The sequence below is a fragment of the Pseudomonas sp. FP2254 genome (genome assembly GCF_030687695.1).
Taxonomy (GTDB): Bacteria; Pseudomonadota; Gammaproteobacteria; order Pseudomonadales; family Pseudomonadaceae; genus Aquipseudomonas; species Aquipseudomonas quebecensis.
On the sequence record NZ_CP117444.1, the window covers coordinates 1,815,328 to 1,926,437 of the forward strand.

Genomic DNA, 111,110 nt, shown 5'->3' on the forward strand with positions numbered 1-111,110 from the left:
TTCTGCTGGTGGGCGGCCTGACTTTCCTGCCGACACTGGCGTTGGGGCCTATCGCTGAACACTTGAGCATGGGCTTCTAGAAAAGGGATATGAAAATGAATATGCCTGTAAAAAATGCCGCCCCGGTCAAACCCCAGGAGCCGGCCAAGACCGCCATCTCCGCGCTGTGGCGCCCGGCACTGGTGCAGTCCTTCGTCAAGCTGGATCCGCGTCAACTGCAACGCTCGCCGGTCATGCTGGTGGTGGAACTCACGGCGATCCTCACCACGGTACTGTGCTTCGTGCCGGACACGGCGGTGCCCACGTTCGTCGCCGTGCAAATCGCCGTGTGGCTATGGTTCACCGTGCTGTTTGCCAACTTCGCCGAAGCCTTGGCCGAAGGGCGTGGCAAGGCCCGCGCCGACAGTCTCAAGGCCGGCAGTGAAGGGCTCAGCGCGCGGCGCAAGGAAGCCGATGGCAGCTTCAAGGTCGTGCCGGCCACCAGCTTGCGTAAAGGCGATGTGGTGCGCGTTGCCGCCGGGGAGATGATCCCCGGTGACGGTGAGGTTATCGAAGGCATCGCGGCGGTCAATGAGGCGGCGATCACGGGCGAATCCGCGCCGGTAATCCGTGAGTCCGGCGGCGACCGTTCGGCTGTGACCGGCAACACGCGGCTGGTTTCCGACTGGCTGCTGGTGCGGATCACCGCCAACCCCGGCGAGTCCACACTGGACCGCATGATCGCGCTGGTGGAAGGCGCCAAACGCCAGAAAACTCCCAACGAAGTCGCGCTGGACATCCTGCTGATCGGCCTGACCCTGATCTTCCTGCTGGTGGTGGTGACGCTGCAGCCGTTCGCCCACTTCGCCAATGGCAGCTTGCCTCTGGTGTTCCTGGTCGCACTGCTGGTAACGCTGATTCCTACGACCATTGGCGGTTTGTTGTCGGCCATCGGCATCGCCGGCATGGACCGTCTGGTGCGTCTGAACGTGATCGCCAAGTCCGGCCGCGCCGTGGAAGCGGCGGGGGACGTGCATGTGCTGCTGCTGGACAAGACCGGCACCATCACGTTCGGTAACCGTCGTTGCGCGGCAGTGCTGGCGGCGCCTGGCATAAGCGGCCGCGAGCTGGCCGAGGGCGCGCTGCTGGCGTCCCTGGCGGATGACACCGCGGAAGGCAAATCCATCGTCGAATACCTGCGCGCCCTGCACCCACAGGCTGAACCGACCCCGGATGAACTGACCGGCGTGCCGTTCAGCGCCGAAACCCGCTTGTCCGGTGTCGACTACCAAGGCCGCGTGTTCCGCAAAGGCGCGGTGGATTCGCTGCTGGCGTTTATCGGCCAGCAACGCGGCGACCTGCAACCGGCCATGTCGCGGGAGATCGACAAGATCGCCCAGAGCGGCGGCACGCCTTTGCTGGTGTGTGCCGATGGCAAATTGCTCGGCGCGATTCACCTCAAGGACGTGGTCAAACCGGGTATCCGTGAACGTTTCGCCGAGCTGCGCAAGCTGGGGATTCGCACCGTGATGGTCACCGGCGACAACCCGCTGACCGCCGCCGCGATTGCCGCCGAAGCCGGCGTGGATGACGTCCTCGCCGAAGCCACTCCGGAGAAAAAACTCGCGCGCATTCGCCATGAGCAGAATGACGGTCGCCTGGTTGCGATGTGCGGCGACGGCGCCAACGACGCCCCGGCGCTGGCTCAGGCGGATGTCGGCATGGCCATGAACGACGGCACCCAGGCCGCCCGCGAGGCCGCCAACATGGTCGACCTCGACAGCGACCCCACCAAGTTGCTGGACGTGGTGCAGATCGGCAAGGAACTGCTGGTGACCCGCGGCGCGCTGACCACGTTTTCCATCGCCAACGACGTGGCCAAATATTTCGCGATCCTGCCGGCGTTGTTTGCCTCGATCTACCCGCAACTGGGCGTGCTCAACGTGATGCACCTGCAGAGCCCGCAGAGCGCGATCCTGTCGGCGATTGTGTTCAATGCGCTGATTATCGTGGTGCTGATCCCGCTGGCACTGCGCGGTGTACGGGTGCAGGCGGCGAGTGCGGCGGCCTTGCTGCGCCGCAATCTGTTGATCTACGGGCTGGGCGGGATTCTGGTGCCGTTCGTGGGCATCAAGGCCATCGACATGCTGCTGACCGCCTTGCACCTGGTGTAACTCCAAGCCTGTTTGCGTGGTGAGGGCGCTTGCTCGGGCAGCGGCCCCGGCGCCCTCACCACCGGGTTTCTCAACTGATTGAGGATATGAACATGACCCCTATCATTCGCCCAGCCATCAGCCTGTTGGTTCTGATGACTCTGATCACCGGCATCGCTTACCCGTTGGTGGTCACCGGCGTGGCCCAGCTGGCATTCCCCGACCAGGCCAACGGCAGCCTGGTGCGCGACGCCAGCGGCAAAGTGCGCGGTTCCAGCCTGATCGCCCAGGAATTTACCGGTGACCGCTGGTTCCACCCGCGTCCGTCCGCCGGCGCTTTTGCCACGGTGTCGAGCAGCGCCAGCAACCTCGGGCCGAGCAACCCGGCGTTGGCTGCGCGCGTATTCGACGATGCCACTAAACAGTTGGTGCCCAGCCAGGGGCCGGTGCCATTGGCCTCGCTGACGACCTCTGGCAGCGGACTTGATCCACACTTGCCACCGCAGGCGATTACCTATCAACTGGCGCGCGTGGCGGCGGCGCGGAACGTGCCGGTGGCCACGTTGCAGCGGTTGCTGGATGAACACATCGAAAGCCCGCTGGTGGGCCCGCCGGTGGTGAATGTGTTGGCATTGAACATGGCCCTGGAAAAATTGTAAGCAGTGAAACCGCCTTCGCGGGCAAGCCCGCTTCCACAGGAGTATGCATTCCAAATGTGGGAGCGGGCTTGCCCGTGAAGGCGGCCTGAAGCGCAACCAATAAACACCGTAAGGAACCAACGAGCATGAGCGACTCCGGCCGCGCCGACGCCCTGTTAGCCGATCTGCCCCGGGACGGCCGTGGCCGGCTCAAAGTCTTTCTTGGGGCCGCGCCGGGTGTGGGCAAGACCTACGCAATGCTCCAGGCCGCCCATACCCAGCTGCGCCAGGGCGTGAAATTGATCGCCGGTGTGGTCGAAACCCACGGCCGCGCCGAAACCGAAGCCTTGCTCGGTGGCCTGCCGCAGCAACCCTTGGTGCGCCGCGAGTACCGTGGCGTGACACTTGAAGAAATGGACCTCGACGGCCTGCTCGCGGCCAGGCCCAAGCTGGTGCTGGTGGACGAGCTGGCCCACAGCAACGCCCCCGGCAGCCGCCATGAAAAACGCTGGCAGGACATCCAGGAACTGCTGGCCGCCGGTATCGACGTGTTCACCACGGTTAACGTCCAGCACCTGGAAAGCCTCAACGACCAGGTGCGCGGCATCACCGGCGTGCAGGTGCGTGAAACCCTGCCGGACTGGGTGTTGCAGGAGGCCGACGAACTGCTGCTGATCGACCTGCCATCCCGCGAACTGCTCGAGCGCCTGCGCGACGGCAAGGTCTACGTGCCGGAGCAGGCGCGCGCGGCCATCGATGCGTTCTTCACCCAGACCAATCTGATGGCGCTGCGCGAGTTGGCGATGCAGACCGCCGCGGCCCACGTCGACGACGATCTGGCCCAGGGCTACCGCCAACTCGGCCAGGCCGCGCCAGCGGTGCGCGGGCGTTTGCTGGTGGGCGTGGATGGCGATGCCCAGGCCGAACGCCTGGTGCGCCACGCCAGCCGCGTGGCGCAGCGTCGGCATCTGCCGTGGAGCCTGGTGCACATCGACAACGGTCGCGCACGGGACGAACAATCGCGCCTGCGCCTGCAAAACGCCCAGCAATTGGCCGAGCGGCTGGGCGGGGAGGTGGTGCTGTTGCGCGCCGGCGAGGTGGCCAAGACCTTGATCCAGCACGCCGCCGAGCGTCGCGCCAGCCTGCTGCTGGTGGGGCAGTCGCGCAAGCGTTGGCATCGCCAGGTGTTCGGGGGCGGCCTGGCCGCACGGCTGCTGCGCAATGCCCGGGGCCTGGAAATCAACGTGCTCGACAGCGACGATACCCCGGCTGCGCCACGTCTACCGGAAGTGCGCGGCCTGGTGTGGTTCGATTACGCCCTGGCGGTGGTAGCCACCCTGGTGGCCGCTGGCGTGGCGTGGGCGGTGTCCAGTGTGTTGCCGCTGCCGAATATTTCGCTGGTGTTCCTCGCGGCGGTGTTGCTGGTGGCGGTACGCAGCAGCCTGGGACCGTCCCTGGTGTGCGCGGCGTTGTCGTTCCTGACCTATGACTTTCTGTTTATTCCGCCGAACTTCTCATTTGCCATCCAGCGTGAAGAAGACGTGCTGACCCTGTTGTTCTTCCTGCTCATGGCGGCGCTCACCGGCAACCTCGCCGCGCGCCAGCGCCGGCAACTGCAAGCCTTGCGCGATACCCAGGAAGAGACCAGCGAACTGCTCGACCTGTCACGCAAACTCACCGCCGCCACCGACCGCCAGGCGGTAATCAGCGCGGCCGCGCATCACTTGGAGGGCTGGAGCGATCTGGACTTGTGCCTCGTCAATCGCGACGGTCAGGGCGGCTGGACGGTGGAGACCGGCGGCCCGCTGACGTTCACCGAAGCTGAACGCGCCGCCGCCGACTGGGCCTGGCAACACGACCAGCCGGCGGGCATGGGCACCGGCACCTTGCCGTTCGGGCGTTGGTGGTGGTGGCCGCTGTCGGGGGAGGAGGGGCCGCTGGGTTTGCTGGGCGTCAGCGCTAAACCCGGCCTTGAGTTGAGCGGCCAGCGCCGTCGCCTGCTCACGGCCTTGAGTCAACCCCTGGCCCAGGCGTTGGCCCGCGCCCAATTGGCGCAGGAGCTGGAGTCCGCACGACTGCACGGGGAAACCGAACAACTGCGCAGCGCCTTGCTCGCCTCGGTGTCCCACGATTTGCGCACGCCGTTGACGTCCATGCGCGGCAGCATCGACAGCCTGTTGGCGCTGGGCGAGGCCATCCCTCTGGAAGATCGTCGCGAACTGCTTGAGGGCACCCGCGATGAGGCCGAGCGCCTCGACCGCTATATCCAGAACCTGCTGGATATGACGCGCCTTGGCCACGGCGCGCTCAAATTGGCGCGTGATTGGGTGTCGCCGGGCGATATCGTCGGCAGCGCCCTGGGCCGTCTGCGCGCGGTGCTGGCGCCGTTGCAGGTGAGCACCGATGTGCCGCCGGAGTTGCCGCTGCTGTATGTGCACGCGGCGTTGATCGAACAGGCGCTGGTCAATGTGCTGGAAAACGCTGCGCGCTTTTCACCGCCCCACGGGCGCCTGCAATTGAAGGCCGGGGTCTCGGACAACCAGCTGTTTTTCGCCGTGGCTGACGAAGGGCCGGGGATTCCCGAGGAGGAGCGCACGAAAATTTTCGATATGTTCTACACCGCTGCGCGCGGTGATCGCGGCGGGCAGGGCACTGGCCTGGGCCTGGCGATCTGCCAGGGGATGGTTGGCGCGCACGGTGGGCATATTCGCGTTGGCGACGGCATCGACGGGCGCGGCACCTGCATCAGTCTGTACCTGCCGCTGCCCACCCAGCCTGGCCTGGAGCGTGAGCCGTGAGCTACCCTGTTTTCTCCCCGGATTTTGATGGAACACCATGAGCCAGACCGCGACGATTTTGGTCATTGATGACGAACCGCAGATCCGCAAGTTCCTGCGCATCAGCCTGGCCTCCCAGGGCTACAAAGTGATCGAGGCCGGTACCGGCAACGAAGGCCTGGCCCAGGCGGCGCTGAGCAAGCCGGACTTGCTGGTGCTGGATCTGGGGCTGCCGGATATGGATGGTCAGCAAGTGCTGCGCGAATTCCGTGAATGGTCGACGGTGCCGGTGCTGGTGCTGTCGGTACGCGCCAGCGAAGGGCAGAAGGTCGAAGCCCTCGACGGCGGCGCCAATGACTATGTGACCAAGCCCTTTGGCATCCAGGAATTTCTCGCGCGGATACGTGCACTGTTGCGCCAGGCCCCGGCGGGTGAGGCGCAGGAAGCCGCGTTGTGCTTCGGCCCGTTGACCGTCGATCTGGCCTATCGCCGCGTGCTGCTGGACGGCGCCGAAGTGGCGCTGACCCGCAAGGAATACGCGGTGCTGGCGCAACTGGCGCGCCACCCCGGTCGGGTGATTACCCAGCAACAACTGCTCAAGGACATCTGGGGCCCGACCCATACCGAAGACAGCCACTACCTGCGCATCGTGGTGGGCCATCTGCGCCAGAAATTGGCGGATGACCCGACGCAGCCGAGGTTTATTGTGACCGAGGCCGGGGTGGGGTATCGGTTGCTGGGGGCGTAAATACGTTTCCGGCGTTTGAGTAGAGGGTATGCCCCAAATCCAGGCGCCTTGGTTTGTCGGGTAAACCACATTGTCTGAAGTGGGGCCGCTTCGCAGCCCAGCGCAGGGCAAGCCTGCTCACCACAACAAGCCTGCTCACCAGGACAAGCCTGACTCCGGCGCCTTCAAGGCTGTTCACTCTCATACCGATCCAGCGTATCGCTGGCAATCTCCCGCCCAAGGGCGATCAACTCCGGTGCCTTGTAGAACTCAAAAAAACGGCACACCCGCTTGGGCACGTTGATCAGCACATCCGGCGGATAGCCGGCGATCTTGTACTGGGCCAGCGACGTTTGCATCACCTCGAAGCTCTGGTTGATCAGGTCCAGCAGCGACGCCGGGCCGACATTATCGATGATGAAAGATCCGGTCGCCGACTTCGGCGCACCGGGTTTTTCCGGCGCGGCGGCCGGTTGCTGCGATTCGGGTTCGGCCGACTCCAGCCACGGATTGATATCCGCTGCCTGGGCCTGCAGCGCTTCCTGTTCAAGCTTCATTAACTGCTCGGCCTGTTTGCGGCGAAAGGGCAAGTGCGAGCCCAGTGACTTGGCCAGGCTGTTGAAACGACTCTTGAACGCCGGCGGGCGAGGAATGACCGGCAGCTGATAGTGCTTCTGGTTGGTCGCGTTGAGGTTGACGGCGATGATCAAGTCGCAGTGGCTCGAGACGACGGGTACGATCGGTAACGGGTTGAGCAGGCCACCGTCCACCAGCATGCGGTTGCCTTGCATCACCGGTGTGAACAGGCTGGGAATCGCCGCCGAGGCGCGCATGGCCTGATGCAGGCAACCTTCCTGGAACCAGATTTCCTGCTGGTTGGTGAGATCGGTGGCGACGGCGGTGTAGGGGATGCGCAGCTCTTCGATATTCAGTTCGCCGACGATCTTGCGAATCTGTCCGAAGACCTTCTCGCCGCGGATCGCCCCCAGGCGAAAACTCACATCCACCAGGCGCAGCACATCCAGGTAATCCAGGCTTTCGATCCAGCGGCGATATTCGTCCAGCTTGCCGGCGGCGTAGATGCCACCCACCACGGCCCCCATGGAACATCCGGCGATACACGCGATGTCATAGCCGCGCCGCTCGATCTCCTCGATGACGCCGATATGGGCGTAGCCACGGGCCCCGCCGGAGCCGAGCACCAGGGCAACACGTTTCTTCATGGTCCATGTCCTTTCCAACGCAGACGCCCACAATGCACCTATTGAGGGGGCCGCTTCAATGCTCGGCGCCGACCTGCACAATTTTTCCAGAATAGTCACGCCGCTCGGGTATGCTCTGGCAATCGGCGGGCGTGATTTCCCCTTGGTGGACAAGGCACTTTTCCCCGTGGGCAACGTCTACTCCCTACGACTGTTTCTTCCTTTTGAGGTGTCATCAATGAAAGCCTGGATGTGTGTACCTGTGATCGTGCTGGCCCTGGCCGGTTGTGCCGGGAAAACCGCCTACCGCGACAGCTGCGGGTCGCAATTGGATGCCGCCTGGAAAGAACTGGACCTGGCCAAGGCCGAAGGTTTCGCCGGCACCGTGAGCTATTCCAAAGCCTTGTCGCTGTTGACCGGCGCGAAAACCCAGCAGCAATTCGAAGCGTTTGAAGGTTGTGCCAACAAGGCCGAAAAAGCACGCTTCTATATTCGAGAATCACGCGCCGGCCGTTGATCCGCACCGCGCATCTTGAGCCGTCAGGAAACATACCTTTTCAGGGGAGTCAGTGATGTCAGCGTTGGTTGATCAGTTAGTCGCTCAGGTCATTGGCCTGGAAGTAGGGTTACTGAGCTGCCAGGCTCGGCTCGCTGCAGTCACCGACGATGAGGCCCTGCATGACCTGCGCACTACCGTGCGCCGGCTGCGCAGCCTGCTGCGCCCGTTGCGCGGTTTACCCGGCGTGGAGCAGTTGGAGGACGCAGCGCGGGCGGTCGGCCAATTGACCACGCCGTTGCGTGATCGAGAAGTGCTCGCCACTTATTTGCATCAGCATGGTCATCACGAGGCGGCGGATCGACGCCTGCGGCCGCAGCCCGATGCCTATCGTCACGTGGCTCAATCACCTGAGCTTGCGCAGTTGTTACAGATACTGGACGCTTTTCCGCGCTTCATACGAGCGTCCGGACACCAAAAGCTGCTCAAGGGTTTGCGTGCGCGTATCGAAAAGCGCTTGGCCAAGCAATGGCATAAGCTCGGTGCAGCGCTCAAAGAGCCTGGCCACGATCGGCATCGCCTGCGCTTGTTGATCAAACGCGTGCGCTACGCCGCCGAGGCGTACCCGCGGTTGGACAAGCTCCCCGCCAATGCCATCTCGCGTCTCAAGAAAGCCCAGGCTGTGCTTGGCGACTGGCATGATTGCTTGCAGTGGTTGGCCCAGGCCGAACATCAGGTAGACCTGCAGCCCTGTGTAGTGGTGTGGCAGCGCACCCTGGACAAAGCCGAGGGCCAGTCGGATCGCGTGTTGGACAAGCTCAGCGCGCGTTGCTTTTGACCGGTCCGGTTTTTGGCCGGAATAGGCGCTGTACCGCGTAGGCAGGATCGTTAAGATCTGCCTTCTGTCTCTCGCTTTGAGGTCACCATGCACTTCAGTGATTTGCTCGACGCTGCCCGTCATCACCCTCTGGACGTGACGATTCCCGCCGACTGGGGCCAAGGCCGAGCGACTTTCGGCGGCCTGGTAGCCGCTTTGCAATACGAAGCCCTGCGCGCCCAAGTTCCCACCGATAGGCCCTTGCGCTCATTGGCGGTGACGTTTGTTGGCCCGGTGGCGCCTGAGGTCGCCGCCAGTTATCAAGTCGAAGTACTGCGTGAAGGCAAGGCCGTCAGCCAGTTGCTGGGGCGCGTGGTGCAGAACGGTGAAGTGGCCACGCTGGTGCAAGCCAGTTTCGGCGGCGCCCGCGAGTCGGAAATCGACGTAGCCAGCGAGCCACCGCCGACGTTCAAACACTGGGACGATTGCCAGGAGTTGCCCTACATCAAAGGCGTGACCCCTGAATTCATGCGCCACCTGGCGATGCGCTGGAGCGTTGGCGGCCTGCCGTTTACCGGCAACAAATCCCGCGAGATGGGCGGATGGGTCCGACTGCGCGGCGATGTGAAAGAGGAGCCGCTGACCGAAGCGCATATCCTGGCATTGGTCGACGCCTGGCCCCCGGCGTTGCTACCGCACCTCAAGAAGCCGGCGCCCGGCAGCACCCTGACCTGGACCATTGAGCTCATCCAGCCGCTGGCGAAGCTCACGACCCTTGATTGGTGCCAGTACTACGTCAAGATCGAACACGCCCGCGACGGCTACGGCCATGCCGCTGCCGCACTGTGGGGCCCGACCGGCGAACTGATCGCCATCAGCCGCCAGACCGTGGCGGTGTTCGCCTGATCCTCAATGCCGCTGGCGCTGCCGCCAGGCACGCCACCAGCCGCCGCTTACCACAAAGCGCGGAAAGGTCACGAACTGCTCGACCACCAACCGTTGCACCGCATCTTTGCGATCACTGAACGGCTCACTGGCCTGAGCTTCCAGGCTATGCCCATGACGCTGCAACGCCAACCCCGCCAGGATACCGACCACTCCTACGGCAAAACTGGCCACGCTCAGGCTGAACACCCCGGACACGATCAACAGAAACCCGATGATAAACAGCGGCACCGCGATCAGATGCAGCGCCAGATTGGTCGGGTGCTGATGGTTCTGCGGGTAGTGGCGCCATTGCCAGGCGGGGAGATTAGGATGACGTTTGCCCATGGTGATGAATCCTCTGTCCGTTGAAACAACTTGAATAGAGTTTAGGCGGGGCAGGGCGGGGCGGCGAATTGGGGTTGGCTATGGGGGTGATAGTGAGTATGTACTTACAATCACAGATTATTTATTTAATAGGTATTTTTTTTTTTTTTTTTTTTTTTTTTTTTTTTTTTTGGGGGGGGGGTTTCTTAAGCGGAAGCAGCATAGCTTTCAGGGGGCGCAGACTAAGTACATTTTTTATGTGGCGTTTTTTTGAATTTTTATAGATTTGGGGTATCAGTTAGTTAGTCTTGCTTGGTCTGGATTTTTCTTGTTTTGTGCTTGTGAGAATTTTCGTCGGGTTTGTGCGAATCATAGTGTTAGATAGTTAGCGGTTATTTTGTTTTCTTAATTCTTCATTGATTTTATTTTGCGCGAGATCAAGTAGTGAGCATGTGCTGTCAATTGATTTTGAAGTCAGGCTCAGGATGGGAAAGTCCCAGTCAAAATCCTTAATAATTTTTACTTGAAAGCACCCTTCTGTATCGAAAGACGGATACCAGCCTACGTCAAGCAGGAACCCGCTAGGATATTCAACCTGAAGCATATCTTCTTTTAAGTTTTGGAGTTGATGCTCTATGGAAAAGTTTTGCAGGGATGAAAACTCATCATAAGTAATTTTGCCGTGTAAGAAATCTAATGAGATCACTTAGTTAATCTCCTGAACTCACGTTCTGAAATAGGATGGCCGTGAATTGTGTTTGCACTTAGCTCTATGCGAATCCAGCGACTCGGGCTTCCCTCGCTTGCTCCGATACTATCAGGATACTCCATCACTTTCCAAGGTTTGCCGTTAGTAGTAATGCTGCCGTTTCTATAGGCGTCTTTTTCTGTTTTTTCGATGTCAATGCCTGGTTTGTACTTAGCTGGTCCAGATTTTGTTGCGGCTACAATATCTTTCCAGGGTGTTCTCTTTGACGGGCTGTGTTTGTAGCCATGAGCGGTCCACTGAATATTTTCTGGTGCGGGTAACTTTGGTTGCTCTTCGTTTGTCTTTGCACTGTTTTCAGGGTCGTCAGCACTTTTAGCAGGGTGGCATTTACCCGGACACCTACTCAACCCCAGCGGATCCACCCATCCCGTCGGATTAGGCACATACCGATACCCATTGATCCCACCCGCTAACTTCACCGGGTCCGGCGTCAGGTAGCGACCAATATCCGGATTGTAGTAGCGATGGCGGTTGTAATGCAGACCGCTTTCTTTGTCGAAGTATTGGCCCTGGAAGCGCAGCGGGTTGTCGAGTTTGCCTACGTCGAGGCGGGCGATTTCGCCGTAGGCGCGGTAGTGGGCGGACCAGACGATATCGCCCTCGGGGGTGGTGAGTTCCTGGGGTGTGCCGAGGTGGTCGAGTTGGTAGTGGTAGGGTTTTGTCTCTTTGGGGCCGAAGCCTTCTAAAAGTGCCAACGGCCGAAAGCTGTCGGGTTCGTAGAGGTAACTGCGGTGGCGGTCGGCCTGGTGTTCGGCGATCAGCTTGTCGCCTTGCCAGAAAAACTCTGTCGTTATGCCATCGACGGTCTTACTGATGCGTCGCCCAAACGGGTCGTATCGGTAGCTGGCGGTTTGGCCGTTAGGCTGGGCGATTTCGATCAGCCGGTGCTGGCAGTCGTAGCGGTATTCCGTGACGAGTTGCCGGCCCTTGCCACGCCGTTCCTGGATCAGGTTGCCGAAGGCGTCGTAGGTGTAGTGGCGGTCGCCCTGGATCATCAGGCGGTTGCCGGCGACGATGTCGGGGCCGGGGCGGTTTTGCATCAGCAGGTTGCCGGCCGGGTTGTGGGCGAAACGTTCCTGTACGTCGTGGGAATGGTCGGCGCGGGTCAGGCGTTGGAGCGGGTCGTAGCGGTAGTGGTGTTCGCCTTTGCGGGTGTCGAGCAGGCGGGTGAGGTTGCCGGCTTGGTCGTAGTCGTATTGGCGCTGGTAGAGCGGATGGGTCTGATGGGTGACGGCGTGGGCGTGCAGGCGCTGCTGGTCGTCGTAGTGGTAGTGGCTGAGCAGTTGGCCTTGTTGGCGCTGATGCTCCCGACCGGATTTGAACAGGTGTGAGGTCAGCGGTTTGCCGTTGAGTTCGACGGTGGCGAGATGCCCGCCCTTGTCGTGGTTGAACACCACGCGGTTGTTGTCCGGCAGGCGCAAATGTTTGAGCTGGCCGCAGGCGTCGTAGCCGTAGCGCAGGGTGCCCCAGCCCTGGTGTTCGGCGGTGAGGCGGTTTTGGCGGTCGTATTCGTAGGCCAACGCCCAGTGGCCGTCGTCGACGCTGAGGAGATTGCCCTGGCGGTCGTAGGCATATTCAACGACGCTGCCATCGGGCAGGGTTTTTCGTACGAGGCGACCGGCGTGGTCGCGCGCATAACGGGTAATGCGCTGACTGCCGTCGTCGCCGTGTTCGGTCTTTTCCTGCAGGTGGCCGTTGAGGTCGTAGGTGTACGCGGTGCGTTGGCCGTCGAACCCGGTTTCCTGCCGGATCAGGCCGTTGGGGTGGTAGTCGAGTTGGTAGGTTTCGCCGACTTCGTTTTCGATTTCGGTCAGCAACAACCGCACGTTGTCGTAGCGGTAGTTGACCTGAGTGCCATCGGCGTTGAGGCGGCGGCTGATCAGGTGCAGGCCGTCGGCGTAGTCGTAGCGGGTGACGTGGCCGAGTTCGTCGCGTTCGGCGGTGATTTTTCCGTAGGGGTTGTAGCTGTATTCCCTACAGGCACCCCCTGGCAGTGTCAGACGAATCAGCCGGCCCACACCGTCCAACTGATACTGGGTCAGCGCGCCGAACTCATCCTCGCGCGCCACCTCGCGGCCCAGGTCGTCATAGCGATAGCGCTTGATCCCGCCATTGGGTAGTTGCTCCTCAATGAGCTGACCGCGTTCATTCCACACCAGCCGATGGCAGCTGTGATCCGGGTACCAAACCCCGGTCAGTTGTCCGTATTTGTTGTAGCTGTAATCCGTGACATGCCCATCGGGATCGATCTTACGAACGACATCGCCCTGGTCATTGCGCTCGTACTTCCAAACCGCCCCACCCCGGCGCACCACGCGTACGAAACCGTTGTCATGCTCGTAGGTTGTTGGCTCATCATCCCCAGGAAACAACGCCACCAAGCGTCCGGCTTCGTCGTACTGATACGCCGTCACCGCCCCCAGCGGGTCCTGCTCGACTGTCAGCCGGCCTTTTTCGTCGTAGGATTTGAAGTGCTGCGCGCCATCGGGATCGATACGTTGCACCAGGCGTGCGCGTTCATCGTGGACATACACTTCCTGGCTGCCATCGGCGTTATGCACCGTGACGCGGCCGTCATCACCCCAGGCATAGCGCGTGTCCATCTGCGAGAAGCTGGCCCAATGCCGGATGCATCTCGCCGCCTTGCCGGCCCGTTCCCACGCCCAGAAGAAACTCGCCCCACCGGCCAGTCCACGCTCAAGAATGACGTGCTGCTCGTCGTAGCGGTACACCTCGCTTTCGCCTACCGCATTGGTCGCCGAGACCAGTCGGCCCAGGTCGTCATAGGCGTAGGAAACAACGTTCTGCTCGGTGAGCCATTCGTAAGGCTCATGCTCCTTGGCGCGCTGAATCTGGTAGTCCACAGCGACAATGCGACCGGACGAGTAGCGCAGAAACAACGAGCGACCAACCCCGTTATCCACTCGCTCGATACGCCCGGAAAAATCCCGGGCAATCCGCAGGCGGTTGTCATACGCATCGCTGATCGAGACCAATGCGCCATCGCGAAAGTGATAAAACCGTGACGCCTGCGCCAGCACCAATTCATCCGGCGAAGCCCCCAGATAGATCGCCGCTTCGGCCAAGCTATTGGTGATTGCAGGTCGAGCAACCGTGGGCAAGGGCAGAGTGATCGACCGGTTCTCATGATCCGTCCACACCACTGAGTCGCCGTCGACCACCAGCCGCTGCGCCAGCGAATGACTCCACCCAAACCCCAACCCAACATCCACTTCCACCGCACTGGTGCGATACAGCCGTGTCCATTCAAACGGCAAAATCCCATCCAACGTGCCGTCGGTCAGGGTCAGCAGTTCCTCCCCGGTAACCATCGACACCGGGCAGCCGTTGGTGACGGTCTTATCCGAAGAAACTGCCGCATCCCCGTTCGGGTTTTTCCCCGAAACAGGCACATCGTCCACGGGCTCCTGCCGCACCAACACCGTCCTCTGCGTCTTGTCGCGCGCCGCTATCACCGGGTTGGAAACCCATTGGTCCCCAACCTTCAGCGGCCCCACCAGTGGCGTGTTGATCGCTGTGGCCTGACTGCCGAGCAACACCGGCCTGGCCACCTCGGCGTGCTCCTCGACGCGCACCTTGCCAAACTGCTCGGCCAAATGTTCCAACCACTCGCGCGCGCGTCGCGACTTGATCCCACCCAGCACCTGCGCGCCCAGGCGAACCACCACGCCCATACCCGCCGTGGTCCAGATCAGCAACAGGTTGATCAGCACCTCGCCGGTGATTTCACCGAGCAGCTCGTTCATATACGGCGGTGGCAGCAGGCGCATCCAACTGACCATCGCCGCCAGGTAAATGAACAACAACGGCTCATCGCTGAGCATCAGCAAGCCCGTCGCAATAGCGTCGGCACCGAGCGCCAGCAACTGGTCAAACTCGGCCTGGGACAGATACCGCAGCCATTGCTCGGCATGGGCCACCGGGTCCGACAGCCACTGGAACAGTTGCTTGAGGTTGTCCCACAGCGAGTACAGCGCTTCGCCGAATCCGCGCGCGTAGGCGGCGTGGAGCGAGAGGTAGCGCTTAAGGAAGTTCGCCTCGGAGTAGCCCTGCCACAGCGGTTCGAAGGTGGCGGACCATTCGCTGCGCAGCCACGCCTCCAGCGGCGTGATGACCGCCTGATAAGAGGCGTACAGCGCCTTGAAATGCGCGGCGGATACATTCGGGTAGAAGTGGATGCGGTAGCGCTGGTTACGCTCGCATTCCTTGACTTCAAGAATGCCGTTGGACCCGATGGTTTTATGAATCGGCTCGCCCAGCAGCGTGCCGTCTGCACCGACGCGCTGGAGGATCACCGGTGTATTGCCGATGGGTACGAACCGTGAACTCTGGAACCGATGCACCAAGGTCAAGGTGCCGTCGGCCCGGCATGCTGCAACGGTGCTGCTGGGGAACAGCGAGCGGTTGATCGGCGCGACCCGCTCCGCTTCATCTCCGGCCTTGAACACCTGCTCGATATTCAGCGCCGAAAAGCTGAGGACACTCTCGGCCCAGGCGTCGTAACTATTGAGGCATCCGCGAAAATCCCTGAGCACGGACTCGACGTCGCGGGTCTTTGCATCCAGGGCGGCGAGTACCAGAAAGCCAATGGCTTCGCTGGTCGCGCCCATCATGAGGCGGCCCCGTCGACCGGGGCCTTTATCGGAAGAACCATCTGCAATCCCTCGCACTGTGTGATCAGGCGAGAGACTTTGGAGGGATTGTCAGAGCAAGGAAGTCGGCGTTATTCGCCGGAAGAGCGAGGATATTTCGCCAAAAATGCGGGCAAATTGTGGTGTTGTTGTAGGTAGAGGATTACAGCTTGAATACTCCTACAGCTTCAGTTGCCCAATCGCCTTGCTCAACTCCCCAGCGAGGGTGGCCAGGTCATTGCTGGTGGTGGCGGAGTCCACGGTCTGTTGCACGGTGTTTTCGGTCACATCGCGGATGCTCACCACGGCGCGGTTCATCTCTTCGGCGACATGACTTTGCTGTTCGGCCGCGACGGCGATCTGGGTGTTGCTCTCGCGCATCTGCGCCACGGCGTCGGTGATGTCGGCGAGGGCGGCACCGGCGTCCTGGGCCTGTTGCACGCAGTCGTCGGCCTTGAATGAGCTTTCCTGCATAAAGTCCACCGCGTCGCGGGTGCCGGCTTGCAGGGCCGAGACCATGCGGGTGATTTCGTCGGTAGAGCTTTGCACGCGTTTGGCCAGATTGCGCACTTCGTCGGCGACCACGGCGAAACCGCGGCCCATTTCGCCGGCGCGTGCGGCTTCGATGGCGGCGTTGAGGGCCAGCAGGTTGGTCTGTTCGGCAATGCTGTGAATCACGCTGACCACGCCGTTGATTTTTTGGCTGTCTTCGGCGAGTTTCTGGATCATTTCGGCGGTTTGCTGCACACCGGTGGACAGCCCGGCGATCGAGCGTTGCACACGGGTCACTACCTCGCGGCCGCTGCCCGCCAGGGTGTCGGCGGTTTTAGACAGGTCGCGGGTAGCGCCGGCATGCTGGGCGATATGGTGCACGGTGGCGGTCATTTCATTGATTGCAGTGGCGGCCTGGTCGGTTTCGCTTTGCTGGCCGAGCATGCCGTGCTGCACGTCGTTCATGCTGCTGGCCAGGCGCGCGGCACCCTCGTCGAGCTGCCGGGCGGTGCGCGCCACGGTGTTGACCACGCGTTGGTAGCCGGCCTGCATGGCGTTGAATGCGCTGGCCATCTGGCCGACTTCATCCTTGCCCACCAATGGCACGCGGGCCGAGAGATCGCCGGTTTTCTCCACATGCAGCATGACGTCCTTGAGGGTGTTGAGCTGGCTGAGCAGGAAGCGGATCAACAACTGGGAGGCGCAGAGCATCGCCAGCATCAGGATCAATACCGCCACGGCGTAATGGGTGAAGCGTTCGCTGAACACCTGGCTCAGGCTGGGCGCATAGGCGAGCGCGGCGAGTTGTTGGCCGTCCGCGCGGGCCACGACTTGCGCGCCGATCAGAACATTTTCACCGAACAACGGCAGGTGGTTGAGCTCGACCCAGCCGCTGGCGTCGTTCAGGGCTGACAGATCCTGATCAGCCAGCTGTGGGGCTTTGCCGCGCGGGAACGTCAGCCATAGTTCACCTTTCGGCACCGCCTTATCGGCCGGCCAGGCGCTGAGCAATTGCGCCTGGGCTTGCGCGGACGCGTAGGATTGCGCGCTACGGGCCTGCTGTTCGAGGTGCACGGCATATAGCACCAGCAGCAGGGTGGTGACAAAAGCGACCGCGTTGACGGCCCAGAATTTGTATTTCAACGAGATATTGCTAAGCCAGGCACCCATGGAAGGTTTTCTCTGATAGCGAAAGCAGCATTGGCAAGGTGCCAGTATTGTGCCGCTATTCAGGAAACCGGTTTTGACATGGGTCAATGCGCCGCATCAATCCAGCGTAGGCAACCCGAAAAACCTACGGGCGCTGGCGGTGCTGTGTTGGGCCAGGTCTTCCACGCTTTCCTGGCGGTGCAGGGCGACTTCGCGCAGCACTTCCCCTAGATACGCGGGCTCGTTGCGGCCGTTTTTCGGTTTGGGTCGCAGCGTGCGTGGCAACAGGTAAGGCGCGTCGCTCTCCAGCATCAGACGGCCTCGGGGGATTTCTCTGACAAGCGGATGCAAATGGGTCCCACGGCGTTCATCGCAGATCCAGCCGGTGATACCAATGTGCAAATCCAGATCGAGATAGCTGAACAGCGCCTGCCGTTCGCCGGTGAAGCAATGCACCACGGCGGCGGTAAGGTGGTCGCGGTAGTCCTTGAGGATCTCCAGCAGGCGCTGGTTGGCGTCACGCTCGTGCAGGAACACTGGCAATTTCAGTTCGACGGCCAGGGCCAGGTGCGCCTCCAGGACCTTTTCCTGTTGCGGGCGTGGGGAGAAATCCCGATTGAAATCCAAGCCGCACTCACCCACCGCACGCACTCGCGGCTCGCTGAGCAGACCGCGTAGACGCTGAGCGCTGTCGCCATTCCAATCGCTGGCAGAGTGAGGGTGTATGCCGGCCGTGCTGAACAGGCGTTGGCCATCTGGATCGAGTTTTACGCACAGTTCCAGGGCTTGCTCGCTGCCGTCGACGCTGGTGCCGGTGAGGATCAATTGCTGCACGCCGGCGGCATAGGCACGGTCGAGAACCGCCTGGTGTTTATCGTCGAAACTGGCGTTGGTCAGGTTGACGCCGATATCAATGAGTTGCATGGTGCTATCTCCGCCTGCGGCCGGAAAGCATATCAGAGCTGTAGATTTATAAGAAAAACCAAGAACTACAACGGTTTAAAGCTGTCTTTGAACGTTGCGACCGACATGGTTGATGGCTAAGTGCCTTATCCGTGCTCGCGTTGCACGCGAAGCCTGCGCTGAAAGCGCTCTGTTTCTGACCCCCAGCCCCTCGTTTTCCCGAGTGCGCTGGGCAGTATTCTTTCCGGAGAGCGGATGATCCGACCCTCAGCATTGTTGATGTTATGCCTCGCGCTGCTGCTGCCCATGGCGGCGGTCGCGCGTCTGGACGGCCCGTTGGAGGTGACTAAACCCGGCAAAGTCCGCGATCTGGCCGAGATCCGCTCAAGCCGTACTTTGCGCGTGCTGGTCAACCAGAGTCGCAACAGCTCCGGCGAAGTACAGGGCCAGGCGATCGGCGTGGAATATCACCGCCTGCGCGCGTTCGAGCAATACCTCAATGGCCATGCCCGCGATGGTCAGGCAATCAACCTCAAAATCATTCCCAAGGCCAAGGACCAGTTGCTCGGCGCGCTGGCCCGTGGTGAAGGCGACCTGGTCGCGCCCGGTGAGCTGCTGGATATAAAGGCGGCGCATAAGATCAGCCCCAGCGACCCGATCGCCAGCGATGTGCCGCTGTGGCTGGTGGGGGTCAAGGGTGAGCGGCGCTTTACCAAGCTGGAGCAATTGTCCGGTCGGACGTTGGCATTGACCACCGGCAGCGCAGCGGCGGATGCCATCAGCCAGGTCAACCAGAAACTGGCGCTGCATAAGCAGCCCCCTATCAAAGTGGAGTGGGTTGACCCGACCCTCGCCGTGGAAGACGTGCTGGAGATGGTGCAGGCTGGGATCTTCCACCTGACCATTGTCGAAAAACCGATTGCCGAGCGTTGGTCGAAGATCCTGCCCAAGTTGCGTTTCGACAAGCAGGTGGCCATCAGTGAATCCGGCGACGAGTACTGGTTTGTGCGCCAGGACGCGTCAATGCTGCGGGCCAGTATCGATCGATTCCTTAAAACCTATCGCACGCCGGCTGACCAGGACGTGGCGTTTCAGCGCATTTACCGGCGTCTCTACCAGGTGCGCAACCCTTTGGCCCGCGTCGACCGACAGCGCCTGGAAAAACTGCGCCCGATCCTGCAAAAGCATGCAGGTGAGCAGGGCATGGACTGGCTGAACCTGGCGGCGTTGGCGTTCAAGGAGTCCGCTCTGGACCCCAGCGCGCGCAACAGCGGCGGCCCTACCGGGCTGATGCAAATCACGCCTTCGGCGGCGCAGCGGGTGGGCGTCAATAATATCGAGAACCTTGATGGTAACGTGCAGGCCGGCGCGCGTTACCTGGCGATGATCCGCCGAAAATTCTTTGCCAGCCCCAAGCTTAACGAGCGCGAGCGCATGGCATTTGTGCTGGCGGCCTACAACATGGGGCCGGAGCGCGTTCAAGGGATGCGCACCGAGGCCAGGCGCCGTGGGCTCAACCCCAACCAGTGGTTCTTCCAGGTCGAGCGCATCGCCATGGAGCAGGTCGGCATGGGGGCTGTCAGCTATGTCAACAGCGTCAATAAGTACTACCTGGCGTTTGATCGGGAGCGGGAGTCCCTGGAGCCGACCGCAACGAAAGTCGCCTCACGCAAATAATCGATTTTATCGATATCAATGGCGCACTTTTTCGGCTTTTATCATTGCCTAAACTGATTAATATGGCGGCCAACCAACCCTACTTCCCGAAGGATGCGTACCATGAGCCCACTGATTAAAAGCCTGTTGTCCACCCGCGCCGGTTATGGCCTGACTGTCCTGCGTATTGTTGTCGGCATCATTTTCGCCGCCCATGGTTCGCAAAAACTCTTTGGCTGGTTTGGCGGCTACGGCCTGGCAGGCACCGCCCAGTGGATGGAAAGCATCGGCCTGGCACCGGGCACCCTGATGGCATTGCTCTCGGGTGGCACCGAGTTCTTCGCCGGCCTGGCCTTGATCATCGGCCTGCTGGTGCGCCCGGCGGCGCTGGGCTTGACCATCCTGACGCTGGTGGCGATCTTCTCGGTGCATATTCATAACGGCCTGTTTATGGCCAACAACGGTTATGAGTTTGCACTGGCCTTGCTGGGCGGCACGCTGGCGGTATTGCTGGAAGGTGCCGGCAGGCTCTCCGCTGACCGCGCCATCGCCCACTGACCTACCTGCAAGTCTCTGAAAAGGCCCACGCTCGCGTGGGCCTTTTCGTTGCTCGGGATTCTTGACACTGCCCCTCCGGCTTCTCTAGGATGCCGTTCATGCGCCGATTTAAACAGCTAATTGCGGGGCGCCACCGGGACTCAATGCAGCCCGACAGAAGTGTGTTCTCCCTCGTGAGGTACCTTCGAAATACCGCTAAAGCGCTGGTTCGGTGTTGCCTCTCACCTGCCCGCAGACTTTTGAGGCAGAGACACGACACGATGAATGCACTACGCCCCCTTATACGCCTGGCCCCGATCACCGCGGACCTCACTCAACGTAATCCGAAAATTCTCCTTGGCGGCAAGCACCAGCCGACGCTCCTGCGTTATCTGGATGGCTGGCCGCGTCGCAGCGGGCGCCCGTCTGCGTTCCTGATCCAGTTTGTCGAAGATGGCGACTCGCTGGCTCGGTTTGCCAGTGACAGCTTCGACCTTGCAGTCATCCAGGCGCCCAACGCCGACGACGCCGAAGAAGTGATCCGCCAACTGACTCGCATTGCCCGGCAGGGCCTGATCGCACGGCGCTGAGCCCTCAGCGGACCTGGTTGTCAAACGCCACGCGACGGCGACGCTGCACGCCGTGGAGCAGCCAGGCCACCAGGCACAGCATCAAGGGCACAGCGAGTATCACTACCAGCTTGATCGTTCGCTCCAGGTGGCGCACCTGCGCATAGGCGTCGGCTCTCAAGGCGTGCAGCTCTATCGGCAGGCGCAGCCGTTCCTTGTTGAGGGCTTGCAGTTGGGTGCTGGTGTCCACGGCCTGGGAGCCAAGCGTGAGCGTCGCCGGGTTCAGTCGCCGCCATTGCTGTTCCGTTTCCTGCAGGCGGCGCTCCCGTTCAATCGCTTTGGCGCGATAGGCGTGTTCGGCGTCTTCGCGCATCTTGCCGAGCAGGTTCGCCGATGGGGGTGGGGGCGCACGTGGACGCAGGCTTGCAAGCGGCTCCAGGGCGGACAGGTTATCCAACGTGTTCAAGATAAACAGTGCGTTGTCAGTTGGCGCCTCGCCGGCGTCCTGGTCCATCAGCAGATCAGTGTCGGCGACTACCACGACCTGTATCTGCGCGACTTTCTGCACACCCGGCGGCTGGCCCTTGAGGCCATCGGGAAAAATCGAATACGCCGGCCCTTCGATGCGGGCGGCGATCACAGGGGAGGCCACTCTGTCCGTTGATGAAGCCATCGGGGTGATGGGCTCCAAGAGCGCAACCTCCCGCAACACGGCCTGCCAGGAGCCTTGCAATAACGGCGTGAAGGTTGCAGCGCTGCCGTTGAGCGGCGAGAGGACGCCGCTGCTGGAAACCGCAACGGTGTTCAATCGCCAGGTGCTGACGTCGTTTTTGTTCATGGCCTGGCGTGGCAAGTTGAGTCGCGCCAGCGCAGGTATGCCGGGCTTCATGAGCCCAGGTGCCGGCGTGGACCCGTAAAGACTGTCGATCAGCACCTTTCTTTCGGGCATGTGCAGGCCCCAGGCAGCCAGCAATTCACCGACCCTGGGATTATCGGGTGCTGCTTGCGTACGCTGTTCGCTCAACGGGTCGATGAACATCAGCAATTTCCCGCCTTTCAACACAAACTGTTCGATCTCATACAAGGCGCTTTCCGGCAGCAGGCTTGGCTGCACGACCATCAGTGCCTTGAGCTGTTCGGGCACGCGTTGGCCGGTCGGTTGCAGGTCGATAAACGCGAGATGACGCCGCAGCTCACCCAGCAATCGACCCGCGGGTTCGCCCAGCGGTATCCCGGACAGCAGCCCCACGCTGGGGCGTTCTGGATGCTGCAACTTATAGATCAGGTGGCTGATTTCGTAGTCAAGCAACGGTTCGTGGTCGAGGCGCAATGATTCGATACGCTGTACGCCCACTCCCGCGCGCGTACCGATAAGGCCGAGGAAACCCATATCTTCGCTCAGGCCGTACAGACTTGCCTTATAGGCATCTTCCGAAAAAGGCCGTGGATCAATCACGTGCAGATTGATCATACCCTTGGCCCGTTTCTCATAGTCTTTGAGCCGCTGTTCAATGCGCTTGCCGTGTCGGTTCAGCGTCTGAGTTCGATTTGGGGCGTTGTGCGCGTTGAAGTAGTACAGGTCCACTGGATGTTCCAACGTACTCAACCAGCGTTTTATCGAGGCCGGTGGGGAATGAATGCCCTGTTGGGAAAAGTCCCACTGGGGATTGGGAAGTTTTTCAAGCCAGACCAGGTTGAACGCCAGGAACGTCAGTGCGATGACAATCAGTGTCATGCCGGTGCGCAGCAGGGATCCCATGTTGAGCTTCCTTCTCAGCGGTACTTCGAATTGAGAGTGACTGTGGTAGCAGTCAGGAAGGCGAAAATCACGCTGATGAAATACAGGCTGTCATGGAGCAGATACTGACCATTGTCGATCAGCGCGAATCTTGAAAATGGGCTAAGCGCACTCAAACTTTCCAGCACTTGAATAGGCAATTGATGTTCCAACGCATCTACGACATAAGAAAGCCCACTGGCAATCAGTAATAAGCCCAGTGTGAGTACGAAAATAACTATGCGGTGACGTGTTAACGTGCAAATAAAACCGCCGATCGAAAGATAACTGCCTGCCAGCAGCCAGCTTGCGGTCAGTTGCGAGGCGATAACACCGTTGTCTGCGTTGCCGAGGTAGTTGATGGCGATAACCACCGGGAACATAAGGCTCAAGGCCATGCCTGCCACGCACCAGGCTGCGAGGAATTTGCCGATGGAAAGTTCGGCCGTGGTGATGGGAAGTGTGGGTAGAAGTTCGATAAAGCCGGCGTTGGACTCGTCCGACCATAGTTGCGTGGCCAGGGCGGGTATCAGCAATAAGTGCAACCACGGATGTAACTGAACGAATGCCCCCAGATCGACAATCTCCTGTCCGGGCCACTGGTTGATGTGGACGCCTCCGGCCATGGACAGTGCTAGAAACAGGGCGACACTCAAGTAGGTGGCGGGTGTCGAGAGGTAGCAGCCCAACTGTCGTTTGAAAATCACCGGGATCAACTTCACAGGGACCCCAACTGGCGCAGGTTTTGCCGTGGATCGCTCAGGCGGCCGGGTTCCAGGCGCCATGTGTTTATTTTCCAGTGACGGTTGGCGATCAGCGTATTGATATGCGGGTAGATCGAGTGCCCAGGCATGGCCAGTACGGTCACTGTACCGGGAGCATGACGGTGTTCTTCGATGCCGGCGACACCTGGCAATACGGCCAGGGACAATAAATCCAGTGGCGTGTCGGCGCTGAGCGTCACCGCCTGGTAGTGCCGGGAGTTGTGCTGCAGGTCGAGCAAAGGGGCGTCAGCCACCAGTTGCCCATCGTTAATGATGAGCGCGCGCGTGCACAGTTCACTCAGGTGCTCGGCATTGCGCGACGCGATGATGACCGTCATCTCTTGCGTCAACGCCTGCACGGTCTCTTTGAACGCGTATATCTGGTCAGGGGCCAGCCCTTGCGTGGGTTGATCAAGCAGCAACACGGTGGGGGTATGCAGGATGGCCTGCGCAATTGCGACTTTGCGTTTCAGGTCTATGGGCAATGCGTCGAGCGGCGTATTCAGCACCGCCAGCAATTCCAGGCGCGCAACAGCTTCGGCTACCCGCCAGCGTTTTTCATTGCCGCTGAAGCCGCGAATGGCGGCCATGTAATGAAGCACTTTATTAACGGTTATGGTGGGGTGGCTCAGCCCTTGTTCGACTTGATAGCCGATTAGCTTTCTAGCCTTGATGGAATGGGTACGTGTATCCAGCGTGTCGATTTTAATATGTCCGCTGCACGGGGGGATTGCCCCTGCTATCAATTTCAATAGCGTGGTCTTGGCGCTGTCGTCATCTCCGAATAAACCCAGGCATTCCTTTTGAATGGAACTGAATGACAAGTCATTAATTATCTTTCTGTTGCCTAGGGTTTTATTGAGCTTGCTTATTTCAATCATTTTTATTGTCGAATAAGTGTGGCGGAGAGTGAGGGGGCAAGGCGAAAAAAGGTTACGGTGATTATCTGGTTTTGGGAACGGTGCTCAGGACTAATAAGACAAGTCCTACGTTCCTTCTTGGGGCTTCGCTGAAACAATTGATGTGTATCTAGATATCCATGTGTCAGATGTTTATATAAACCTTCGTCCTTTGAAATCAGGCCTGATTACTATGATGCTTCTACGTACTCTTGTTCTTGAACGTAACGGCCAGGATGCTCCGGTCAACGGTGCCTTGCTCTGTGGGTTTGCGGTGACTCAGATCGCTTCCAATTTTCTTGTTTACAGCCTGGACGAAGAAGTCGAGCCCGGCAGCTCCAGGGTCTACATCGCGGCATTGCACAAAAAGACCGAACGGTATTTTCTGGATCGCATCGAGTCCAGGGAGCACCTGCAAATCGCGATGCAAGCGTTCAAGCAGATCCTGATGCTGGCCGCTGCATCAAACAATAAGCTGGAGGAGGGGACCGAACCCCAGGTGCCCTACCATTTTGTCGACCTCAAAGGTTGTAAGTTGCCGCCTGCCAGGCCTGAAGATCATCACTCGGTGATCATCAAGAAAGCGCTGGTGATGAAAGTGATTACCCTGGGGATATCGGCCCCTGCGCTGGCGGCGATTGAAAGCGCGTCGCTGATTGTTCCATCCATTCGTTTTTCATCGCAGATGGTCTCGCCGCCCCGGGTCGCGAGCCCGCCGGATCGTGCGCGGCAACCGGTTGTGCAGGATCCGGTTGAGGCGGGACCTGCGGCGCCGGATGGCCCGCCGTCGGCGGTTGAGGCGCAGGCCGAGCTTTGCAGCCCGCAGCTGCTGGAGGCGCCCGACGCGGTGCCCCAGGCGGCTCCCTCCGTTCCCATGGAGCGCCATACCTTGGCGCAAGTGGACAGTACGCTGACAAACCTGGCTCGGGTGGCCCAGGATTTGACCCAGCAAAAGCTCGCTGTCGTCGAGCGGGAGGCGGAACTCGAGCGCTGGCAGGCGCGGTTGCAGCAGGAGCAGCAGCAAATGGATGAGAAGAGGCGGGAGTTGGAGCTGCTCGAGACGCAGCAGCAGGTGCAGGCGCATGCCATGGAACAGAAGGCTGAGGCGCTGAACCTGACTAAATCCCACCTATCGATTTTGCGTCAAAATCTGCAAAGAGCACTGCAGGAGATGGACCAGGGGCTGGCGGGTTGAGGATTGGCGACGCTGGCTACTTTGCGCGGTTCATTTATCATCCACCTCAGTCAGTCGACACCAGGGCCGAGACTCTGGAGCATCGGCGTTCATGGACATTGCCGGGGATGCAAGCGTTTGAGTACCAAGCTGATTACCAAAGAAGGTCATGAGGCGCTGAAGAAAGAGCTGGATTACCTGTGGCGCGAAAAGCGCCCGGACACCACGCGTAAAGTCACCTGGGCGGCCTCGCTGGGAGACCGCAGCGAGAACGCCGATTACCAGTACAACAAGAAACTGCTGCGCGAGATCGACCGCCGGGTGCGTTACCTGCGCAAACGCCTGGAAGACATGCGTGTGGTGGAGTACTCCCCTGAGCAGGAAGGCAAGGTGTTCTTTGGCGCGTGGGTCGACATTGAAAACGAGCAGGGAGAAACCAAACGGTTTCGCATCGTCGGCTATGACGAGATTTACGACCGTATGGATTACATCTCCATCGATTCGCCGATGGCCCGCGCACTGCTGCGCAAGGAAGTGGACGACGAGGCGATTGTGCAGACGCCAACCGGCGAGGTGTGCTGGTGGATTACCGCTATCGAGTACGAAAAGTGAACGCTGCAGGCCCGCCGCCCTTGAACGGGGCGGGCCTGTGGCGAATCAACCTTCGCGCAGCACGGTAAGCGGGCTGGCATTGAGCGCACGGCGTGTGCCGAATACGCCGGCCCCCCCGATCAACACAGCACCTATCACCGGCAGCAGCAATAGCCACGGGTGAGGGTGCCAGGCCAGGTCGAACGCATAGCGGTACAACACCCAGGTCACCAGCTCGGTGCCCAGCGCCGCCAGCAACCCGCTGACGGCACCCAGCAGGCCGAACTCGATGCGCCTGGCCGTCACCAGCAATGTGCGCTCGGCACCCAGCGCCCGCAACAGCGCGCCCTGGCGGATGCGTTCATCCAGTGTCGCTTGCAGGCCGGAAAACAGCACCGCCATGCCTGCGGCCAATACGAACAACAGCACGTATTCCACGGCCAGGGTCACCTGGGCAAGGATGCTGCGCAACTGCTCCAGCAGCGCCTCCACCTGCAGGATGGTCACGGCTGGAAACGCGCGGGACAGGTCCACGATCTGCTGATCATGACCCGGTGCCAGGTAAAAACTGGTCAGGTACGTGGTGGGCAGGTTCTTCAAGGTGCCGGGTTGGAAAATCATGAAGAAGTTGGGCTGGAAGTTGTCCCAGTTGATGGTGCGTAGGCTGGTGACCCGCGCCTCGCGATTTTCCCCGCCTATCGTGAAGATCAGATGGTCGCCGAGCTTGAGCTTGAGGCTTTGCGCTACCTTGGCCTCGACCGAAACGCCGGGAATATCGTCTGAAGGTTGCGGCGGCCACCATGTGCCTTCCGTCAGGGCATTGCCCGGTGGCAGGTCGGCGGCCCAGGTCAGGCTGAGATCGCGCTGCACGGCGCGATCACCGCTGGAGTCCTTGCTGACGATTTCCTGCACCGGTTCACCATTGATGCTGATCAACCGTCCGGGCACTACCGGGTACAGGGGAGCCGATTGCGCCTGGACTTCGAGCAGGCGTGCGCCGAAAGCCTCCTTGTCGGCCGGCAGGATGTTCAGGGCGAAATAATTGGGCGCGTCCTTGGGCAACTGGTTCTGCCAGGTGTCGAGCAGTTCGCCGCGCAACAGAGCGATCAAGCCCATGGACAGCAGGATCAGGCCGAACGCTAACGCCTGGCCAGCCGCAGCCAAGGGGTGGCGCAGCAGTTGGCCCAGGCCCAGGCGCCAGGGCAGGGTTGCACCGGCCAGCAGTCGACGCAGGCTTTGCAACAGCAGCAGAAGCAGGCCACCCAGCACCAAAGCGGCCACCACGCCACCGCCGAGCAGGGCGAAGGTCAGCACCAGGTCGAGGCTCAGACGCCACATGATCAGGCCCAGGGCGAATAATGCGGCGCCGTAGACCACCCAGGTGCTGGACGGGATCGGCAGCAGGTCGCGGCGCAACACCCGCAGCGGCGGTACGCGACCGAGTGCAGCCAAGGGTGGCAAGGCAAAGCCGGCAAGGGCGACCAGGCCGGTGCCGATCCCCGCCACGGCCGGTAACAGACCGCCCGGTGGCACATCCGCCGGCAACAGATCATGCAGGAAATAGAACAGGCCAAACTGCGCCAGCCAGCCGAGCAGGGCCCCGGTGAGGCTGGCCAGCAGGCCCAGTACGCTCAGTTGCAGACTGAACAGCAGCATGGCCTCGCGGCGTGACAACCCCAGGCAGCGCAACAGCGCACTCGCGTCAAAACGGCGCGTGGCGAAGCGGTTGGCCGACAGGGCGACCGCCACCCCCGCCAACAGCACGGCCACCAGGCTGGCCATGTTCAGGTAACGCTCGGCCTTGCCCAGGGCTCCACCGATCTGTTGGTTGCCGTCCCGTGAGTCCTGCAGTCGCTGGTTGGCGGCAAGGCCGGGTTTGATCAGGTCGCGATAGGTTTGCAGCGCGGTGCTGCCCTGCGGTCCGCGCCACAGTTCGCGGTAGCTGACACGGCTGCCAGGCTGTACCACGCCGGTGGCCTCCAGGTCGGCGAGGTTGATCATCACCCTGGGCGTGAGGCTGTAGAAATTACCGGCGCGGTCCGGCTCATAAGTGAGCACGCGCGCCAGGCGCAGGGTTTTCATACCCACATCGATGCTGTCGCCGACGTTGAGGTCAAGCGCCGTCAACAGGCGCGCCTCCACCCAGGCTTCACCGGGTTTCGGACCGCCCCCCGGCGTTTCTTCGGCAAAGGGCGCGGCTGCGCTTTTGAGCGCACCGCGCAGCGGGTACTGTTCGTTGACGGCCTTGATGCTGGACAGCTGGATGCCGTTGTCGGTGGCAATCACGCTGGAGAATTCCACCACGCGCGCATGATCCAGGCCCAGTTCGGTGCCGGACCGGACCTGTTCGGGTCGCGCCGGGGAGCTGCCTTCGAGAACCAGGTCGGCGCCGAGAAACTCGGTGGCACGCAGCAGCATGGCGCCGTTGAGGCGCGCGCCGAAGTAACCGATGGCGGTGCTGGCCGCCACGGCCACCAGCAGGGCGAAGAACAATACGCGCAATTCACCGGCACGGGCATCGCGCAATAATTGGCGCATGGCAAGGCTTAACAGACGCAACAGCGGCAAACGTGCCATCAAGGCTCCAGGGGCGCGACCATCAGGCCGGCTTCAAGGCGGATCAGGCGTCGGCAACGATGGGCCAGGCGCTCGTCATGGGTGACCAGCACCAGGGTCGTGCCGCTCTCTTTATTGAGTTCGAACAGCAGGTCGCTGATGCGCTCGCCGGTGTGGCTGTCGAGGTTGCCGGTGGGTTCATCGGCGAACAGCACGTCCGGCTCGGCGGCGAACGCGCGGGCAATCGCCACGCGTTGCTGCTCGCCACCGGATAACTGACGTGGCGAGTGGGTCAGGCGCTGGCCCAGGCCCACGCGCTCCAGCAGGTGCCTGGCGCGTTCGCGGGCGTCTTTACGGCCGTCCAGTTCCAGCGGCAGCATGACGTTTTCGAGGGCGTTGAGGCTGTCGAGCAGTTGAAAGGATTGGAAGACGAAGCCCACATGCTCGGCGCGGATGCGCGCCCTTTGGTCTTCGTCGAGGCTGCTTAAGGCACGCCCGGCGAGGGTGACTTCGCCACCGCTGGGCAGGTCGAGGCCGGCCAGCAGGCCCAGGAGCGTGGATTTGCCGGAACCTGAACTGCCGACGATAGCCAGGCTGTCGCCCTTGTTCAGTTCCAGGCTCAGTTCGTGCAGGATAGTCAGTTCACCTTCCGCGCTGGGAACCACTTTGCTAAGGTTCCGCGCGGTGAGAATGCTTGCGCCCATGGAGAATCCGATGCGAATGTGGTTTTTGAGTGCTGGCCTGGCCTTGATGTGCATGGCGCAGAACGCAGCGGCGGGTACAGTCCTGATCGTTGGCGATAGTATCAGTGCCGGTTTCGGCCTGGATACCCGCAAAGGGTGGGTGGCATTGCTGGAGCAACGCCTCAAGAAGGAAGGTTTCGACGATAAAGTCGTCAACGCTTCCATCAGCGGCGACACCAGTGCCGGCGGCCTCGCGCGGCTGCCGGCGGCGCTTGCGGCGCATAAGCCGCAGGTGGTGGTTATCGAGTTGGGCGGCAATGACGGCCTGCGCGGCCAGCCACCTGCGCAATTGCAACAAAATCTTGCTTCGATGATTCAGCAGTCTCAGGACAGCGGAGCGAAGGTGCTCCTGCTGGGCATGCAGATTCCACCCAATTATGGAAAGCGCTACGTCGAGGCTTTCAACAAAGTCTTCGGCGATGTGGCGCAGCAAAAAAAGGTGCCGCTGGTGCCGTTTTTCCTGGAGGGGGTCGGCGGTCATCCCGAGCTGATGCAGGCCGATGGCCTGCACCCGGCTGTGGGTGCCCAGGACAAGTTGCTGGAAAATGTCTGGCCATCGCTCAAACCGCTGTTATGACGCTTTTCTACCGGCAGGCTTTCGGCTAAGGTGGCGCCCCCCTGATTTGGAGCCCTCGATGTCGCGTCCTGCCTGGTCCCTGTTTAATTACCAACTGATCGAGCCGGACGAGCAGCTGGATCTGTTCGCCTGCCAGGAAGTGCGGGTGCATCTGGTGACGCGTCAATTGGAACTGGGTGGCTCCATCGACCGTACGCTGTGCGGCACTTTATTGCCGGCCCAGCCACGCTGGTCGCTGGTGGATCGTTCGATCTTCCAGGATCAGCGCCTATGCCCCCTGTGCCGGGCTATCCTTGAATCCCAAAAGCGCGGCACCCCGCCGATCTGGCCGGAACTGCGGTTTGAGCTTTAGAAGCAGCTGCAGGCGTGGAGCTATAAGTTGTAAGCTAGCGATTCGCCTTTAACCTACCCGTCGTTCTGCGAAGGATTTTTCGGATGTTCTCGCGCCTTTCCGTCGTTACCTGCTGCCTGTCTCTTGCTGCCCTGTGTGCGGCCGGCCCGGCGGCGGCCCTGCAGTTGCCCTTGCCACCTCCGGGCGAAGACATCGTCGGCCAGGTCCAAGTGATCAAGGCCAAGTACGAAGACACCTTTGCCGACCTGGGCACCACCTATGACCTGGGCTATTCGGAGATGGTTGCCGCCAACCCTGGCGTGGATGCCTGGTTGCCGGGCGCGGGTACGGAGATTGTGCTGCCGACGCGCTTCATCCTGCCGCCGGGGCCGCGCGAGGGTATTGTGATCAACCTCGCGGAATACCGGCTTTATTACTACCCCAAGGGGCAGGACGTGGTGTACACGTTCCCGCTGGGGATCGGTCGTGAAGGATGGGGCTCGCCGATTGCCCACACCAGTATCATCGCCAAGACGCCGAACCCGACCTGGACGCCGCCGGCCTCGATCAAGGCCGAGCATGCCGCCAATGGCGACCCGCTGCCCAACGTGGTGCCCGCCGGGCCGGACAACCCGTTGGGTCCGTTCAAATTCACCCTGGGCACGCCGGGTTACCTGATCCACGGCTCCAACATGAAGTTCGGTATCGGCACGCGTACCAGCCATGGCTGCTTCCGTATGTTCAACAACAACGTGCTGGAGATGGCCGGCATGGTGCCGGTGGGCACATCGGTGCGCATCATCAACGATGCCTACAAGTTCGGCAGCAGTGGCGGCAAGGTGTACCTGGAGGCGCACACGCCCTTGAACGATGACGGTACGCCGTCGGTGGTCGACAAGCACACCGCTGTGATCAACGCCCTGCTCAAGCGTGAAGACCTGGCCAATAACCTGCGGGTGAACTGGGATCAGGTGCGTGATGTAGTGGCGGCGGAAGACGGCTTGCCCACCGAAATCGGCGTGCCTGGCGCGGCGCCCATGGTTTCCAGTGCGCCGATCGATCTGCAGCAGTAAGCCTGCGTCCTTCTGAACCCGCCGCGGCGGGTTTTTTATTGGCCGGGTTCATGGGGAACTCCAGGCAATAAAAAGCCGATCCAAAAATGGATCGGCTTGGTAACAACCCCGAGGGACTATTACTTGCGGCTAGCTTTTTCAAGCATGCGCAGAGCGCGCTCGTTAGCTTCGTCAGCAGTCTGTTGTGCTTTTTGAGCAGCAGCCAGAGCTTCATCAGCTTTACGGTAGGCTTCGTCTGCACGAGCCTGGGAGCGAGCTGCTGCGTCTTCAGTTGCAGTCAGACGAGCTTCGGTTTCTTTGGAGACGCTGCTGCAACCGGTAGCCAGAACTGCGGCCAGAGCCAGAGCAGAGAATTTCAGAACGTTGTTCATCGTGTTCCCCTTCAAGGACTTTCTGTTAAATGGCTACTTCTCAGATTGAGCTTATAGCCGGCGTACATACTACCCATTACTTGTAGTAAGTAAACTGACGTTGCGCAAGAAGCAAAAAAAATTCTCGCAGCGAATCTGTTTTGGCTAACCTTTCGTAGGGTTGTATAAAAACTGTTCAATTTTTTGCCCGTGCACACCGCTGAAGGTCAGCTGAGAGGGCCGGCCGGCATGCGTTGCGCCTTGTACACAGATGAAAAATTATATAACTACCCAGGCACTTTCGTTGCGCCTCATGGCGTCTGGACAGGCATCTTTTTAAGCATATAGAGGTGACTTTAAGAGCGCCTGTTCGTCTCAAGGTTCAACTGCCGGCAATGTTCAGGCTTTCGATCTTCCAGAGGTCGAAGCCCTTTCTATATCCGCCAGCGGCGGGGGATGGTGCATGCGCCTTGAGCAATTGCAGGATTGGTGCCTACTATTCCCTACGGGCTGGTTGTGAGCGCTATAGGTTTCTCGTTGTCGAAACCGGCACGGGTTGGCGTAGATGTTCCTTCGCCGGAAAAACATCGGTAAGGTAAGGGTCACACACCAAGACCCGCGAGGAGTAGTGATGAGCGAGGCGTTGTCCATCCACCATGACCAGACAGGTCATCAGTTCGAGACCACTGTGGACGGTCATCGTGCCTACCTGACCTACATGGATCTCGGCAAGCAGACCCTGGATATCTATCGCACCTTCGTGCCCAACGCGCTAAGAGGCCGTGGCATTGCGGCGGCGTTGACCGAGGAGGCGTTGAAGTTCGCAGAAAAGGCGGGCTACACGGTGATCCCGTCCTGCTCCTACGTGGAGCGCTACATGGAGCGCCATCAGCGCCATGCCGCAAAGCTGTAAGTTTTAGGCAACTGCACACAAAAACGCCGGGTTCAGCCCGGCGTTTTTGTGTGCACGATACGAGGCGGGTTCAGCCGCGTGTGCGCTTGGGCAATACGTCCCTGAGCTTGGCGTGCATGCTGCGCAAGGTGTTTTCGGTGGCGGCCCAATCGATGCAGGCATCGGTGATCGATACACCGTACTGCAAATCGGCCAAGTCCTTGGGAATGGCCTGGCAGCCCCAGTTCAAGTGGCTCTCGACCATCAGGCCGATGATCGACTGGTTACCTTCCAGGATCTGATTGGCGACGTTTTCCATTACCAGCGGCTGCAGGGCCGGGTCCTTGTTGGAGTTGGCGTGGCTGCAGTCAACCATGATGTTCGGCTTGATCTTGGCCTTGTTAAGCGCCTGCTCGCACAGCGCGACACTGACCGAGTCGTAGTTGGGCTTACCGTTGCCGCCCCGCAGCACCACATGACCGTAGGCATTGCCCTTGGTGGTGACGATGGAGACGCCGCCTTCCTGGTTGATACCCAGGAAACGGTGAGGGCTGGACACCGACTGCAGCGCGTTGATCGCCACGGTCAGGCCGCCGTCGGTGCCATTCTTGAAGCCCACTGCCGACGACAGGCCGGACGCCATTTCGCGGTGGGTCTGGGATTCGGTGGTGCGCGCACCGATGGCCGACCAACTGATCAGGTCCTGCAGGTACTGCGGGGAAATCGGGTCCAGCGCTTCGGTGGCGGTGGGCAGGCCCATTTCTGCCAGGTCCAGCAGCAATTGACGGCCGATGTGCAGACCGTCCTGGATCTTGAACGAGTCGTCCAGGTACGGGTCGTTGATCAAACCCTTCCAGCCAACGGTGGTGCGCGGTTTCTCGAAGTAGACGCGCATGACCAGGTACAAGGTGTCGGACACTTCCGCTGCCAGCACTTTGAGACGTTCGGCGTATTCGTGGGCGGCCTTGAGGTCGTGGATCGAGCAAGGGCCGATTACCACAAACAGGCGGTGGTCGGTGCCGTCAAGAATGTTTCGAATGACTTCGCGGCCCTTGGTGACGGTCTGCAGGGCAGACTCGCTCAACGGGATTTCGCGCTTGAGCTGATCTGGGGTGATCAGGGTCTCGTTGGATTCGACGTTTAGGTCATTGATCGGTAAATCAGCCATCGTGTTACTCGTCAGGGTCACGGGTGCCGGCCGCCAGCCATTCCCGTGCGGCGGTGCACAGCATGATTTGGATGCAGGGGGGAGGAACCTTAGCGCGTAATACGGGCCCGCGACAATGGGCTGGGCGGGTTTAATCCCGCGCCGGCTGCACAAACGCTTCGTGGGAGAACTCCAGAGCATGACGCGCCACCCACTCTCGGGCCAGGGCCTCGAACTGCAGCGGTGTCGGCTGTGCATCATCGTGCTGGCGGCAGTAGCGTTCTATCCGGCATGCTTGTTCCCCCATTCGCGCGCCGAACAAGGCATGTTCGTCGGTAAACGAAATGCCCACGCGATAGCCGCTTTCCACCTTGCGGCACCAGGCCACGTACCCTGGATAGCGCGCACTGGCGCCCAGTGAGGGAATATGCAAGTCAACTGCGCTGCCCTGGCGCCAGGCGCGGGGCGACTGGCAGGCGACACCGCCCAGGCCGACGGCGTGCAGGCGTTGGCGGGGAATGGCAGGGGAGGGACGTTGGATTAACTCGACAGCGACATCATCAGGGTGAGGTAAAAAACGACCCATGTACACGGACTCCGAGCACCGTCCCGTTGACGGCGGTGGCAGCAGTATAGTGAAGGAACTGGAATTGACCGACCTGGATATTGACCAGCAATTGCTGGTATTGCCAGGGGTTTCGCTGCTGGTATTCGTCAGCGCCGGTTGTGCCAGTTGCCGCTGGGCACGCCAGCAATTGCCGGGCTGGCGCTTGGCGGTGGACCGTGTGTGCTGGGTGGATGCGGGGAATAATGGCGGCGCGGTGGAGCGATACCAGATCTTTCATTTGCCGGCGCTGTTTGTGGTGTGCGAGGGTCGATTCCTTGGGCAATTACAGACACGTCTTACACCCGCGGCCATTACCGAGGCCGTAAATGAAGCGCTAACCCGTCTACCTGAGGAATTGCCATGACAGCAGTTGCACCCCACTCGCCGCGTATCGGCATCATCGGCACCGGCGCCATCGGTGGCTTCTACGGCTTGATGCTGGCGCGCGCCGGGTTCGATGTGCACTTCCTGCTGCGCAGTGAATATGCCGCAGTGAGCGCCCATGGCCTGCGGGTGAACAGTAAGGTGCATGGCACTTTGCACCTGCAGCCGGTGCAGGCCTATGCCCGTGCGGCCGATATGCCACCCTGCGATTGGTTGCTGGTGGGCACCAAGTCGACCGGGAATCTGGAGCTGGCTCCGACCCTGGCCCAGGTGGCGGCCCCGGACGCCAAGGTGGTGTTGCTGCAAAACGGCCTCGACGTCGAAGACAGCCTGCGCGAACACCTGCCCCCGTCGCTGCACTTGCTGGGTGGCTTGTGCTACATCGGCGTACACCGCTCCGGCCCCGGCGTTGTCGAGCATGAGGCGTTGGGGCGGGTTAATCTGGGCTACCACAGCGGCGCGGCAGCCAATGATGAGGGGCGTCGGACAGCAATAGTCGAAGCCGGTGCCGCGTTGTTTCACCAGGCCGGGATCGAATCCCAGGCCATGGCCAATGTGCATCAGGCGCGCTGGCATAAGTTAGTGTGGAACGTGCCGTTCAACGGGCTCTCTGTGCTCTTGAAAACCGGCACCACCGCCATGATGGCCGACGAATCGAGCCGCGAGCTGATCCAGGCGCTGATGGCCGAAGTGGTGCAGGCTGCCCACGCCTGCGGCCATGACATCCCGGCAAGCTACGCGGGGCAGATGTTCGCCATGACCGAAACCATGGACGATTACCTGCCCAGCATGTATCACGACTATATGCACAAACGCCCGTTGGAACTGGCGGCGATCTATGCGCGCCCGCTATCGGCCGCCAGGGCCGCCGGGTGCGAGTTGCCGCGCATGCGGGCGCTCTATCAGGCCTTGAGCTTTATTGATCGGCACAACCGCTGATTCGGGGGGACGCACATGGCAAAGGGATTGGGCGACAAGCTGGTGCTGGCGATTTCATCGCGGGCGCTGTTCGACCTCGGCGAAAGCCACAGGATTTACCTGGCCGAAGGTGTGGAGACCTACCGTAAATATCAGATCGACCACGAAGAAGAGATTCTCGAGCCCGGCGATGCCTTCCCGCTGGTCAGGAAACTGCTGAACCTCAACGCCAGCCTGGGCCGCGCCCGGGTCGAGGTGGTGCTGGTGTCGCGCAACAGTGCCGACACCGGACTGCGGGTGTTCAACTCGATCCAGCATTACGGCCTGGATATTTCCCGCGCCGCTTTCGCCGGAGGGCGTAGTCCATATCCTTATTTGGCAGCGTTCGGTTGTCATCTGTTTCTTTCCACCCATGCTGAAGATGTGCGCAGTGCCCTGGATGCCGGCTTCGCGGCGGCGACGATTTTGTCGGGCGGTCCACGGCGGGCGTGCAGCGAGGAGCTGCGGATCGCCTTTGACGGTGACGCGGTGCTGTTCTCCGATGAGTCCGAGCGCGTGTACCAGGCCGGTGGGCTGGCGGCGTTCCAGGCCAGCGAGCGCGAGTCGGCGCGCCAGCCGTTGCACGGCGGGCCGTTCAAGGGATTCCTCGCGGCGTTGAATTTGCTGCAGCGTGAGTTTCCCGATGAGGCGTGCCCGATCCGTACGGCCCTGGTTACCGCGCGTTCGGCGCCTTCCCATGAGCGGGTGATTCGCACCTTGCGGGAATGGGACATCCGGCTGGACGAATCGCTGTTTCTCGGTGGCCTGGAGAAGGCCGCGTTCCTTGAGGCGTTTGCCGCCGATGTGTTTTTCGATGACCAGGCCGGTCATTGTGAGAAAGCCAGGGAGGTGGTAGCCACCGGGCATGTGCCCCATGGCATCAGCAACGAAGTCGGAACCCAGGTCTGAAGCAGTCGAAATCAATGCGGCGCTGCTAAGCTGATTTGATCTGCGCCATCCTGGCCGTCCAGGAGGTTTTTATGATTGGTTCGATGCTGTACGCCACGGACCTTGGTCTGTACGCGCCGTACGTGATGCAACATGCATTGGCGCTGGCGCGAACGTTCAAGGCGGATCTGTATGTGATTCACGTGGTGGAGCCGATCGGGCTGTTTGCCGAATCGGTGCTGCACAGTTATCTCGATGAACAGAGCCTGAATGAGTGGCGTAGCGAGGGCCTGCGCACAATGATTGCCACCATCGAACAGCGGGTACTGGACAGTTTTCGTGAGGAGTTGGGGGAGGGGGGGCAGGATTTGCAATTGATCCGCTCGGTGCGCGTGATCCAGGGCGATCCTTGCGAGGTGATACTCGACCAACTGCGTAAACTTTCCGTGGACCTGTTGATCGTAGGAAGTCACAGCTGCGCCAGCGCGGCGGCCACGCCACTGGGGCGCACGGCTTCGCGGGTGGTGCAGCTGTCCACGGTACCGGTTTATCTGGTGCCGTCGCTGCAACGTCGACGAAGTGATGACGTGTGAGTGGAGTAAAGGATAAAAAGTTCTAGATTTATCCTCCAAACCTTTAATATAGTTATATACCGTCGCTGATACCCGTGGCGTCTATCTGCTTTGAGGGATTGATATGAAGCTTCAACAACTGCGCTACATCTGGGAAGTGGCGCACCACGACCTCAACGTTTCCGCTACTGCTCAAAGCCTTTACACCTCGCAACCCGGTATCAGCAAGCAGATCCGCCTGCTCGAAGACGAGTTGGGCGTCGAAGTGTTCGCGCGCAGCGGCAAGCATCTCACCCGTGTCACGCCGGCCGGTGAGCGCATTATCACCACCGCCGGCGAAATCCTGCGAAAAGTCGAAAGCATCAAGCAGATCGCCCAGGAATTTTCCAACGAGAAAAAGGGCACCCTGTCGATCGCCACCACCCACACCCAGGCGCGCTATGCGCTGCCTCCAGTGATCCGCGATTTCATCAAACAGTACCCGGACGTGGCGCTGCACATGCATCAAGGCTCGCCGATGCAGATCGCCGAGATGGCCGCTGACGGCACCGTCGATTTCGCCATCGCCACCGAGGCGCTGGAGCTGTTCGGCGATCTGGTCATGATGCCCTGCTACCGCTGGAACCGTTGCGTGGTGGTGCCTCAGGGCCACCCGTTGGCCAAGCTGCCGAAGCTGACCCTCGAAGCCCTCGCGGAATACCCGATCGTGACCTATGTGTTCGGGTTCACGGGGCGTTCCAAGCTCGATGAGGCCTTCAGCCATCGCGGCCTCACGCCCAAAGTGGTGTTTACCGCCGCCGATGCCGACGTGATCAAGACTTACGTGCGCCTGGGCCTGGGCGTGGGCATCGTCGCCAAGATGGCGGTGGACACCCAGCTCGATAAAGACCTGGTGGTGCTGGATGCCAGTGAGTTGTTCGAGTCCAGCGTGACCAAGATCGGCTTCCGTCGCGGAACCTTCCTGCGCGGGTTCATGTGCGATTTCATCGAAAAATTCGCCCCGCACCTCACCCGTGAAGTCATGGCCAAGGCTATCCAGTGCCACAACAAGCAGGAACTGGAGGAGCTGTTCGACGGTGTGGAGCTGCCGGTTCACTGATTGGCCCGGCCCGTGGTGGCCGTTTTGCGATAGCGCGCCGTTCGAATCAACTTTGCGTCCTTAGGTGGTGATTCGAGCGCGCGCTCAAGTTATTTGGCCTCGGTAACCGTGAAGTGTTGCCGAGCGCCTGCCACCAGAATCTCCACGTCATCCCCTTCGAATTTGCCCAGCAGGTTTTTGCCCAGAGGCGAGCGCGGGGTAATGACGGTGACCGGCTGGCCCACCACGTCCACTTTCAACCCCGCCCCATCGGGCGCCAGGAACAGCCACTGCTGGCGCCCGTTGTCATCTTCCAGGCCCAATAGCGCGCCGACTTCTATGCCGCGCTGGTCATCGTATGCCCGCAGTTGTAGGTTCTGGCACAGCGTCAGCGCCTGTTTGATTTCCTCAACCCGTTTAGCCTGCCCGGCTGCCAGGTAAGAGGCCTCCAGCCCCAGCGTGTCGTATTTGTTCTCGGCGATGTTTTCTTCGTGGGTCGCGGTTTCGTACGCGGTCTGCGCGGCCCGTTGGGCGATGTCGAGATCATCGCCGAGCTTTTCCAGAATGAGTGTGTGGACAGCGTGTTTATTCATAGTCATCAATCGCAGAATTGCAGGACATTGGCCCGGGACTTCTCGTTCGGTGCGTTCTGGTCCTGTTGCAGCCAGAACTGGCATTTGGGGTTGGACAGATTGCGCGCGTTATTACGCGCCTGATCAAGCGCCTGCTGTTGTTCCTGTTTCTGCAGGTTCTGCTGATACTGCTCGAACATTGGGTTGGGCGGCTGCGGCGCGGCGGCGGCGGGCTTGCCCACCTCTTGCACCGCCTGGGCGACGGGCGCCAACGCTTGGGGGAACAGGTAGCGCGAAGCCAGCCAGGTGGTCAGCGCAATGGCGACGAACCCCAGCCAAAGGCCGAGGGCAATGGCGAGTATCAGCTTGAACGGCGATAACGGACGGTCAGACATGGCGGCCTCCTGGCAGGCATTGACGGCGTGACGGCGATTGTCGCACAGCCACTGTGCAGAATAATCGCGATCAAGCCTTCTGCATCCGCGCATTTATGCGGACAATCGAGCCTTTGATCGATGGAGCCCGGAATGAAAGCCCGCTGGGATATTTTTTGCAGCGTTGTCGATAACTACGGCGACATCGGCGTGACCTGGCGCCTGGCCCGGCAATTGGTGGTTGAGCACCGTTGTGACGTGCGCTTGTGGGTCGATGACCTGCGCGCCTTCGAGCGCATGTGCCCGGACATTGATGTGCGGCAAGGCATGCAATGGCAGGAAGGCGTCGAAGTGCGTCATTGGCCGGCCGAGTGGGTGGACGCGCCTGCGGCGGATGTGGTGATCGCCGCGTTCGCGTGCCAGTTGCCGCCTGACTACATGGAAGGTATGGCCGCACGTGAACGCACGCCATTGTGGATGAACCTGGATTACCTCAGTGCCGAAGAGTGGGTGGTAGGGTGTCACAAGCTGCCGTCGGTGAAGTTCAAGGGCGTGCAGAAGTACTTCTTCTTTCCCGGGTTCCGGCCCGGCACGGGCGGTCTGTTGCGTGAGGCGGGATTGCTGGAGCGACGTACGGCGTTTCAGCAGGATGTCAGTGCGCAGCAATATTTCCTACAGTCCCTCGGCGTGTATCCCGCAGTCGGTGCGCGGCTGATCTCTCTGTTTGCCTACGAAAACGCCGGACTGGGCAGTTGGCTGGAAGTGTTATCGACGGACGGGCGTGCCACTCATCTGTTGGTTCCCGAGGGGCGCATTCTTGGCGATGTGCAGCGCTGGCTGGGCCTGGACCGGCTGACAGCGGGAGACATCCAGCAGCGCGGATCACTGACCGTGCAGGTCATTGCGTTCGTGCGCCAGGAGCAATATGACCGCCTGTTGTGGTGCTGCGACTTCAATGCCGTACGCGGCGAAGACTCGTTCGTGCGCGCCCAATGGGCCGGGCGCCCGCTGCTGTGGCACATCTACCGTCAGGACGAAGACATTCACCTCGATAAGCTCGATGCCTTCCTTGAGCTGTACACCGCCGCCTTATCGGCGGCGGCAAGGGCGGCGTTGATCGGGCTTTGGCAAGCCTGGAACGCGGAGGCCGATATGGCTCAAGCGTGGAAAATGCTGCTGGAACATTGGCCGGAGGTGAGCCAACACGCCCAAACATGGTGTCTGGAACAGGGGTTGCAGACCGATCTTGCGACGGCGCTGGTACAGTTTTATGAAAGTTGGATATGATACGCGACCTTGATTTTTGTAAATCCCATCCAAATTTCGGATATACGTAATGAAAACTGGTAAAGAACTGAAACCCGGTACAGTGATCCGTCTCGAAAACGACCCTTGGCTGGTTCAGAAAGCTGAGTTCACCAAGTCTGGTCGTAACAGCGCAATCATGAAGACCAAGCTGAAGAACCTGCTGACCGGTTACAAGACCGAGATCGTCTACAGCGCCGACGACAAACTGGACGACGTGATCCTCGACCGCAAAGAAGCGACCCTGTCCTTCATCAGCGGCGACACCTACACGTTCATGGACACCACCGACTACACCATGTACGAGCTGAACGCTGAAGATATCGAAGCCGTTCTGCCGTTCATCGAAGAAGGCATGGAAGACGTCTGCGAAGCGATTTTCTTCGAAGAGCGCCTGGTTTCCGTAGAGCTGCCGACCACTATCGTGCGTAAGGTTGCCTACACCGAAGGTTCCGCCCGTGGCGACACTTCCGGCAAGGTGATGAAGCCTGCCAAACTGAGCAACGGCACCGAACTGCAAGTGGCCGATTTCATCGAAATCGACGACCTGATCGAAATCGACACCCGCGAAGGTGGTTCGTACAAAGGTCGCGCCAAGAAGTAATTCTGGCTGTGCCGATACGAAAAAAAGCCCGACCTAGCGTCGGGCTTTTTCGTGGGCGCTGCTTGATTACTTCAGGTGTTGCTTAAGCTCATCCGACGCCTGCAGCAGTGCCGAACGCACCGCCGGCACCTGGCTGACTACGTTGAGCAACCCGTAATCGTGGATCATGCCGTTGTAGCGCACAGCCGTCACCGGTACCCCGGCTTCATCCAACTTACGGGCATAGGCCTCGCCCTCGTCGCGCAGCACGTCGGCGCTGGCGGTCTGCACCATGGCCGGCGGCAGGCCTTTAAGTTGTGCGGTGGTGGCGCGCAGCGGTGAGGCGTAGATCTCGGCGCGCTGTTTAGGGTCGGTGGTGTAGTTGTCCCAGAACCACTTCATCATGTTCCTGGTGAGAAAGTACCCTTCGGCGTATTGGTTGTACGAAGCCGTCTCGAAGTTGGCATCCGTCACCGGCCACAACAGCAGTTGGAACTTGATCGCCGGCGTGCCCTTGTCTTTGGCCATCAGGCTGACCACTGCAGCCATGTTGCCGCCGACACTGTTGCCCGCCACTGCCAGGCGCTTGCCGTCGACATTAATTTCCTTGCCGTGCTCGGCCACCCACTTCGTGGCCCCGTAGGCCTGATTGATCGCCACCGGGTAATGCGCTTCGGGTGACGGTGTGTAGTTGACGAACACCGCCGCGGCTCCCGAACCTGCCACCAGGTCGCGTACCAGGCGCTCATGGGTCGGATAATCCCCCAGCACCCAGCCGCCACCGTGGAAGAACATAAACACCGGCAATGTGCCCTTGACCCCGGCCGGACGCACGATGGTCAGGTCCAGCGGCTGGCCGTCGACCTGGATGGTTTTGTGGCTCACGTCCGCCTCGGGCAGCGTCAGCTTAACCCCGGCCTGAGCTCCGGTCAGCACCGCGCGGGCTTCCTTGGGCGTCAGTTGTTCGATCGGCTTGCCGGTGCCGCTGTTCAACGCATCCAGAAAGGCCTGGGTGCTGTGTTCCACATCGCCGGTTGCGGCAAATGCGTTGCCGATGGACAGGGCGAGCAGTGTGCCGGTGAGCGCTTTACCAATGGTGTTCATGTGCTTCTCCTTGGGCGGCAGAGGTGATCAGACGGTTACGTGCAGACGTACATCAACGTTGCCACGGGTGGCGTTGGAGTACGGGCAGACCTGGTGAGCCGCGTCGACCAGGCTTTGCGCGTCATCCTGGGCCAGGCCGGGCAGGCTGATATGCAGATCGATGTCCAGGCCGAAACCGCCGGGGATCTGGCCGATGCCCACGTGGGCAGTGATTGCCGCGTTGTCCGGGACCTTGCGCTTGGTCTGGCCGGCGACGAACTTCAACGCGCCGATGAAGCAAGCCGAATAACCGGCGGCAAACAATTGTTCAGGGTTAGTGGCCTGGCCACCGGCACCGCCCAATTCTTTGGGGGTAGAAAGTTTGACATCGAGAATGTTGTCGCTGGAAACAGCACGACCATCACGGCCGCCGGTGGCGGTGGCTACTGCGGTATAGAGTGTTTGCATGGTAAAGCCCTCGATTTGTTTAGCGCTAAAAGTTTGCGCGCTAAGTAGTTGGTGAGAGCAAATGTATAGCGCTAATGTTTAGTGCGCAAGATAAATTCACAACTATTTTTTGAGGCGCTGCAAACCGGGGGTACGAGAGGGCTTATGTCGATGACGGTATGACATGACAGGCGGGCTGGCGGACCCCAGGCTATCGGGGTCGCGAGCCCACGCTCACCTGGGTGTGGCGGTGTTCAGATCGCGTTCTGCAGGTTGCCGCGCAATGCCAGCAAGTCAGCCTGTAGCTTGCGCAGTTGCTCAAGCTCCAGACCACTGGCGCCAAGAATGCACTGAGGAATGCCCATGGCCTTATCCTGCAAGGCGCGGCCGGCGTCGGTAAGCTCCACCACCACTACGCGTTCATCCTCACGACTGCGGGTACGGCTGAGCAGGCCCTCTACCTCCAGGCGTTTGAGCAGGGGGGTCAGAGAGCCCGGATCGGTCAGCAGACGGCTGCTGATTTCACCGACGGTCAACCCATCTTCTTCCCACAACACCATCATGGCCAGGTACTGCGGATAGGTCAGGCCAAGCGCTTGCAGCAACGGTTTGTAGACCTTGGTCATCAGCAGCGAGGTGGAGTGCAGCGCGAAGCACAGCTGGTTGTCCAGCATCAAGGATTCGCAGGGTGCGGGATTTTTGCTCATGGGTGGTGCCTTAAAAAATAGGTCTGATTTTGAATCTAGCGGGCAAATCTTTAATGCGCCAGGTAATTCTGACCCGCCGTTCAGACCAGCCCGCTTTGCAGCGCCAGGTCCCAGGGCGGCACCGGGCTGAAACGTGACTTGAGGTATTCAAGCAACAAACGACTGCGCGCATTGGGCTGCTGTTCCAGGCGCAGCGCGTAGATCCCGGTGGTTTCCGGGTTGGGCAGGCCTTCCTGGCAGAACAAGGGCAACAGTTCGCCGCGCACCAGATATTCACTGGCCAGCCAGGTCGGCAGGTGAGCGATACCTAATCCGGCCAACGCGCCGCAAAGCAGAGCCTCTGCGTTGTTGGCACTCATGCGGATACGCTGCGGGCGGTAAGTGGCACGGCGCCCGTCGAGTTCGAAGCGCCAGGCGAACATCGGTGCCAGGCCATCCCAGTCCAGGCCGTCGTGGTTGCTCAATTCACGAGGGTGGGTCGGCGTGCCGCGACTTTTCAGGTACGCCGGGCTGGCGCAGGCGATGCGCACGATACTGGCCAGAGGAGTGGCGATCAGCCGCGTATCGACGATATGGCCGGCGCGCAGCACCAGGTCGACTTTGCCCAGATGTGCGCCCTGCATGTCCACGAAGCTGTCGATCAGATGCAGGTGCACATCCAGTCCGGGGTACACGTTGAGAAAGTCGGCGATCACCGGCGCCAGGTGACGTCGACCGAAGGCTGCCGGCGCGTCCACCCGAATCAGGCCTTCCGGCGCGTGACTCAGGGACACCGCTTCGGCTCTCGCCAGTTGCAGCTCGCTGACAATCCGCCGCGCGCGCTCGGCAAACGCCATGCCCGCCGGGGTCGGCACCACCGCGTGGGTGCTGCGTTGGAACAGGCGACTGCCAACCGAATTTTCCAGACTGTCGATACGCCGGGCCACTGCCGACGGCGTGATCGGATGGCGACGCGCGGCGGCGGAAAAACTGCCGGTCTCCAGCACATCCAGGAAAAGACTCAGTTGATCGGTCAGGGTATTGGGATTCATGGCGGCTGCTTGTGCGAGATCGGCATAGCCATTGTGCGTTGCTGTGCGTTTCCGCGCCAGGCACGACTGCGTAGCATGCAAGGTCTTGGGGTATGCGGAGTCACACACGGTGTTGGATGTAGCGATTTACCTGGTATTGGGCGCGGCCCTCGGCACGGTCGGCGGGCTGTTTGGCATTGGTGGCGGGCTGATTGCTATCCCGGTGCTGGGCGTGCTGTTCGGCCTGGATCAACAGATTGCCCAGGGCACGGCGCTGGTCATGGTGGTGCCCAACGTGATGCTGGCGCTGTGGCGCTATCATCAACGCAACCGTATCGAATTGCGCCACGCCTTACCGTTGGGCGTGATGGGGTTTATCTTCGCCTGGCTGGGATCGATCTGGGCGGTTGGTCTGGATGCCGGGGCGATGCGCATTGGCTTTATCGCGTTTTTGCTGGTGCTGTCGGCTTACAACGTGCTGCGCATGTTCACACGCAACGCGCCGCCTACGGCGCACATGCGCTACAGCTGGCCGTGGCTGGGCGTGTTGGGTGCGGCGTCCGGTTCCATGGGTGGTTTGTTCGGGGTCGGCGGCGCGGTCGTCGCCACACCCGTATTGACCAGCGTGTTCGGCACGACCCAGGTAGTCGCGCAAGGCTTGTCGCTCGCGCTCGCTCTGCCCAGCACCAGCGTGACCCTGGTGACCTATGCCTGGCATCACGAAGTGGATTGGATGATCGGTATGCCGCTGGCCATCGGCGGGTTGCTCAGCATCAGCTGGGGCGTGAAAGTCGCCCATGCGATGCCGGAACGGCTGCTGCGCGGCTTGTTCTGCGGCTTTCTGGTGGCGTGTGCGGTGATGTTGATGTTCAAAGTCTGAAGCCTTCACGGATGTAATCGGCCAGGCACTCGGTGATCGGCGAGGTCATCGTTGCGTTGCGCAACAAATGCAGGTTCATCGACGGCAGCGGCGGGAAGCCTTCGTCGCTGCCGAGCACGCGCAACTCCTCGGTCACCAGGCTTTCCATGCAGATCATCACCGCCAGCCCGGCGTTGACCACCGCCTGGATCGCCGCGACGTTGGTGCTGTGATAGGCCAGGCGATAGTCCCGTCCGGCCGCCTCCAGCGCGGCGCGGGTCCATTGGGTATAGACGCAATCGTTGCCGGACACCGCCAGTGGCAGCGCGTCGTGTTCGTCCGCGCAAAAGCACGGGGACGCGGCCCACACCATGCGCTCGGTACGCAGCAGCTCGCCGAGTTCGTTGCCCGGCTCGCGGCTGACCACGGTTAACGCCAGATCCCGTCGCTGCATCAGCACCGCTGACGACTCACAATGCATCTCGATCTGGATCAACGGATACGCCTTGGAAAATGGCTTGAGAATACCCGGCAGGAAGCGCATCACGTAGTCGTCAGGCGTGCCGATGCGCACCAGCCCGACCATATGCGGCTCACGCAAGGTGTTGAACACTTCGCTGTGCAGCTTGAGGATGCGCCGCGCATACCCCAGCAACACCTGGCCCTCCGGCGTCAATCGCACCTGGCGACCCTCGCGCTCAAACAGCTTGCGCTGCAGCACATCTTCCTCCAGGCGCTTCATCTGCATGCTTACCGCCGACTGAGTGCGGTTGACCGACTCACCGGCGCGGGTAAAACCGCCATGATCGGCAATGGCCACGAAGGTGCGCAGTACGTCTGTATCGATACTTGGGTAGCCGGACAATTGATCAATCTCGGAGATGTGTTGCATAAGAAACATTCGTTGGATTGATCATAGCCCCGCGCACACACTGGCGTCATCCCCAAGGGAGGGTGACAGGATGAAAGGTCAGAAAGGTTTTGTGCTGTTGGCGAAGCGCCCGTTTGCCGGGCTGTTTCAGGTCGTGAGCCGGTGGCAGGCATTGCATCAGGAGCGTCAGTTGCTGGCCACTTTGAGCGACGACGCATTGAAGGACCTTGGTCTCAACCGCGCTGACGTTGAGCGCGAGCGTCATCAGCATTTTTGGCAGGACCCGCTGCGAAAATAGCCATGGATGCAGTAGGGTAGGCGGCGAGGCCCGATGGAGACTGACATGCCCGCCGACCCGTGTTTTTCACTCAAGCAAGCGCGCCGCCTGGTGTTGGCGGCCCAAGGCTTCGCCGGGCGGCAGCCGCCGGCGCTGATCAAGGCCGCTCATGTAAACCGCTTGATCGAGCGTCTGGGGGTACTGCAGATCGACTCGGTCAACGCGTTGGTGCGTGCCCATTACCTGCCGCTGTTTTCGCGCCTGGGCAGCTATTCCCCGTCGATTCTCGAACAAGCGGCCTGGAGTCAGGGGCGGCGGCGTTCGTTGTTCGAGTACTGGGGGCATGAGGCCTCGTTGCTGCCGATGGCGCTGTACCCATTGATGCGCTGGCGCATGGCGCGCGCGCAGCAGGGGCAGGGCATTTATGCGCAGATGGCGCGTTTCGGTCGTGAACAACAGGCGGTGATCCAGCGCGTGCTGAAGACCGTGGAGCAACAGGGAGCGCTTGGCGCGGGCAGCCTGTCGACCCGAGCAGAGCGCGCCGGGCCGTGGTGGGACTGGAGTGACGAGAAGCACGCGCTGGAATGGCTGTTCGCGGCAGGCCTGGTCACTGTGGCCGGTCGACGTGGCTTCGAGCGTCTGTACGATTTGCCGGAGCGGGTCATCCCCAGCGATATCCTGCGCATCCGCGTAAGCGAAGCCGAGGCTCAGCGCGCGCTGTTGTTGCACAGCGCCACCGCCTTGGGCGTGGGCACCGAAAAAGACCTGCGTGATTACTTTCGACTGGATCCCGCCGACAGCCGCACTCGCCTCGCCGAGCTGGTGGATGCGGGCCAGTTGCTCAGTTGTCGGGTGCAGGGCTGGAAGCAACCGGCGTACTGCCTGCCAACCCCAACCGTGCCGCGCAAAGTGCTGGCCAGTGCCTTGCTGTCGCCGTTCGATTCACTGATCTGGGAGCGCAGCCGCACTGAACGTCTATTTGATTTCCGCTACCGGCTGGAGATCTACACCCCGCAACACAAGCGGGTGTACGGCTATTACGTGCTGCCGTTCCTGCACAATGAACGCATCGCCGCGCGGGTTGACCTGCGCGCCGAACGTGCCCACTCGCGCCTGGCGGTGCATGCGGTGCATGAAGAAGAGCCGGGCCTGGACGAGGAAGGGATGCAAGCGTTGGCCGTGAATTTGCGCCAGATGGCCGACTGGCTGGGGTTGCAGCAGATACAGCTCAATTGCCAAAGGCCCAGTGCCGATCGATTGCGCAGCGCGATGATCGGCTTGGATGTTGGCCGTTAGGGCCTTATCGCGGGCAAGCCCGGCTCACACAGGGAATGCTTTGCATCGAACCCTGCATTCCCTGTGGGAGTGGGCTTGCCCACGAGGGCGTCGGCCCAGTCTCAGCGTTTGACCTGCTTCAACGTCTCGGCAATCAGGAACGCCAGTTCCAGCGATTGATCGGCATTCATCCGTGGGTCGCAGTGGGTGTGGTAGCGGTCTGACAAGCCATCCTCGGTGATCGGCCGGGCGCCGCCGATGCATTCGGTGACGTTCTGCCCGGTCATCTCGATATGGATCCCGCCGGCATAGGTGCCCTCGGCCTGATGCACCTGGAAGAACGCTTTCACCTCCGCCAGGATCTGCGCAAAATCCCGAGTCTTGTAGCCGCTGCTGGCCTTGATCGTATTGCCGTGCATCGGGTCGGAACTCCACAGCACCTGCTTGCCCTCGCGCTGCACGGCGCGGATCAGGTTGGGGAGGTGGTCGCCGACCTTGCCGGCGCCCATGCGGGCGATGAGGTTGAGGCGGCCGGGGTCGTTGTCCGGGTTGAGGATGTCGATCAGGCGGATCAGATCGTCCGGGTCCATGCTTGGGCCGACCTTGACCCCGATCGGGTTGTTCACCCCGCGCAGGAATTCGACATGGGCGCCGTCCAATTGGCGGGTGCGGTCGCCGATCCACAGCATATGGGCCGAGCAGTCGTAATAGTCGTTGGTCAGGCTGTCCCGGCGTACGAAGGCCTGTTCATAATTGAGCAGCAACGCTTCGTGGGCGGTGAAGAAGCTGGTTTCGCGCAGTTGCGGCGAGCTGTCCATGCCGCAGGCACGCATGAAAGCCAGGGTTTCGTCGATGCGGTCGGCCAGTTGGCTGTACTTGTCGGCCAGCGCCGAGTTGGCAATGAAGTCCAGGTTCCATTTATGCACCTGGTGCAAATCGGCAAAGCCGCCCTGTGCGAACGCGCGCAGCAGGTTGAGGGTGGCGGTGGACTGGTGGTAGGACTGCAGCAGGCGGTCCGGATCGGGCACGCGGCTTTTTTCGTCGAAGCCGATGCCGTTGACGATGTCGCCGCGGTAGGCGGGCAGGGTGATGCCGTCGATGGTTTCATCATTGGCGGAGCGTGGCTTGGCGAATTGGCCGGCCATGCGTCCGACTTTCACCACCGGGCACCCGGCGGCAAAGGTCATCACGATGGCCATCTGCAGCAGCACCTTGAAGGTGTCGCGGATTTTTGCGGCGGAGAATTCGGCGAAACTTTCGGCGCAGTCGCCACCCTGCAGCAGAAAAGCCCGGCCCTGGGTCACTTCGGCAAACTGGCGGCGCAACTCGCGTGCTTCCCCGGCAAACACCAGCGGCGGGTAGCTGGCCAGGCTCTGCTCCACCTGCAACAGGTGCGCGGCGTCCGGGTAGTGGGGTTGTTGCTGGATCGGCAGGGCGCGCCAGCTCTCGGGGCTCCACGGTTGGCTCATCTTGAACTCGATTGGCTGATTGACGGTCGGGCGCCAATGTTATCAGCAATTAGTGCGTGACCTGCTGCCGCCGGTTGGCCGACAATCGCGCCTTTGCCTCACGGTAAACCCTTTAGGAGCAGTGATGACAGAGGAGCGTGTCGAGCGCGTGCTGGCCGAGGTCCATGATGACTTCGGCATGATCCGTGTGCTCGAAGTGGCCGATTACCGGTTTCTCGAATTCGGCGATGCCATTGAGCAGAGCTGTGTGTTCACTGCCGACCCAAGCTGGCTGGAATACGACTACACCCGCGCCATGCTGATTGGCGCTTTGTGCCACGAGCAGCCGGAGAGCGCGCTGTTCCTCGGCCTGGGTGCCGGTACGCTGACCCAGGCGTGCCTCAAGTTCCTGCCGCTGGAAGACGTGGAGGCCATCGAACTGCGCCCGGATGTACCACGGCTGGCCATCGAGTACATGGGGCTGGACGACGATCCGCGTCTGTATATTCGCATCGGCGATGCCCTGCAGTTGCTGGAAAGCGCGGAAACGGCCGATCTGATTTTCGTCGACCTGTACACGGATGTCGGCCCCGGCGTTGGGCACTTGGCCTGGGCGTTCCTGGAAAACTGCCAGAAGAAGCTCAACCCCGGCGGCTGGCTGGTCATCAACCAATGGGCCACCGACGATGGCAAGCCATTGGGCGCGGCGTTGCTGCGCGGCTTGTACCACCGCCACTACTGGGAATTGCCGGTGAAGGAGGGCAACGTGATCCTGTTGGTGCCATCGGATCTGGATCAAACGTTGGACATGCAGGCGCTCGCGGGCCGCGCCGAAGCGCTGGCGCCGCGACTGGGTTACTCGTTGCAGCCGTTGATCAAGGCGATTCGCCCGGCCACCTGAGCGTGCCTTAAAGCCGACAGGCCCGATGACTTAACGGTGCGGTGCGCGAGCAGGTTTCGGACCTAACGAACGTGCAGGATAGGTGAACCGTTTAAGCGCCTTGACCAGCGGGGCCGGGCCTTTGAAAAACCAAGCCCGTGGCCTGGCGTTGAAAAAGCTCTGGCGCAACGCGCTTTATCGGCGCCCGGCGATAAAAAAAGCTCCCTTTTTCAGGTATTTCCGGTATAGTGCGCGCCGGCCTTTAAGCAGGCCGCGTTTAGGTAGCGCAATTCCCCGAAGTCAGCTTCGGCTGCACGTCCGCACAGCGGACTCTTCCTTGACGAATCTTTTTCATTCATTCGTTTTCGCAAATCCCCGCCGACAAAGCAGCCAGGGCGACTCTTGAGTCTCAACACGGCATGCGCAGCTTTGGAGCATGGGTCTTTGCGGATGCACTCAGAGGCAGACCCATGACCCAGGAAACCGGCGGCTTCGCCGCTTTTAATCTTAACCCGAACATTCTTGCAGCCGTCGCAGCGACCGGCTACGAAGAACCTTCGGCTATCCAGCAGCAATCGATCCCGATCATCATGGCCGGCAAGGACATGATCGGCCAGGCGCAAACCGGTACCGGTAAAACCGCCGCGTTCGCCCTGCCTATCCTGCACTGCATCGATCCTGCCAAGCGCGAACCGCAAGCCCTGATCCTGGCGCCAACCCGCGAGTTGGCGCTGCAAGTAGCAACCGCTTTTGAAACCTACGCCAAGCAAATGCCGGGCGTTACTGTCGTGGCCGTCTACGGCGGTGCGCCGATGGGCCCGCAGCTCAAGGCCATCCGCAACGGCGCGCAGATTGTTGTCGCCACTCCAGGCCGTCTGTGCGACCACCTGCGTCGCGACGAGAAAGTCCTGTCGACCGTAAACCACCTGGTGCTCGACGAAGCTGACGAAATGTTGAAGCTGGGCTTCATGGATGACCTGGAAGTCATCTTCAAGTCCTTGCCGGCGACCCGTCAGACCGTACTGTTCTCGGCCACCCTGCCACAGTCGATCCGTGCCATTGCCGAACGCCACCTGCGCGATCCGGAGCACGTGAAGATCCAGACCAAGACTCAGACCGTGACCGCGATCGAACAGGCTCACCTGTTGGTTCACGCTGACCAGAAGACCTCGGCGGTATTGAGCCTGCTGGAAGTCGAAGACTTCGATGCCCTGATCATGTTCGTGCGCACCAAGCAAGCGACCCTGGACCTGGCCAGCGCCCTGGAAGCCAAAGGCTACAAGGCCGCTGCGCTGAACGGCGACATTGCCCAGAACCAGCGTGAGCGCGTGATCGACTCCCTCAAGGATGGCCGTCTGGACATCGTTGTGGCGACTGACGTTGCCGCCCGTGGCCTCGACGTTCCACGTATCACCCACGTGTTCAACGTTGACATGCCTTACGACCCCGAGTCCTACGTTCACCGTATCGGCCGTACCGGCCGCGCCGGTCGCGAAGGTCGCGCACTGCTGCTGGTGACGCCACGTGAGCGCCGCATGCTGCAGGTGATCGAACGCGTCACCGGTCAGAAAGTTGCCGAAGTCCGCCTGCCGGATGCCCAGGCCGTTCTCGATGCCCGCATCAAGAAACTGACCAACAGCCTGGCCCCCCTGGTGGCTGACGCTGAATCGACCCACGGCGACCTGCTGGATCGCCTGACCGCCGATATCGGTTGCACTCCACGTGCCCTGGCCGCTGCGCTGCTGCGCAAAGCGACCAACGGTCAGGCCCTGACCCTGGCAGCCATCGAGAAAGAACGTCCACTGGTACCGAACAGCGCGCCACGCGGTGATCGTCCAGAGCGTTCCGGCGACCGTCCAGACCGTGGTGATCGTGAGCGTCGCGCTCCGGTTCCATTGGCTGAAGGTCGTGCCCGTTGCCGTACCGCCCTGGGCGCGCGCGATGGTATCGCTGCCAAGAACCTGCTGGGCGCTATTCTCAACGAGGGTGGTCTGGCACGTGAAGCCATCGGTCGTATCCAGGTCCGCGACAGCTTCTCCCTGGTGGAGCTGCCGGAAGACGGTCTGGAAAAACTGCTGACCAAGCTCAAAGACACACGCGTTGCCGGTAAGCAGCTGAAGCTGCGTCGCTACCGCGAAGATTGATCCGCCCCCTGGGTTGATTGATCGCACATAAAAAATCCCCGACCGGTTCGGGGATTTTTTTTGCCTGGGTTTTGCGCTCAGTCGAAGCGGTAGATGTCCATGCCCAGCGCGCCCATCGTAAAGCCCTGGTGGGCCACACTGAACGCGCCGCCGGCCCCGCGTGCGAAGTACAAGGGCAGCAGGTGCTCGTCGCTGGGATGGTTGCGTACGGCGTGCGGTGCCCGCAGGCGATAATCGTGCAGCGCGGCTTCGTCATCTGCCACGAGCTTTTCCACGATCCAGTCGCGGAACGCGCCAGCCCAGGGCTCTATGCTTTCCGGCCCGGCGTGCCAGTCCAGCTCACCCAGGTTGTGGGTGATGCTGCCGGAGCCGATCAGCAGCACGTGCTGTTTTCGCAGGTCGGCAAGGGCACGGCCCACGCGGGTTTGCAGGGCGGGGCCCATGCGACTGGGCAACGACACCTGCACCACCGGAATATCCGCCGCCGGGTACATCAGCGACAGCGGCACCCAGGTACCGTGGTCGAACGGGCGCTGGTTGTCGATGCGCGCGCTCAGGCCGTCGGCCTGGAGCAAGTCGACGATGGCGTGGGCCAACTCCGGGGCGCCGGGGGCGGGATACTGCACGGCGAACAGTTCGCGAGGGAAGCCGCCGAAATCGTGCCAGGTTTCGGGAGCTGCATTGCCACTGACCAGCAACTCCTGGCTTTCCCAATGCGCCGACACCACCACAATCGCTGTTGGTCTTGGCAGGTGCGCCGCCAATTGCCGCAGCGCCGGCCCGGAGGCGCCGGGTTGCAGGGCCAGCATGGGCGAACCGTGGGAGATAAACAGGCTGGGGAGCATAAAAGGGGTCCTGAGCGTTAACATGGGCCCATCTTTAATCAGATCATTGATCTAAATCTAATATAAGTTTTAGCTCCATTTGATCGAATTTTCGGGGGGAGTAATGGAACCTGAATTCTGGCTTGACCGTTGGGCGCGCAATCAGATCGGCTTTCACCTGGCCGAGGTCAACCCTTACTTGCAGCGGCACTGGCCCTCACTGGGTCTGGCTCACGGTGCGCAGGTGTTGGTGCCGCTGTGCGGCAAAAGCGTGGACCTGATATGGCTGGCCAGCCTGGGGCATCGCGTGCTCGGAGTGGAGCTGTCGGAGCAGGCCGTGCAGGCCTTCTTCAGTGAGCAGGGCCTGCAGCCGCGAATGGCAAGGCACGGTGCGTTCACGGTTTATCGGGCCAGCTCGATCGAGGTGTGGTGCGGGGATTTCTTTGCGTTGGACGCCGAGGCATTGGCCGATTGCACAGCGCTGTACGACCGTGCCGCGTTGATCGCTTTACCGCCGTTGCTGCGGGCGCGCTATACCGAGCACTTGAACCAGGTGCTGCGCCCTGGCTGTGAGGGCCTGTTGATCACCCTGGATTACGATCAGGCACTCAAGGCCGGGCCGCCGTTTGCCGTGGCCCATGACGAGGTGCAGGTTTTGCTGGGCTCGCATTGGACGGTGGATGTGCTGGAAGAGCGCGACATCCTCGACGAGAGCTGGAAGTTCGTGCAGGACGGTGTCACGCGCCTGGACGAACGTGCCTACCGGCTGACCAGGATATAAACCGCGCCCGCAAAAAAGGGGCGATCAGATCGCCCCTTGTACGTGTCGCCCGTTGACCTCAGCCGCGACGGCGCAGTGCGTCGATACGCTCCTCCAACGGTGGGTGGCTCATGAACATGCGAGCCAGGCCCTGCTTGATGCCGCCATTGATACCAAAGGCGGTCAGGCTGTCCGGCATATGCACCGGCAGGCCCTGCTCGGAGCGCAGGTGTTGCAGTGCCGCGATCATCGCCCCCGTACCGGCAAGGCGCGCACCGGCTTCGTCCGCGCGGAACTCGCGTTTGCGCGAGAACCACATCACGATCGCGCTGGCCAGGAAGCCCAGCACCACTTCAGCGAAAATGGTCGCCACGAAGTAGGCGATGCCGCGGCCCTCTTCGTTTTTGAAGATCACCTTGTCGACAAAGTTGCCGATGATCCGCGCAAAGAACATCACGAAGGTGTTCACCACGCCCTGTACCAGCGCCAGGGTGACCATGTCGCCGTTGGCCACGTGGCCAATCTCATGCGCCAGCACGGCCTTCACTTCATCGTACGAGAAGCGTTCGAGCATGCCCTGGCTGACGGCCACGAGCGCGTCGTTCTTGTTCCAGCCGGTCGCAAAGGCGTTGGCTTCATACGCCGGGAAAATCCCGACTTCGGGCATCTTGATGCCCGCCTCGCGGGACAACTGCTCGACGGTCTGCAGCAACCATTGCTCGTGCCGGGTGCGGGGCTGGGTGATGATCTGGGTGCTGGTGCTCATCTTCGCCATCCATTTGGAGATGAACAGCGAGAACAGCGAGCCGGCAAAACCAAAGACCGCACAGAAAACCAGCAGCTGATTGAGGTTCAGGTCAACCCCATTGGCCGCCATGAACCCGTTGAAGCCGAAAAGGCTCAGGGTGACGCTGGCAATCAGTACGACCGCCAGGTTAGTGGCCAAGAACAGCAGGATGCGCATCATGGTTGTAGAGTTCTCCTCATGCTTAATATGTTGCGTACTGCGGGGTATATAAGGTGCGGCATAGGGTGATTCAACCGAGCGACTATTTCAAACTGTGTCCTACAGCCTGAATGTAGACCCTTGAAGGGAATTTCCCACATGGAACATCGCCCGATATCGGCCTTCTTTTGCCTTGCGGCCCTGTAATTGTAGGGGGATAGCGGCAAGCGCGAGGCTGGGGCAGTGCGCAGCAGGGCAATCGATATAGAAGTGTTGCCAGATGCTCGCCGTACGACTGAATGGAAGTCGCACGGCGGCATATTCGTTACTGGCGATAGGACTTCAGGAAGCTGCCGATACGACCAATGGCCATTTCCAGGTCATCCACGCGCGGCAAGGTCACCACGCGAAAGTGATCCGGCCACGGCCAGTTGAACGCCGTGCCCTGCACCACCAGCAGCTTTTCCGACAGCAACAGGTCGAGCACGAACTTCTCGTCGTTAAGGATCGGGCAGACCTTTGGATCGATACGAGGGAAGGCGTACAACGCGCCCATCGGCTTGACGCAGCTCACGCCCGGAATGTCGTTGAGCAACTCCCAGGTACGGTTGCGTTGCTCCAGCAGACGGCCTTGCGGCAGCACCAGGTCGTTGATGCTCTGGTAGCCCCCCAGGGCGGTCTGGATCGCATGCTGGCTTGGCACGTTGGCACACAGACGCATATTGGCCAGCATGTCGATGCCTTCGATATAGCTCTGGGCGTTGTGCTTGGGGCCGGAAATGGCAATCCACCCGGAACGGAAACCCGCCACGCGGTAGGACTTGGACAGGCCGTTGAAGGTCAGGCACAGCAGGTCCGGCGCCAGGGACGCGGTGCACACATGCACGGCGTCGTCGTACAGGATCTTGTCGTAGATTTCGTCGGAGAACACCACCAGGTTGTGCTGGCGCGCCAGTTCGAGCATGCCCAGCAGCACTTCCTTCGAATACACGGCGCCGGTGGGGTTGTTCGGGTTGATGATCACCAGCGCCTTGGTGTTCGGCGTGATCCTGGCCTTGATGTCCGCCAGGTCAGGAAACCAATCGGCGCCTTCGTCGCACAGGTAATGCACCGGGTTGCCGCCGGCCAGGGTTACTGCGGCGGTCCACAACGGGTAGTCAGGCGCCGGTACCAGTACTTCGTCGCCATTGTTGAGCAGGGCCTGCATGGACATCACGATCAGTTCGGACACACCGTTGCCCAGGTAGATGTCTTCGATGCCGACGCCTTCCACCTGCTTTTGCTGGTAGTACTGCATCACCGCCTTGCGTGCGCTGAACAGGCCCTTGGAGTCGCTGTAGCCTTGGGCGGTGGGCAGGTTGCGGATCACGTCCTGGAGGATTTCGTCCGGCGCTTCGAAACCAAACGGCGCCGGGTTGCCGATGTTCAGCTTGAGGATGCGATGACCTTCCTCTTCCAGGCGCTTGGCGTGCTTGAGCACTGGGCCGCGAATGTCATAGCAGACGTTGGCGAGCTTGTTCGATTTGCTGACCTGCATGGCGATGTGATCCTGAAAATGAACGATCCAGACGGCGCGGGCACTACCGTACTGTGAAGGCTGCGAGGTCCGCACCCGGAAATACGTTTGAATGCCGGTAGCGCGGGTGCCAGACTGGCGTTTTGAAGAGGCGCAATCATACGTGCCGCCTGATCCACGGAAAAGACACAGATCAGGGTTTTTCAGTTACCGAGGTGTACCGATGGAAAAGTTGCAGAAAACCGTTGAAGAATGGAAAGCGATGCTGGATCCGGAGCAGTACAACGTATGCCGGCTCAAGGGTACCGAGCGACCGTTCAGCGGCAAGTACAACGGCACCAAAACGGACGGCGTGTACCACTGCATTTGCTGCAATGCACCGCTGTTCGATTCCAAGGCCAAGTTTGACTCCGGCTGTGGCTGGCCCAGCTTCTATGAGCCGATCGCCGACAGCGCGATGGTCGAGATCCGTGACGTCAGCCACGGCATGATCCGCACCGAAGTCACCTGCGCCAAGTGCGACGCGCACCTGGGCCATGTGTTCCCGGACGGCCCGCCGCCGACAGGCTTGCGTTATTGCATCAACTCGGTGTGCCTGGACCTGGTGCCCCGTTGAAGTGAGCGGGCGCGTTGTTCGCGCCCCATGATCCGGCCTGATGGGACATGATCAGTGCGCTCAATTAAATTGTGTGCAATTGAATTGCTCGCTACTTTAAAACCTTCAACTTTAATAATCCGAGGCACTGCCATGAGTGACAACCTGCTGAGCATCCCCTGCACGACTATCAAGGGTGAGCAAAAGACCTTGGCCGATTTCGCCGGCAAGGCCGTGCTGGTGGTCAATACCGCCAGCAAATGCGGCTTCACGCCTCAGTACAAGGGGCTTGAGCAACTGTGGCAGCAGTACAAGGACCAGGGGCTGGTGGTGCTGGGCTTCCCTTGCAACCAGTTCGGCAAGCAGGAGCCGGGCGATGAAGGCGCGATTTCCGAATTCTGCGAGTTGAATTACGGCGTCAGCTTCCCGCTGTTCAAAAAAATCGATGTCAACGGTAGCGATGCCCACCCGTTATTCGTGCAGTTGAAAAACCAGGCGCCGGGACTGCTCGGTTCCAAGGGCATCAAGTGGAATTTCACCAAGTTCCTGATCGGTCGCGAGGGTCAGGTCGTCAAGCGCTTCGGCCCGACGACCAAGCCGCAGGACCTGGCCCCGGAGATCGAAGCCTTGCTCAAATGACCGAGATGCCGGCCGTATCACTGGCCCTGGACAACCAGCTGTGTTTCAAACTGTATGCCGCCTCGCGGGCGGTGACCCGTGCCTATAAACCGATGCTCGATTCATTGGGCCTCACCTACCCGCAGTACCTGGTGATGCTGGTGTTGTGGGAGTGGCACGCCCTCCCGCCGGCGCAGCCCACGGTCAAGAGCCTGGGCGAACGCCTGATGCTCGACTCCGGCACGCTCACGCCCTTGCTCAAGCGCCTTGAACAACGGGCCTGGGTGCAGCGTCGGCGCAGCGCCGGGGATGAGCGCGAAGTGCACCTGAGTTTGAGCGAAGCCGGCATGGAGCTGCGCGACCATACGCACCGCCTCAAAGCACGCCTGTTGTGTGACAGCGGCATCGACCTGAACCAGGCGGATGCCCTGTGCGATGGCCTGGACCAATTGCTTGGGCAGCTCAGAGAGGGTTCGTCATCGGCACCCATAGGTCCAGCAGGGCGTTGAGCTCTTCGCGACGGAACGGCTTTGCCAGGTAGTCGCTCATCCCGGCGGCCCGACAACGCTCACGCTCTTCGGACATGGCATTGGCCGTCAGGGCAACAATCGGCAGGTCCGGCCAGCGCCCGCTGCTACGAATCTGTCGGCTGGCTTCGTAGCCATTCATCACCGGCATATTGCAGTCCATCAACACCATGTCGAAGGTCTGCTGCTCCAGGCATTTAAGCGCTTCGCCCCCGTGGGCGGCCACGATCACCTCGCATCCCAGTTTGCTGAGCATGCCCTTGGCCACCAATTGGTTGACCGGGTTGTCCTCCACCAACAGGATGCGCGCCCGGTGGGCCAGCGGGGGGGACTCCAGTTGGACCGGATCAAGGATCAACTGGCCATCGCTGCGCAAAGTACGTTGCAGGATCTGATACAGCGCGTTGCGGCTCAACGGGCGTGCCTGTTGCTGCAGGGGGGCGAGGGCTGCCACTTCTTCGCCGGGCATGAAATTGCCGTAGGCCGTCACCACCAGGATCGGCGCGGTAATCCCCGGCCGCAGACGGAACAGGCACTCCGGGCAGTCGGTGATCAGCAGGTCGGGGGTTTGCCCGGTCAGATCCTGGTCCTGAGGGTAGCAGCGCGGGGTCAGGCCCCAGTGGGGCAACAGGGTGTTCAGTAACTCTGTCAGGCCACTGCTGGCGTTAGTGATGGCGATGACCTCGCCGCTCAATGGCGGTGGCTGCACGGCGGGCGAATGGGGCGGCAGAGGCAGTTCGGCGCAGAATTGGCTGCCAAAGCCGACTTCCGAACTGATGCTCAAGCGGCCGTGCATGGCTTCGCACAGGTTGCGCGTGAGGGCCAGGCCCAGGCCCGTGCCACCGAACTGACGGGTAATGCCGGCGCCGGCCTGGGTGAACGGTTGGAAAATTTTTACCTGCGCTTCCTGTGCGATACCGATACCGGTGTCGCAGACTTCGATGCGCACCTTGGCGTCGCAGCTGCTCAGCCGCACATCCACGCGACCAAAGCGCGTGAACTTGAGGGCGTTGGACAGCAAGTTGCTGACGATTTGGCGCACACGCGTCGGGTCGCCCAGCACTTGGGACGGAAACAGAGGGTCGATCAGGCAGGTCAGTTCCACGCTCGGCGCGGCGTTCTGCGATAACAGGTTGGCGGTGTCCTCCACCAGCGCGCCCAGGTCGAACGGGATGCGCTCCAATTCCAGCTGGCCGGCATCGAACTTGGACAGGTCGAGGATATCGTTGAGCAACTCCACCAGCACTTTGCCCGAGTCATGGGCGATGGAGAGCTGCTGGCGCTGCTCGGCGTTCAGGGAGCTGTCCAGGGACAGCGCGATCATCCCCAGCAGACCGTTGAGCGGGGTACGGATTTCATGGCTCATGTTCGCCAGGAAGGCCGCACGGGCCTGGGCCATGCCCAGTGCATTCATCTTGGCCGCCTCCAACTCGTCGTTGGACTGGCTCAAGCGCTGGTTACTGGCTTTGAGCTCAAGGGTGCGGGCGGAAACGATGTCTTCCAACTGACCCAGATATTCCGTCAGGCGGTCTTCGGCGTGGCGGCGCTGCTGGATCTCGGTCTGCATGGTTTCAAATTGCTGGTTGGCCACGCTGACCAGAACGCCGATCTCGTCGTTTTCGTGCCCGGGCGGGCAGTCCACGCGGGTATGTCTGCGCTCGCTCAACTCGCGAATGATCCGAACCAACGGCTGGGTCAGCATCACGTAGAACAGGCCCAGCAGGATCCCGGTCAGCAGCAGGCTGCGTACAAAGCCGTTGAGCAGGGTGATCTCGGCCCGTCGCAGGAAACGGCTGCCGAAGGCGTAGGTGTCCACGTCCAGGCGCAGCACCCCCAGGGCATCGTTGGGCATGTGGCTTAAGTACAGGCGGTCTTCAAACTGGCGGTTGGCGCCAAACAGCAGGTCGCTCACGGTGCGGTACGTGCTTTCGCTGCGTGGCCGGCCGACGTCCGCCAGCACCAGGCCATTGTTGTCGATCAACTGCGCACGGATGATGGCGGGGGAGTGCAGCAGGCCCAGGGTCAATTCCTGCGCCAGCTCGGCGTCAATGTTGTAGGCAATGCGTGAGGCCGGGTTATGGCTGATTTCGATCAGCGAACGTATTTCACGGTTGATGGATGCGTCTTCACTGGCATAATCAATGCCGATTTGGATCAGACTGAGCAAGGTTCCCAAGACGAAACCGACCAGCACAGTCAATCGGGCTTGTTTATAAGACAAGCGGTTGGCGAACTTGATATCCATCGAGTGTTGAACCACTTCACGTTTCCCTTCGCCCGGCAAGCATAGCTGAACATCCACAGGCTCTGGCCTGCCCGGCATGAATCGTTTTATACGCAGCCTTTTGCGGACCGTCGCAGGGTTGCCAATACGCCATCTTTTGCAAAAACTTGCCAGAGGAATAATCGTGGATTCTCGATTGAACGCCTTTCTTGAGCGGGCCGACGCCGTACTTGCCCGCCTCGAACCCCTGTTGCCAGCGCCTCGCCAGCCTATCGACTGGACGCACTGCCTGGCCGCGCGCTGGCAGCGCGAAGGCCGCGCGGGGTTCCTGTTGCCGCTGGAGGTCAGCCTGGACATGCGTTTGTCCGACCTGATCGGCGTCGACAAGCAACGTGAGCAACTGGCCCGCAACACTCAGCAGTTTCTCGATGGCCTGCCCGCCAACCATGCGCTGTTGTGGGGTTCGCGCGGCACCGGCAAGTCGTCCATGGTGCGCGCCTTGCTGGCCCAGCATGCCGCGGCCGGTTTGCGCCTGATCGAAATCGAACGTGACCACCTGGCCGACCTGCCCCGCGTGGTCGAGCAACTGCTCAAGCTGCCGCAGCGCTTTATCCTGTTTTGTGATGATCTGTCGTTCGAGGCCGGTGAAAGCGACTACCGCGTGCTCAAGAGTGTGCTGGATGGCTCCCTGGAACAGGCGCCGGAAAATGTGCTGCTGTATGCCACCTCCAACCGCCGCCACCTGGTGCCGGAAAACCAGAGCGACAACGACAATTGGGCACGGGTCGACGGCGAACTGCACCCCAGCGAAGCCGTGGAAGACAAGATTGCCTTGTCCGACCGGTTTGGCTTGTGGCTGTCGTTCTATCCGTTCACCCAGGAACACTTCCTGGACGTGGTGGAACACTGGATCGGCGAGCTGGCGGGCAAGGCCGGGTTGCAATGGCAGCGGGATGAAGCACTCGATATTCTCGCCGTGCGCTGGGCTACCGGGCGCGGCAACCGCAACGGACGTTGCGCGTATCAATTCGCCCGTTATTGGGTGGGCCTCAAATTGCTGGAGCGTCAATCATGATCGATTTGCAAAATGCCGGAACCGGCCTCGATGGCTACGGCATGCTCTGCGCGCAGCTGGAGTCGCTGTTGGCCGATGAACGCGACTTCATCGCCAACAGCGCTCAGTTCTCTGCGTTCCTGTTTCACCAACTGGACGACTTGAACTGGGCCGGCTTTTACCTGAACCGTGATGAAGAACTGGTGCTGGGCCCCTTCCAGGGGCAGATCGCCTGTGTGCGTATCCCGTTTGGCCGGGGGGTGTGCGGTGCGGCCGCCGCGTCGCGGCAAACCCAGCGCGTCGACGATGTGCATGCCTTCCCTGGGCATATTGCCTGTGACAGTGCTTCCAATAGCGAGCTGGTGGTGCCGCTGGTCAAGAACGGCCAGTTGATCGGCGTCCTCGACCTCGACAGCCCCAGGCTGGCCCGCTTTACCGAGCAGGACCAGCAGGGCATCGAGCAACTGGCGGCGATCTTTCTGCGCTTGACCGACTGCTGATTCGTTGGGAGCGTCCGCCCGTTAAGGGTTATCCAACTCGTGGAGCTGCACCTGCAGCATTCTTTCCAGCTCCAGCATCAGCTTTTCCAGGGCTTTTGCGCCCGCGTCAACCAACGGCCGGTCATCGCCCCGGCCGCAGGCCTGTTCGAGGGCTTCGCACTGTGCCGCCAAGGCGCGGGCTTGGACAATGCGCGCGGCGCCCTTGATTTTGTGGGCCTGTTCGATGATGTCTTTGTAGGGGGCCTGCGCGCTCGTCAGGGCAAGCAGTTCCTGGCGATCCTGACGACTGCTGTTGAGCAGCTCTTCCAGCAGGCGGCGGCTCAGGAGCGGGTCGCCGCCGGTCAGGGCGTCGAAATTGCCCAAGTCGATGAGCTGCTCGGCATGACGGGGGCGGATCTTCGCCAGTTGCCGTTCCAGCGCCGTCAGGCTGATGGGCTTGAACAGGCAGTCGTTCATGCCGGCCTGGGTGCAGCGTTGCTTCTCTTCGGGCTGGGCGTTGGCGGTAAAGCCCAGTACCACGCAGGGAGGCAGTTGTTCGCGCTGCTCGTATTCGCGGATGGAACGACTGAGTTCATAACCATTCATGATCGGCATGTTGCAGTCGGCGATCACCAGGTCGAAATGCTCCTGGCGCCAGGCCTGGAAGCCGGCTGCGCCGTTCTGCGCAGCGCTGAACTGATGCCCCAGGTAGCCCAGTTGCTGGCACATCAACAGGCGGTTCGCCGGGTGATCGTCCACTACCAGCACATTGAGTACCGGCGCGGTCGAGGGCCTCTGTGGCTTGTGCTCTTCCACCGCCAGTTCCGGCTGCAGGCGCGTCATCTTCAGGTTTATATGCACCTGGGTGCCCACCATGGGCACACTGCTCAGGCTCAGTTGCCCACCCATCATGGCGCACAGGCTGCGGCAGATCACCAGCCCCAGGCCTGCGCCGCTCCTGGCCAGTTGCCCGGAGTTGTCCGCCTGGGCAAAGGGCTCGAAGAGGCGCAACTGATCTTCGCGACTGATTCCGATGCCGGTGTCTTCCACCACCAGTTTCATCTCGACCTGCTGTGCCAGGTCGGTCGGCAGTACCTCCACCTTGATCTTGACCTGGCCACGCTCGGTGAACTTGATTGCGTTGCTGATCAGGTTCGACAGCACCTGCTTGAAGCGCAGCGGGTCGATCAGCACTTCGGTGTTATCCAGGTCAGGCTTGAATTCCAGCAGCAGACTCAGGGTTTTCTGACGCGCCAGGCCATCGAAGACGCGCACCACCGACTCGATGACGTCCCGCAGGTTCACGCGCTCCGGGGCCAGGCTCAGGCGACCGGATTCAATTCGTGCAATGTCGAGAATATCGCCGATCAGTTCCAGCAGGTCCTTGGCCGAGTTGTAGGCCACTTCGATGGCCGGGCGATCCAGGTGGCCCTGGTCCGCGCGCTTGAGTGTGAGCTCGAGCATACCGATCACGGCGTTCATCGGGGTGCGGATTTCATGGCTCATGGTGGCCAGGAATGTGCTCTTGGCGCGGTTGGCTTCATCGGCGCGCTCCTTGGCGGCGCGCAGCTCATCGAATAATTGGCGTCGCTCGCTGATGTCGATCCAGCCGCCGATGATGCCCTGGACTTCGCCGTCGGAGTCGCGATAGGGCAGGATCCAGTGATAAATCGTGAGTTTTTTACCGCGGATGTGCAGGGTGCGATCCAGGATCAGCGGGTTGCCTTCGGCCACGACGCGCTGGTAGTCGGCATGGTATTGCGCCGCTTCCTGCGCAAGAGCGGTACTGATCTGCACCGCGCTCTTGCCGATCACGTCCTCGCGCTTGACGTCGAATACCTGCAGGTAGCTGTCGTTGCATGTCTGCAACAAGCCCTTGCGGTCACGTACGTAGATCGGATGCGGCGTTTCGTTAACCAGCGCGCGCATGAATTCGAACTGGTCATTAAGCGCACGCTCGGCCATTTTGCGATGCCTGATCTGGCGCCGCATGTAGGCGTTCCAGGTCAGCGAAATCAACAGCAGCAGGCCGGTGCCGATAATGATGCGGGCGATCAGTTCATGGTAGTTGCGCCAGTAGCTGTCGGACGCGGCGGTATAGCCTCGCCAGCGGCTGTTGATCACGCCCAGCTCATCAGGAGCGATGCTCAGCAGCGCCTTGTCGAGAATCGAACTGAGTTCGGTGGCGCCGCGTGAGGTCGCCAGGGCAAACGCTGCGGGCGTCGTGCCTATGCTGAAGCTGGTTTGAACCTTGTCCTGGAACATGGACGAGGAGAGGGAATAGTTGGCGACCACCAGCGTATTCACGGCGCCATCGACGTGTCCTTGAACCAGCAACTCAGTGGCCTTGAAGGTATCCCCGGTTTCAACCAATCGAATCTGCGGAAAGTGCTCGCGCAGGAATTTTATCGGCGGGCTACCTTGGGTCACCGCCACCCGCTTGCCCGACATTTCCTCCAGTCCCATAGGGGCGTCCTCCTCCTTGCGCGTCAACATAACGTAGGAGTTTTCCAGATAGGGGCGGCTGAAGTTCAGTTGGTCCTCGCGTTCGGCGCTGGGGGCGATAGCGCCGATGATGTCGGCGTTACCGGATTCGACCTGCTCGATCATCTCGTTCACGTCACGCCCGCGCTGGACCTCGAAGCGCAGCCCGGTGCGCAGTCGAATCAGTTCCAGCAGGTCGGCGGTGATACCGCGAAAATTACCCTCGGCATCGAAGAATGTCAGGGGCGCGAAGGTTTCGTTCACGATCACCTTGACCACCGGGTTTTCCTGCAGCCAGCGTTCTTCGCGCGAGGTCAGTTGCAACTTCTTGTCGGTCAGCAGGATATCGCTGCCGGCGCTCCAGCGCTTGGCGATGGTTTCTCGTTCGCTGGTGGGCACCGCCATCAGCGCAGCGTCGACGATGCTCAGCAGAATGTGCTGGTGCTGGGCAATGGCAAAGCTGAAACCGTAGGCTTCGTGTTTGCCGAAATTGGCCATGTGGACGTTTTTCAGGTAGCCCTTGTTGATCATGTAATGGGTGGAGATAGTGTCGCCGAGGAACACGTCGGCCTGTTCGAATGCCACGGCATTCAAGGCGTTCTGGTAGGACGGGTAGGCGCGGATGATTGCGTTGGGATACAGCTTCTCGACTTCGCCCAGGGGGAGGTAGTGATACACCAGGGCCAGGCGCATTCCCGCCAGGCCGTCGCTGAGGCTGCGGGTTTCGCCCTCGCGGGTCACCAGTACGGGCTGATCCACGGCGTAGGGTTCCGACAGACTGAGATTGGGATTTGCAGCTTCGAAACCGTTGGAAGAGCCCAGGAGGTCGACGTCGCCGGTTTCAAGGGCGCGGATGGCCGCCTCTCGAGTGGGGTAGCGCACCACTTTGATCGGCAGGCGCAGTGCCTTGGCCAGCAGCCCGGCGTAATCGGCGGTGAGGCCTTCATAGTCGCGTCCGCTGGAGGTGAGATCAAAGGGCGGGTAGTCAGGGGCCGATGTGCCCAGCACCAGTTCGCGTTTGTTCTGCAGCCACTGGCGCTGGGCTTTGTCCAGGTGGGTTTCCAGTTGTACCGAGCCTGCACGACTCAGTAAGTTGAAGTATTCCGGGCCGGTTGGAGGGGCAGCAGGCACGGCAATGCTGAAGCACAGACCGGCACTCAATATAATCAGATAGTCCTTTATACGCCTGGGCATCCGTCTTCTCACACTAACGCGTTTCGTTTTGCCATCTCGATAAGTTCTACCAAGGACTTGGCTTGAAGTTTCTGCATCAGCCTTTTCTTATAAGTGCTTACTGTTTTATTGCTGAGAAACATGCCTTTGGCAATTTCCTTGTTGGTGCGGCCTTGTGCAAAAAGTTGCAATACCATCAGCTCCCGATCATTTACCGCTTTGAACAGTTCAAGTTCCTTGGATACTTCGGCATCCGCGCCATTGCCGTTCAAGGCCTGACTGGGGAAGTAGTTGTAGCCCGACAATACGGCGCGGATGGCACTGAGCAATTCGCTCAGGTCGCCTTCCTTGCAGACATACCCATCGGCGCCGGAGCGCATGCAGCGGGTAGCGAACAGCGTGGGCGACTGGGCCGTGAGTACCAGGGTCTTCATCGAGGTATTCATGGCGTTGAAACGGCACAGCACTTCAAGGCCATCGAGCTTCGGAATGCTGATATCCAGGATGATAAGGTCCGGCAAGCATTCGCGGACCATTTGTATGGCATCGCATCCGTTGTCCGTTTCGCCCACTACTTTGTAGCCCTCATGTTCCAACAACATTCGGATGGCAAGCCTTATAACCGGATGGTCATCAATAATAAAAACTGTGTTCATGATTACATTTCCATGCAGGTGCAAATAAAGCGGGCACATTAGCTCAGAAGCGGAGCGAGGAGCATGAAGCCTGGGGTGGCTAGATATAAAACAGGAAAATTCCTACATTAAAAAAGGTAAAGGCCTACCGGTTGCTCAGGCTTGGTGAAGGGAGATAAGCGGATTTCGTAGATCGCCAGGCGAAATCTTGGCGCCAGGTGTTTCAAGGCTGCGCTGCGGAAAATTTTCCACGGGTTTATATGTTTTTAGTCCTACATTTATAACTTTGGCAGGGCCTTGATTAAATGTGTAAGTTCGTCCTTGTTCAACGGTTTTGGCAAGTAACCCAGTAACGGCAGGCCGCGCTGTCGAGCCTGGTCGTACAACGTTGCCAGTTCTGTTGCGGGCAGTCCGCTGAGCAGGATCGCGGCGCTGATCAGGCGCTGCTGGCTGGCGATTTCAATCAGCTCGAGGCCCGGCAGGTCAGGCAGGCATTGGTCGCACAGCAAAATATCGAAGGGCTTTTCGGCCAGGGTCATCAAATGGATCGCCTGGGCGGCGTTTTCGGCCGGGGTCAGCCGTTCGAAGCCGAAACTGCGCAGCAAACACTGGGCGGCGATCAATTGAAAGGGATGGTCCTCCACCAACAGGATGCTAAGAGAGTGACTGGGCATAAAAAGTACACGATGAGTCGAGCGTCGAAGGGGGGCATGTAGGAACAGTTGGTAAACAATATGCCCGAAGCGTGAGCGATTATTCTTCGAGGGGCTGTGCGAATTCGATCAGGCCGCTCTGTTCCCGTCGTAGGCAGATTCTGGTCGGGGAGCAGGCGGCTTGGTGGGGCATGATTATTGAGGGCTCGAACGCCCGGTCATTTCTCGCGCCATCTCGGTGGCATAGCTGTCGGTCATGCCGGCGATAAAGTCGATCATGCGCAGGAACGAAGTGTGCAGCGACCACGCCGGATTCGGGGCGTTATTGCCCAGCAGGTCGAGAATGCGCCGGTTCTTGAACGACGGCGTGCGCCCGCCATGTTGCTCGAGTGCCGCCCCGCAGAACGCATTCAGGAGAATTTCCAGAGTGGTGTAAGCGCCGATCTCGTGCAATGTCTTGCGCTTGTCCTGGAAGATCTTCTTGCGCGCCATGTCTTTGGCATCCAGCACGCAGCGCTTGGCCGGACCGTGCATATGTTCGACCAGATCGCCGGGCAGGGTGCCGGCCAGCAACGCATCCTGCTGTTCGACAAATGCTCGCGCCGCGGCGTTGGTCAGGTGCTCGATGGCCTTGCCGCGCAGGATCGCCAGTTTGCGCCGGCGAGAGTCCAGCGGCCCCAATTGACGATAAGTCTGAGGCAGGTCGTCGCCCACCAGATCGAGCAGCAGCGACTCGACTTCGGCGTACTCCAGCAAGTCCATTTCCAGGCCGTCTTCAAGGTCGATCAAGGCGTAGCAGATGTCGTCCGCAGCCTCCATCAGATAGACCAGCGGGTGACGCGCCCACCGTTGCTCTTCCAATTGCGGCAGGCCAAGTTTGTGGGCGATTTGCTCCAGAATCGGCAGTTCGCTCTGGTAGCAGCCGAACTTGTGTTTCTTGTAGCCCAGGGAATCGGCGTGGCGGGCGGTCCAGGGGTATTTGAGGTAAGTGCCCAAGGTGGCATATGTCAGGCGCGTGCCGCCGTCGAACTGGTGATATTCCAATTGAGTGAGCACGCGAAAGCCTTGGGCGTTGCCTTCGAAATTGAGGAAGTCATTGCGCTCGGCGCTGCTCATGTCATCCAGCCAGCCGCGTCCGGCGGCCTGCTGGAACCAGTGGCGAATCGCATCTTCGCCGGAATGCCCGAACGGCGGGTTGCCGATGTCATGGGCCAGGCAGGCCGACTGCACCACCATGCCCAGATCGCTGGGGTCGCACCAGTCGGGCAGGGCGCTGCGCAAGGTTTCGCCGACGCGCATGCCCAGGGAGCGGCCGACGCAGCTGACTTCCAGTGAGTGCGTCAGCCGGGTGTGGATGTGATCGTTGCTCGATACGGGGTGTACTTGGGTCTTGCGGCCCAGGCGGCGAAACGCGCCGGAGAAAATAATGCGGTCGTGGTCTTTGTGAAACGGGCTGCGGCCCAACTCTTCCGGGCTGTGCAGTGGTTTTCCAAGACGTTCGCGGGTCAGCAGGGTAGGCCAATCCAAGGCGGGTACTCTCCGTGCGGTGAATGACCCTCCCAGCTTCCCGGTTCCTCTGTGGCGGGGCAAGCGAAAATCTACAGGCCGGCGGCGTCGATATCGATTAACAGCAAGCGCTGACCGTTATCGAAGAATTGTCCGGCGGTGAGGCAGTACTGGTTGGTCGTGGCATCGCGGTAGGTCGAAGACAGCGTCAAGCGGCGCTCCTCCCAGCCCTCTGCGAGCAAATGGTAAAAGTACGGGCGCCACGACCAGTTGTGGCCCAGGTAGCGGCTGTCGGCCTGCCAGGCGTCCTGGCGCCACTCGAAGTTGGGCGTCAGCTGGGTGCCATGAGGATCGCACTGATAAAAGCGCAGCAACCACGGGAACGCCGGCAATTGCGGTAATTGACTCAGCGGCGCCTCGGCCAGGGCCCAGTGCTGCAGAATATTCATCAACTCGGCCATTTGCTGGCGCAACTGCATGATGCGCGCGCGCTCCGCCAGTTTCTGCTTGACGTAGGCGCCGCGCAGTTGCGCAAAACGTGGCACGAAAGCGTCGGCGGCAAACCAGTCCAGCTGCGCCTGGGCGAACAGGTAACCCTGTACGTAACGGGCACCGCACTCCAGGGCAAAGCTCAACTGCGCTTCGGTCTCCACACCTTCGGCGATGATCCAGCAACCGGTCTTTTCCGCCATTTGCGCCAGTGCCCGTACCACCTCGCTGCTCGGTCCGCCGCGTGCGGCTTCCTGGAACAGGCGCATGTCCAGCTTGAGAATGTCCGGCTGCAACGCCAGTACCCGGTCGAGCTGGGAATAGCCGGCGCCGAAGTCATCGATGGCAATGCGCGCGCCCGCCTCGCGATAACGCGCCACCACCTCCGTCAGGCGCTGAATGTCGCCACCCAGTTCGGTGATCTCGAACACGATGCGTTGTGGGTCGACGCCGTGGCTGTGGATCTGTTTCAAGCTCGGCAGCGGCTGGCCGGCACGCAGGCGATTGATCCAGCGCGGCGAGATATTCAGGCTCAGGAACCAGTCCTCAGGCGCTTCATGCAGGCGGCTCAGGGCGTTGTCGCGCAGTTGTCGGTCAAGGCGCCGCAAGGCCACACCCGGCGTGCGCGGATCGGCGAACAGCGGGCCCACCGACTGCAGGCGACCATCCGCCAGGCGCAGGCGGCCGAGGGCTTCCACGCCGGCGATGCGGCCGGTGGCGGTGTCGATGAAAGGCTGGAAACAGGCGAGCGGTTGCCCGTCGATCACGGGGCCTCCTTAGAAGCGTCGGCGAAAAAAGGCCCGGCCCTCTAAAACGAGGGCCGGGCCGATTCTGTTAGCAAGAATGCAGCCAGCACGGGCGGGTGCGGCTCAGGGTTTGCGCGAGCGGCCCTGCATGGCCAATTTGATCAGAGGGATTAACCCGGCCCCCAATCGCACCAGGCGTGTCACGCTGCTGATACTGCCGCCCTTGGCGCCCTTGCCGGTGAAGAAACCCATCAGCGTCACCGCCGCCATGCCCCACAGCGGCGCGTGCTTGATGCCCAGGTTGTCCTGCCAGTTATGCCGCATGTCGCGCATCTTGTGCAGCGGCGCCAGGAGTTGATGGGACTCGTGGCGGATTTCCTGGCGGTGCATCTCCATGCGCAGGCGAATCAACGCCTTGCGCATTTCCCGCCGTGTGGTGGATTGCGGAACTTCAGTCAGGCTCATGGCAGCAGGCGCTCCCGGTCATTGGCCAACTCTTCGAGGGTGGCATGGAACGGCGTGGACTCATCGAACACCGCCGCTTTCAGGCGCACGCCACAGAAGGCTGCGGCCAGGCTGTAGAACACGCAGAGGCAGATGATACCGGTCAGACGATAGCCGGTGTCCCACACCAGAATCATCACCAGGGTCGACAACCCCACCAGCAGCAACAGCGCAAACACCAGGGCCAGGCCCGCAAACAACAGCAGGCTGACGGTGCGGGCTTTCTGCTCCTGCAACTCGATGCCGAACAGTTCGACGTGGCTGTGCAGCAAGCCCAGAACGGCCGCGCCCAGGCGTCGTGAGGTAGAACTTGCGCCCGTAGACGAGCCGTTTTCGCCGATAGACATAATTTAGCGCCTTGTAGCCAGCAGGCCGATCAGAAAGCCTACACCTGCAGCGATGCCGATCGACTGCCAGGGGTTGGCCTGTACGTAATCTTCAGTCGCCGTCACCGCCGCCTGGCCGCGCTCGCGTAGGGAGTCTTCGGTCAGTTGCAGGGTTTCGCGGGCCTTGAGCAGGCTCTCATGAATCTTGCTGCGCAGTTCATCGGCCTGGTCGCCGGCGAGGATTGCGGTGTCGTCCAGCAACTTCTCGGTGTCGCTGACCAGGGTTTGAAAATCCGCCATCAGTATTTCTTGAGCAGTCTTTGCAGTGGTTCTGGCCATGGGTATCTCCGTGATTGGCTGAGCGGTGCGTGTGGTTTCGAGTCACCGGCGTCGGTGAAGGTTCAGTGCAATTGTCTGGTACAGCTTTTGCTTTGCCTTGGTGCGCAGGCTCCGGGCCTGCGCTGAAGACGGGCGGGCGAGGCGCAAACCTCGAAAAACCTTACCCTAAAACACTCTAACTCGCGGAAAAACCCTGTCGGCAATGGCCTGCTGTGCTGTTCGTTGCGCTAAAGCGGTTCACGCTCCCTTCAGAGGGGTGGTGCCGGTGGTGCCAATTTAGTGCGCGAACCTCTGGCTTGAACCGCTTTGGTGCTTTTTGCCCTGACTACAGGCCTGCCAATTTCCATGGACAATCTGCAACGTGCGGTGGACACCCTGGTCCATAGCTCCAACACCCTGTTTATCCTGATCGGCGCGGTCATGGTCCTGGCCATGCACGCCGGCTTCGCATTCCTGGAAGTCGGTACGGTGCGGCAGAAAAACCAGGTCAACGCGCTGTCGAAAATCCTCAGCGATTTCGCCATCTCGACCCTGGCGTATTTCTTTATAGGCTATTGGATCTCCTACGGTGTGAGCTTCCTGCAACCGGCGGCGGTGATCAGTGCCGATCATGGCTACGGCCTGGTGAAGTTCTTTTTTCTGCTGACGTTTGCCGCGGCGATTCCGGCGATCATCTCCGGGGGCATTGCCGAGCGGGCCAGGTTCGCGCCGCAGTTGTGCGCCACCGCGTTGATCGTGGCTTTTATCTATCCGTTTTTCGAGGGGCTTGTCTGGAACGGCAATTTCGGCCTGCAGGCCTGGTTGCTGGCCTCTTTCGGTGCCAGTTTCCACGACTTCGCCGGCTCGGTGGTGGTGCACGCCACGGGCGGCTGGCTGGCGCTTGCGGCGGTGTTGCTGCTGGGGCCGCGCAACGGTCGCTACCGCGAGGGGCGGCTGGTGGCGTTCGCGCCGTCGAGCATTCCGTTCCTGGCATTGGGTTCGTGGATCCTGATCGTCGGCTGGTTCGGCTTCAACGTGATGAGCGCCCAGACCCTGGACGGCGTCAGCGGCCTGGTGGCGGTCAACTCGCTGATGGCTATGGTGGGCGGCACCGTCGCCGCGCTGGTGATCGGTCGCAACGACCCCGGTTTTCTGCATAACGGGCCACTGGCCGGTTTGGTGGCGATCTGCGCCGGTTCCGACCTGATGCACCCGGTAGGCGCATTGGTCACCGGCGTGGTGGCCGGTGGTTTGTTCGTGTGGTGCTTTATCGCCGCCCAGGATCGCTGGAAGATCGACGATGTGCTGGGTGTGTGGCCGCTGCACGGCCTTTGCGGCGTGTGGGGCGGCATTGCCTGCGGGCTCTTTGGTCAGACGGTTCTTGGCGGATTGGGCGGCGTGAGCCTGATCAGCCAGTTGATCGGCACCGCCCTCGGTGTGGCCGTGGCGTTCGGCGGAGGGCTGGTGGTGTATGGCACGATCAAGCGCGTGCACGGGTTGCGGCTGAGCCAGGAGCAGGAGTACTACGGCGCGGACTTGTCGATCCACAAGATCGGCGCGGTCAGTCAGGATTGATCGGCGCCTCATCGTTGTCGCTGGGCGGCGCGTGAAAACCGTGCAGCAGGCGATAGCGGTTCTGTCGGACTTCGTCGACCCGCGCCTGCACTTGTTGGTCCGGCAGGCCCAGCAGGAGCAAGGCGTGGGCGGCCAGCATCAGGCTCGACTCCAATAGCTCGGGCACCACTTCAGTGGCGCCCGCGGCCTTCAGTTCGGCCCACTGGCTATCGTCGCGGGTGCGCACCAGGATCGGCACCTGGGCGTTGATGCGGCGCGCCTCTTTGAGTACTACCAGCGCGACATCACTGTTATCCACGGCTATCACCACCAATCGCGCGCGCTCCACGCCCACGGCGCTGAGCAGGGCACCGCGCCGGCAGTCGCCGTAGTGCACGCTGCTGTCTTCGGTCGCCACTTCCTGCACCCGTTCCGGGTCGTCATCCAGCGCGATGAATGCCTGTTGCTCGCGCCGCAGAAAGCGCCCGATGGATTGGCCGACACGGCCGTAACCGCAGATCACGGCATGGTTGCGCAACTGCGCATTGAGCGCGGTGATGGTCTCCAGTTGCACCTGTTGATTGGGTTTGCGGTGCAGGCGCAGGGCTATCGCCGGGGCGGCGCGCAGCAGCAAAGGGGTCAGGAGCATCGAGCAGAATGTCGCGGCGAGCAGCAGGCCGTTGAATTGCTGCGGGATCAATTGGCTCTGTTGCATCTGCGCCATCAGGGCGAAGCAGAATTCACCGCCCTGGGCCAGGGCCAGGCCGCTGCGCCAGGCGGTTTCCACATCGCTGCCGCGCAGTTTGACCAGCACGGCCACCACACAGCCCTTGATCAGCATCAGCGTAAGGGTCATGCCGAGGATCAGCAGGCTGTGGCTGACGAACAGCTGCAGGTCGATGAGCATGCCGATGCTGACAAAAAACAAGCCCAGCAGGATGTCGCGAAACGGCCGAATATCCGCTTCGATCTGATGGCGGTAATGGCTTTCGCCCAACAGCATCCCGGCCAGGAACGCACCGAGGGCAGGGGAGAGGCCGAGCAGGTGAGTCAGCCAGGCGGTCAGCAGCACGATAACCAAGGCCAGCAATACGAACAGCTCCGCCGAGTGCGACGCGGCCACTTCATGGAACAGACGCGGCAGCAGCCAACGGCTGGCGAGCAGCAGGCCGAAGAACAACACCACGGTCTTGCCCAGGGTCAACGGCAACGCCACGTACCAGGCCTGGTCACTGCTGCCGGCGAACACCGGCACCAGGGTCAGCAGCAGTACCGCGACCACGTCCTGAAACAGCAGCACACCAATTGCATTCTGGCCATGACTGCTGAAAATTTCGCCAAGGCTGCTCAGCTCCTTACTGACAATGGCCGTGGACGACAGCGCCAGCCCCGCGCCGAGCAACAGCGCAATGCCCGGCGCTACCCCCAGCGCCATCAAGGTCGCCCCCAGCAGCACGCCGCAACCCAGTACCTGCAGGCTGCCCAGGCCGAACACTACATGGCGAAGGGCAAGCATTTTGGTCAGGGAAAATTCCAGGCCCAGGGAAAACAGCAGAAACACCACGCCCAGCTCAGCGAGGTCCGGCAGCTCTTCGCTGTCGTTGACCCAATCGAGCGCGGTGGGCCCCACGGCCAGGCCCACGCACAGATAGCCCAGCACGGGCGGCAGCTGCAGCCGGCGAAACAGGGCAATCACCACCAGGGATGACGCCAGAATGATCAGCAGGTTGGCGAACACAAACCTCTCCGTTGCAGGGTAAGCGGACAAAAAGCCGCGAGAATGGCTGAATCAGTTATAGGCCATGGTGACGTGGGTCAGCTTTTTAATGATGTGCAGCGTTTTTTTTTGGTGAGCGGGCTCATCACAAACGCTCGCTCACCGCCAACAATGCGCAACTCGCCACCGTCGGCAGGCGGGCTTAGAATGACCCACCTTATTCTGATCAGGCCTTCCGTCATGCGTCCTGAATGCCAGCTGTTCGGCACCCTGGGTTGCCACCTGTGTGAGATTGCCGAAGCCGAAATCATGCCGCTCGTCGAACATGGGTTGCAGGTTGAATTGGTGGATATCACCGATCCCGATGACCTCACCGAGGTCTACGGCCTGCGGATTCCGGTGCTTCGACGGGTGGATACGGGGGCGGAGCTGGACTGGCCCTTCGACACCGAACAGGTGGTCGCCTTCCTTCTCTGACGTCAGGCGATGGCGAGTTTCCAAATATTAAGTTACTGTATGTTTGTACAGCGATTGAATAGAGGGAACGCCCGTGGTGAATGTTGAACAACTGAAAAGCAGCGTCAATCGCATGTCCGCCGACATCGTGCGTGATGCGGTGAACGAGCTGCGCCTGGACGGCCTGGTCACGGAAGGCAAGACGCCGTTCAACAAAGTGCATTTCAATACCTGCTTTGCCGAAATCGAAGCGTTGTTCCAGCGCGCCGGCTATCACAAGCAATTGGATGTGGTGGGTTATCAGGGCCTGCTCTACGCACTCTACGATCCGGGGCGCTGGGAGGCGGTGGACGTCCTGCGTTGGCTCAAGGAATTCACCGAGGCCGCCAGCGCCTCGCCGATCCTGCGCGCCGAATTGGCCAAGGCCTGAGATCCGCCCTAGGCTCGATCCCGCTCCATGCGGGATAATGCCCGCCGGTTTTCCCAGGCTTCGAGCGTCGTCATGTCCACTTCCGGTTTTTCCGCGTCCCAGCACCAGGCCAGCACCTTGTATCTGCCACCCGGCCCTTGGGCCACGGTGCTTGACTGCCTGTGCGCGCACTTCCCCGCGATCAGCCGCGACCACTGGCTGGACCGCATCGCTCGCGGTCGCGTGCTGGACATCGATGGCAGCCCCATCGACCAGGGCCTGCCCTACAAGGAAGGCTTGTGCATCTACTACTTCCGCGAGGTGCCGAATGAAAAGGTCATCCCTGTGGAGGAAACCATTCTGTATGCCGACGAACACTTGGTGGTGGCCGACAAACCGCATTTCCTGCCCGTGACTCCGGCCGGTGAATACGTCGAACAAACGCTGCTGCGCCGTCTGATTCGTCGCCTGGATAACCCGTCGCTGGTGCCCCTGCACCGCATCGACCGGCACACGGCGGGGCTGGTGCTGTTTTCGGCCAACCCCCACAGCCGCGCGGCGTATCAGCAACTGTTTCCTACGCGCAGGATCGATAAGTTTTACGAAGCCATCGCGCCCGCGCTGCCGGATCTCACCTTTCCCTTGGTGCACAAAAGTCGTCTGGTAGACGGTGAACCGTTCTTTCGCATGCAGGAAGGTCCCGGTGTCAACAACACCGAAACCGCGGTGGAGGTTCGTGAAAAAAACGGCGAGCTATGGCGTTACGGCCTGTTCCCGGTCACCGGCAAGAAGCACCAGTTGCGCGTGCACATGACCGCGCTGGGGGCGAGTATCTGCAATGACCCGTTCTACCCCGACGTACTCAAGGACGCCGTGGACGACTACGCCAACCCGCTCAAATTGCTGGCCCAGGGCGTGCGGTTTGCCGATCCGGTCACCGGCCAGACGCGCGACTTTCGCAGCCGCATCACCCTCGATTGGTAAACGGCGAAAACGACAAGGCCCGCGCGAGGCGGGCCTTGTGGGCAGACGTTTAAGACTTACAGGTCTTTAACGGTGCGAACCTGGTCTTTGTTGATCCGGGTGTGCTTGCCGTCCAGCTGTTCGAATTCGTAGAAGCCCGAGTCTTCATCGTATTTCGGGGTGTCGACGGCCTGGATTTCACGACCGTCATTCAGGGTGATCACGGTAGGCGAGGCGCAACCGGCGAGGGTAGCGAGGCCCAGTGCGAGCATGAAAGCGGCGATGGTCCGTTGAGTCATGGGTGTGTCTCCGAGAGAATTCTTTGAAATTGCTGACCTTGTGACGCGTAAGGCGTCGCCAAAGTTCCTTGTACGAAAGTTCATTCTGACACGTCAGACTTCTGGTGCAACAGTTCGGGTGTGTTCAAGTTGGCCAGGCGTGGATCATTGGCCGGGCATTCCAGGCCCACGCCGCCCAGCTGCAGCAGAATTTTGCGCGGGCTGCGCTCGCCGGCCTGCCAGGCCTGTTCTACCGCGTTCTTGAGGTGAGTCGGGATGATGCAGATCAACGGCTCCCAGAATTCCCCATGGCGCACCATCACCGGCGACTGCGGGGTGCGTCGTGCCGTGTCACGCAGATCGGTCAGCAGGCGCGCGTCGAGGTGCGGCACATCGCAGGGCAACACCAGCAGGTGCCCGTGGCGCGCAGCGGCGAGCCCGGCGCGGATACCGGCGAGCGGGCCGGGGAAGTCCGCGCTGTCGTCGTTCACCAGTCGATCGGCATAGGCCGCATAACGGTCCTGGTTGCGATTGCAGGAGATGATCAAGTCATCGGTCAGCCCGCGCACCAGCCCGTGCACATGCGCGATCAGCGGCTGGCCGCGCCAGGTCAGCAGGCCTTTGTCCTGGCCGCCCATGCGCTGGCCGCGGCCACCGGCCAACAACAGAATCGAACAGGGCAATGGGCAGCAATCAAGGGACATGGTGGTTCCACAGCGGCAGGCAAAGGAGGGCCTGTGATATAACACTGGGCTGTTTCTTCGACAACCGGACCGTGCCATGAAAGCCAAGGTTGATGCGCCTTTTGTACCCCTGAATATCGCTGTATTGACCGTCAGCGACACCCGCACCCTGGACACCGATACCTCGGGCCAGGTCTTCGTCGACCGCCTGACCGCCGCCGGCCATCGCCTGGCCGAGCGTGTGCTGCTCAAGGACGACCTTTACAAGATCCGCGCCCAGGTTGCCCACTGGATCGCCGAAGACGTGGTGCAAGTGGTGTTGATCACCGGCGGCACCGGCTTTACCGGCCGCGACAGCACGCCAGAAGCGGTGAGCTGCCTGCTGGACAAGCAGGTCGACGGGTTCGGTGAACTGTTCCGCCAGATCTCCGTGGCCGATATCGGCACTTCCACCGTGCAGTCCCGCGCCCTGGCCGGCCTGGCCAACGGCACCCTGGTGTGCTGCCTGCCGGGCTCCACCAACGCGGTGCGCACCGGGTGGGACGGCATCCTCGGCGAGCAGTTGGACAACCGTCATCGCCCGTGCAATTTCGTTGCGCATCTCAAGCAGGCTGAACCTTGTGAATCCCGTGGGTAAGCCCGGCAAGACCGGCGCCCTGATGCCCGTAGAGCAGGCCCTGCAACAGTTGCTGGACATGGCCGACGCCACGCCGATCCGCGCGCAGGAGACGTTGCCCCTGGGCGAATGCGACGCCCGCGTGCTCGCGCAGCCGCTGATCTCCACCCTCGACCTGCCGCCCTGGCCCAACAGTGCCATGGACGGCTATGCCGTGCGCCTGTCGGACTGGACCGGCGAGCCGCTGGTGGTGAGCCAGCGCATCTTCGCCGGTCAGGCGCCGCAGCCGCTGGCGGCCGGCACCTGCGCGCGGATTTTCACCGGTGCGCCAGTGCCGGCCGGCGCCGACTGTGTGGAGATGCAGGAAAATGCGCTGGTCCACGCCGATGAGCGCGTGAGTTTCAGCGAGCCCTTGCACCTGGGCCAGAACATCCGGCCTCAAGGCCAGGAAACCACGGTCGGCGAAACCGTGCTCGACGCGGGTACGCGCCTGGGCCCGATCGAGCTGGGCCTGGCCGCGTCCCTGGGCTGCGACCGTCTGGCCGTGGTGCGGCGTCCACGGGTGGCGGTGCTGTCCACCGGCGACGAACTGATCGAGCCGGGCCTGCCCCTGGGACCGGGGCAGATCTACAACAGCAACCGCCGCGTGCTCTGCAGTTGGCTGGCGCGGATGGGCTGTGAAGTGATCGATGCCGGGATTCTTCCCGACGATCTGGAGCAGACCCGAGGACGCCTCGCCGGGCTGGGCAGCGTAGACCTGATCCTGTCTACCGGCGGCGTGTCGGTGGGGGAGGCTGACTTCCTGGGCATCGCCCTGCGTGAAGAGGGCGAACTGGCGCTGTGGAAGCTGGCGATCAAGCCAGGCAAGCCGCTGACGTTCGGGCATTTTCGCGGCGTTCCGGTGATCGGGTTGCCAGGCAATCCAGCCTCGACTCTGGTGACGTTTGCACTCCTGGCGCGACCGTACATCCTGCGGCGTCAAGGCGTGGTCGACGTGGAGCCGTTGCGCGTCGAAGTGCCGGTGGGTTTCGAATGGCCCAAGCCGGGCAACCGCCGCGAGTACCTGCGCGGGCGCATTGAGCAGGGCCGCGCGGTCATCTATCGCAACCAGAGTTCCGGTGTGCTGCGCAGCGCGGCGTGGGCCGAGGGATTTGTGGAGGTAGTGGAAGGCACGACGCTTAACGTGGGGGATCGAGTCAACTTCATCCCCCTGAGCGAAGTCCTCAACTGAATAAAAAGGCAGATGTGGGAAGGGGGCCTCAGATAGAGGAGCATCAGTGACTTATGGGTGGCTGAATCATTGCCATCGGGCAAGCCCCCGATGACGGCTTGCTATTCAGTAATCGTCGCCACGCTCGGTCACATCCCGCTCCACCGGCCCCGCATGCGGGTCAAATCCCACCGGGAACTTGCCTTTCAATGTCCAGGCAAACGCGATGATCTCGGCAATCGTGCGGTACAACTCCTCGGGGATGCTGTCGCCCAGTTCCATGCGCGCCAGCAGTTTTACCAGCTCGGCGTTTTCATAGATCGGCACTTCGTTTTCCCGCGCCAGCTTGAGGATGGCTTCGGCCAGCGCATCGTCGCCTTTGGCGGTGAGCGTTGGCGCCTGCTGGCCGTCGTACTTGAGGGCAATCGCCTGGCGTGATGATTCGGTGTTTTTCATGCGGTTTCATCCACCCAGCGTTGCTCCAGTCCGGTTTTCGGCCCCCGTGGTGGCGTGCCCAGGTGGCAATCGAGGTCGCCGACGTTAAGACCCGAGCTCACCAGACGCTCGCGCAAACTGCCCAAATGGCTTTCGATCAAACTCGCCGTGAATGGCCGTGTTGCCCAGAGTTGGCTGGACAGCTTGCCCTGGGTCAGTTGCGCCTGCACCTGCAACGGTCCCAGTGGTTCCATATCGAAGGCCAGCTCGACGCGCCAGAGCATCTGCTTGGCGTCCTTATTGGCTTTGCGTTCGGGCTGATCCTTGTCCGGCGCCGGTTCTTCACGCTGGAACTTGACCTGCAACGGCACGATGTCCTGCAGAGTGCGCATGGGGATCTCCAACTGCCAGGTGGTTTGCAGGCGGCCATCGGCGGTGGTGCCGGTTTGCTCCAGGCTCGACAACTGGTGGCTCTGCAAGCGGGAAATGGCCCCTGCGGCCAGGCGCAGCAGGTTTTCCAGGTCGCCTTCGCCTTCCAGTTTGCCCATCAGACGCTCGGGCAGCGGGAAGCTCACCGGTGCCTGCCGTGCGCTGAGCTGACCCAGCGTGTTCAGCGGGCTGCGCACAAAGTTCGGCAGCACCTGGGCCAGGGTGTTGGCTGCCAGGATGGCATTCAGGTTGGTGCTGGCGGGCAGGGCGGGGACCAGGTCGGCGACCAGCCGCAGCAGCGCACCTTTCATATCCAGGGGCGGCACCTGCGGGTTCTGCCCGGCCAGCAGCTTGGCCTCCAGGAAGGCGCCGCTGTTCTGAATCACCTGGGCAAGCACCTTGGGATTGCTCACCTGCGCCAGGTCCGGCAGGGCGGCCAACAGGCGGTCGGCGGCGGCGCGCAGGTCGGCGGAGGTGCTGTCGCCGCGCGGCAGGCTCTGCAATGCCGTGAACAGCACATCCAACGAGCCTTGGCGATTTTGCTGGACCGACAGCTGCTGCGTGACGGCCAGTTGATCCTTGAACTCGCTCAAGGGCACGAAGTTAAGGGTTTGCGCGTTCTGCACCACCGCGCTGAGCAGACTGCCCACTCGCAATGGTTGAGGACTTTCCACCGTCAGCGTCGCACCGGCCATGGCGCTGCTGAGCACCGTGACCAGCGAGCGGTAGATCGCCGGCTGCGTGGTGCCCTGCGGCAGCACCTGGGTGGTCAGTACTTTGGCCTGCAGCAGGGTGCCTTCGGGAATTTTGCTGGTATCGATGCGCGTCAGCGCCGCAACGTTGGCGCTCAACGCTTGCTGCAGACTCAAGGCCAGGTTGCCGGCAGAGGTCTGGCTGACCGCCACATTGCTGCCCAGCGGCAACGGTTGCGGGCTGCTGGCTTGTACCAGGGTCTGGCGACCGCCATCGAGGGTCAGCTTGAGCAGCAATTGAAAAGCCTCGCCGCCTTGCTTGAGGGCGATCACCTCGGCGTTCGCGGTCTTGCCCGGATCGATCAAGCCGATCTGCGGCTCCAGCAGTTTCAGCAATGCCCCGGCGGCCGGCGGCGATGCCGGGCCGGTCGCCGTGGCAGGAGGTAGCGTAGGAAGGTTGATCTCGCCGGTCATTGCACGCATCGTCTCTAAGGGTAATTGCCCTCTTTAGCCTAGGGCATCGCATGTATAATGCCGCCCGTCTTCAAAGAGAGCGGTAAAAACCTCACAACTATTTGATCCAGCTCTCTAAAATCGGTCGCCAAAGCCGCTATTGTGCATTCCTCTTTAACGGCCGCAGCACCGCCGACTTGAACCGTAAAGGCCCGCGATCTCTTGACCAGCCCTCTTCTTGAAACCGTAGCGCTTGCCTGTGAGCGCGACCTGCGCCTGCTGTTTGAACGCCTCGATCTGCGGCTGGCGGCCGGCGATATGGTGCAGGTCAGTGGCCCCAATGGCAGCGGGAAGACCAGCCTGCTGCGCCTGCTGGCCGGGTTGATGCAACCCACGGCCGGTGAAGTGCGCCTCAACGGCAAGCCTCTTAACGCGCAGCGCGGCGAATTGGCGCGCAATCTGATCTGGATCGGCCATGCCGCCGGTATTAAAGATGTGCTCACCCCTGAAGAAAACCTCAGTTGGCTCAGCGCGCTGCATCACCCCGCGTCCCGCGAGGCCATCTGGCAAGCGTTGGCCGCCGTCGGCCTCAAGGGTTTCGAAGACGTGCCATGTCACACCTTGTCCGCCGGCCAGCAGCGCCGTGTCGCATTGGCGCGTCTGTATTTGCCGGGCCCGCCGCTGTGGATTCTCGATGAGCCCTTCACTGCCCTGGATAAACAAGGCGTGGCCCAGTTGGAAGAACACCTGGCCCGGCATTGCGAGCAGGGCGGCCTGGTGCTGCTGACCACGCACCACAGCTTGACGCGAGTGCCTGCCGGTTACCGCGAGCTGGACCTCGGGCGGTGGTCGCTATGAGCGTGTTCGCCCTGCTGGTCGCGCGCGAAGCGCGTCTGTTATGCCGTCGCCCGGCCGAACTGGCCAACCCGCTGGTGTTCTTTGCCATCGTCATTGCGTTGTTCCCGCTGGCGGTCGGTCCGGAGACTAAACTGTTGCAAACCTTGTCTCCGGGACTGGTGTGGGTAGCGGCGCTGTTGTCCGTCCTGCTCTCGCTGGACGGGCTGTTTCGCAGTGATTTCGAAGACGGCTCGCTGGAGCAGTGGGTCCTTTCGTCGCACCCGTTGCCACTTCTGGTGCTGGCCAAGGTACTGGCACACTGGGCTTTTTCCGGCTTGGCGCTAGTCTTGCTCTCGCCGCTGCTGGCGATGATGCTGGGCTTGCCCGTCGAATGCCTGCCGATCCTGCTGCTGAGCCTGTTGCTTGGTACACCTGTCCTCAGCCTGCTGGGGGCGGTGGGCGCGGCGCTGACGGTGGGATTGAAGCGCGGCGGGCTGTTACTGGCGCTGCTGATTCTGCCCTTGTACATCCCGGTATTGATCCTCGGCAGCGGCGCCTTGCAAGCCGCGCTGATGGGCATGCCGGCGACCGGTTACCTGCTGTGGCTTGGCAGCCTGACCGCCCTGGCGGTAACCCTGACACCTTTTGCGATAGCCGCCGGCCTGAAGATCAGCGTCGGTGAATAATGAGGTCTGGCTCAGCCAGTAAAGACCCTACGCTTCTTGCAACGACAAGAAGCAACCGTGAGAAACAGCAATGAACTGGACCTGGTTTCACAAGCTCGGCTCGCCCAAATGGTTTTACGGCATCAGCGGCAAGCTGCTGCCGTGGTTGAGCCTCTTCGCCGCCGTGCTGATCGGCATCGGCCTGGTCTGGGGCCTGGCCTTCGCGCCGCCGGATTATCAGCAGGGCAACAGTTTTCGCATCATCTATATTCACGTACCTGCCGCGATGCTGGCCCAATCCTGCTACGTGATGCTGGCGGTGTGCGGCATCGTCGGGCTGGTGTGGAAAATGAAACTGGCCGACGTGGCCCTGCAATGCGCCGCGCCCATCGGTGCGTGGATGACCGCCGTGGCGCTGGTCACCGGTGCGATCTGGGGCAAACCCACCTGGGGTTCGTGGTGGGTGTGGGATGCACGCCTGACGTCTATGTTGATCCTGCTGTTCCTGTACTTCGGTCTGATTGCACTGGGCAACGCGATCAGCAATCGTGACAGCGCTGCCAAGGCCTGCGCGGTGCTGGCAATCGTCGGCGTGATCAACATCCCGATCATCAAATACTCGGTGGAGTGGTGGAACACCCTGCACCAGGGCGCCACCTTCACCCTCACTGAAAAACCGGCGATGCCGGTGGAAATGTGGGCGCCGCTGCTGTTGATGGTGCTGGGGTTCTACTGTTTCTTCGGCGCGGTGTTGCTGATGCGCATGCGCCTTGAAGTACTCAAGCGCGAGGCCCGCGCCAGTTGGGTCAAGGCCGAAGTACAAAGCTGCCTGGGGGCGCGGGGATGAGTTTCAGTTCTTTCGGCGATTTTCTCGCCATGGGCCATCACGGCCTGTATGTCTGGACGGCCTATGGCATCTGCCTGGCGGTGCTGGCCCTCAACGTCGTCGCGCCGATCCTGGCGCGCAAGCGTTACCTGCAACAAGAGGCGCGTCGTCTGCGCCGGGAGAGCGAAAAGTGAATCCGCTGCGTAGAAAGCGTCTGTTAATCATCCTTGCCATCCTGGTCGGCGTCGGCATTGCCGTCGGCCTGGCTTTGAGCGCCCTGCAGCAGAACATCAACCTGTTTTACACGCCGACCCAGATCGCCAATGGCGAAGCGCCGCTGGACACGCGCATCCGCGCCGGCGGCATGGTGGAGAAGGGCTCGCTGAAACGCTCCGGCGATTCCCTGGACGTCACTTTTGTAGTCACCGACTTCAATAAAGCCGTGACCATCACCTACCGCGGCATCCTGCCGGACCTGTTCCGCGAAGGCCAGGGCATCGTCGCCCTGGGCAAACTCAACGCCGACGGTGTGGTAGTGGCCGACGAAGTGCTGGCCAAGCACGACGAAAAGTACATGCCGCCGGAAGTCACCAAAGCCTTGAAAGACAGCGGCCAGTCCGCCCCTGCACCCGCAAAGGAGGGCTGAACCATGACGTCCGCATTGTTTATTCCGGAGCTTGGCCAATTGGCGATGATCCTTGCGCTGTGCCTGGCTATGGTCCAGGCCGTGGTGCCGTTGCTCGGCGCCTGGCGCGGTGATCGCCTGTGGATGAGCCTGGCGCAGCCGGCTGCGTGGGGGCAATTTGCATTCCTGCTGTTTGCATTTGGCTGCCTGACCTACGCCTTTATGACCGACGATTTTTCCGTCGCGTATGTGGCGAATAACTCCAACAGCGCGCTGCCTTGGTACTACAAGTTCAGCGCCGTGTGGGGCGCCCACGAAGGATCGTTGCTGCTGTGGGCGCTGATCCTCGGCGGCTGGACCTTCGCCGTGTCGGTGTTTTCGCGCCAGTTGCCGCAAATCATGCTGGCCAGGGTGCTGGCGGTGATGGGCATGATCAGCATCGGTTTCCTGCTGTTCCTGATCATGACCTCCAACCCGTTCAGCCGCATCCTGCCGCAGGTGCCGGTGGATGGCCGTGACCTCAACCCGCTGCTGCAGGACATCGGCCTGATCGTGCACCCACCGATGCTGTACATGGGCTACGTGGGCTTCTCGGTGGCCTTCGCCTTCGCCATCGCCGCCTTACTCGGTGGGCGCTTGGACGCGGCCTGGGCGCGTTGGTCGCGGCCGTGGACCATCGTCGCCTGGGCCTTCCTGGGCATTGGTATCACCCTCGGTTCGTGGTGGGCCTACTACGAACTCGGCTGGGGTGGCTGGTGGTTCTGGGACCCGGTGGAAAACGCCTCGTTCATGCCCTGGCTGGTGGGCACCGCGCTGATTCACTCGCTGGCGGTCACCGAAAAACGCGGTGTGTTCAAGAGCTGGACCGTGCTGTTGGCCATTGCCGCATTTTCTCTCAGCCTGCTGGGCACCTTCCTTGTGCGTTCGGGCGTGTTGACCTCGGTGCACGCGTTTGCGTCCGACCCGGCGCGCGGCATTTTCATCCTGATATTCCTGCTGTTCGTGGTCGGTGGTTCGCTGACCCTGTTCGCCCTGCGCGCGCCGGTGGTCAAGAGCCAGGTGGGCTTCAACCTGTGGTCGCGGGAGACCTTGCTGCTGGGCAATAACCTGGTGCTGGTGGTGGCCGCGTCGATGATCCTGCTCGGCACGTTGTACCCGCTGGTGCTGGATGCCTTGAGCGGCGCCAAGCTGTCCGTGGGACCGCCGTACTTCAACGCCTTGTTTATCCCATTGATGGGCCTGTTGATGGTGGTGATGGCGGTCGGGGTACTGGTGCGCTGGAAAGACACCCCGGTGAAATGGCTGCTCGGCATGTTGATGCCGGTGCTGCTGGGCAGCGTGGCTTTGGCGGTGATCGCCGGCATCGCCTACGGCGACTTCAACTGGGCGGTGCTGGCCACGTTCCTGCTCGCGGCCTGGGTGCTGCTGGCCGGCGTGCGCGACATCATCGACAAGACCCGCCACAAAGGCCTGATCAAAGGCTTGCCGGCGTTGACCCGCAGCTACTGGGGCATGCAGGTCGCGCACCTGGGCATTGCCGTATGCGCCCTCGGCGTGGTGCTTTCCAGCCAGAACAGCGCCGAGCGCGACCTGCGCCTGGCGCCGGGCGAGTCCATGGACCTGGCCGGTTACCACTTTATCTTCGAAGGCGCCAAACACTTCGAAGGGCCGAACTTCACGTCAGACAAAGGCACCGTGCGCGTCGTCCGTAATGGCAAGGAAGTCGCCGTGCTGCACCCGGAAAAACGCCTCTACACCGTGCAGAGTTCGATGATGACCGAGGCCGGTATCGACGCCGGTTTCACCCGCGACCTCTATGTGGCGCTGGGCGAACCTTTGGGTGACGGCGCCTGGGCGGTGCGGGTGCATGTCAAACCGTTCGTGCGCTGGATCTGGTTCGGCGGCCTGCTCACCGGTTTCGGTGGGTTGCTGGCCGCGCTGGACCGGCGTTATCGGGTCAAGGTCAAGAGCCGCGTGCGTGAAGCGCTCGGCCTGCAAGGAGCGGCGGTATGAAGCGTTGGTTGATGGTGTTGCCGCTGGCGGCGTTTCTGGTGGTGGCGGTGTTCCTGTATCGCGGCTTGTACCTCGACCCGGCCGAACTGCCGTCAGCGATGATCGGCAAGCCGTTCCCGGAATTTTCCCTGCCCACCGTGCAGGGCGATAAAACCCTGACCCGTGCCGACCTGCTGGGCAAGCCCGCGCTGGTCAACGTGTGGGGCACCTGGTGCATCTCATGCCGCGTGGAGCATCCGGTGCTGAACAAACTGGCCGAGCGCGGTGTGGTGATCTACGGCATCAACTATAAGGACGACAACGCGGCGGCGCTCAAATGGCTGGCCGAGTTTCACAACCCCTATCAGTTGGATATCCGTGATGAAGACGGCAACCTCGGTTTGAACCTGGGCGTCTACGGCGCCCCGGAAACCTTCTTCATCGACGCCAAGGGCGTGATCCGCGACAAATATGTCGGCGTGATCGACGACGTGGTATGGCGCGAGCAACTGGCCGCCAAGTACCAGGCCCTGGTCGATGAGGCCAAGCCATGAAGCGCCTGTTAGCCGCTGCCGTATTGGCACTGGGGTTGGCCGGCGTCGCCCACGCCGCCATCGACACCTATGAGTTTGCCAATGACGCCGACCGCGAGCGTTTTCGCGACTTGACCAAGGAACTGCGCTGCCCCAAGTGCCAGAATCAGGACATCGCCGACTCCAATGCGCCCATCGCCGCCGATCTGCGCAAAGAGATCTTCCGCATGCTGGGAGAGGGCAAGGACAACCAGCAGATCATCGACTTCATGGTCGACCGCTACGGTGACTTCGTACGTTACAAACCGGCGCTGACCGGCAAGACGGCGCTGCTCTGGTTTGGCCCCGCCGCGCTGTTGCTGAGCGGTGTGGTGGTGATGGCCGTGATCGTCCGCCGCCGCCGCGCCGCACCTACCGATGGCTCCGACGCGCTATCCCCGCAAGAGCGCCAACGCCTCGACCACCTGCTGGACAAAACCACTGATGATTGATTTCTGGCTCGCAGCAGGCTTGCTGCTTCTGGTTGCCCTGAGTTTCCTGTTGATCCCTGTGCTGCGCGGCCGTCGTGCCCAGCGCGAGGAGGATCGCACCGCACTGAATGTGGCGCTCTACCAAGAGCGCGTGGCCGAACTGCAGACCCAGCAGGCCGAAGGCGTGCTCGACGCCGCACAACTGGACACCGGCCGCGCCGAAGCCGCCCGCGAATTGCTGGCCGACACCGAAGGCGTGGAAACCCCCCGCGAATCGCGTCTGGGCAAACCGCTGCCGTTGTTGGCCGCGTTTCTGGTGCCGGTGCTGGGCCTGGGCTTGTACCTGCACTTCGGTGCCAGCGACAAGGTGGAACTGACGCGCGAATTTGCCCAGCCGCCGGTGTCCCTGCAAGACATGACCCAGCGCCTGGAACGCGCCGCCGCCGCCCAGCCGGATTCGGCCGAAGGCCTGTACTTCCTCGGTCGGGCCTACATGGCCCAGGACCGCTCCGCCGATGCGGCCAAGGTCTTCGAGCGTGCCGTCGCCCTGGCCGGTCGCCAGCCGGAACTGCTCGGCCAGTGGGCTCAGGCCCAGTATTTTGCCGACAACAAACAATGGTCGCCGAAGGTCCAGGCGTTGACGGACGAGGCGTTGAAGCTCGACCCGAAAGAAGTCACCAGCCTCGGCCTGCTGGGTATTGCCGCGTTTGAAGGCCAGCGCTATCAGGAAGCTATCGACTACTGGAGCCGTCTGCTGGCGCAACTGCCGCCCGAAGACAATTCCCGCGCTGCGCTGCAAGGCGGTATCGACCGCGCCGCGCAAAAACTCAAGGAAAGTGGCGGCACCGTCGCCCAGGCGAAGCAGGCAGCGACGTTGAAAGTGCGCGTGGCTGTGTCCGCCGAGGTGAAGGCCAAGGCCCAGCCAGGTGACAGCGTATTTATCTTCGCCCGTGCCGTGAGTGGCCCGCCGGCGCCGTTGGCGGCCAAGCGTGTCACCGTAGCGGAGTTGCCGATCACCGTCGAACTGGGCGATGCCGATGCGATGATGCCGCAGTTGAAACTGTCCAACTTCCCCGAAGTCCAACTGGTTGCGCGCATATCCCGGGCCGGTCAACCGACCGCCGGCGAGTGGATCGGCCGCAGCCAACCCCTGGCCAGCTCCACCACTGCGCTGCAGCAGCTGACCATCGACAGTCCGGACAAGTCATTCGAGGAAACGCCATGACCGCATTCGCACGTATCACCTTGCTCAGCCTGGTATTGGGCCTGAGCGCCTGTGCGGTCCACCGGCCACCGCCTGGGCCGACCGGGCCGACCATCCCACCGTCGGGCCCGTCGACCCAGCCCAGCACCAAACCGTCCGGCCCGGTCACCCCACCGCCGAAACCGCTGCCGACCAAGTCGCCGACCTTCGCCCCACCACCGGGCGCCGCCAGCCATTGGGACGGCAAGATGCAGGTGTATGTGCTGGACGAACAACCCGACACCTTCTACCGCCAGCGCACCTACTACCGCTGGAACAACGGCTGGAGCCGCTCCATCAGCCCCAATGGGCCGTGGGAAGAAACCAATGTACAAGGCGTGCCGCCGGGGTTGAGTAAGCAGTACGCGCAGTGACAAAAGGCGACCTTCGGGTCGCTTTTTTTTCTCTTGGAATCCATTCCTCCAAACACCTGAGATCCATTGTGGGAGGGGGCTTGCTCCCGATCACGGTACGTCAGTGGTAGGTGGGCTGACTGACCCACCGCTATCGGGGCAAGGATCCTGGCAAGGTGCGCTCTCGTACCGCCGGTTTACCTATCCGTTCGGTCAGTACTGACCTGCTTGCTGTTTTGTTAAGTTGAAGCACTTGCTGCCTCCCAGGTGAAGTGCGATGCAAAAGCACGGTGTTTTTCTCGGATTGCTGTTCTGCCTGCTAAGTGCTGCGTTCGACGTATACGTGGGCTTCGTCACGCAAACGCTTAACACGTTGCTGGTGATTTTCTATTGCTTTATAGCGTCTGCTGCGTTGTTCCTGGCAGTCGCGCTGTTTCATGACTCGGCTTCTTTCTGTTCCAGAGTCAAAGCCGATTGGAGGCGCGTACTGCTAGTGAACGTCGCAGTTTTACTCAACTGGGGCGGCCTTTTTTACGCCCTGCGTTATCTGGAGCCGGCCGTTGTCGGTGTCGCTTCGGTGGCCTGCGGGCCGGCGCTTACGTGATCGTGGTGTGCCTGCTGGCGCTTCCTCTGACCGGAACAGGTTTTTACCTCGAGTCCGGGTTGATCGCGCCCATGGTGGTTCTGGTCGTCGCTGGGCATTTGCTGCCGATCTACCTGATCCAGAAAACCATCTATTGCCTCTCGCCGATCCACGTTTCCCTGGTGTTGCTGACCCTTCCTGTGTTCGTGCTGTTACTTCAGTACCTGGACGATCGCGTGTTTTTTTCGCTGGCCAGTGTCGCGTCCGTCTGCATCATCGTGTTGTTGCTGTCGGGCCGGGCCTTATATGCAATGAGGAGGGAGGCAGCATGATCACGGTGGTCGTCGTGGATGGTTTTTCATCCGGGAAATGTGTAGCAAAAGGCTTGTTCGAGAGAGGCTGCAGGTTGATGCATGTGGCGTCGTCAGCCAGTCTCGATGATTACTACTACAGGGGCTTCGATCACTCGCTGTATGACCGCATGATTGTGCATACCGACTTCGCCACGACGCTCGCCAGCGTTGAGCATTTCGCGCCCCAGTTCATCATCGCCGGTGCCGAAACCGGTGTGCTGCTCGCCGATCAGTTGAACGAGCGCCTTCAGTTACCGTATCGCAATGACTTCGACAACACCCATGCCCGTCGAAACAAGTTCGCCATGATCGAAACGGTTGCCCAGGCGCACTTGCCCGTAGCACGACAGTGCGTTGCCGACAGTTGGGCGCTTGCACATGCTTGGATCAACGCCCACGGGCGTTTTCCTGTGGTGGTCAAGCCGCTCGACAGCGCGGGGGCCGATGGGGTGTTTATCTGTGAGGATTTGCCGGCCTGCGAGGCGGCGGTACAAACGCTGCTGGGCACGGTGAACCGGTTGAACGGCCGCAATACCCAGGTGTTGATTCAGGAGTATCTGGCCGGCCTGGAGTATGTGGTGAACATGGTGTGCGTCGATGGCCAGCAACTGGTCACCGAGGTGGTGCGCTATCAAAAACAGCGGGCCCCGGGCGGCGGCATTCTTTATGACATCGATGAATTGATCGGGCCGGACTCGCCACTCTACTTGCCGTTGGTGGAATACACCCGCGCCGTGGTGCAGTGCCTTGGCATCCGCAACGGCCCCAGCCACGCGGAAGTCATGTTCACCGACGAAGGGCCGAAACTGGTGGAAATCGCCGCGCGTACCGATGGCATTCTTCGTCCTGGCGTATCCCGCCAGACCACCGGGCTGGGGCAAATCGAGGCGGTGGTGTTGTCCATCACCGAACCCCAGGCATTCGCGCAGTTGCTGGCCAGGGACTTCGATTATCAGCGCCTGCAGCGCACCTACAATGTGTGCCTGATCAATCGCACCGACGGCTACTTCCACAAGGCGCGGTTTGTGGAGGAACTGCTCAAGCTGGCGTCATTCTTTGAAGCGGTGTTCTACGTTGAGGAGGGACAACCCCTGGGCGTGACGCAAGATGTATTCAGCCAGCCAGGTACGGTGTACCTGGTGCATGCTGATCCAGCAGTGATCGCTGCGGATTATCAGCGGATCCGATTGCTGGAGGCTCAAGGTATCTACCTCACCGCACACTGATGCGTTGCTTTGAGCCTCTGCGCACCCTCTATACTGTCCCGCGACAATTCCCCAGGTGCTGCCAGCCGCTCAATACGGCTGGAGATAAACGCAGAGGCTGTTCAATGGCAGGCAGGTTGATCTATCTCATCGGCCCATCGGGCTCGGGCAAGGACAGCCTGTTGGACGCAGCGCGTGCGCGTCTGGCCGAGCGTGGCTGCCGCATTGTGCGTCGCGTGATTACCCGCTCGGCGGAAGCAGTGGGTGAGGCCGCGCAGGGGGTGAGCCCCGAGCAGTTCGCCGCGATGGAGGTGCAAGGGGCATTTGCGCTGAGCTGGCAGGCCAATGGGTTGTGGTATGGCATTCCAACAGTGATCGACGACTGGCTGGCGGCAGGAGAGGACGTGCTGGTCAATGGTTCGCGCGCGCACCTGGCGGTGACCCGCGAGCGTTATCCTTCTTCGCTGGTACTGCTACTGACGGTTGATCAGGCGGTGCTGCGGCAGCGTTTGAGCGCGCGCGGGCGTGAGTCTCTGGTTGAGATTGAAGAGCGGCTGGCGCGCAATGCACGGTTTACCGAAGAATTGATCACCGGCAACAGCGCGCCATTATTCGTGCTGGATAACTCAGGGCCGCTCGAGCATACGGTCGAGCGTTTACTGTGCTGCCTGGCGCATGGCTATTCAGGCTGTTGCGACGGCTCCTCGGCGTGATGCGCTCAGAAACCGCAACAACGCCACCAGTGGAAACGCGCTGCCCACCAGCATCACCCCCTGCCAGCCGCCGTGTTCGTACACGCTGCTGGCAATCGCCGAGCCGAAGGCGCCACCGATAAAGATGCTGGTCATATACAGCGCGTTCAAGCGACTGCGGCTGTTGGCGTCCAGGGCGTAAATGGCGCGCTGGCCGAGGACCATATTCATCTGCACGCAGAAGTCCAAAACCACGCCGGTGACCGCCAGGCCAATCACGCTGTACAGCGGATGTACGAAGGCCGGCAGGAAGCTCAGCGCTGCGAACAGCATGGCCAGCAATGACGCGCGATGGGTGTGACCGGCATCGGCGAGGCGCCCGGCGATCGGCGCGGCGATGGCGCCGATGGCACCGACCAGCGCGAAGATCGCGATCTGGGTCTGGCTCAGGCCGTGGTTGCGCACCAGCTCCAGCGGGGCCGCGGTCCAGAACAAGCTGAAGGTGGCGAACAGGCAGCCCTGGTAAAACGCGCGTTGACGCAGCAGCGGTTGTTCACGCAATAAGGTGCCCAGCGAGCGCAGCAGTTGGCCGTAGCTGGCGCTGTGATCGGGCTGGCGCTTGGGGATGGTGAGCATCAGCACCACGCTGATAAACGCCATCAACGCCGCTGCGGCCATAAACATCGCGCGCCAGCCGAAGTGGTCCGCCACGACGCTGGACACCGGCCGCGCCAGCAGAATGCCCAGCAGCAGTCCGCCCATGATGCTGCCGACCACCCGGCCGCGGGACTCGGCGGGCGCCAGGTGCGCGGCCAGGGGAATCAGGATCTGCACCGACACCGAGCTGAAGCCGATCAACAGCGACACCAGCAGGAACAGGTTCGGTTGCTCGGTAAACGCCGCGCCCAGCAGGCTGGCAATGGCCACCACCGTGGTGGTGATCATCAGTTTGCGGTTTTCCAGTAAGTCACCCAGGGGCACCAGGAAAAACAGGCCCAAGGCATAGCCGATTTGCGTGAGCGACACGATCAGGCTGGCCATCGCAGGCGTGAGGCCAATGTCCGGCGCGATCAGTTCGATGATCGGCTGCGCATAGTAGATATTGGCGACGATGGCGCCGCAGCAAAACGCAAACAGCATCACCATGCCTCGGGTCATGGTGCTCGTTGGGTGTGGGGTAGCGTTCATGGTGTTCTCATAAAGCGAAGGAAGATGGCCTGCGAGGGTAAATGCAAGGCTTAGCGACGAGTAGGCCGCTTGGGATGATAGTACTTATGTCGGCTGATGATACATTCAGAAACATCTACCCAGCCCCCCGCGCAAAACCAATGTGGGAGGGGGCTACACAAGTCTCAAAGGCTGAAATAACTCTGCGGGAGGGGGGGCAAGCCCGTTCACCACAGCAAGCCCCCTCCCGCAGGTTTACTGCATGTGTTCAGTTATTGACCGGAGTAGATCTGGTCAAACACACCACCATCATTGAAGTGGGTTTTCTGCACGGTGCGCCAGTCACCGAAGGTCTTTTCCACCGACAGGAAGTCGACTTTAGGGAAACGGTCGGTGTACTTGGCCAGCACCGCCGGATCACGTGGGCGCAGGTAGTTGCTGGCGGCGATTTCCTGGCCTTGCGGCGACCACAGGTACTTCAGATAGTCCTCGGCGGCGGCACGGGTGCCTTTTTTCTCGACCACTTTGTCCACCACCGACACCGGCGGCTCGGCTTCGGCGGACACGCTTGGGTAGATCACTTCGAACTGATCGCGGCCGAATTCACGGGCGATCATTTCCGCTTCGTTTTCAAAGGTCACCAGCACGTCGCCGATCTGGTTGGTCATGAATGTGGTGGTGGCGGCGCGGCCGCCGGTGTCCAGCACAGGCGCCTGTTTGAACAGTTTGCCGACGAATGTCTTGGCTTTCTCTTCATCGCCGCCGTTCTTGAGCACATAGCCCCAGGCCGACAGGTAGGTGTAGCGGCCGTTACCCGAGGTTTTCGGGTTGGGCACGATCACCTGCACGCCGTCCTTGAGCAGGTCCGGCCAGTCTTTGAGGGCTTTGGGGTTGCCTTTGCGCACGATAAACACCGTGGCCGAGGTGAACGGCGCGCTGTTGTTGGGCAAGCGTGTGACCCAGTTGTCCGGCACCAGTTTGCCATTGTCGGCCAGGGCGTTGATGTCGGTGGCCATGTTCATGGTGATCACGTCGGCCGGCAGGCCATCGATCACCGAGCGTGCCTGTTTGCTCGAACCGCCGAAGGACATCTGCAAGGTCAGCTTGTCGTCCGGGTGCTCGGCCTCCCAGTGCTTCTGGAACGCCGTGTTGTAGTCCTTGTAGAAATCGCGCATCACGTCGTAGGACACATTAAGCAGCGTGACGGGGGCGGCCTGCACGGCGCCCGCCAGGGCAAGGCCGGCGGCCAGGAGGGAGGCGCTAAGGAGTTTTTTCACTGCTCATTCCTTGTTGTTCGAAAAGAGGGGACAGGCACAATGCCAGCGACTATAGCCGGGGCCGCATAGTCGCTTAAAGATTAAAAAGAACTTTGCTTATTCCACTTTCTTAAAAAGATTGCTGCCACAGCGCGAGCAGAATGCTGCGTTGGGTTCGTGGGTGTCTTTGTGGCACACCGGGCAGTCGGTGTGCAGTTGCTCGCCGCGCATGGCACTGGCCAGTTCGGCGGTAAAAATCCCGGTGGGCACCGCAATGATCGAGTAACCGGTGATCATCACCAGCGACGAAATCACCTGGCCCAGCGGGGTCTTGGGCACGATATCGCCAAAGCCGACGGTGGTCAGGGTCACGATGGCCCAGTAGATACCCTTGGGGATGCTGGTAAACCCGTGTTCCGGGCCTTCGATCACATACATCAAGGTGCCGAACACGGTCACCAGGGTGCACACGCTGACCAGGAATACCACGATCTTCTGCTTGCTGCCGCGCAGTGCCGACATCAGGTAATTGGCTTGCTTGAGGTAGGGGCTCAGCTTGAGCACGCGGAAGATCCGCAGCATGCGAATGATGCGGATGATCAGCAGGTACTGCGCATCGCTGTAATACAAGGCGAGGATGCCGGGCACGATGGCCAGCAAATCCACCAACCCATAAAAGCTGAACGCATAGCGCAGCGGTTTGGGCGAACAGTACAGGCGCAGGCCGTACTCGATGGCGAAGATCAGCGTGAAGCCCCATTCGATATAGGCCAGCACGTCGGCGTAGTTCTGGTGCACCTGGTCGATGCTGTCGAGCATCACGATCACCAGGCTGGCCAGAATGATCAGCAGCAGGATGCCGTCAAACCGCCGCCCGGCCACCGTGTCGCTTTGGAAAACCATGACGTAGAGCCGCTGACGCCAATCGTTGTTGCTGTCCATAAATCCCGCCTGACTCGATTTTCGAGCAAGCCTAGGGGGATTCGAAGGGGCTGTCCATGCGCGGTTTCCGAAGCATCCTGCGGCTGGCGCGCACCAGCCAGCACGCGAGGATGAACGGCGCGGTGAGTGCCGGCAGGTGCAGGGCGGCAAAGCCCGGCGTCAGCAGGATCGCCAGCAGGATACCGGCCAGCGGCAGCCAGGTGCGACGACTGATCTGGCTCAATGCCAGGGCCGCCAGCGCCGGGTTGTAACTGTGCAGGCCGAGCAGGGCGTGAGGGGTTTCGCCCAACCCCAGGGCGAGCAATGCGCCGCTGCTGGCGCCGGCTAACGCCCACAGCGCGGCGCGGCGACTGGCCAGCCACAGGCCCAGCGCAATCAGGCCGCCGGCCAGCGGCTGGTCCAGCAGCATGACCTGTGCCAGACCGGTGAAGGGCGCGCTGAGCAAACCCAGGATGTCGGCGCCGATCCTATCCACCTCGCCGGGCGGCGCGCTGCCGAGCAGCAGCCAGCCCAGGCCGACAAAAGGCGCGGTATAGGCGGGCAAATCATCGGGCTGGCTGGCATGTTTCAACCACTGCCGCGTGAGCATCGCGCTGACGCCGCCGCCCGCCAGGATCAGCGGTGGCAACAACGCCGACCATGGGAAGGACTGGCTGATCAGCAACCCCAGCAGCACAGCGTTGTAGCTATACAGCCCGGCCTGGCGCTCAGCTTTTGGATACCCTCGGCGCTGGGCTGTGAGCAAGCCGGCGACGCCACCCAGCAACGCAGCGCCGAGCAACGCCGGGGCGCTGGTCAGGATCGCCAGCAGGCACAGCAGGCCGCACAGCGGGTGGCGCTGCAGGAAAATCTGGCTGAAACCGTTGAGCAGGGCTTCGGCCCAGTCGGGGCAGGTTGGGTTGTGCATGGTGGGTATTCAGTTGGACCGGGGTGAAACCCATCGGGGGCTTGCCCCTTCCCACACTTGATTGGGTTCACAGAGTCATAGCTGTGAATGCAGTCCAATGTGGGAGGGGGCTTGCCCCGGATGGGGCCGCTACAGACGCTAGATCAACACCTCTATGCGCAGTGAGTTGGTCGACCCGGGCTGCCCGAACGGCACCCCGGCAGTAATCACCAACGTATCCCCGCGCTCTGCCATCCCCTGGGCCTGGGCAATCTCCAGCGCCGTCGAACACACCTCGTCCACCTGGCGCAGTCGATCGTTGACCACCGAGTGCACGCCCCACGCCACACTCAACCGCCGTGCGGTGGACAGGTTTGGCGTCAGGTTGAGGATCGGCGCCACCGGCCGCTCCCGTGCCGCGCGCAGGCTGGAGCTGCCGGACTCGCTGTAGTTCACCAGCACCGCCACCGGCAGGATGCTGCTGATACGACGAATCGCACAGCTGATGGCGTCGGAAACCGTGGCTTCCGCTTTAGGCCGGTTGACCTCCAGTTGAGTCTGGTAGTCCGGGCCGTTTTCCACCTGGCGGATGATCTTGCTCATCATCTGCACGGCTTCCAGTGGGTATTCGCCCGACGCGGTTTCCGCCGACAGCATCACCGCATCCGCGCCTTCGGCCACGGCGTTGGCCACGTCGGTGACTTCGGCGCGGGTCGGCGCCGGGGAAAAGCGCATGGATTCGAGCATTTGCGTAGCCACCACCACGGGTTTACCCAGCTCGCGGCAGGTACGGATGATGCGCTTCTGGATCTGCGGCACGCTCTCGGCCGGCACCTCCACCCCCAAGTCACCGCGAGCCACCATGATTGCATCGCTCAGTTGCGCGATTTCCCGCAGGTGTTGCACGGCCGAGGGCTTCTCGATCTTGGCCATCAGGAACGCCCGGTCGCCGATCAGCTCGCGGGCCTCGCGGATATCTTCCGGACGCTGCACAAACGACAGCGCCACCCAGTCCACGCCCAACTCCAGGCCGAAGCTCAGGTCGCGGCGGTCCTTGGCGGTAAGGGGACTCAGGTCCAACAACGCTTGTGGGACGTTCACCCCTTTGCGGTCGGATAATTCGCCGCCGTTCAGCACCGTGGTGTCGATGGCATCCTTGTGCCTGGTGACCACCCGCAGGCGCAGCTTGCCGTCGTCAAGCAACAGGTCCATGCCTGGTTCCAGGGCCGCGATGATTTCCGGGTGGGGCAGGTTGACCCGGCGCTCATCCCCCGGGGTTTCATCCAGATCCAGGCGCAGCGCCTGGCCGCGCACCAGTTGCACGCAGCCGTCGGCAAAACGCCCGACCCGCAGTTTCGGCCCTTGCAGGTCCATCAGAATGCCCAACGGGTAGTTGAGCTGACGCTCAACCTGACGGATCCACTGGTAGCGCTGGGCGTGGTCGGCATGCTCACCGTGGCTGAAATTGAGACGGAAGATATTCACCCCCGCTTCAACCAGCTCACGGATGTCATCGATCCCGTCGATGGCCGGGCCCAGGGTGGCGAGGATTTTGACCTTTTTGTCAGGCGTCATGGTGGGCAGTCTCGAGGATCAGGATGGCGCGGAAGTCGTTGACGTTGGTGCGCGTCGGCTCGGTGACGATCAAATCGTTGAGGGCGGCGAAATAGCCGTAGCCATTGTTGTTATCCAGCTCATCGCTGGCCGACAGGCCGAGGGCTTCGGCGCGCGCGTAGCTGCTCGGGGTCATCAGCGCGCCGGCGTTATCTTCGGAGCCGTCGATGCCGTCGGTGTCACCGGCCAGTGCGTAAACGCCGGGCAGGCCTTTGAGGCTGTCGGTGAGGCTCAGCAGGAATTCGGCGTTGCGACCGCCACGGCCGTCACCGCGTACGGTCACGGTGGTTTCGCCGCCGGACAGGATCACGCACGGCGCCGCCAGCGGCTGGCCATGCTGCACGATCTGCCGGGCGATACCGGCATGTACCTTGGCCACGTCCCGCGCTTCGCCTTCCAGGTCGCCGAGGATCAGCGGGCTGAAACCGGCCTGGCGCACTTTCACCGCCACTGCTTCAAGGGATTGCTGCGGGCGGGCAATCAATTGGAAATGGCTGCGGGCCAGCACCGGGTCGCCGGGCTTGACGGTTTCCGACGCCGGGTTCTGCAACCAATGGTGCACCGAGGCGGGCACGTCGATGCGATAACGTTTGAGGATCGCCAGTGCCTGTTGCGAGGTGCTCGGGTCGCCCACGGTGGGTCCGGAAGCGATCACCGTGGCCTGGTCGCCCGGCACATCGGAAATCGCGTAGGTGTACACCGTGGCCGGCCAGGCGGCCTTGGCCAAGCGCCCGCCCTTGATCGCCGAGAGGTGCTTGCGCACGCAATTCATCTCGCCGATGGTCGCGCCGGACTTGAGCAGGGCTTTGTTGATGGCCTGCTTGTCGGCCAGGGTAATGCCTTCGGCGGGCAAGGCCAGTAAGGCTGAGCCGCCGCCGGAGAGCAGGAAGATCACGCGGTCGTCTTCGCCCAGATTGCTGATCAACGCCAGCACGCGCTGCGCCACGGCCTGGCCGGCGGCGTCGGGCACCGGGTGAGCCGCTTCGACGACTTCGATTTTCTTGCATGGCGCGCCATGCCCATAGCGGGTGACCACCAGGCCGGTGACTTCGCCTTGCCAGCAGTTTTCCACCACCAGCGCCATGGCTGCGGCGGCCTTGCCGGCACCGATCACAATCACGCGGCCGCTGCGGTCGACGGGCAGAAAAGGTTCGAGAACTTGGCGCGGGTGGGCAGCGTCGATGGCTGTGGCGAATAGCTCGCGAAGCAGGTGTTGCGGATCGACCGACATAAGCGGGCTCCCGGATATTTTTGTTATTAGACGTGCAGCTATTTCAGCCTTGGCCTTGGAAAAGGCCAACTGTGGGAGGGGACAAGCCCCTTCCCACATTCGATCACGGCGTTACTGATCGCGAATCGAGAAATTAGCCATATGCTCCAGGCCCTTGACCAGCGCCGAATGGTCCCAATTCCCGCCACCCAGGGCATTGCACGTGCTGAACACCTGCTGAGTACCGGCAGTGTTCGGCAGGTTGATCCCCAATTCCTTGGCACCGGCCAACGCCAGGTTTAAATCCTTCTGGTGCAGGTTGATGCGGAAGCCCGGATCGAACGTGCCCTTGATCATGCGTTCGCCGTGCACTTCAAGGATTTTCGACGAGGCAAAGCCGCCCATCAGCGCTTCGCGCACCTTGGCCGGGTCGGCACCGTTTTTGGCGGCGAACAGCAACGCTTCGGCCACCGCCTGGATGTTCAGCGCCACGATGATCTGATTGGCGACCTTGGCGGTCTGGCCATCGCCATTGCCACCTACCCGCGTGATGTTCTTGCCCATGGCCTGGAACAGCGGCAGGGCGCGCTCGAAGGTCTGTGGCTCGCCACCGATCATGATGCTCAGGGTGCCGGCCTTGGCGCCGACTTCACCGCCGGACACCGGCGCGTCGAGGTACTGCGCGCCGTGCTCGTTGATCCTGGCGGCGAAGGCCTTGGTGGCGGTGGGCGAGATCGAACTCATGTCGATCACCACCTTGTTCGGCGACAGCCCGGCGGCCACGCCGTCGGCACGGAACAGCACGTCCTCGACCTGCGGGGTGTCCGGCACCATGACGATAATGAACTCGGCTTCCTGAGCCACTTGCTGCGGGTTGGCCAGGGCCACGGCGCCGGCATCGATCAGCGCGTGCGGAGCCTTGCCGTGGTGCTCGGAGAGGAACAGTTGATGACCTGCTTTCTGCAGGTTCGCGGCCATGGGTTGGCCCATGATGCCGGTGCCGATAAAGCCGATTTTAGCCATGATGAATGCCTCTTCTTATTGTGGGAGGGGGGTGGCCCCTCTCACAGGGTTTTGAGCCAGCCAAGGCCCGCTTCGGTGGTGGTCAGCGGCTTGTATTCACAGCCGACCCAACCCGTGTATCCGATCCGGTCCAGATGCTCGAACAGGAAGCGATAGTTGATCTCCCCGGTCCCCGGCTCGTTGCGCCCCGGGTTATCCGCCAGTTGGATGTGATTGATCTCACCCAGGTGCGCGGCCATGGTGCGGGCCAAGTCACCTTCCATGATTTGCATGTGGTAGATGTCGTATTGCAGGAACAGATTGTCACTGCCCACCCGCTCGCGGATCGCCAGGGCCTGGGCGGTGTTGTTCAGGTAGAAGCCTGGGATGTCGCGGGTGTTGATCGCCTCCATGACCAGCTTGATGCCTGCCGCTTGCAGCTTGTCGGCGGCGTACTTGAGGTTGGCGACGAAGGTCTCTTCCAGCAGCTTTTCGTCCACGCCGGCCGGACGAATACCCGCCAGGCAGTTGATCTGCGTATTGCCCAGCACCTGGGCGTAAGCGATAGCCAATGTGACCCCGGCGCGGAATTCCTCGACGCGGTCCGGATGGCACGCCAGGCCGCGCTCGCCCTTGGCCCAGTCACCGGCCGGCAGGTTGAACAGCACTTGGGTCAGGCCATGGGTGTCGAGTTGCGCCTTGATCTCGGCAGAGCTGAATTCGTAGGGGAACAGGTACTCGACCCCTTGAAAACCGGCATCGGCGGCCGCTTTGAAGCGGGCGAGAAAGTCCTGTTCGGTGAACAGCATGGACAGGTTGGCGGCAAAGCGCGGCATAGGGTTCTCCTTAATCGAGCAGGGAAATGGCAGTCGGCGCGTCGTTGCCGACCAGGGCCAGGTCTTCGAATTCATTGACGGCGTTGATCTCGGTGCCCATGGAAATATTGGTCACCCGTTCCAGAATAATCTCAACGATCACCGGCACCTTGAATTCTTCGATCATTGCCTCGGCCTGGCGTAAGGCCGGCGCGATCTGGCCTGGTTCGAACACGCGCAGGGCCTTGCAACCCAGGCCTTCGGCCACGGCCACGTGGTCTACGCCATAGCCGTTGAGTTCCGGGGCGTTGAGGTTGTCGAAAGACAGCTGCACGCAGTAGTCCATTTCAAAACCGCGCTGGGCCTGGCGGATCAGACCCAGGTAGGAATTGTTCACCACCACATGGATGTACGGCAGCTTGAACTGCGCGCCCACCGCCAGTTCTTCGATCATGAACTGGAAGTCGTAGTCGCCGGACAACGCCACCACTTTGCGGCTCGGATCGGCCTTGACCACCCCCAGCGCCGCCGGAATCGTCCAGCCCAGCGGGCCGGCCTGGCCGCAATTGATCCAATGGCGTGGCTTGTACACATGCAGGAACTGCGCGCCGGCAATCTGCGACAGGCCGATGGTGCTGACGTAGCAGGTGTCTTTGCCGAACACCTGGTTCATCTCTTCGTACACCCGTTGCGGCTTGACCGGCACCGCATCGAAGTGCGTCTTGCGCTGCAGGGTGGCTTTGCGTTGCTGGCAATCATGCAGCCAGGCGCTGCGGTCTTTGAGCTTGCCGGCGGCTTTCCATTCGCGGGCCACTTCAATGAACATCGTCAGGGCCGAGCCGGCGTCGGACACGATGCCCAGGTCCGGTGTGAAGACGCGGCCGATCTGCGTCGGCTCGATGTCCACGTGGATGAATTTACGGCCTTCGGTGTACACCTCGACCGACCCGGTGTGGCGGTTGGCCCAGCGGTTGCCGATGCCCAGCACCACGTCCGACTTGAGCATCGTTGCGTTGCCGTAACGGTGCGAGGTCTGCAGACCGACCATGCCCACCATCAGCGGGTGATCGTCGGGGATCGTGCCCCAGCCCATCAGGGTCGGGATCACCGGAATGCCGGTCAGTTCGGCGAACTCCACCAGCAGCTCGCTGGCGTCGGCGTTGATCACGCCGCCACCGCTCACCAGCAACGGGCGCTCCGCCTGGTCGAGCAGGGCCAGGGCTTTCTCCACCTGCACGCGGGTGGCCAGCGGCTTGGCCAGGGGCAGGGGTTGATAAGCGTCGATGTCGAACTCGATCTCGGCCATCTGCACGTCGAACGGCAGGTCGATCAGCACCGGGCCGGGGCGGCCCGAACGCATTTCGTAGAAGGCTTTCTGAAACGCGTAGGGCACCTGGCCCGGCTCGAGCACCGTGGTGGCCCACTTGGTCACCGGTTTGACGATGCTGGTGATGTCCACCGCCTGAAAGTCTTCCTTGTGCATGCGAGCACGCGGCGCCTGGCCGGTGATGCACAGGATCGGAATCGAGTCGGCCGAGGCGCTGTAGAGGCCGGTGACCATGTCGGTGCCGGCCGGGCCCGAGGTGCCGATGCACACGCCGATATTGCCGGCCCTGGTGCGGGTGTAACCCTCGGCCATGTGCGAGGCGCCTTCAACGTGGCGAGCAAGGACGTGATCGATGCCACCCACTTTCTGCAAGGCCGAGTACAGCGGGTTGATCGCGGCGCCGGGGATACCGAAGGCGGTGTCCACGCCTTCACGGCGCATTACCAGGACAGCGGCTTCGATTGCTCTCATTTTGCTCATGGTTTTGGTGCCTCTTGCGTTTTGTAATTGTATACAAGTGGTGTTTGGTCAAAGTGTATTCACGGGGAGCTTCGCAGGTCAACGCATTTTATTCGTGACTGATCGAGCTCGCCGGAACGCCTTTTTTCGACGTATGGTGGGTTTGTGGAGAAATATTGTATACAAAATAATAAATCATTGTGTTCTATTTGTGTGATCGAGCATCTGATCAATCAGACCACCATCGCTTTCCCAATAACAAAAGAAGGACGGCACCATGAGCGCTTTAACCTTGAAAACCGCCACCCAACTCGCCAGCCAGGCCCTTACCGCCGGCCGCACGATTTGCGCTGCGCCACTGACCATCGCGGTGCTCGACAGCGGCGGCCACTTGATCACTCTGCAACGTGAAGACGGCGCCAGCCTGCTGCGCCCGCAGATCGCCATCGGCAAGGCCTGGGGCGCGATAGCGCTGGGCAAGGGTTCGCGCCTGTTGGCGCTGGATGCGCAACAACGCCCGGCGTTTATCGCCGCGCTGAACAGCCTGGGGCAGGGCAGCGTGGTGCCGGCACCGGGCGGGGTGTTGATTCGCGATCAGGACGGTGTGGTGGTGGGGGCGATTGGGATCAGTGGGGATACGTCGGATATTGACGAGCAGTGTGCGATCACGGCGATCGAGGGGGTGGGGTTAATGGCGGATGCGGGTGTGTCGGCTTAAACAGTGTGTGACTTTCAGGGCCTCATCGGGGCAAGCCCCCTCCCACAATGTTGATTGTGGGAGGGGGCTTGCCCCGATGGGCACCGGCTCTGCGGTGTATCAGTCCGGCTCGCAGCCCCTGAGCACCAACCGAATGATGGTCTGCGCCGCCGCTTCATAATCGGCCTCATCCAGCTTGGCTTTTCCGGTCACCGCGGAAATCTGCCAGTCGAAGTCGGCATAGGTCTGGGTCGCGGCCCAGATGCTGAACATCAAGTGATTGGGGTCGATAGCCGCGATCAATCCGCGATCCACCCAGCTTTGGATGCAGTTGATATTGTGCTTGGCCTGGGCGTTGAGTTGCTCGACCTGCTCGGCGCTCAGGTGCGGGGCGCCATGCATGATTTCGCTGGCAAACACCTTGGAGGCGAAGGGCAGGTCGCGGGAGATACGGATTTTCGAGCGGATGTAATTGCTCAGCACCACCGCCGGTTCACCTTCGGGGTTGAACGGCGTGGACGCGGCCAGGATCGGCTCGATGATGCTTTCGAGCACCTCGCGGTAGAGGTTGTCCTTGGACTTGAAGTAGTAGTAGACGTTGGGCTTGGGCAGCCCGGCCTTGGCGGCGATGTCGCTGGTTTTGGTCGCGGCGAAGCCCTTGTCGGCAAACTCCTCGCTGGCCGCCCGCAGGATTTTTTCTTTATTGCGCTCGCGAATGGTGCTCATAAACCAGGGTTTTCCTTGCCAGGACAGGCGGTCGGGCATGGTAGCACCGGCTATCCGCGAGTCTCAACAAGGCTCCCGCAAAGCGTTGTGCCGCGCTATGCTCGCGCCAACTTTTCTTTTACGGATGCGCGTTTCATGGCAGGAAGCAGTTTACTGGTATTGATCGACGATATCGCCGCAGTCCTCGACGATGTGGCTTTGATGACCAAAGTCGCCGCGAAAAAGACCGCCGGTGTGCTCGGCGATGATCTGGCGCTCAACGCCCAGCAGGTGTCCGGGGTGCGTGCCGAGCGGGAAATTCCGGTGGTGTGGGCGGTGGCCAAGGGTTCGTTTATCAACAAATTGATCCTGGTGCCTACCGCGCTGTTGATCAGCGCCTTCGCGCCCTGGGCGGTTACGCCGTTGCTGATGCTGGGTGGCGCCTACTTGTGCTTCGAGGGGTTCGAGAAGCTTGCGCACACGTTCCTGCACAGCAAGGCCGAAGACCAGGTCGAGCATGCGCAGTTGACCCAGGCCGTGGCTGACCCGGCCACCGACCTGGTGGCCTTTGAAAAGGACAAGATCAAAGGCGCGGTGCGCACCGACTTCATTCTCTCGGCCGAGATCATCGCGATCACCCTGGGCACTGTGGCCGATGCGCCGCTGATGCAGCAGGTGGTGGTGCTGTCGGGTATTGCCATCGTCATGACCATCGGCGTTTATGGGTTGGTGGCGGGCATCGTCAAGCTGGACGACCTGGGCCTGTGGCTGAGCCAGAAACCCGGCCAGGTCGCGCGTGGCATTGGTGGTGCCATCCTGCGCGCGGCGCCGTACATGATGAAAAGCCTGTCGGTGATCGGCACGGCGGCGATGTTTCTGGTCGGTGGCGGCATCCTCACTCATGGCGTGCCGGTGGTGCATCACTGGATCGAGGCGGTCGGCCAGAGTGCGGGCGCGATGGCGTGGCTGATGCCGACGCTGCTCAATGCGCTGGCGGGAATCATTGCGGGGGCTGTGGTCTTGGCGCTGGTCAGCGGAATCGGCAAGGCTTGGAAGGCCCTCAAGGCTTAAATCGCAGGCACAAAAAAGGCCATTCATGAATGGCCTTTTTTGTGAGCGTTATTTATTCCGCGATCTGCAACTTGCGCGATTCGGTATAGATATAGCGCACCTTTTCATATTCGAAGGGTGAGTTCATCTGACCGTAGCGGAAGCTGGTCTGGTAGCGCTTATCCACCGCGCGCAGGGCCCAGATCTCCGGGTGGTTGGAGCTGACCTCGGAGACATTGAGGAAGTTGATCTGCGACTCGGCGGTGTAGTCCACCAGCAAGCCGGTGGTGTCACGCAGGTTCGACGGGCCGAAGATCGGCAGCACCAGGTAGGCGCCACCCGGCACGCCGTAGAAGCCCAGGGTCTGGCCGAAGTCTTCGCTCTGGCGCGGCAGGCCCATGGCGGTGGCCGGGTCCCACAAGCCGGCGATACCGATGGTGGTGTTGACCAGCAGGCGCCCTGTGGTCTCCAGCGAGCGATGCCCCTTGAGTTGCAACAGGCTGTTCATCAGGTTGGGCACATCGCCCAGGTTGTTGAAGAAGTTACTCACACCAGTGCGCAGGAAGCTTGGGGTGACGTAGGTGTAGCCGTTGACCACCGGCAGGAACACCCACTGGTCGAAGCGGTAGTTGAAGTGGTAAACGCGGCGGTTCCACGACTCCAGCGGGTCATACACGTTAAGTGCGGTGAGCGAGGAGCGTTCGAACTCGCGCTGGTCCAGGCCCGGATTGAACTTGAGCTTGGTCAGCGGTTGTTTGAAACCGTCATCGCCCAATTGCGTCGGCTCGTGAGCCTTGCTGTTGTCGGCATTGGCCACGCCTGCGCACATCAGGGCGGCGAGCAGCAGAAGATATTTAGCCACGGAAGAACTCCAGCATGGCGTCGGCGTTGACGCGGTAATTGAGGTTGCCGCAGTGGCCGCCCAGTGGGTAGACGGTCAAGCGATCGCCGAAGGTTTTACGCAGGAAGCCCAGGTCGCCCGGGCCCAGGATCACGTCGTCGGCGTTGTGCATGACGGCGATTTTCGGGCTGGCGTGCAGATAATCCTTGAGCGCATACAGGCTGACCTGGTCGACCAGTTGCAGCAGGCTGCCGCCGTCGGAGCGCGCGCGCCACATCGGGATCACTTGTTCGGTGAGGTAGCAGTCGAAATCGCATTGCAGTGCGCGCTTGAGGAACGGTGTAAGGCTGGTGCCTTCGGTGATCGGGTACTTCGGCGGGATGATCAGGCCGCGGCGGTTGATCAGGTCCGAGGTAAAGGCGATATCGGCCGCGGAGAAGCGGAACGAGGTGCCGATCAGCATGGCCATTTGTTCATTGGTCAGGTGCTGCTTGGATTGCTGGAAATCGTAGAGCAGGGCGTCGTTCAGGTCGATATAGCCCTTTTGCTGGAAGTAACGAGTCAGCTTGTTCAGCACCAGCTCATAGAACGTCGTGGTGTTGTTGATGCCCTTGACCTCGGTCTGGACCAGCTTGTCGAGGTTGGTGATCGAGGTGTACAGGTTGACCGGCGGGTTGAGCAGCAGCACTTTCTTGAAGTTGAAGCTGCGACGGGTCTCGTCCAGTTTGCTGACGAAGGCCGCATCCAGGGCACCGAGGCTGTAGCCGGTGAGGTAGAAGTCGGTGACCGGCAACGAAGCGTTCTGCGCGCGTACCGCCTGCATTACGCGGTACATGTCCTCGGCGTCTTCCTGGGTGATGCCTGGGGTGGCGAAGCGCGAGGCGGCGCTGATGAAGTCGAAACTGGTGGGCGACGACAATTGCACCACGTGGTAGCCGGCCTGGTAATACAGCTTTTTCAAGTACTCGTTGAGGCTGCTGTCATAGCGCGCGCCGGTGCCCGCGATCAGGAAGATCAGCGGCGCGGCGCGGTCTTGCTTGGCGATGCGATACGTGAGTTTCTTCACCGCCCAGAAGTTGTCCGGCAGGCTGAACTCGCGCTCGGGGCGCATGTTCAGGGTGTAGTCGGATTGGTTGATCTGGTCGTCGGTCGGCAGCGTAGGCCGAAGGTCCGGCGGCGTCGTGGCAATGGTCGCTTCGAACGGGTTGGTCAAAGGGTAGCCATAGCTGGCTTGGTCGATGTCGACGGCCAGTGCTGACGCACTCAAAAAAAGGCTGCCCAGTAAGGCAGCACAGCGCAAGGAACGGAGCATGACTTAATCCCTAAGAGGAAACGTGCTGAATGAAGTTCGCAGGCTATGACCACCGCCGTACCACCGAAGTGCCAGCACTCAGTGCGAAAAGTCGGAAAAAACGTCGGAATCGGGGTAATAGTCGCCAGAAGATACACTCTGCAACGTCCGGGTGAATACTAATTGTGTGTATGTACCTTGCTAACGGCCGTCGGCGCATTAAGCTGAGCGCCGTTTTTGCCTATCGGAGTCCTCCATGTCCCGTCGTTTGCCATTGATTTTGCTGCTTATTGCCTTGCCACTTTGGCTGGCTGCCAGCTATGCCGCGCGTTACGGGTTTATGGAGGATGGCCGGTGGGTCGGTATTTGCGTTGACGAGGCCAGTCGCTGGGAATGCCAGCTGCGCTCGAACCTGGGCTTGATGATCCATTTCAAAGCACTGGGCTGGGCGGCGCTGGTGACCTCGGTGCTCGCATTTTTCGTAGCGGGCCGCACTGGCTGGGGCCTGGCGGTAGCGGCGCTGGTGTTCGGCCTGCCGGCGCTCGCGTTGTACAACACCACCCTTGCGGTGTTTGCGGTGGTGATTGCGGGGTTGCGGTTGGTCAGGCAGCCTCGGGGCGTTTGATCGGGCCAATCGGCGGCAAGCCCCCTCCCACATTTGCCGGTATTCACAATTGGAAATGTGTAAACCCAATCAACTGTGGGAGGGGGCTTGCCCCCGATAGCAGTCTTAAGCCCTGCGCATCCGCAGGCAACGCCACAACGCAACCACCATCAACCCGCTGACCACTGCCCAACCCCACGCCTGCTGGTTCAGCAAACCTTCACGGTACAACTGCGGCGCAATGCCGGCGCCGATAATGAAGGTGAGCAGCGCAATCTCCCGACGCGGGCCGGTGACCGGGCGCACCAGGTACACCAGCGCCGGCAACACCAGTGCGGCGCTGGGAAAACTGCGGTAGCGCGGGTCGAATACCAGCGCCAGCATCATCACTGCGCCAGCAAAGCCGGCGAGCGCCACCCACCAGCCCGCGCGGTGTTCCAGCCAGTTGAACGCGCGCTCGCGCCACCCCTCGCGGGGGCTCAGGGCCAATGCGGCATGGGCCAGCACCAGCAGATTGAGCGCTATCAGCAGGCCGGCCCATACCCATTCATCGTTGAAGCGTGCAGTCAGGCGGGTCAGCTCGGCCCAGCTGCCTATCGAGCACGCCGCCACGGCCCCCAGCAACGGCAGGGCCAGCGCAGCGCGGGTGCTGCGAACACGTCCGCCGAGTACCAACGTACCCAGCAGGATCACACCGCCTACGCCCAGCCACAGTGGCCAGTACGGCACATTACTGACCGGGCCGGCAAGGATGCCCTTGTCCTGGCGATCGGCATCGAACAGGCCCCAATACCCGCCCACGGCGCCCTCGCTGGCGCGTTTCCAGGGTTGGTCGAACGCTTCGATCAGGTTGTAGTGCCAGCCGTTGGCTTCGGCCATGGCCACGAAACCGCGCATGAACTTGGCCTCGTTGACCCGGCTCGGCAGCGCCGTTTCGCGCTGGCGGCCTTCGCTCGGCCAGCCGGTTTCACCGATCAGCACGTCTTTGGGCGCAAATTTGTTGCCGAACGTCTGCCGTACGTCGCCCACATGCTGGAGTGCCTGGTCGATGCCGGACGGGTCGTCTTCCCAATAGGGCAGCAGGTGAATGGTCAGGAAATCCACGGCCGGGGCGATTTCCGGGTGTTGCAGCCAGAATTCCCAGACGTCGGCGTAGGTGACCGGCTGCCGGATCTGGCTTTTGACTTTCTGGATCAGCTTCACCAGTTGCCCGGCGGTGACTTCCTTGCGCAGCAGCGCCTCGTTGCCGACGATCACGGCGCTGACCACATCCGGGTTGGCGTTCGCCGACGCGATCAGCAGGTCGATTTCCTTTGCGGTGGCCAGCGGGTCGCTGCTGACCCAGGCGCCGATCATCAGCTTCAGGCCGTGTTTGCGCGCCAGGGCCGGCAAGCCTTCCAGACCGGTCATGGAGTAGGTGCGAATGCATTCGAAGCGCGTGGCCAGCAAGGCCAGGTCGGCGTCCATGCGCGCCGGGCGCAGTGTGAACGGCTGGTCGAAGGGGGATTGGTCCTTGTCGAATGGCGTGTAGGACGCACATTGCAACTTGTGACTGGCACTGGCGACATCCGGCAACACCACGGGGCGGCCGAGGCCGTACCAATAGCCGATAAGAGCCAGCAGGCCGAAAAACAGGGCGAACACATAGGGCAGGGCAGGGAAGCGGGCAGTCGCGGGCATGGTCGGCTTATCTGGGAGAGCAAAGGCGCGCATCTTACCTGCAAATGTGCGGCTCAAGGGGAGCCGCACGATTTTGACATGCAAAGTTCGGGCGGGTTTTTGAACGAGCGTTCAGTAAAGCGTCCTACTGGCTATGTGATGTCGTTTCCTGCTTGTACGAGGTCGCTGACAGAGCAGGTCGATGGATGCTGCAGGCCGATGATCCAAGTGTCAGCACTCCACTGATGGATCAGCAGCCGGATTCAGCGCGTGAAGGGGGCGCGGTGCACCACATAACAACAGGTTGACGTCGCTCGGCATTCGCCGGGCGCAGCACTTTCGGGGAAGTACGATGAAGATGCGACGACTCTTGGGCGCAGCTGCCACTCTGGTGGTTGCGATGAGCTCCACACTGGCCAGCGCCGACAGCAAAACCCTGAGCATCGGCTACGTGGACGGTTGGTCCGACAGCGTTGCCACCACCCATGTGGCGGCTGAGGTGATCAAAGAGAAGCTCGGTTATGACGTGAAACTGCAGGCGGTCGCCACCGGGATCATGTGGCAGGGCGTGGCCACCGGCAAGCTCGACGCGATGCTCTCGGCCTGGTTGCCGGTGACCCACGGCGAGTACTGGGCCAAGAACAAGGACAAAGTGGTCGATTACGGCCCCAATTTCAAGGACGCCAAGATCGGCTTGATTGTGCCGGAGTACGTCAAGGCCAAGTCCATTGAGGACCTCAAGACCGATACCACCTTCAAGAACAAGATCGTCGGCATCGATGCCGGTTCAGGCGTGATGCTCAAGACTGACGAAGCCATCAAGCAGTACGGCCTCGATTACAAACTGCAGGCCAGCTCGGGCGCGGCGATGATCGCCGAGTTGACTCGTGCCGAAGACAAGCAGGAATCCATTGCCGTTACCGGTTGGGTGCCGCACTGGATGTTCGCCAAGTGGAAACTGCGCTTCCTGGACGATCCAAAAGGCGTCTATGGCGCGGCTGAAACCGTCAACAGCATCGGCAGCAAAGGCCTGGAGGCTAAAGCGCCGGAAGTTGCGGCCTTCCTGAAAAAATTCCAATGGGCGTCCAAGGATGAAATCGGCGAAGTCATGCTCGCCATCCAGGAGGGCGCCAAGCCTGACGCCGCGGCCAAGGATTGGGTCGCCAAGCACCCTGAGCGCGTTGCCGAGTGGACCGGTAAGTAACCCCCCGATGTCTTGATACAACCCCTGTGGGAGAGGGCTTGCCACCGATAGCGGGGTGTCAGTTGTCAGTGATCTGACTGACTCAACGCCATCGGGGGCAAGCCCTCTCCCACATTAATTTCTGTTTCCTGCAAATCTTCATTCGCGCCGCCAATCCCTCGCTACACTCGATCTACTACTAAGGTCGTCTGGAACCTGTTCCAGAGCCGCATACAGTGGCTACGTTCCAATAATAAAAAAGCTGTGCTGCGAGGATAAAAACAATGAACGACAGCATTTACCTATCGATTCAAAACAGCCCCCGCTTCAAGGAGCTGGTGAGGAAAAGGGAGCGATTCGCCTGGATTCTCTCGGCCATCATGCTAGGGCTCTACTCCGGTTTCATCCTGTTGATCGCCTACGGGCCTCAAGTGCTGGGGGCCAAACTCAGCCCTGGTTCGTCGATTACCTGGGGGATTCCCCTGGGTGTCGGGTTGATCGTCTCCGCCTTCGTCCTCACCGCCATCTATGTGCGTCGGGCCAATGGCGAGTTTGACGACCTGAACAATGCGATTCTCAAGGAGGCTGCGCAATGATCCGTCGTCTACTGGCAGTATTCGGCGCTTCGCTTTTTGCTCCCGCCCTGTGGGCGGCCGACGCATTGACCGGTGAAGTGCACAAGCAACCGCTGAACGTCTCGGCCATCGTGATGTTTGTGGTCTTCGTCGGTGCAACTCTTTGCATTACCTACTGGGCCTCCAAGCGCAACAAGTCGGCGGCCGACTACTACGCGGCCGGCGGCAAGATCACCGGTTTCCAGAACGGCCTGGCGATCGCCGGTGACTACATGTCGGCGGCCTCGTTCCTGGGGATCTCCGCGCTGGTGTTCACGTCTGGCTACGACGGGCTGATCTACTCGATCGGCTTCCTGGTGGGCTGGCCGATCATTTTGTTCCTGATCGCCGAGCGCCTGCGTAACCTGGGCAAATACACCTTTGCTGACGTGGCGTCCTACCGCCTGGGCCAGACCCAGATCCGCAGCCTGTCGGCCTGTGGTTCGCTGGTGGTGGTGGCGTTCTACCTGATCGCACAGATGGTGGGGGCGGGCAAGCTGATCCAGCTGCTGTTCGGCCTGGACTACCATGTGGCGGTGATCCTGGTGGGTATCCTGATGTGCCTGTACGTGCTGTTCGGCGGCATGCTCGCGACCACTTGGGTGCAGATCATCAAGGCGGTGCTGTTGCTGTCGGGTGCCTCGTTCATGGCGCTGATGGTGATGAAGCACGTCAACTTCGATTTCAACACGCTGTTCTCCGAGGCGATCAAGGTTCACCCTAAAGGTGAGGCGATCATGAGCCCCGGCGGCCTGGTGAAAGACCCTGTCTCCGCATTCTCCCTGGGCCTGGCGCTGATGTTCGGCACCGCCGGCCTGCCGCATATCCTGATGCGCTTCTTCACGGTGAGCGACGCCAAGGAAGCGCGCAAGAGCGTGCTATATGCCACGGGCTTTATCGGCTACTTCTATATCCTGACCTTTATCATCGGTTTCGGCGCGATCCTGCTGGTCAGCACCAATCCGGCATTCAAGGATGCTGCAGGCGCCTTGCTGGGCGGTAACAACATGGCGGCGGTGCACCTGGCCAACGCGGTGGGTGGCAGTATCTTCCTGGGCTTCATCTCGGCCGTGGCATTTGCCACTATCCTGGCGGTGGTGGCCGGTTTGACCCTGGCGGGTGCATCGGCGGTGTCTCACGACCTGTATGCCAGCGTGATCAAGAAGGGCAAGGCCAA

The 111,110-nt window shown here is 61.3% G+C and carries 113 protein-coding genes (2 of these 113 only partly in view); 61 read left to right on the forward strand and 52 right to left on the reverse strand.

Annotation, left to right across the window (positions count from 1 at the left end; all coding sequences use genetic code 11):
• The 5 genes from kdpA to PSH94_RS08425 all read left to right on the forward strand — a co-directional run.
• Positions 1–80, forward strand: the 3' end of a protein-coding gene (kdpA, locus tag PSH94_RS08405) for a potassium-transporting ATPase subunit KdpA (RefSeq protein WP_305437100.1). Its footprint begins 1,615 nt before the window's first position; only the last 80 of its 1,695 coding nucleotides appear in the window; its start codon lies beyond the left edge, outside the window; the stop codon is at positions 78–80.
• A gap of 9 nt (positions 81–89) precedes the next feature.
• Positions 90–2,153, forward strand: a complete 2,064-nt coding sequence (kdpB, locus tag PSH94_RS08410) for a potassium-transporting ATPase subunit KdpB (protein WP_305437102.1) — start codon at positions 90–92, stop codon at positions 2,151–2,153.
• A gap of 92 nt (positions 2,154–2,245) precedes the next feature.
• The gene (kdpC, locus tag PSH94_RS08415) at positions 2,246–2,791 is read left to right on the forward strand and encodes a potassium-transporting ATPase subunit KdpC (protein WP_305437103.1); all 546 of its coding nucleotides are present in this window, start codon (positions 2,246–2,248) and stop codon (positions 2,789–2,791) included.
• A 125-nt stretch (positions 2,792–2,916) separates the two neighbouring features.
• Positions 2,917–5,568, forward strand: a complete 2,652-nt coding sequence (locus PSH94_RS08420; protein WP_305437105.1) for a sensor histidine kinase KdpD — start codon at positions 2,917–2,919, stop codon at positions 5,566–5,568.
• Positions 5,569–5,605: 37 nt separating this feature from the next.
• Positions 5,606–6,295: a response regulator gene (locus tag PSH94_RS08425; RefSeq protein ID WP_181078277.1), complete on the forward strand. Its 690-nt coding sequence runs from the start codon at positions 5,606–5,608 to the stop codon at positions 6,293–6,295.
• A 164-nt stretch (positions 6,296–6,459) separates the two neighbouring features.
• Here PSH94_RS08425 and PSH94_RS08430 read toward each other — a convergent pair whose 3' ends face one another.
• A complete protein-coding gene (locus PSH94_RS08430; RefSeq protein WP_253511447.1) occupies positions 6,460–7,497 on the reverse strand; it encodes a patatin-like phospholipase family protein in 1,038 nt (345 codons plus the stop codon).
• A 217-nt stretch (positions 7,498–7,714) separates the two neighbouring features.
• Between PSH94_RS08430 and PSH94_RS08435 the strand changes: the two genes are divergently transcribed.
• From PSH94_RS08435 to PSH94_RS08445, 3 genes are all read left to right on the forward strand, one after another.
• Positions 7,715–7,993, forward strand: a complete 279-nt coding sequence (locus PSH94_RS08435) for a hypothetical protein (RefSeq protein ID WP_034096561.1) — start codon at positions 7,715–7,717, stop codon at positions 7,991–7,993.
• Between the two features lie 55 nt (positions 7,994–8,048).
• Positions 8,049–8,810: a CHAD domain-containing protein gene (locus PSH94_RS08440; RefSeq protein WP_253511450.1), complete on the forward strand. Its 762-nt coding sequence runs from the start codon at positions 8,049–8,051 to the stop codon at positions 8,808–8,810.
• Between the two features lie 87 nt (positions 8,811–8,897).
• Positions 8,898–9,695: an acyl-CoA thioesterase II gene (locus PSH94_RS08445; RefSeq protein WP_266248595.1), complete on the forward strand. Its 798-nt coding sequence runs from the start codon at positions 8,898–8,900 to the stop codon at positions 9,693–9,695.
• 3 nt (positions 9,696–9,698) lie between these two features.
• On the opposite strand, the gene PSH94_RS08450 is transcribed toward PSH94_RS08445, so the two are convergent.
• The 5 genes from PSH94_RS08450 to PSH94_RS08470 all read right to left on the reverse strand — a co-directional run bounded on the left by PSH94_RS08450 (position 9,699) and on the right by PSH94_RS08470 (position 18,026).
• Positions 9,699–10,061: an Mpo1-like protein gene (locus PSH94_RS08450; protein ID WP_181078284.1), complete on the reverse strand. Its 363-nt coding sequence runs from the start codon at positions 10,059–10,061 to the stop codon at positions 9,699–9,701.
• A 364-nt stretch (positions 10,062–10,425) separates the two neighbouring features.
• Entirely contained in the window at positions 10,426–10,746 is a 321-nt protein-coding gene (locus PSH94_RS08455; protein WP_305437107.1) for a hypothetical protein, read from the reverse strand.
• On the reverse strand, positions 10,743–15,443 hold the full coding sequence (locus tag PSH94_RS08460) for an RHS repeat-associated core domain-containing protein (RefSeq protein ID WP_305437108.1): 4,701 nt from the start codon (positions 15,441–15,443) through the stop codon (positions 10,743–10,745). Before PSH94_RS08460 ends, PSH94_RS08455 begins: the two co-directional genes overlap by 4 nt.
• A gap of 198 nt (positions 15,444–15,641) precedes the next feature.
• Positions 15,642–17,123, reverse strand: a complete 1,482-nt coding sequence (locus tag PSH94_RS08465) for a methyl-accepting chemotaxis protein (protein WP_253511460.1) — start codon at positions 17,121–17,123, stop codon at positions 15,642–15,644.
• Between the two features lie 96 nt (positions 17,124–17,219).
• Entirely contained in the window at positions 17,220–18,026 is an 807-nt protein-coding gene (locus PSH94_RS08470) for a TatD family hydrolase (RefSeq protein ID WP_181081840.1), read from the reverse strand.
• A 234-nt stretch (positions 18,027–18,260) separates the two neighbouring features.
• On the opposite strand from PSH94_RS08470, the gene PSH94_RS08475 reads away from it, so the two are divergent.
• The 3 genes from PSH94_RS08475 to PSH94_RS08485 all read left to right on the forward strand — a co-directional run bounded on the left by PSH94_RS08475 (position 18,261) and on the right by PSH94_RS08485 (position 20,788).
• On the forward strand, positions 18,261–19,682 hold the full coding sequence (locus PSH94_RS08475) for a transglycosylase SLT domain-containing protein (protein WP_181081841.1): 1,422 nt from the start codon (positions 18,261–18,263) through the stop codon (positions 19,680–19,682).
• Between the two features lie 102 nt (positions 19,683–19,784).
• The gene (locus PSH94_RS08480; RefSeq protein ID WP_181081842.1) at positions 19,785–20,219 is read left to right on the forward strand and encodes a DoxX family protein; all 435 of its coding nucleotides are present in this window, start codon (positions 19,785–19,787) and stop codon (positions 20,217–20,219) included.
• Positions 20,220–20,479: 260 nt separating this feature from the next.
• Positions 20,480–20,788: a class I SAM-dependent methyltransferase gene (locus PSH94_RS08485; RefSeq protein WP_181081843.1), complete on the forward strand. Its 309-nt coding sequence runs from the start codon at positions 20,480–20,482 to the stop codon at positions 20,786–20,788.
• A gap of 4 nt (positions 20,789–20,792) precedes the next feature.
• Here the strand turns inward: PSH94_RS08485 and PSH94_RS08490 are convergent, their stop codons facing one another.
• The 3 genes from PSH94_RS08490 to PSH94_RS08500 are packed head-to-tail and all read right to left on the reverse strand — an operon-like array spanning position 20,793 to position 24,189.
• Positions 20,793–22,526, reverse strand: coding sequence for a Gldg family protein (locus tag PSH94_RS08490; RefSeq protein ID WP_305437110.1), 1,734 nt, complete (start codon positions 22,524–22,526; stop codon positions 20,793–20,795).
• 14 nt (positions 22,527–22,540) lie between these two features.
• A complete protein-coding gene (locus PSH94_RS08495; protein ID WP_253511467.1) occupies positions 22,541–23,266 on the reverse strand; it encodes an ABC transporter permease in 726 nt (241 codons plus the stop codon).
• Entirely contained in the window at positions 23,263–24,189 is a 927-nt protein-coding gene (locus PSH94_RS08500; RefSeq protein WP_305437112.1) for an ATP-binding cassette domain-containing protein, read from the reverse strand. Before PSH94_RS08500 ends, PSH94_RS08495 begins: the two co-directional genes overlap by 4 nt.
• 211 nt (positions 24,190–24,400) lie before the next feature.
• Between PSH94_RS08500 and PSH94_RS08505 the strand changes: the two genes are divergently transcribed.
• On the forward strand, positions 24,401–25,402 hold the full coding sequence (locus PSH94_RS08505) for a hypothetical protein (protein WP_305437114.1): 1,002 nt from the start codon (positions 24,401–24,403) through the stop codon (positions 25,400–25,402).
• Positions 25,403–25,519: 117 nt separating this feature from the next.
• Positions 25,520–25,993 (forward strand): transcription elongation factor GreB, encoded by a 474-nt coding sequence (gene greB / locus PSH94_RS08510; protein ID WP_253511476.1) that lies wholly within the window; start codon positions 25,520–25,522, stop codon positions 25,991–25,993.
• Between the two features lie 45 nt (positions 25,994–26,038).
• On the opposite strand, the gene PSH94_RS08515 is transcribed toward greB, so the two are convergent.
• Both PSH94_RS08515 and PSH94_RS08520 read right to left on the reverse strand, forming a co-directional pair.
• Positions 26,039–28,549, reverse strand: coding sequence for an ABC transporter permease (locus PSH94_RS08515; RefSeq protein WP_181081849.1), 2,511 nt, complete (start codon positions 28,547–28,549; stop codon positions 26,039–26,041).
• On the reverse strand, positions 28,549–29,232 hold the full coding sequence (locus PSH94_RS08520; protein WP_181081850.1) for an ABC transporter ATP-binding protein: 684 nt from the start codon (positions 29,230–29,232) through the stop codon (positions 28,549–28,551). Before PSH94_RS08520 ends, PSH94_RS08515 begins: the two co-directional genes overlap by 1 nt.
• A 10-nt stretch (positions 29,233–29,242) precedes the next feature.
• Between PSH94_RS08520 and PSH94_RS08525 the strand changes: the two genes are divergently transcribed.
• The 3 genes from PSH94_RS08525 (at position 29,243) to PSH94_RS08535 (ending at position 31,252) form a co-directional block, all read left to right on the forward strand.
• Positions 29,243–29,848: an arylesterase gene (locus PSH94_RS08525; RefSeq protein WP_181081851.1), complete on the forward strand. Its 606-nt coding sequence runs from the start codon at positions 29,243–29,245 to the stop codon at positions 29,846–29,848.
• Between the two features lie 58 nt (positions 29,849–29,906).
• Positions 29,907–30,200, forward strand: coding sequence for a hypothetical protein (locus tag PSH94_RS08530; protein ID WP_003172705.1), 294 nt, complete (start codon positions 29,907–29,909; stop codon positions 30,198–30,200).
• Between the two features lie 83 nt (positions 30,201–30,283).
• Positions 30,284–31,252 carry a L,D-transpeptidase family protein gene (locus tag PSH94_RS08535; protein WP_181081852.1) on the forward strand — a complete coding sequence of 323 codons (969 nt, stop codon included), beginning with the start codon at positions 30,284–30,286 and terminating at the stop codon, positions 31,250–31,252.
• Positions 31,253–31,371: 119 nt separating this feature from the next.
• Here the strand turns inward: PSH94_RS08535 and oprI are convergent, their stop codons facing one another.
• Positions 31,372–31,623: an outer membrane lipoprotei OprI gene (oprI, locus tag PSH94_RS08540; protein ID WP_003172710.1), complete on the reverse strand. Its 252-nt coding sequence runs from the start codon at positions 31,621–31,623 to the stop codon at positions 31,372–31,374.
• A 610-nt stretch (positions 31,624–32,233) separates the two neighbouring features.
• Here oprI and PSH94_RS08545 point away from each other — a divergent pair.
• Positions 32,234–32,515, forward strand: a complete 282-nt coding sequence (locus PSH94_RS08545; RefSeq protein ID WP_181081853.1) for a GNAT family N-acetyltransferase — start codon at positions 32,234–32,236, stop codon at positions 32,513–32,515.
• 70 nt (positions 32,516–32,585) lie between these two features.
• On the opposite strand, the gene PSH94_RS08550 is transcribed toward PSH94_RS08545, so the two are convergent.
• Positions 32,586–33,662, reverse strand: coding sequence for a 3-deoxy-7-phosphoheptulonate synthase (locus tag PSH94_RS08550; protein WP_181081854.1), 1,077 nt, complete (start codon positions 33,660–33,662; stop codon positions 32,586–32,588).
• A gap of 130 nt (positions 33,663–33,792) precedes the next feature.
• The gene (locus PSH94_RS08555; RefSeq protein WP_181081855.1) at positions 33,793–34,227 is read right to left on the reverse strand and encodes a PilZ domain-containing protein; all 435 of its coding nucleotides are present in this window, start codon (positions 34,225–34,227) and stop codon (positions 33,793–33,795) included.
• On the opposite strand from PSH94_RS08555, the gene PSH94_RS08560 reads away from it, so the two are divergent.
• The 5 genes from PSH94_RS08560 (at position 34,226) to cysB (ending at position 38,148) form a co-directional block, all read left to right on the forward strand.
• A complete protein-coding gene (locus PSH94_RS08560) occupies positions 34,226–34,612 on the forward strand; it encodes a thioredoxin (protein ID WP_181081856.1) in 387 nt (128 codons plus the stop codon). The two genes, PSH94_RS08555 and PSH94_RS08560, sit on opposite strands and share 2 nt — an antisense overlap.
• Positions 34,609–35,571: a putative 2-dehydropantoate 2-reductase gene (locus PSH94_RS08565; RefSeq protein ID WP_181081857.1), complete on the forward strand. Its 963-nt coding sequence runs from the start codon at positions 34,609–34,611 to the stop codon at positions 35,569–35,571. The genes PSH94_RS08560 and PSH94_RS08565 overlap by 4 nt, the downstream gene beginning before the upstream one ends.
• A gap of 15 nt (positions 35,572–35,586) precedes the next feature.
• A complete protein-coding gene (locus PSH94_RS08570; RefSeq protein WP_181081858.1) occupies positions 35,587–36,498 on the forward strand; it encodes a 5'-nucleotidase in 912 nt (303 codons plus the stop codon).
• Positions 36,499–36,569: 71 nt separating this feature from the next.
• Positions 36,570–37,070 (forward strand): universal stress protein, encoded by a 501-nt coding sequence (locus PSH94_RS08575; RefSeq protein ID WP_181081859.1) that lies wholly within the window; start codon positions 36,570–36,572, stop codon positions 37,068–37,070.
• 103 nt (positions 37,071–37,173) lie between these two features.
• Positions 37,174–38,148 (forward strand): HTH-type transcriptional regulator CysB, encoded by a 975-nt coding sequence (gene cysB / locus PSH94_RS08580; RefSeq protein WP_017849520.1) that lies wholly within the window; start codon positions 37,174–37,176, stop codon positions 38,146–38,148.
• A gap of 89 nt (positions 38,149–38,237) precedes the next feature.
• Here cysB and PSH94_RS08585 read toward each other — a convergent pair whose 3' ends face one another.
• On the reverse strand, positions 38,238–38,720 hold the full coding sequence (locus tag PSH94_RS08585) for a GreA/GreB family elongation factor (RefSeq protein ID WP_181081860.1): 483 nt from the start codon (positions 38,718–38,720) through the stop codon (positions 38,238–38,240).
• 5 nt (positions 38,721–38,725) lie between these two features.
• The gene (locus PSH94_RS08590; protein WP_181081861.1) at positions 38,726–39,094 is read right to left on the reverse strand and encodes a hypothetical protein; all 369 of its coding nucleotides are present in this window, start codon (positions 39,092–39,094) and stop codon (positions 38,726–38,728) included.
• A 132-nt stretch (positions 39,095–39,226) separates the two neighbouring features.
• On the opposite strand from PSH94_RS08590, the gene earP reads away from it, so the two are divergent.
• Both earP and PSH94_RS08600 read left to right on the forward strand, forming a co-directional pair.
• The gene (gene earP / locus PSH94_RS08595; protein ID WP_305437119.1) at positions 39,227–40,360 is read left to right on the forward strand and encodes an elongation factor P maturation arginine rhamnosyltransferase EarP; all 1,134 of its coding nucleotides are present in this window, start codon (positions 39,227–39,229) and stop codon (positions 40,358–40,360) included.
• Positions 40,361–40,409: 49 nt separating this feature from the next.
• The gene (locus tag PSH94_RS08600; protein WP_003172723.1) at positions 40,410–40,982 is read left to right on the forward strand and encodes an elongation factor P; all 573 of its coding nucleotides are present in this window, start codon (positions 40,410–40,412) and stop codon (positions 40,980–40,982) included.
• A 66-nt stretch (positions 40,983–41,048) separates the two neighbouring features.
• On the opposite strand, the gene PSH94_RS08605 is transcribed toward PSH94_RS08600, so the two are convergent.
• The 4 genes from PSH94_RS08605 to PSH94_RS08620 all read right to left on the reverse strand — a co-directional run bounded on the left by PSH94_RS08605 (position 41,049) and on the right by PSH94_RS08620 (position 44,229).
• Positions 41,049–42,065, reverse strand: a complete 1,017-nt coding sequence (locus tag PSH94_RS08605; RefSeq protein ID WP_266248607.1) for an alpha/beta hydrolase — start codon at positions 42,063–42,065, stop codon at positions 41,049–41,051.
• A gap of 27 nt (positions 42,066–42,092) precedes the next feature.
• Positions 42,093–42,512: an organic hydroperoxide resistance protein gene (locus tag PSH94_RS08610; protein ID WP_181081564.1), complete on the reverse strand. Its 420-nt coding sequence runs from the start codon at positions 42,510–42,512 to the stop codon at positions 42,093–42,095.
• A 233-nt stretch (positions 42,513–42,745) separates the two neighbouring features.
• Complete coding sequence (locus PSH94_RS08615) at positions 42,746–43,198, reverse strand: MarR family winged helix-turn-helix transcriptional regulator (RefSeq protein ID WP_253511496.1); 453 nt, start codon at positions 43,196–43,198, stop codon at positions 42,746–42,748.
• An 80-nt stretch (positions 43,199–43,278) separates the two neighbouring features.
• Positions 43,279–44,229, reverse strand: coding sequence for a LysR family transcriptional regulator (locus PSH94_RS08620; RefSeq protein WP_305437122.1), 951 nt, complete (start codon positions 44,227–44,229; stop codon positions 43,279–43,281).
• Positions 44,230–44,338: 109 nt separating this feature from the next.
• Here PSH94_RS08620 and PSH94_RS08625 point away from each other — a divergent pair, with 109 nt between their 5' ends.
• Positions 44,339–45,088, forward strand: a complete 750-nt coding sequence (locus PSH94_RS08625; protein WP_285428963.1) for a sulfite exporter TauE/SafE family protein — start codon at positions 44,339–44,341, stop codon at positions 45,086–45,088.
• On the opposite strand, the gene PSH94_RS08630 is transcribed toward PSH94_RS08625, so the two are convergent.
• Entirely contained in the window at positions 45,078–45,959 is an 882-nt protein-coding gene (locus PSH94_RS08630) for a LysR family transcriptional regulator (RefSeq protein ID WP_181081568.1), read from the reverse strand. The two genes, PSH94_RS08625 and PSH94_RS08630, sit on opposite strands and share 11 nt — an antisense overlap.
• 70 nt (positions 45,960–46,029) lie before the next feature.
• Here PSH94_RS08630 and PSH94_RS08635 point away from each other — a divergent pair, with 70 nt between their 5' ends.
• Both PSH94_RS08635 and PSH94_RS08640 read left to right on the forward strand, forming a co-directional pair.
• Positions 46,030–46,236, forward strand: a complete 207-nt coding sequence (locus PSH94_RS08635; protein WP_181081569.1) for a DUF1127 domain-containing protein — start codon at positions 46,030–46,032, stop codon at positions 46,234–46,236.
• Positions 46,237–46,281: 45 nt separating this feature from the next.
• On the forward strand, positions 46,282–47,511 hold the full coding sequence (locus PSH94_RS08640) for a winged helix-turn-helix domain-containing protein (protein WP_305437126.1): 1,230 nt from the start codon (positions 46,282–46,284) through the stop codon (positions 47,509–47,511).
• Between the two features lie 101 nt (positions 47,512–47,612).
• Here PSH94_RS08640 and PSH94_RS08645 read toward each other — a convergent pair whose 3' ends face one another.
• Entirely contained in the window at positions 47,613–48,959 is a 1,347-nt protein-coding gene (locus PSH94_RS08645) for a class II 3-deoxy-7-phosphoheptulonate synthase (RefSeq protein ID WP_253511505.1), read from the reverse strand.
• Positions 48,960–49,083: 124 nt separating this feature from the next.
• Here PSH94_RS08645 and PSH94_RS08650 point away from each other — a divergent pair, with 124 nt between their 5' ends.
• Positions 49,084–49,839, forward strand: coding sequence for a spermidine synthase (locus tag PSH94_RS08650; RefSeq protein ID WP_305437128.1), 756 nt, complete (start codon positions 49,084–49,086; stop codon positions 49,837–49,839).
• A gap of 449 nt (positions 49,840–50,288) precedes the next feature.
• Positions 50,289–51,962 (forward strand): DEAD/DEAH box helicase, encoded by a 1,674-nt coding sequence (locus tag PSH94_RS08655; protein ID WP_181081573.1) that lies wholly within the window; start codon positions 50,289–50,291, stop codon positions 51,960–51,962.
• Between the two features lie 77 nt (positions 51,963–52,039).
• Here the strand turns inward: PSH94_RS08655 and PSH94_RS08660 are convergent, their stop codons facing one another.
• On the reverse strand, positions 52,040–52,807 hold the full coding sequence (locus tag PSH94_RS08660) for a class III extradiol ring-cleavage dioxygenase (protein ID WP_305437130.1): 768 nt from the start codon (positions 52,805–52,807) through the stop codon (positions 52,040–52,042).
• A 103-nt stretch (positions 52,808–52,910) separates the two neighbouring features.
• Here PSH94_RS08660 and PSH94_RS08665 point away from each other — a divergent pair, with 103 nt between their 5' ends.
• The gene (locus PSH94_RS08665; protein WP_305437131.1) at positions 52,911–53,567 is read left to right on the forward strand and encodes a thiopurine S-methyltransferase; all 657 of its coding nucleotides are present in this window, start codon (positions 52,911–52,913) and stop codon (positions 53,565–53,567) included.
• A 58-nt stretch (positions 53,568–53,625) separates the two neighbouring features.
• Here PSH94_RS08665 and htpX read toward each other — a convergent pair whose 3' ends face one another.
• Complete coding sequence (gene htpX, locus PSH94_RS08670) at positions 53,626–54,513, reverse strand: protease HtpX (protein WP_181081576.1); 888 nt, start codon at positions 54,511–54,513, stop codon at positions 53,626–53,628.
• Positions 54,514–54,817: 304 nt separating this feature from the next.
• Entirely contained in the window at positions 54,818–56,029 is a 1,212-nt protein-coding gene (locus PSH94_RS08675; RefSeq protein WP_253511514.1) for a pyridoxal phosphate-dependent aminotransferase, read from the reverse strand.
• A gap of 202 nt (positions 56,030–56,231) precedes the next feature.
• Between PSH94_RS08675 and msrB the strand changes: the two genes are divergently transcribed.
• The 3 genes from msrB (at position 56,232) to PSH94_RS08690 (ending at position 57,730) form a co-directional block, all read left to right on the forward strand.
• Complete coding sequence (gene msrB / locus PSH94_RS08680; RefSeq protein WP_181081578.1) at positions 56,232–56,624, forward strand: peptide-methionine (R)-S-oxide reductase MsrB; 393 nt, start codon at positions 56,232–56,234, stop codon at positions 56,622–56,624.
• 132 nt (positions 56,625–56,756) lie between these two features.
• Positions 56,757–57,242, forward strand: coding sequence for a glutathione peroxidase (locus tag PSH94_RS08685; protein ID WP_285428967.1), 486 nt, complete (start codon positions 56,757–56,759; stop codon positions 57,240–57,242).
• Positions 57,239–57,730 carry a MarR family winged helix-turn-helix transcriptional regulator gene (locus PSH94_RS08690; RefSeq protein WP_305437133.1) on the forward strand — a complete coding sequence of 164 codons (492 nt, stop codon included), beginning with the start codon at positions 57,239–57,241 and terminating at the stop codon, positions 57,728–57,730. The genes PSH94_RS08685 and PSH94_RS08690 overlap by 4 nt, the downstream gene beginning before the upstream one ends.
• On the opposite strand, the gene PSH94_RS08695 is transcribed toward PSH94_RS08690, so the two are convergent.
• Entirely contained in the window at positions 57,684–59,993 is a 2,310-nt protein-coding gene (locus PSH94_RS08695; RefSeq protein ID WP_305437135.1) for an ATP-binding protein, read from the reverse strand. The genes PSH94_RS08690 and PSH94_RS08695 overlap by 47 nt on opposite strands.
• Before the next feature lie 163 nt (positions 59,994–60,156).
• Here PSH94_RS08695 and PSH94_RS08700 point away from each other — a divergent pair, with 163 nt between their 5' ends.
• Both PSH94_RS08700 and PSH94_RS08705 read left to right on the forward strand, forming a co-directional pair.
• Positions 60,157–61,047 carry an ATP-binding protein gene (locus PSH94_RS08700; protein WP_181081582.1) on the forward strand — a complete coding sequence of 297 codons (891 nt, stop codon included), beginning with the start codon at positions 60,157–60,159 and terminating at the stop codon, positions 61,045–61,047.
• Entirely contained in the window at positions 61,044–61,526 is a 483-nt protein-coding gene (locus PSH94_RS08705; protein WP_305437137.1) for a GAF domain-containing protein, read from the forward strand. Before PSH94_RS08700 ends, PSH94_RS08705 begins: the two co-directional genes overlap by 4 nt.
• 21 nt (positions 61,527–61,547) lie before the next feature.
• Here the strand turns inward: PSH94_RS08705 and PSH94_RS08710 are convergent, their stop codons facing one another.
• The 8 genes from PSH94_RS08710 to PSH94_RS08745 form a co-directional block, all read right to left on the reverse strand.
• Positions 61,548–65,183, reverse strand: a complete 3,636-nt coding sequence (locus tag PSH94_RS08710; RefSeq protein WP_305437139.1) for a transporter substrate-binding domain-containing protein — start codon at positions 65,181–65,183, stop codon at positions 61,548–61,550.
• 8 nt (positions 65,184–65,191) lie between these two features.
• On the reverse strand, positions 65,192–65,818 hold the full coding sequence (locus tag PSH94_RS08715) for a response regulator transcription factor (protein WP_181081585.1): 627 nt from the start codon (positions 65,816–65,818) through the stop codon (positions 65,192–65,194).
• Between the two features lie 257 nt (positions 65,819–66,075).
• Entirely contained in the window at positions 66,076–66,471 is a 396-nt protein-coding gene (locus tag PSH94_RS08720; protein WP_285428971.1) for a response regulator, read from the reverse strand.
• A gap of 174 nt (positions 66,472–66,645) precedes the next feature.
• Entirely contained in the window at positions 66,646–67,977 is a 1,332-nt protein-coding gene (locus tag PSH94_RS08725; RefSeq protein WP_181081587.1) for a deoxyguanosinetriphosphate triphosphohydrolase, read from the reverse strand.
• A 71-nt stretch (positions 67,978–68,048) separates the two neighbouring features.
• Entirely contained in the window at positions 68,049–69,212 is a 1,164-nt protein-coding gene (locus tag PSH94_RS08730; RefSeq protein WP_181081588.1) for an EAL domain-containing protein, read from the reverse strand.
• 102 nt (positions 69,213–69,314) lie between these two features.
• The gene (locus tag PSH94_RS08735; RefSeq protein WP_181081589.1) at positions 69,315–69,656 is read right to left on the reverse strand and encodes a hypothetical protein; all 342 of its coding nucleotides are present in this window, start codon (positions 69,654–69,656) and stop codon (positions 69,315–69,317) included.
• Complete coding sequence (locus tag PSH94_RS08740; protein ID WP_181081590.1) at positions 69,653–70,042, reverse strand: phage holin family protein; 390 nt, start codon at positions 70,040–70,042, stop codon at positions 69,653–69,655. The genes PSH94_RS08735 and PSH94_RS08740 overlap by 4 nt, the downstream gene beginning before the upstream one ends.
• Before the next feature lie 3 nt (positions 70,043–70,045).
• Complete coding sequence (locus tag PSH94_RS08745) at positions 70,046–70,360, reverse strand: YqjD family protein (protein ID WP_034096616.1); 315 nt, start codon at positions 70,358–70,360, stop codon at positions 70,046–70,048.
• Positions 70,361–70,705: 345 nt separating this feature from the next.
• Between PSH94_RS08745 and PSH94_RS08750 the strand changes: the two genes are divergently transcribed.
• Entirely contained in the window at positions 70,706–71,914 is a 1,209-nt protein-coding gene (locus tag PSH94_RS08750; RefSeq protein WP_181081591.1) for an ammonium transporter, read from the forward strand.
• Here PSH94_RS08750 and PSH94_RS08755 read toward each other — a convergent pair.
• A complete protein-coding gene (locus tag PSH94_RS08755; RefSeq protein WP_181081592.1) occupies positions 71,901–73,631 on the reverse strand; it encodes a monovalent cation:proton antiporter-2 (CPA2) family protein in 1,731 nt (576 codons plus the stop codon). The two genes, PSH94_RS08750 and PSH94_RS08755, sit on opposite strands and share 14 nt — an antisense overlap.
• Before the next feature lie 219 nt (positions 73,632–73,850).
• Between PSH94_RS08755 and PSH94_RS08760 the strand changes: the two genes are divergently transcribed.
• The 3 genes from PSH94_RS08760 to PSH94_RS08770 all read left to right on the forward strand — a co-directional run bounded on the left by PSH94_RS08760 (position 73,851) and on the right by PSH94_RS08770 (position 75,459).
• Positions 73,851–74,087, forward strand: coding sequence for a glutaredoxin family protein (locus tag PSH94_RS08760; protein ID WP_181081612.1), 237 nt, complete (start codon positions 73,851–73,853; stop codon positions 74,085–74,087).
• A gap of 73 nt (positions 74,088–74,160) precedes the next feature.
• Entirely contained in the window at positions 74,161–74,496 is a 336-nt protein-coding gene (locus PSH94_RS08765; RefSeq protein ID WP_034096620.1) for a hypothetical protein, read from the forward strand.
• Positions 74,497–74,568: 72 nt separating this feature from the next.
• Entirely contained in the window at positions 74,569–75,459 is an 891-nt protein-coding gene (locus tag PSH94_RS08770) for a pseudouridine synthase (RefSeq protein WP_181081593.1), read from the forward strand.
• A gap of 56 nt (positions 75,460–75,515) precedes the next feature.
• On the opposite strand, the gene PSH94_RS08775 is transcribed toward PSH94_RS08770, so the two are convergent.
• Positions 75,516–75,737: a YgdI/YgdR family lipoprotein gene (locus PSH94_RS08775; protein ID WP_034096622.1), complete on the reverse strand. Its 222-nt coding sequence runs from the start codon at positions 75,735–75,737 to the stop codon at positions 75,516–75,518.
• A gap of 80 nt (positions 75,738–75,817) precedes the next feature.
• The gene (gene mobA / locus PSH94_RS08780) at positions 75,818–76,420 is read right to left on the reverse strand and encodes a molybdenum cofactor guanylyltransferase MobA (RefSeq protein WP_266248626.1); all 603 of its coding nucleotides are present in this window, start codon (positions 76,418–76,420) and stop codon (positions 75,818–75,820) included.
• A 76-nt stretch (positions 76,421–76,496) separates the two neighbouring features.
• Here mobA and moaB point away from each other — a divergent pair, with 76 nt between their 5' ends.
• Together moaB and glp are read left to right on the forward strand one after the other, a co-directional pair.
• Positions 76,497–77,036, forward strand: a complete 540-nt coding sequence (gene moaB, locus PSH94_RS08785; protein ID WP_181081595.1) for a molybdenum cofactor biosynthesis protein B — start codon at positions 76,497–76,499, stop codon at positions 77,034–77,036.
• Complete coding sequence (gene glp / locus PSH94_RS08790; RefSeq protein WP_253511544.1) at positions 77,020–78,246, forward strand: gephyrin-like molybdotransferase Glp; 1,227 nt, start codon at positions 77,020–77,022, stop codon at positions 78,244–78,246. Before moaB ends, glp begins: the two co-directional genes overlap by 17 nt.
• Before the next feature lie 105 nt (positions 78,247–78,351).
• Here the strand turns inward: glp and PSH94_RS08795 are convergent, their stop codons facing one another.
• The gene (locus PSH94_RS08795; protein WP_253511547.1) at positions 78,352–78,681 is read right to left on the reverse strand and encodes an EscU/YscU/HrcU family type III secretion system export apparatus switch protein; all 330 of its coding nucleotides are present in this window, start codon (positions 78,679–78,681) and stop codon (positions 78,352–78,354) included.
• Positions 78,678–80,255 (reverse strand): flagellar hook-length control protein FliK, encoded by a 1,578-nt coding sequence (locus tag PSH94_RS08800; protein WP_305437142.1) that lies wholly within the window; start codon positions 80,253–80,255, stop codon positions 78,678–78,680. The genes PSH94_RS08795 and PSH94_RS08800 overlap by 4 nt, the downstream gene beginning before the upstream one ends.
• A 201-nt stretch (positions 80,256–80,456) precedes the next feature.
• On the opposite strand from PSH94_RS08800, the gene ccmA reads away from it, so the two are divergent.
• From ccmA to phnN, 14 genes are all read left to right on the forward strand, one after another.
• Complete coding sequence (gene ccmA, locus PSH94_RS08805) at positions 80,457–81,092, forward strand: cytochrome c biogenesis heme-transporting ATPase CcmA (RefSeq protein WP_305437143.1); 636 nt, start codon at positions 80,457–80,459, stop codon at positions 81,090–81,092.
• Positions 81,089–81,757, forward strand: coding sequence for a heme exporter protein CcmB (ccmB, locus tag PSH94_RS08810; RefSeq protein WP_034096629.1), 669 nt, complete (start codon positions 81,089–81,091; stop codon positions 81,755–81,757). Before ccmA ends, ccmB begins: the two co-directional genes overlap by 4 nt.
• Positions 81,758–81,827: 70 nt before the next feature.
• Entirely contained in the window at positions 81,828–82,583 is a 756-nt protein-coding gene (locus tag PSH94_RS08815) for a heme ABC transporter permease (protein WP_181081601.1), read from the forward strand.
• Positions 82,580–82,756: a heme exporter protein CcmD gene (gene ccmD / locus PSH94_RS08820; protein ID WP_305437145.1), complete on the forward strand. Its 177-nt coding sequence runs from the start codon at positions 82,580–82,582 to the stop codon at positions 82,754–82,756. Before PSH94_RS08815 ends, ccmD begins: the two co-directional genes overlap by 4 nt.
• On the forward strand, positions 82,753–83,208 hold the full coding sequence (gene ccmE, locus PSH94_RS08825) for a cytochrome c maturation protein CcmE (protein WP_034096632.1): 456 nt from the start codon (positions 82,753–82,755) through the stop codon (positions 83,206–83,208). Before ccmD ends, ccmE begins: the two co-directional genes overlap by 4 nt.
• 3 nt (positions 83,209–83,211) lie before the next feature.
• Complete coding sequence (locus PSH94_RS08830) at positions 83,212–85,200, forward strand: heme lyase CcmF/NrfE family subunit (RefSeq protein WP_305437147.1); 1,989 nt, start codon at positions 83,212–83,214, stop codon at positions 85,198–85,200.
• A complete protein-coding gene (locus tag PSH94_RS08835; protein WP_253511565.1) occupies positions 85,197–85,733 on the forward strand; it encodes a DsbE family thiol:disulfide interchange protein in 537 nt (178 codons plus the stop codon). Before PSH94_RS08830 ends, PSH94_RS08835 begins: the two co-directional genes overlap by 4 nt.
• Entirely contained in the window at positions 85,730–86,203 is a 474-nt protein-coding gene (locus tag PSH94_RS08840; RefSeq protein ID WP_253511569.1) for a cytochrome c-type biogenesis protein, read from the forward strand. The genes PSH94_RS08835 and PSH94_RS08840 overlap by 4 nt, the downstream gene beginning before the upstream one ends.
• The gene (ccmI, locus tag PSH94_RS08845; RefSeq protein ID WP_305437149.1) at positions 86,196–87,407 is read left to right on the forward strand and encodes a c-type cytochrome biogenesis protein CcmI; all 1,212 of its coding nucleotides are present in this window, start codon (positions 86,196–86,198) and stop codon (positions 87,405–87,407) included. Before PSH94_RS08840 ends, ccmI begins: the two co-directional genes overlap by 8 nt.
• Positions 87,404–87,799 (forward strand): hypothetical protein, encoded by a 396-nt coding sequence (locus tag PSH94_RS08850; protein WP_305437151.1) that lies wholly within the window; start codon positions 87,404–87,406, stop codon positions 87,797–87,799. The genes ccmI and PSH94_RS08850 overlap by 4 nt, the downstream gene beginning before the upstream one ends.
• 256 nt (positions 87,800–88,055) lie before the next feature.
• Positions 88,056–88,382, forward strand: coding sequence for an EamA family transporter (locus PSH94_RS08855; RefSeq protein ID WP_305437152.1), 327 nt, complete (start codon positions 88,056–88,058; stop codon positions 88,380–88,382).
• Positions 88,379–88,693, forward strand: a complete 315-nt coding sequence (locus tag PSH94_RS08860) for a hypothetical protein (RefSeq protein ID WP_253511581.1) — start codon at positions 88,379–88,381, stop codon at positions 88,691–88,693. The genes PSH94_RS08855 and PSH94_RS08860 overlap by 4 nt, the downstream gene beginning before the upstream one ends.
• On the forward strand, positions 88,690–89,940 hold the full coding sequence (locus PSH94_RS08865) for an ATP-grasp domain-containing protein (RefSeq protein WP_253511585.1): 1,251 nt from the start codon (positions 88,690–88,692) through the stop codon (positions 89,938–89,940). The genes PSH94_RS08860 and PSH94_RS08865 overlap by 4 nt, the downstream gene beginning before the upstream one ends.
• A gap of 104 nt (positions 89,941–90,044) precedes the next feature.
• Positions 90,045–90,632, forward strand: coding sequence for a phosphonate metabolism protein/1,5-bisphosphokinase (PRPP-forming) PhnN (phnN, locus tag PSH94_RS08870; RefSeq protein ID WP_305437153.1), 588 nt, complete (start codon positions 90,045–90,047; stop codon positions 90,630–90,632).
• On the opposite strand, the gene PSH94_RS08875 is transcribed toward phnN, so the two are convergent.
• From PSH94_RS08875 to gcl, 9 genes are all read right to left on the reverse strand, one after another.
• A complete protein-coding gene (locus tag PSH94_RS08875; protein WP_305437154.1) occupies positions 90,603–91,799 on the reverse strand; it encodes an MFS transporter in 1,197 nt (398 codons plus the stop codon). The two genes, phnN and PSH94_RS08875, sit on opposite strands and share 30 nt — an antisense overlap.
• 251 nt (positions 91,800–92,050) lie before the next feature.
• Positions 92,051–93,055 carry a sulfate ABC transporter substrate-binding protein gene (locus PSH94_RS08880; protein WP_181081899.1) on the reverse strand — a complete coding sequence of 335 codons (1,005 nt, stop codon included), beginning with the start codon at positions 93,053–93,055 and terminating at the stop codon, positions 92,051–92,053.
• Positions 93,056–93,151: 96 nt separating this feature from the next.
• Positions 93,152–93,976, reverse strand: coding sequence for an ion transporter (locus tag PSH94_RS08885; protein WP_181081898.1), 825 nt, complete (start codon positions 93,974–93,976; stop codon positions 93,152–93,154).
• Positions 93,977–94,007: 31 nt separating this feature from the next.
• On the reverse strand, positions 94,008–94,883 hold the full coding sequence (locus tag PSH94_RS08890) for an urea transporter (protein WP_305437156.1): 876 nt from the start codon (positions 94,881–94,883) through the stop codon (positions 94,008–94,010).
• Between the two features lie 138 nt (positions 94,884–95,021).
• Positions 95,022–96,437, reverse strand: coding sequence for a pyruvate kinase (pyk, locus tag PSH94_RS08895; protein WP_305437157.1), 1,416 nt, complete (start codon positions 96,435–96,437; stop codon positions 95,022–95,024).
• Positions 96,427–97,707 carry a glycerate kinase gene (locus tag PSH94_RS08900; protein ID WP_305437159.1) on the reverse strand — a complete coding sequence of 427 codons (1,281 nt, stop codon included), beginning with the start codon at positions 97,705–97,707 and terminating at the stop codon, positions 96,427–96,429. Before PSH94_RS08900 ends, pyk begins: the two co-directional genes overlap by 11 nt.
• Positions 97,708–97,818: 111 nt before the next feature.
• Positions 97,819–98,709, reverse strand: coding sequence for a 2-hydroxy-3-oxopropionate reductase (locus tag PSH94_RS08905; RefSeq protein WP_305437161.1), 891 nt, complete (start codon positions 98,707–98,709; stop codon positions 97,819–97,821).
• A gap of 41 nt (positions 98,710–98,750) precedes the next feature.
• Positions 98,751–99,524, reverse strand: a complete 774-nt coding sequence (hyi, locus tag PSH94_RS08910; RefSeq protein ID WP_181081893.1) for a hydroxypyruvate isomerase — start codon at positions 99,522–99,524, stop codon at positions 98,751–98,753.
• A 10-nt stretch (positions 99,525–99,534) separates the two neighbouring features.
• Positions 99,535–101,310, reverse strand: coding sequence for a glyoxylate carboligase (gene gcl, locus PSH94_RS08915; RefSeq protein WP_305437163.1), 1,776 nt, complete (start codon positions 101,308–101,310; stop codon positions 99,535–99,537).
• 256 nt (positions 101,311–101,566) lie between these two features.
• On the opposite strand from gcl, the gene PSH94_RS08920 reads away from it, so the two are divergent.
• Positions 101,567–102,007, forward strand: a complete 441-nt coding sequence (locus PSH94_RS08920) for a heme-binding protein (protein WP_305437165.1) — start codon at positions 101,567–101,569, stop codon at positions 102,005–102,007.
• Positions 102,008–102,106: 99 nt separating this feature from the next.
• Here PSH94_RS08920 and PSH94_RS08925 read toward each other — a convergent pair whose 3' ends face one another.
• Entirely contained in the window at positions 102,107–102,712 is a 606-nt protein-coding gene (locus PSH94_RS08925; RefSeq protein WP_305437167.1) for a TetR/AcrR family transcriptional regulator, read from the reverse strand.
• 135 nt (positions 102,713–102,847) lie between these two features.
• Here PSH94_RS08925 and PSH94_RS08930 point away from each other — a divergent pair, with 135 nt between their 5' ends.
• Positions 102,848–103,762 carry a DUF808 domain-containing protein gene (locus tag PSH94_RS08930; protein WP_305437168.1) on the forward strand — a complete coding sequence of 305 codons (915 nt, stop codon included), beginning with the start codon at positions 102,848–102,850 and terminating at the stop codon, positions 103,760–103,762.
• Between the two features lie 52 nt (positions 103,763–103,814).
• On the opposite strand, the gene PSH94_RS08935 is transcribed toward PSH94_RS08930, so the two are convergent.
• Positions 103,815–104,603 carry a VacJ family lipoprotein gene (locus PSH94_RS08935; RefSeq protein ID WP_181079981.1) on the reverse strand — a complete coding sequence of 263 codons (789 nt, stop codon included), beginning with the start codon at positions 104,601–104,603 and terminating at the stop codon, positions 103,815–103,817.
• Positions 104,596–105,894, reverse strand: coding sequence for a serine/threonine protein kinase (locus tag PSH94_RS08940; RefSeq protein ID WP_181079980.1), 1,299 nt, complete (start codon positions 105,892–105,894; stop codon positions 104,596–104,598). Before PSH94_RS08940 ends, PSH94_RS08935 begins: the two co-directional genes overlap by 8 nt.
• A gap of 235 nt (positions 105,895–106,129) precedes the next feature.
• Here PSH94_RS08940 and PSH94_RS08945 point away from each other — a divergent pair, with 235 nt between their 5' ends.
• On the forward strand, positions 106,130–106,498 hold the full coding sequence (locus PSH94_RS08945; RefSeq protein ID WP_181079979.1) for a hypothetical protein: 369 nt from the start codon (positions 106,130–106,132) through the stop codon (positions 106,496–106,498).
• A gap of 105 nt (positions 106,499–106,603) precedes the next feature.
• Here the strand turns inward: PSH94_RS08945 and PSH94_RS08950 are convergent, their stop codons facing one another.
• Positions 106,604–108,157, reverse strand: a complete 1,554-nt coding sequence (locus PSH94_RS08950) for a glycosyl hydrolase family 17 protein (protein ID WP_181079978.1) — start codon at positions 108,155–108,157, stop codon at positions 106,604–106,606.
• A gap of 331 nt (positions 108,158–108,488) precedes the next feature.
• Between PSH94_RS08950 and PSH94_RS08955 the strand changes: the two genes are divergently transcribed.
• The 3 genes from PSH94_RS08955 to PSH94_RS08965 all read left to right on the forward strand — a co-directional run.
• Entirely contained in the window at positions 108,489–109,340 is an 852-nt protein-coding gene (locus PSH94_RS08955) for a glycine betaine ABC transporter substrate-binding protein (RefSeq protein WP_181079977.1), read from the forward strand.
• 263 nt (positions 109,341–109,603) lie between these two features.
• Positions 109,604–109,915 carry a DUF485 domain-containing protein gene (locus PSH94_RS08960; protein ID WP_181079976.1) on the forward strand — a complete coding sequence of 104 codons (312 nt, stop codon included), beginning with the start codon at positions 109,604–109,606 and terminating at the stop codon, positions 109,913–109,915.
• On the forward strand, positions 109,912–111,110 hold the 5' portion of the coding sequence (locus PSH94_RS08965; RefSeq protein ID WP_181079975.1) for a cation acetate symporter. The gene runs 460 nt beyond the window's last position; only the first 1,199 of its 1,659 coding nucleotides appear in the window; the start codon lies at positions 109,912–109,914; the stop codon falls past the right edge of the window. Before PSH94_RS08960 ends, PSH94_RS08965 begins: the two co-directional genes overlap by 4 nt.

Bases quoted from the DNA above. Each gene is read 5' to 3' on its own strand.
- PSH94_RS08655 (WP_181081573.1), top strand. From the start codon at position 50,289: ATGACCCAGGAAACCGGCGGCTTCGCCGCTTTTAATCTTAACCCGAAC.
- PSH94_RS08685 (WP_285428967.1), top strand. From the start codon at position 56,757: ATGAGTGACAACCTGCTGAGCATCCCCTGCACGACTATCAAGGGTGAG.
- PSH94_RS08885 (WP_181081898.1), bottom strand. From the start codon at position 93,976: ATGGACAGCAACAACGATTGGCGTCAGCGGCTCTACGTCATGGTTTTC.
- mobA (WP_266248626.1), bottom strand. From the start codon at position 76,420: ATGTCCCTTGATTGCTGCCCATTGCCCTGTTCGATTCTGTTGTTGGCC.
- PSH94_RS08430 (WP_253511447.1), bottom strand. From the start codon at position 7,497: ATGAAGAAACGTGTTGCCCTGGTGCTCGGCTCCGGCGGGGCCCGTGGC.
- PSH94_RS08750 (WP_181081591.1), top strand. From the start codon at position 70,706: ATGGACAATCTGCAACGTGCGGTGGACACCCTGGTCCATAGCTCCAAC.
- PSH94_RS08520 (WP_181081850.1), bottom strand. From the start codon at position 29,232: ATGGGCGCAAGCATTCTCACCGCGCGGAACCTTAGCAAAGTGGTTCCC.
- phnN (WP_305437153.1), top strand. From the start codon at position 90,045: ATGGCAGGCAGGTTGATCTATCTCATCGGCCCATCGGGCTCGGGCAAG.
- PSH94_RS08565 (WP_181081857.1), top strand. From the start codon at position 34,609: ATGACAGCAGTTGCACCCCACTCGCCGCGTATCGGCATCATCGGCACC.
- PSH94_RS08835 (WP_253511565.1), top strand. From the start codon at position 85,197: ATGAAGCGTTGGTTGATGGTGTTGCCGCTGGCGGCGTTTCTGGTGGTG.
- PSH94_RS08715 (WP_181081585.1), bottom strand. From the start codon at position 65,818: ATGAACACAGTTTTTATTATTGATGACCATCCGGTTATAAGGCTTGCC.
- PSH94_RS08735 (WP_181081589.1), bottom strand. From the start codon at position 69,656: ATGAGCCTGACTGAAGTTCCGCAATCCACCACACGGCGGGAAATGCGC.
- moaB (WP_181081595.1), top strand. From the start codon at position 76,497: ATGAAAGCCAAGGTTGATGCGCCTTTTGTACCCCTGAATATCGCTGTA.
- PSH94_RS08505 (WP_305437114.1), top strand. From the start codon at position 24,401: ATGATGCTTCTACGTACTCTTGTTCTTGAACGTAACGGCCAGGATGCT.
- PSH94_RS08800 (WP_305437142.1), bottom strand. From the start codon at position 80,255: ATGACCGGCGAGATCAACCTTCCTACGCTACCTCCTGCCACGGCGACC.
- PSH94_RS08875 (WP_305437154.1), bottom strand. From the start codon at position 91,799: ATGAACGCTACCCCACACCCAACGAGCACCATGACCCGAGGCATGGTG.
- PSH94_RS08840 (WP_253511569.1), top strand. From the start codon at position 85,730: ATGAAGCGCCTGTTAGCCGCTGCCGTATTGGCACTGGGGTTGGCCGGC.
- PSH94_RS08445 (WP_266248595.1), top strand. From the start codon at position 8,898: ATGCACTTCAGTGATTTGCTCGACGCTGCCCGTCATCACCCTCTGGAC.
- PSH94_RS08795 (WP_253511547.1), bottom strand. From the start codon at position 78,681: ATGAAAAACACCGAATCATCACGCCAGGCGATTGCCCTCAAGTACGAC.
- earP (WP_305437119.1), top strand. From the start codon at position 39,227: ATGAAAGCCCGCTGGGATATTTTTTGCAGCGTTGTCGATAACTACGGC.
- PSH94_RS08855 (WP_305437152.1), top strand. From the start codon at position 88,056: ATGCAAAAGCACGGTGTTTTTCTCGGATTGCTGTTCTGCCTGCTAAGT.
- PSH94_RS08525 (WP_181081851.1), top strand. From the start codon at position 29,243: ATGCGAATGTGGTTTTTGAGTGCTGGCCTGGCCTTGATGTGCATGGCG.
- PSH94_RS08900 (WP_305437159.1), bottom strand. From the start codon at position 97,707: ATGTCGGTCGATCCGCAACACCTGCTTCGCGAGCTATTCGCCACAGCC.
- PSH94_RS08675 (WP_253511514.1), bottom strand. From the start codon at position 56,029: ATGCAGGTCAGCAAATCGAACAAGCTCGCCAACGTCTGCTATGACATT.
- PSH94_RS08630 (WP_181081568.1), bottom strand. From the start codon at position 45,959: ATGCAACACATCTCCGAGATTGATCAATTGTCCGGCTACCCAAGTATC.
- PSH94_RS08600 (WP_003172723.1), top strand. From the start codon at position 40,410: ATGAAAACTGGTAAAGAACTGAAACCCGGTACAGTGATCCGTCTCGAA.
- PSH94_RS08470 (WP_181081840.1), bottom strand. From the start codon at position 18,026: ATGCAACTCATTGATATCGGCGTCAACCTGACCAACGCCAGTTTCGAC.
- PSH94_RS08475 (WP_181081841.1), top strand. From the start codon at position 18,261: ATGATCCGACCCTCAGCATTGTTGATGTTATGCCTCGCGCTGCTGCTG.
- PSH94_RS08930 (WP_305437168.1), top strand. From the start codon at position 102,848: ATGGCAGGAAGCAGTTTACTGGTATTGATCGACGATATCGCCGCAGTC.
- PSH94_RS08500 (WP_305437112.1), bottom strand. From the start codon at position 24,189: ATGATTGAAATAAGCAAGCTCAATAAAACCCTAGGCAACAGAAAGATA.
- PSH94_RS08490 (WP_305437110.1), bottom strand. From the start codon at position 22,526: ATGGGATCCCTGCTGCGCACCGGCATGACACTGATTGTCATCGCACTG.
- PSH94_RS08480 (WP_181081842.1), top strand. From the start codon at position 19,785: ATGAGCCCACTGATTAAAAGCCTGTTGTCCACCCGCGCCGGTTATGGC.
- PSH94_RS08775 (WP_034096622.1), bottom strand. From the start codon at position 75,737: ATGACTCAACGGACCATCGCCGCTTTCATGCTCGCACTGGGCCTCGCT.
- PSH94_RS08635 (WP_181081569.1), top strand. From the start codon at position 46,030: ATGAAAGGTCAGAAAGGTTTTGTGCTGTTGGCGAAGCGCCCGTTTGCC.
- PSH94_RS08865 (WP_253511585.1), top strand. From the start codon at position 88,690: ATGATCACGGTGGTCGTCGTGGATGGTTTTTCATCCGGGAAATGTGTA.
- PSH94_RS08690 (WP_305437133.1), top strand. From the start codon at position 57,239: ATGACCGAGATGCCGGCCGTATCACTGGCCCTGGACAACCAGCTGTGT.
- PSH94_RS08590 (WP_181081861.1), bottom strand. From the start codon at position 39,094: ATGTCTGACCGTCCGTTATCGCCGTTCAAGCTGATACTCGCCATTGCC.
- PSH94_RS08575 (WP_181081859.1), top strand. From the start codon at position 36,570: ATGATTGGTTCGATGCTGTACGCCACGGACCTTGGTCTGTACGCGCCG.
- PSH94_RS08605 (WP_266248607.1), bottom strand. From the start codon at position 42,065: ATGAACACCATTGGTAAAGCGCTCACCGGCACACTGCTCGCCCTGTCC.
- PSH94_RS08615 (WP_253511496.1), bottom strand. From the start codon at position 43,198: ATGAGCAAAAATCCCGCACCCTGCGAATCCTTGATGCTGGACAACCAG.
- PSH94_RS08440 (WP_253511450.1), top strand. From the start codon at position 8,049: ATGTCAGCGTTGGTTGATCAGTTAGTCGCTCAGGTCATTGGCCTGGAA.
- PSH94_RS08435 (WP_034096561.1), top strand. From the start codon at position 7,715: ATGAAAGCCTGGATGTGTGTACCTGTGATCGTGCTGGCCCTGGCCGGT.
- PSH94_RS08485 (WP_181081843.1), top strand. From the start codon at position 20,480: ATGAATGCACTACGCCCCCTTATACGCCTGGCCCCGATCACCGCGGAC.
- PSH94_RS08830 (WP_305437147.1), top strand. From the start codon at position 83,212: ATGACGTCCGCATTGTTTATTCCGGAGCTTGGCCAATTGGCGATGATC.
- PSH94_RS08550 (WP_181081854.1), bottom strand. From the start codon at position 33,662: ATGGCTGATTTACCGATCAATGACCTAAACGTCGAATCCAACGAGACC.
- ccmD (WP_305437145.1), top strand. From the start codon at position 82,580: ATGAGTTTCAGTTCTTTCGGCGATTTTCTCGCCATGGGCCATCACGGC.
- PSH94_RS08610 (WP_181081564.1), bottom strand. From the start codon at position 42,512: ATGCAAACACTCTATACCGCAGTAGCCACCGCCACCGGCGGCCGTGAT.
- PSH94_RS08620 (WP_305437122.1), bottom strand. From the start codon at position 44,229: ATGAATCCCAATACCCTGACCGATCAACTGAGTCTTTTCCTGGATGTG.
- PSH94_RS08420 (WP_305437105.1), top strand. From the start codon at position 2,917: ATGAGCGACTCCGGCCGCGCCGACGCCCTGTTAGCCGATCTGCCCCGG.
- ccmI (WP_305437149.1), top strand. From the start codon at position 86,196: ATGATTGATTTCTGGCTCGCAGCAGGCTTGCTGCTTCTGGTTGCCCTG.
- cysB (WP_017849520.1), top strand. From the start codon at position 37,174: ATGAAGCTTCAACAACTGCGCTACATCTGGGAAGTGGCGCACCACGAC.
- PSH94_RS08850 (WP_305437151.1), top strand. From the start codon at position 87,404: ATGACCGCATTCGCACGTATCACCTTGCTCAGCCTGGTATTGGGCCTG.
- PSH94_RS08425 (WP_181078277.1), top strand. From the start codon at position 5,606: ATGAGCCAGACCGCGACGATTTTGGTCATTGATGACGAACCGCAGATC.
- PSH94_RS08770 (WP_181081593.1), top strand. From the start codon at position 74,569: ATGTCCACTTCCGGTTTTTCCGCGTCCCAGCACCAGGCCAGCACCTTG.
- PSH94_RS08945 (WP_181079979.1), top strand. From the start codon at position 106,130: ATGTCCCGTCGTTTGCCATTGATTTTGCTGCTTATTGCCTTGCCACTT.
- PSH94_RS08535 (WP_181081852.1), top strand. From the start codon at position 30,284: ATGTTCTCGCGCCTTTCCGTCGTTACCTGCTGCCTGTCTCTTGCTGCC.
- ccmB (WP_034096629.1), top strand. From the start codon at position 81,089: ATGAGCGTGTTCGCCCTGCTGGTCGCGCGCGAAGCGCGTCTGTTATGC.
- PSH94_RS08545 (WP_181081853.1), top strand. From the start codon at position 32,234: ATGAGCGAGGCGTTGTCCATCCACCATGACCAGACAGGTCATCAGTTC.
- PSH94_RS08695 (WP_305437135.1), bottom strand. From the start codon at position 59,993: ATGGATATCAAGTTCGCCAACCGCTTGTCTTATAAACAAGCCCGATTG.
- PSH94_RS08760 (WP_181081612.1), top strand. From the start codon at position 73,851: ATGCGTCCTGAATGCCAGCTGTTCGGCACCCTGGGTTGCCACCTGTGT.
- kdpC (WP_305437103.1), top strand. From the start codon at position 2,246: ATGACCCCTATCATTCGCCCAGCCATCAGCCTGTTGGTTCTGATGACT.
- htpX (WP_181081576.1), bottom strand. From the start codon at position 54,513: ATGATGCGCATCCTGCTGTTCTTGGCCACTAACCTGGCGGTCGTACTG.
- PSH94_RS08530 (WP_003172705.1), top strand. From the start codon at position 29,907: ATGTCGCGTCCTGCCTGGTCCCTGTTTAATTACCAACTGATCGAGCCG.
- PSH94_RS08660 (WP_305437130.1), bottom strand. From the start codon at position 52,807: ATGCTCCCCAGCCTGTTTATCTCCCACGGTTCGCCCATGCTGGCCCTG.
- gcl (WP_305437163.1), bottom strand. From the start codon at position 101,310: ATGAGCAAAATGAGAGCAATCGAAGCCGCTGTCCTGGTAATGCGCCGT.
- PSH94_RS08950 (WP_181079978.1), bottom strand. From the start codon at position 108,157: ATGCCCGCGACTGCCCGCTTCCCTGCCCTGCCCTATGTGTTCGCCCTG.
- PSH94_RS08450 (WP_181078284.1), bottom strand. From the start codon at position 10,061: ATGGGCAAACGTCATCCTAATCTCCCCGCCTGGCAATGGCGCCACTAC.
- PSH94_RS08560 (WP_181081856.1), top strand. From the start codon at position 34,226: ATGTACACGGACTCCGAGCACCGTCCCGTTGACGGCGGTGGCAGCAGT.
- PSH94_RS08465 (WP_253511460.1), bottom strand. From the start codon at position 17,123: ATGGGTGCCTGGCTTAGCAATATCTCGTTGAAATACAAATTCTGGGCC.
- pyk (WP_305437157.1), bottom strand. From the start codon at position 96,437: ATGACGCCTGACAAAAAGGTCAAAATCCTCGCCACCCTGGGCCCGGCC.
- PSH94_RS08640 (WP_305437126.1), top strand. From the start codon at position 46,282: ATGCCCGCCGACCCGTGTTTTTCACTCAAGCAAGCGCGCCGCCTGGTG.
- PSH94_RS08650 (WP_305437128.1), top strand. From the start codon at position 49,084: ATGACAGAGGAGCGTGTCGAGCGCGTGCTGGCCGAGGTCCATGATGAC.
- PSH94_RS08515 (WP_181081849.1), bottom strand. From the start codon at position 28,549: ATGGCACGTTTGCCGCTGTTGCGTCTGTTAAGCCTTGCCATGCGCCAA.
- PSH94_RS08905 (WP_305437161.1), bottom strand. From the start codon at position 98,709: ATGGCTAAAATCGGCTTTATCGGCACCGGCATCATGGGCCAACCCATG.
- oprI (WP_003172710.1), bottom strand. From the start codon at position 31,623: ATGAACAACGTTCTGAAATTCTCTGCTCTGGCTCTGGCCGCAGTTCTG.
- PSH94_RS08555 (WP_181081855.1), bottom strand. From the start codon at position 34,227: ATGGGTCGTTTTTTACCTCACCCTGATGATGTCGCTGTCGAGTTAATC.
- PSH94_RS08955 (WP_181079977.1), top strand. From the start codon at position 108,489: ATGAAGATGCGACGACTCTTGGGCGCAGCTGCCACTCTGGTGGTTGCG.
- PSH94_RS08710 (WP_305437139.1), bottom strand. From the start codon at position 65,183: ATGCCCAGGCGTATAAAGGACTATCTGATTATATTGAGTGCCGGTCTG.
- PSH94_RS08960 (WP_181079976.1), top strand. From the start codon at position 109,604: ATGAACGACAGCATTTACCTATCGATTCAAAACAGCCCCCGCTTCAAG.
- PSH94_RS08890 (WP_305437156.1), bottom strand. From the start codon at position 94,883: ATGCACAACCCAACCTGCCCCGACTGGGCCGAAGCCCTGCTCAACGGT.
- hyi (WP_181081893.1), bottom strand. From the start codon at position 99,524: ATGCCGCGCTTTGCCGCCAACCTGTCCATGCTGTTCACCGAACAGGAC.
- PSH94_RS08665 (WP_305437131.1), top strand. From the start codon at position 52,911: ATGGAACCTGAATTCTGGCTTGACCGTTGGGCGCGCAATCAGATCGGC.
- PSH94_RS08740 (WP_181081590.1), bottom strand. From the start codon at position 70,042: ATGTCTATCGGCGAAAACGGCTCGTCTACGGGCGCAAGTTCTACCTCA.
- PSH94_RS08720 (WP_285428971.1), bottom strand. From the start codon at position 66,471: ATGCCCAGTCACTCTCTTAGCATCCTGTTGGTGGAGGACCATCCCTTT.
- PSH94_RS08460 (WP_305437108.1), bottom strand. From the start codon at position 15,443: ATGATGGGCGCGACCAGCGAAGCCATTGGCTTTCTGGTACTCGCCGCC.
- PSH94_RS08940 (WP_181079980.1), bottom strand. From the start codon at position 105,894: ATGCTCCGTTCCTTGCGCTGTGCTGCCTTACTGGGCAGCCTTTTTTTG.
- PSH94_RS08570 (WP_181081858.1), top strand. From the start codon at position 35,587: ATGGCAAAGGGATTGGGCGACAAGCTGGTGCTGGCGATTTCATCGCGG.
- PSH94_RS08920 (WP_305437165.1), top strand. From the start codon at position 101,567: ATGAGCGCTTTAACCTTGAAAACCGCCACCCAACTCGCCAGCCAGGCC.
- PSH94_RS08705 (WP_305437137.1), top strand. From the start codon at position 61,044: ATGATCGATTTGCAAAATGCCGGAACCGGCCTCGATGGCTACGGCATG.
- PSH94_RS08585 (WP_181081860.1), bottom strand. From the start codon at position 38,720: ATGAATAAACACGCTGTCCACACACTCATTCTGGAAAAGCTCGGCGAT.
- kdpB (WP_305437102.1), top strand. From the start codon at position 90: ATGAAAATGAATATGCCTGTAAAAAATGCCGCCCCGGTCAAACCCCAG.
- PSH94_RS08645 (WP_253511505.1), bottom strand. From the start codon at position 48,959: ATGAGCCAACCGTGGAGCCCCGAGAGCTGGCGCGCCCTGCCGATCCAG.
- PSH94_RS08745 (WP_034096616.1), bottom strand. From the start codon at position 70,360: ATGGCCAGAACCACTGCAAAGACTGCTCAAGAAATACTGATGGCGGAT.
- msrB (WP_181081578.1), top strand. From the start codon at position 56,232: ATGGAAAAGTTGCAGAAAACCGTTGAAGAATGGAAAGCGATGCTGGAT.
- PSH94_RS08815 (WP_181081601.1), top strand. From the start codon at position 81,828: ATGAACTGGACCTGGTTTCACAAGCTCGGCTCGCCCAAATGGTTTTAC.
- PSH94_RS08925 (WP_305437167.1), bottom strand. From the start codon at position 102,712: ATGAGCACCATTCGCGAGCGCAATAAAGAAAAAATCCTGCGGGCGGCC.